At 56.9% G+C, this 86,883-nt stretch carries 83 protein-coding genes, 1 pseudogene and 1 riboswitch; of the genes and pseudogenes, 31 read left to right on the top strand and 53 right to left on the bottom strand.

The genetic code is table 11. From position 1 onward, the window contains the following. Window positions 1-40: 40 nt before the first annotated feature. The 6 genes from B5F17_RS06855 to B5F17_RS06880 all read right to left on the bottom strand — a co-directional run bounded on the left by B5F17_RS06855 (window position 41) and on the right by B5F17_RS06880 (window position 6,982). Entirely contained in the window at window positions 41-1,876 is a 1,836-nt protein-coding gene (locus tag B5F17_RS06855; RefSeq protein ID WP_087372271.1) for an ABC transporter ATP-binding protein, read from the bottom strand. Continuing rightward, the gene (locus B5F17_RS06860) at window positions 1,873-4,020 is read right to left on the bottom strand and encodes an ABC transporter ATP-binding protein (RefSeq protein WP_087372272.1); all 2,148 of its coding nucleotides are present in this window, start codon (window positions 4,018-4,020) and stop codon (window positions 1,873-1,875) included. The genes B5F17_RS06855 and B5F17_RS06860 overlap by 4 nt, the downstream gene beginning before the upstream one ends. Beyond that, window positions 4,021-4,467 (bottom strand): MarR family winged helix-turn-helix transcriptional regulator, encoded by a 447-nt coding sequence (locus B5F17_RS06865; protein ID WP_087372274.1) that lies wholly within the window; start codon window positions 4,465-4,467, stop codon window positions 4,021-4,023. Between the two features lie 162 nt (window positions 4,468-4,629). Further along, window positions 4,630-5,217, bottom strand: a complete 588-nt coding sequence (locus B5F17_RS06870) for an inorganic diphosphatase (RefSeq protein ID WP_016149050.1) — start codon at window positions 5,215-5,217, stop codon at window positions 4,630-4,632. 91 nt (window positions 5,218-5,308) lie between these two features. Continuing rightward, window positions 5,309-6,193, bottom strand: a complete 885-nt coding sequence (locus B5F17_RS06875; RefSeq protein WP_087372276.1) for a PfkB family carbohydrate kinase — start codon at window positions 6,191-6,193, stop codon at window positions 5,309-5,311. A gap of 69 nt (window positions 6,194-6,262) precedes the next feature. Next, window positions 6,263-6,982 carry an MgtC/SapB family protein gene (locus tag B5F17_RS06880; RefSeq protein WP_087372279.1) on the bottom strand — a complete coding sequence of 240 codons (720 nt, stop codon included), beginning with the start codon at window positions 6,980-6,982 and terminating at the stop codon, window positions 6,263-6,265. A 282-nt stretch (window positions 6,983-7,264) separates the two neighbouring features. Between B5F17_RS06880 and B5F17_RS06885 the strand changes: the two genes are divergently transcribed. Next, complete coding sequence (locus B5F17_RS06885) at window positions 7,265-7,972, top strand: PHP domain-containing protein (protein ID WP_016149047.1); 708 nt, start codon at window positions 7,265-7,267, stop codon at window positions 7,970-7,972. Window positions 7,973-8,353: 381 nt separating this feature from the next. Here the strand turns inward: B5F17_RS06885 and B5F17_RS06890 are convergent, their stop codons facing one another. The 7 genes from B5F17_RS06890 to B5F17_RS06920 form a co-directional block, all read right to left on the bottom strand. Further along, entirely contained in the window at window positions 8,354-8,680 is a 327-nt protein-coding gene (locus tag B5F17_RS06890) for a branched-chain amino acid transport AzlD family protein (RefSeq protein WP_016149046.1), read from the bottom strand. Then, a complete protein-coding gene (locus tag B5F17_RS06895; RefSeq protein ID WP_087372281.1) occupies window positions 8,677-9,372 on the bottom strand; it encodes an AzlC family ABC transporter permease in 696 nt (231 codons plus the stop codon). The genes B5F17_RS06890 and B5F17_RS06895 overlap by 4 nt, the downstream gene beginning before the upstream one ends. Before the next feature lie 33 nt (window positions 9,373-9,405). After that, window positions 9,406-10,428: a peptidylprolyl isomerase gene (locus tag B5F17_RS06900; RefSeq protein WP_087372284.1), complete on the bottom strand. Its 1,023-nt coding sequence runs from the start codon at window positions 10,426-10,428 to the stop codon at window positions 9,406-9,408. Window positions 10,429-10,626: 198 nt separating this feature from the next. Continuing rightward, entirely contained in the window at window positions 10,627-10,788 is a 162-nt protein-coding gene (locus B5F17_RS06905) for a FeoB-associated Cys-rich membrane protein (protein ID WP_087372287.1), read from the bottom strand. Between the two features lie 33 nt (window positions 10,789-10,821). Next, the gene (gene feoB / locus B5F17_RS06910) at window positions 10,822-12,951 is read right to left on the bottom strand and encodes a ferrous iron transport protein B (protein WP_087372290.1); all 2,130 of its coding nucleotides are present in this window, start codon (window positions 12,949-12,951) and stop codon (window positions 10,822-10,824) included. 141 nt (window positions 12,952-13,092) lie between these two features. Then, window positions 13,093-13,314, bottom strand: a complete 222-nt coding sequence (locus B5F17_RS06915) for a FeoA family protein (protein ID WP_016149041.1) — start codon at window positions 13,312-13,314, stop codon at window positions 13,093-13,095. A gap of 52 nt (window positions 13,315-13,366) precedes the next feature. Beyond that, complete coding sequence (locus B5F17_RS06920; RefSeq protein ID WP_016149040.1) at window positions 13,367-13,579, bottom strand: FeoA family protein; 213 nt, start codon at window positions 13,577-13,579, stop codon at window positions 13,367-13,369. 189 nt (window positions 13,580-13,768) lie between these two features. On the opposite strand from B5F17_RS06920, the gene B5F17_RS06925 reads away from it, so the two are divergent. From B5F17_RS06925 to B5F17_RS06940, 4 genes are all read left to right on the top strand, one after another. Continuing rightward, on the top strand, window positions 13,769-14,155 hold the full coding sequence (locus tag B5F17_RS06925; RefSeq protein ID WP_016149039.1) for a metal-dependent transcriptional regulator: 387 nt from the start codon (window positions 13,769-13,771) through the stop codon (window positions 14,153-14,155). Window positions 14,156-14,197: 42 nt separating this feature from the next. After that, entirely contained in the window at window positions 14,198-14,701 is a 504-nt protein-coding gene (locus B5F17_RS06930; protein WP_087372293.1) for a GNAT family N-acetyltransferase, read from the top strand. Between the two features lie 92 nt (window positions 14,702-14,793). Then, window positions 14,794-15,612, top strand: coding sequence for an Mrp/NBP35 family ATP-binding protein (locus B5F17_RS06935; RefSeq protein WP_087372296.1), 819 nt, complete (start codon window positions 14,794-14,796; stop codon window positions 15,610-15,612). A 33-nt stretch (window positions 15,613-15,645) separates the two neighbouring features. Then, window positions 15,646-16,089 (top strand): NifB/NifX family molybdenum-iron cluster-binding protein, encoded by a 444-nt coding sequence (locus B5F17_RS06940; protein WP_016149036.1) that lies wholly within the window; start codon window positions 15,646-15,648, stop codon window positions 16,087-16,089. 70 nt (window positions 16,090-16,159) lie between these two features. Here the strand turns inward: B5F17_RS06940 and B5F17_RS06945 are convergent, their stop codons facing one another. From B5F17_RS06945 to B5F17_RS06970, 6 genes are all read right to left on the bottom strand, one after another. Further along, window positions 16,160-17,080 (bottom strand): phosphotransferase family protein, encoded by a 921-nt coding sequence (locus B5F17_RS06945; RefSeq protein WP_087372299.1) that lies wholly within the window; start codon window positions 17,078-17,080, stop codon window positions 16,160-16,162. Further along, complete coding sequence (locus B5F17_RS06950) at window positions 17,077-17,643, bottom strand: TetR/AcrR family transcriptional regulator (protein WP_016149034.1); 567 nt, start codon at window positions 17,641-17,643, stop codon at window positions 17,077-17,079. The genes B5F17_RS06945 and B5F17_RS06950 overlap by 4 nt, the downstream gene beginning before the upstream one ends. A 1-nt stretch (window position 17,644) precedes the next feature. Further along, window positions 17,645-20,764: an efflux RND transporter permease subunit gene (locus B5F17_RS06955; RefSeq protein WP_087372306.1), complete on the bottom strand. Its 3,120-nt coding sequence runs from the start codon at window positions 20,762-20,764 to the stop codon at window positions 17,645-17,647. After that, window positions 20,761-21,972, bottom strand: coding sequence for an efflux RND transporter periplasmic adaptor subunit (locus B5F17_RS06960; protein ID WP_087372310.1), 1,212 nt, complete (start codon window positions 21,970-21,972; stop codon window positions 20,761-20,763). Before B5F17_RS06960 ends, B5F17_RS06955 begins: the two co-directional genes overlap by 4 nt. Before the next feature lie 3 nt (window positions 21,973-21,975). Next, window positions 21,976-23,547 (bottom strand): TolC family protein, encoded by a 1,572-nt coding sequence (locus B5F17_RS06965; RefSeq protein ID WP_087372313.1) that lies wholly within the window; start codon window positions 23,545-23,547, stop codon window positions 21,976-21,978. Between the two features lie 216 nt (window positions 23,548-23,763). Continuing rightward, complete coding sequence (locus B5F17_RS06970; protein WP_016149030.1) at window positions 23,764-24,786, bottom strand: LacI family DNA-binding transcriptional regulator; 1,023 nt, start codon at window positions 24,784-24,786, stop codon at window positions 23,764-23,766. Window positions 24,787-25,087: 301 nt separating this feature from the next. On the opposite strand from B5F17_RS06970, the gene iolG reads away from it, so the two are divergent. The 3 genes from iolG (at window position 25,088) to B5F17_RS06985 (ending at window position 27,572) form a co-directional block, all read left to right on the top strand. Continuing rightward, the gene (gene iolG / locus B5F17_RS06975; protein WP_016149029.1) at window positions 25,088-26,113 is read left to right on the top strand and encodes an inositol 2-dehydrogenase; all 1,026 of its coding nucleotides are present in this window, start codon (window positions 25,088-25,090) and stop codon (window positions 26,111-26,113) included. A gap of 156 nt (window positions 26,114-26,269) precedes the next feature. Further along, a complete protein-coding gene (locus B5F17_RS06980; protein ID WP_087372316.1) occupies window positions 26,270-26,809 on the top strand; it encodes an RNA polymerase sigma factor in 540 nt (179 codons plus the stop codon). Then, a complete protein-coding gene (locus B5F17_RS06985; protein ID WP_087372319.1) occupies window positions 26,799-27,572 on the top strand; it encodes a hypothetical protein in 774 nt (257 codons plus the stop codon). The genes B5F17_RS06980 and B5F17_RS06985 overlap by 11 nt, the downstream gene beginning before the upstream one ends. Before the next feature lie 365 nt (window positions 27,573-27,937). Here the strand turns inward: B5F17_RS06985 and B5F17_RS06990 are convergent, their stop codons facing one another. From B5F17_RS06990 to tsaE, 6 genes are all read right to left on the bottom strand, one after another. After that, window positions 27,938-28,894: a tRNA modification radical SAM protein MnmL/YtqA gene (locus tag B5F17_RS06990; protein WP_242968721.1), complete on the bottom strand. Its 957-nt coding sequence runs from the start codon at window positions 28,892-28,894 to the stop codon at window positions 27,938-27,940. Next, entirely contained in the window at window positions 28,855-29,337 is a 483-nt protein-coding gene (locus tag B5F17_RS06995) for a hypothetical protein (protein WP_016149025.1), read from the bottom strand. Before B5F17_RS06995 ends, B5F17_RS06990 begins: the two co-directional genes overlap by 40 nt. An 88-nt stretch (window positions 29,338-29,425) precedes the next feature. After that, window positions 29,426-30,055 (bottom strand): uracil phosphoribosyltransferase, encoded by a 630-nt coding sequence (upp, locus tag B5F17_RS07000; protein WP_016149024.1) that lies wholly within the window; start codon window positions 30,053-30,055, stop codon window positions 29,426-29,428. 35 nt (window positions 30,056-30,090) lie between these two features. Next, window positions 30,091-30,537, bottom strand: coding sequence for a ribose 5-phosphate isomerase B (gene rpiB / locus B5F17_RS07005; protein WP_016149023.1), 447 nt, complete (start codon window positions 30,535-30,537; stop codon window positions 30,091-30,093). Beyond that, window positions 30,534-31,244 carry a tRNA (adenosine(37)-N6)-threonylcarbamoyltransferase complex dimerization subunit type 1 TsaB gene (gene tsaB / locus B5F17_RS07010; RefSeq protein ID WP_016149022.1) on the bottom strand — a complete coding sequence of 237 codons (711 nt, stop codon included), beginning with the start codon at window positions 31,242-31,244 and terminating at the stop codon, window positions 30,534-30,536. Before tsaB ends, rpiB begins: the two co-directional genes overlap by 4 nt. Further along, entirely contained in the window at window positions 31,225-31,662 is a 438-nt protein-coding gene (gene tsaE, locus B5F17_RS07015; protein WP_087372325.1) for a tRNA (adenosine(37)-N6)-threonylcarbamoyltransferase complex ATPase subunit type 1 TsaE, read from the bottom strand. Before tsaE ends, tsaB begins: the two co-directional genes overlap by 20 nt. 156 nt (window positions 31,663-31,818) lie before the next feature. Here tsaE and B5F17_RS07020 point away from each other — a divergent pair, with 156 nt between their 5' ends. From B5F17_RS07020 to B5F17_RS07030, 3 genes are all read left to right on the top strand, one after another. Beyond that, the gene (locus B5F17_RS07020) at window positions 31,819-32,283 is read left to right on the top strand and encodes a hypothetical protein (protein ID WP_087372328.1); all 465 of its coding nucleotides are present in this window, start codon (window positions 31,819-31,821) and stop codon (window positions 32,281-32,283) included. Between the two features lie 104 nt (window positions 32,284-32,387). Next, on the top strand, window positions 32,388-32,870 hold the full coding sequence (locus B5F17_RS07025) for a sigma-70 family RNA polymerase sigma factor (protein ID WP_016149019.1): 483 nt from the start codon (window positions 32,388-32,390) through the stop codon (window positions 32,868-32,870). Continuing rightward, window positions 32,857-34,194, top strand: a complete 1,338-nt coding sequence (locus B5F17_RS07030) for a hypothetical protein (protein ID WP_087372331.1) — start codon at window positions 32,857-32,859, stop codon at window positions 34,192-34,194. Before B5F17_RS07025 ends, B5F17_RS07030 begins: the two co-directional genes overlap by 14 nt. Window positions 34,195-34,227: 33 nt before the next feature. Here the strand turns inward: B5F17_RS07030 and B5F17_RS07035 are convergent, their stop codons facing one another. Next, a complete protein-coding gene (locus B5F17_RS07035; RefSeq protein ID WP_087372334.1) occupies window positions 34,228-34,719 on the bottom strand; it encodes a hypothetical protein in 492 nt (163 codons plus the stop codon). 234 nt (window positions 34,720-34,953) lie between these two features. Between B5F17_RS07035 and B5F17_RS07040 the strand changes: the two genes are divergently transcribed. After that, window positions 34,954-35,472 (top strand): hypothetical protein, encoded by a 519-nt coding sequence (locus tag B5F17_RS07040; protein WP_087372337.1) that lies wholly within the window; start codon window positions 34,954-34,956, stop codon window positions 35,470-35,472. 361 nt (window positions 35,473-35,833) lie between these two features. Here the strand turns inward: B5F17_RS07040 and B5F17_RS07045 are convergent, their stop codons facing one another. Next, on the bottom strand, window positions 35,834-37,504 hold the full coding sequence (locus B5F17_RS07045; RefSeq protein ID WP_087372340.1) for a formate--tetrahydrofolate ligase: 1,671 nt from the start codon (window positions 37,502-37,504) through the stop codon (window positions 35,834-35,836). Window positions 37,505-37,693: 189 nt separating this feature from the next. On the opposite strand from B5F17_RS07045, the gene B5F17_RS07050 reads away from it, so the two are divergent. Beyond that, a complete protein-coding gene (locus B5F17_RS07050; RefSeq protein ID WP_162608111.1) occupies window positions 37,694-38,824 on the top strand; it encodes an FtsW/RodA/SpoVE family cell cycle protein in 1,131 nt (376 codons plus the stop codon). A 251-nt stretch (window positions 38,825-39,075) separates the two neighbouring features. Here B5F17_RS07050 and B5F17_RS14835 read toward each other — a convergent pair whose 3' ends face one another. After that, window positions 39,076-39,243: a hypothetical protein gene (locus B5F17_RS14835; protein WP_162608112.1), complete on the bottom strand. Its 168-nt coding sequence runs from the start codon at window positions 39,241-39,243 to the stop codon at window positions 39,076-39,078. Window positions 39,244-39,340: 97 nt separating this feature from the next. On the opposite strand from B5F17_RS14835, the gene B5F17_RS07055 reads away from it, so the two are divergent. Then, the gene (locus B5F17_RS07055; protein ID WP_087372447.1) at window positions 39,341-39,598 is read left to right on the top strand and encodes a helix-turn-helix domain-containing protein; all 258 of its coding nucleotides are present in this window, start codon (window positions 39,341-39,343) and stop codon (window positions 39,596-39,598) included. A gap of 230 nt (window positions 39,599-39,828) precedes the next feature. Here B5F17_RS07055 and nrdG read toward each other — a convergent pair whose 3' ends face one another. The 3 genes and pseudogenes from nrdG to B5F17_RS07070 form a co-directional block, all read right to left on the bottom strand. Beyond that, complete coding sequence (gene nrdG / locus B5F17_RS07060; RefSeq protein WP_087372347.1) at window positions 39,829-40,335, bottom strand: anaerobic ribonucleoside-triphosphate reductase activating protein; 507 nt, start codon at window positions 40,333-40,335, stop codon at window positions 39,829-39,831. Between the two features lie 5 nt (window positions 40,336-40,340). Next, a pseudogene (gene nrdD / locus B5F17_RS07065) lies at window positions 40,341-40,481 on the bottom strand (anaerobic ribonucleoside-triphosphate reductase); the annotation flags it as partial. Between the two features lie 98 nt (window positions 40,482-40,579). Further along, on the bottom strand, window positions 40,580-42,898 hold the full coding sequence (locus tag B5F17_RS07070; protein WP_087372352.1) for an anaerobic ribonucleoside triphosphate reductase: 2,319 nt from the start codon (window positions 42,896-42,898) through the stop codon (window positions 40,580-40,582). A 1,030-nt stretch (window positions 42,899-43,928) separates the two neighbouring features. Between B5F17_RS07070 and B5F17_RS07075 the strand changes: the two genes are divergently transcribed. The 3 genes from B5F17_RS07075 to sdaAA all read left to right on the top strand — a co-directional run bounded on the left by B5F17_RS07075 (window position 43,929) and on the right by sdaAA (window position 46,845). Then, window positions 43,929-45,137, top strand: a complete 1,209-nt coding sequence (locus B5F17_RS07075; protein ID WP_087372355.1) for a dicarboxylate/amino acid:cation symporter — start codon at window positions 43,929-43,931, stop codon at window positions 45,135-45,137. Between the two features lie 158 nt (window positions 45,138-45,295). Further along, window positions 45,296-45,955, top strand: coding sequence for an L-serine ammonia-lyase, iron-sulfur-dependent subunit beta (gene sdaAB, locus B5F17_RS07080; protein ID WP_016149007.1), 660 nt, complete (start codon window positions 45,296-45,298; stop codon window positions 45,953-45,955). A 14-nt stretch (window positions 45,956-45,969) separates the two neighbouring features. Beyond that, the gene (gene sdaAA, locus B5F17_RS07085) at window positions 45,970-46,845 is read left to right on the top strand and encodes an L-serine ammonia-lyase, iron-sulfur-dependent, subunit alpha (RefSeq protein WP_087372358.1); all 876 of its coding nucleotides are present in this window, start codon (window positions 45,970-45,972) and stop codon (window positions 46,843-46,845) included. Between the two features lie 429 nt (window positions 46,846-47,274). Here sdaAA and B5F17_RS07090 read toward each other — a convergent pair whose 3' ends face one another. From B5F17_RS07090 to B5F17_RS07110, 5 genes are all read right to left on the bottom strand, one after another. Then, window positions 47,275-48,618 carry an alanine/glycine:cation symporter family protein gene (locus B5F17_RS07090; protein WP_040333107.1) on the bottom strand — a complete coding sequence of 448 codons (1,344 nt, stop codon included), beginning with the start codon at window positions 48,616-48,618 and terminating at the stop codon, window positions 47,275-47,277. A gap of 209 nt (window positions 48,619-48,827) precedes the next feature. Beyond that, window positions 48,828-48,921, bottom strand: a riboswitch (glycine riboswitch). 255 nt (window positions 48,922-49,176) lie between these two features. Beyond that, window positions 49,177-49,824, bottom strand: coding sequence for a DUF4230 domain-containing protein (locus tag B5F17_RS07095; protein ID WP_087372361.1), 648 nt, complete (start codon window positions 49,822-49,824; stop codon window positions 49,177-49,179). Between the two features lie 90 nt (window positions 49,825-49,914). Then, on the bottom strand, window positions 49,915-51,201 hold the full coding sequence (locus B5F17_RS07100; RefSeq protein WP_087372364.1) for a dihydroorotase: 1,287 nt from the start codon (window positions 51,199-51,201) through the stop codon (window positions 49,915-49,917). 225 nt (window positions 51,202-51,426) lie between these two features. After that, window positions 51,427-52,602, bottom strand: a complete 1,176-nt coding sequence (locus B5F17_RS07105; RefSeq protein ID WP_016149002.1) for a cation diffusion facilitator family transporter — start codon at window positions 52,600-52,602, stop codon at window positions 51,427-51,429. After that, window positions 52,599-52,901 carry a DUF1294 domain-containing protein gene (locus B5F17_RS07110; protein WP_087372367.1) on the bottom strand — a complete coding sequence of 101 codons (303 nt, stop codon included), beginning with the start codon at window positions 52,899-52,901 and terminating at the stop codon, window positions 52,599-52,601. Before B5F17_RS07110 ends, B5F17_RS07105 begins: the two co-directional genes overlap by 4 nt. Window positions 52,902-53,383: 482 nt before the next feature. Here B5F17_RS07110 and B5F17_RS07115 point away from each other — a divergent pair, with 482 nt between their 5' ends. Both B5F17_RS07115 and B5F17_RS07120 read left to right on the top strand, forming a co-directional pair. Beyond that, window positions 53,384-54,709, top strand: coding sequence for a D-alanyl-D-alanine carboxypeptidase family protein (locus B5F17_RS07115; protein ID WP_162608113.1), 1,326 nt, complete (start codon window positions 53,384-53,386; stop codon window positions 54,707-54,709). A gap of 30 nt (window positions 54,710-54,739) precedes the next feature. After that, a complete protein-coding gene (locus B5F17_RS07120; RefSeq protein ID WP_087372372.1) occupies window positions 54,740-55,321 on the top strand; it encodes a GNAT family N-acetyltransferase in 582 nt (193 codons plus the stop codon). A 379-nt stretch (window positions 55,322-55,700) separates the two neighbouring features. Here the strand turns inward: B5F17_RS07120 and B5F17_RS07125 are convergent, their stop codons facing one another. The 3 genes from B5F17_RS07125 to B5F17_RS07135 all read right to left on the bottom strand — a co-directional run bounded on the left by B5F17_RS07125 (window position 55,701) and on the right by B5F17_RS07135 (window position 57,803). Continuing rightward, window positions 55,701-56,297 (bottom strand): zinc dependent phospholipase C family protein, encoded by a 597-nt coding sequence (locus tag B5F17_RS07125; RefSeq protein WP_016148998.1) that lies wholly within the window; start codon window positions 56,295-56,297, stop codon window positions 55,701-55,703. A 241-nt stretch (window positions 56,298-56,538) separates the two neighbouring features. Further along, window positions 56,539-57,411, bottom strand: a complete 873-nt coding sequence (locus B5F17_RS07130; protein ID WP_087372375.1) for a radical SAM protein — start codon at window positions 57,409-57,411, stop codon at window positions 56,539-56,541. A 95-nt stretch (window positions 57,412-57,506) separates the two neighbouring features. After that, window positions 57,507-57,803 carry a hypothetical protein gene (locus tag B5F17_RS07135; RefSeq protein ID WP_087372378.1) on the bottom strand — a complete coding sequence of 99 codons (297 nt, stop codon included), beginning with the start codon at window positions 57,801-57,803 and terminating at the stop codon, window positions 57,507-57,509. A 220-nt stretch (window positions 57,804-58,023) separates the two neighbouring features. On the opposite strand from B5F17_RS07135, the gene B5F17_RS07140 reads away from it, so the two are divergent. Then, a complete protein-coding gene (locus tag B5F17_RS07140) occupies window positions 58,024-58,947 on the top strand; it encodes an aromatic acid exporter family protein (RefSeq protein ID WP_087372381.1) in 924 nt (307 codons plus the stop codon). Between the two features lie 335 nt (window positions 58,948-59,282). Here B5F17_RS07140 and B5F17_RS07145 read toward each other — a convergent pair whose 3' ends face one another. Further along, complete coding sequence (locus tag B5F17_RS07145) at window positions 59,283-60,197, bottom strand: polysaccharide deacetylase family protein (protein WP_162608114.1); 915 nt, start codon at window positions 60,195-60,197, stop codon at window positions 59,283-59,285. 253 nt (window positions 60,198-60,450) lie between these two features. Between B5F17_RS07145 and B5F17_RS07150 the strand changes: the two genes are divergently transcribed. Next, on the top strand, window positions 60,451-61,182 hold the full coding sequence (locus B5F17_RS07150) for a tRNA threonylcarbamoyladenosine dehydratase (RefSeq protein WP_087372385.1): 732 nt from the start codon (window positions 60,451-60,453) through the stop codon (window positions 61,180-61,182). After that, window positions 61,179-61,613: a 2-thiouracil desulfurase family protein gene (locus B5F17_RS07155; RefSeq protein WP_016148992.1), complete on the top strand. Its 435-nt coding sequence runs from the start codon at window positions 61,179-61,181 to the stop codon at window positions 61,611-61,613. The genes B5F17_RS07150 and B5F17_RS07155 overlap by 4 nt, the downstream gene beginning before the upstream one ends. A 35-nt stretch (window positions 61,614-61,648) precedes the next feature. Here the strand turns inward: B5F17_RS07155 and B5F17_RS07160 are convergent, their stop codons facing one another. The 4 genes from B5F17_RS07160 to nifJ all read right to left on the bottom strand — a co-directional run bounded on the left by B5F17_RS07160 (window position 61,649) and on the right by nifJ (window position 68,663). Then, the gene (locus tag B5F17_RS07160; RefSeq protein WP_087372388.1) at window positions 61,649-62,485 is read right to left on the bottom strand and encodes an RHS repeat domain-containing protein; all 837 of its coding nucleotides are present in this window, start codon (window positions 62,483-62,485) and stop codon (window positions 61,649-61,651) included. Then, window positions 62,482-63,360: a hypothetical protein gene (locus B5F17_RS07165; RefSeq protein WP_087372391.1), complete on the bottom strand. Its 879-nt coding sequence runs from the start codon at window positions 63,358-63,360 to the stop codon at window positions 62,482-62,484. The genes B5F17_RS07160 and B5F17_RS07165 overlap by 4 nt, the downstream gene beginning before the upstream one ends. A gap of 105 nt (window positions 63,361-63,465) precedes the next feature. Further along, complete coding sequence (locus B5F17_RS07170) at window positions 63,466-64,506, bottom strand: hypothetical protein (RefSeq protein WP_087372394.1); 1,041 nt, start codon at window positions 64,504-64,506, stop codon at window positions 63,466-63,468. Between the two features lie 602 nt (window positions 64,507-65,108). Further along, window positions 65,109-68,663 (bottom strand): pyruvate:ferredoxin (flavodoxin) oxidoreductase, encoded by a 3,555-nt coding sequence (gene nifJ, locus B5F17_RS07175; RefSeq protein ID WP_087372398.1) that lies wholly within the window; start codon window positions 68,661-68,663, stop codon window positions 65,109-65,111. A 249-nt stretch (window positions 68,664-68,912) separates the two neighbouring features. On the opposite strand from nifJ, the gene B5F17_RS07180 reads away from it, so the two are divergent. The 7 genes from B5F17_RS07180 to B5F17_RS07210 all read left to right on the top strand — a co-directional run bounded on the left by B5F17_RS07180 (window position 68,913) and on the right by B5F17_RS07210 (window position 77,278). Further along, window positions 68,913-70,436, top strand: a complete 1,524-nt coding sequence (locus tag B5F17_RS07180; protein WP_087372400.1) for a YifB family Mg chelatase-like AAA ATPase — start codon at window positions 68,913-68,915, stop codon at window positions 70,434-70,436. Between the two features lie 341 nt (window positions 70,437-70,777). Further along, on the top strand, window positions 70,778-72,121 hold the full coding sequence (locus B5F17_RS07185) for a M15 family metallopeptidase (RefSeq protein ID WP_087372403.1): 1,344 nt from the start codon (window positions 70,778-70,780) through the stop codon (window positions 72,119-72,121). 238 nt (window positions 72,122-72,359) lie between these two features. Further along, entirely contained in the window at window positions 72,360-73,085 is a 726-nt protein-coding gene (locus tag B5F17_RS07190; protein WP_087372406.1) for a TraX family protein, read from the top strand. Between the two features lie 251 nt (window positions 73,086-73,336). After that, on the top strand, window positions 73,337-74,449 hold the full coding sequence (locus B5F17_RS07195) for an ABC transporter ATP-binding protein (RefSeq protein WP_087372409.1): 1,113 nt from the start codon (window positions 73,337-73,339) through the stop codon (window positions 74,447-74,449). A 138-nt stretch (window positions 74,450-74,587) separates the two neighbouring features. Further along, a complete protein-coding gene (locus B5F17_RS07200) occupies window positions 74,588-75,487 on the top strand; it encodes a sugar phosphate isomerase/epimerase family protein (RefSeq protein ID WP_087372412.1) in 900 nt (299 codons plus the stop codon). Between the two features lie 19 nt (window positions 75,488-75,506). Further along, window positions 75,507-76,229, top strand: a complete 723-nt coding sequence (locus tag B5F17_RS07205) for a glucosamine-6-phosphate deaminase (RefSeq protein ID WP_087372415.1) — start codon at window positions 75,507-75,509, stop codon at window positions 76,227-76,229. Between the two features lie 5 nt (window positions 76,230-76,234). Next, window positions 76,235-77,278, top strand: a complete 1,044-nt coding sequence (locus B5F17_RS07210; protein ID WP_242968722.1) for a carbohydrate kinase family protein — start codon at window positions 76,235-76,237, stop codon at window positions 77,276-77,278. 108 nt (window positions 77,279-77,386) lie between these two features. Here the strand turns inward: B5F17_RS07210 and B5F17_RS07215 are convergent, their stop codons facing one another. The 3 genes from B5F17_RS07215 to B5F17_RS07225 form a co-directional block, all read right to left on the bottom strand. Beyond that, window positions 77,387-77,764, bottom strand: a complete 378-nt coding sequence (locus tag B5F17_RS07215; RefSeq protein ID WP_087372420.1) for a Fur family transcriptional regulator — start codon at window positions 77,762-77,764, stop codon at window positions 77,387-77,389. A gap of 113 nt (window positions 77,765-77,877) precedes the next feature. Beyond that, window positions 77,878-78,567, bottom strand: a complete 690-nt coding sequence (gene epsC / locus B5F17_RS07220; RefSeq protein ID WP_016148978.1) for a serine O-acetyltransferase EpsC — start codon at window positions 78,565-78,567, stop codon at window positions 77,878-77,880. A 31-nt stretch (window positions 78,568-78,598) separates the two neighbouring features. After that, window positions 78,599-79,783, bottom strand: a complete 1,185-nt coding sequence (locus tag B5F17_RS07225; protein ID WP_242968723.1) for a polysaccharide pyruvyl transferase family protein — start codon at window positions 79,781-79,783, stop codon at window positions 78,599-78,601. A gap of 257 nt (window positions 79,784-80,040) precedes the next feature. Here B5F17_RS07225 and B5F17_RS07230 point away from each other — a divergent pair, with 257 nt between their 5' ends. Further along, window positions 80,041-80,745 carry a tRNA1(Val) (adenine(37)-N6)-methyltransferase gene (locus tag B5F17_RS07230; RefSeq protein WP_016148976.1) on the top strand — a complete coding sequence of 235 codons (705 nt, stop codon included), beginning with the start codon at window positions 80,041-80,043 and terminating at the stop codon, window positions 80,743-80,745. A 41-nt stretch (window positions 80,746-80,786) separates the two neighbouring features. After that, a complete protein-coding gene (rsmI, locus tag B5F17_RS07235; RefSeq protein ID WP_087372428.1) occupies window positions 80,787-81,635 on the top strand; it encodes a 16S rRNA (cytidine(1402)-2'-O)-methyltransferase in 849 nt (282 codons plus the stop codon). Window positions 81,636-82,005: 370 nt separating this feature from the next. Here rsmI and B5F17_RS07240 read toward each other — a convergent pair whose 3' ends face one another. From B5F17_RS07240 to B5F17_RS07265, 6 genes are all read right to left on the bottom strand, one after another. Beyond that, window positions 82,006-82,323 (bottom strand): hypothetical protein, encoded by a 318-nt coding sequence (locus B5F17_RS07240; RefSeq protein ID WP_016148974.1) that lies wholly within the window; start codon window positions 82,321-82,323, stop codon window positions 82,006-82,008. Between the two features lie 207 nt (window positions 82,324-82,530). Continuing rightward, entirely contained in the window at window positions 82,531-83,103 is a 573-nt protein-coding gene (locus tag B5F17_RS07245) for a hypothetical protein (RefSeq protein ID WP_087372431.1), read from the bottom strand. Between the two features lie 187 nt (window positions 83,104-83,290). Next, a complete protein-coding gene (locus B5F17_RS07250; protein WP_087372434.1) occupies window positions 83,291-84,394 on the bottom strand; it encodes a DUF4179 domain-containing protein in 1,104 nt (367 codons plus the stop codon). Then, a complete protein-coding gene (locus tag B5F17_RS07255) occupies window positions 84,378-84,887 on the bottom strand; it encodes an RNA polymerase sigma factor (protein WP_016148971.1) in 510 nt (169 codons plus the stop codon). Before B5F17_RS07255 ends, B5F17_RS07250 begins: the two co-directional genes overlap by 17 nt. Before the next feature lie 211 nt (window positions 84,888-85,098). Continuing rightward, window positions 85,099-85,995: an NAD(P)/FAD-dependent oxidoreductase gene (locus tag B5F17_RS07260; RefSeq protein ID WP_206396706.1), complete on the bottom strand. Its 897-nt coding sequence runs from the start codon at window positions 85,993-85,995 to the stop codon at window positions 85,099-85,101. 198 nt (window positions 85,996-86,193) lie between these two features. After that, window positions 86,194-86,538, bottom strand: coding sequence for a four helix bundle protein (locus B5F17_RS07265; protein WP_087372438.1), 345 nt, complete (start codon window positions 86,536-86,538; stop codon window positions 86,194-86,196). Window positions 86,539-86,883 lie beyond the last annotated feature (345 nt).

Genomic DNA, 86,883 nt, shown 5'->3' on the forward strand with positions numbered 1-86,883 from the left:
GAGAAAGGCTGGCGAAAGCTTCCATATTGGCTGCGGTGCTTTAGGCAGACACGTCCTCAAACTGGCTATTATACAATGTCGCATAGAATCCATTCTTCTCGAGCAAGGTCTGATGATTACCCTGTTCGATAATATCGCCGTCCTTCATGACCAGAATCAAGTCTGCATCCTTGATGGTAGACAGTCGATGAGCGATAACAAAGCTGGTTCTGCCCTTCATCAGGTTATTCATTGCCTTCTGGATGAGCTGTTCGGTACGGGTATCGACGCTCGACGTCGCCTCATCCAGAATCATGATCTTATTATCAGCCAGAATTGCACGGGCGATGGTGAGCAGCTGGCGCTGACCCTGAGAAATATTGGATGCATCCTCGCTCAGCTCCATCTGATAGCCGCCGGGCAGGGTCTGGATGAAGTGGTGAACGTGTGCAGCCTTGGCAGCAGCGATGACTTCCTCATCGGTTGCGTCCAGTCTGCCATAGCGGATATTCTCCATGATCGTACCCTTAAACAGCCAAGTATCCTGCAAGACCATGCCGAATGCCTCGCGCAGCTGGCTGCGGTTGAAGTCGCGCACGTCGTGACCGTCGATGCGGATGGCACCGCTCTGCACGTCATAGAAGCGCATGAGCAGTTTGACCATGGTGGTCTTGCCCGCACCGGTCGGGCCAACGATAGCGACCGTCTGGCCGGGTTCGACGGTTGCGGAGAAGTCGCCAATGATGATCTTATTGGGGTCATAGCCGAAGCGGACGTGGTCGAAGGTGACCTGTCCCTGAATAGACGAAGCCGGAACCGGACTTTCTGCGAGCTGGTCTTCCTCTTCCTCTGCGAGGAACTCAAAGACGCGCTCGGCAGCTGCGGCCATGGACTGAAGCATATTGGACACCTGTGCCATCTGGGTGATGGGCTGGGTGAAGTTGCGCACGTACTGGATAAAGGACTGGATATCACCGACCTGGATGGTACCGGCAGCGGCCAGAATCGCGCCGAGCACGGTCACGGCAACATAGCCCAGGTTGCCGATAAACTGCATGATGGGCTGCATGAGGCCGGAGAAAAACTGCGACTTCCACGCCGACTGATATAATTTCTTGTTGGTCTCGCGGAACTCGTCGAGCACGGCCTGCTCACGGTTGAAGGCACGCACGACGTTATGGCCGGAGTAGGTCTCCTCGACCTGTCCGTTGATGGTGCCGAGGAAAGCCTGCTGTGCGCGGAAGTACTTCTGCGAGTGCTTGACCACGACCATGACCAGCACCATAGACACCGGCAGGATGACGATGGTCACACCGGTCATGATGGTATTGATGGACAGCATCATGATGATAACGCCGATGATGGTGGTCACCGAGGTGATGAGCTGGGTGACCGACTGGTTGAGGCTCTGACCCAGCGTATCGATATCGTTTGTGATGCGCGAGAGCACTTCACCGACCGTTTTGGACTCAAAGTACTTCATCGGCATGCGGTGAATCTTCTCCGAGATATCCCGGCGCAGGCGATAGCACAGGCGCTGGGTCACGCCGGTCATAATCCAACCCTGAATGAAGGAAAACAGGGCGCTGAGCAGATACAGACCGAGCAGCAGGAGCAAAATGGTACCGATCTTTCCGAAATTGATGCTTCCCGTGCCCTGCACCTTGGCAACCAGGCCGGAAAACAGTTCGGTGGTCGCCTGACCCAGAATCTTCGGGCCGACGACGTGAAACAAGGTACTGCCCACAGCGAACAGCAGAACGCCGATCAGAGCAAACCTAAACTTTCCCATGTAGGACAGCAAACGCAGTGTGCTGCCCTTAAAGTCCTTGGCCTTCTCGCCCGGCATCATACCATGACCGCCGCGCATCGGCCCTCTCATCGGTCTCTGACTCATGCGTTCATCCCTCCTAACTCCTTTTCCGACAGCTGCGACCGTGCGATTTCCTGATAAGTCGCACACGTCTTCATCAGCTCTTCATGGGTGCCGATGCCTGCTACCTTGCCCTCGTCGAGGACGATGATCTGTTCGGCGTGCAGGATGGTCGAAATACGCTGTGCGACGATGATCGTGGTCGCATCGTGTACGCGCTCGGACAGCGCACGGCGCAGTGCGGCATCGGTCTTATAGTCCAGTGCCGAGAACGAGTCGTCGAACAGGTAGATTTTCGGATTCTTGGCAATCGCGCGGGCGATGGACAGGCGCTGTTTCTGACCGCCCGACACGTTGGTACCGCCCTGTGCGATGGGGGTCTGGTAGCGGTCGGGTTTGCTCTCGATGAACTCGGTCGCCTGAGCGATCTCGGCAGCCTGTTCCATCTGGGCGTCCGAGATATCCGCACCGCCAAACTTCAGGTTGGATTCGATATCACCCGAGAACAGCACGCCCTTCTGCGGAACGTAGCCCAGCACCTCGTGCAGCTTATGCAGCGACAAATTACGGATATCAATACCGTCAATGGTGATGCGTCCGTAGCTTACGTCGAAGAAACGCGGAATGAGGTTTAACAGCGAGGACTTACCCGCACCGGTCGAGCCGATGATTGCGGTGGTCTGTCCGGGCTTTGCGGTGAAGGAAATATGCTCGAGCACGTCGGCATCGGCATCCGGATAGCGGAAGGATACGTCATCAAAGACAACCTCACCGCGGCAGTTGGTCAGCTTATCATCCTCGACCTTTGCCTTATCGCGGATGCGCGGTTCGGTGGTGAGCACCTCGTTGATACGGTCGGCGGCAACGCCTGCACGGGGCAGCATAATGGAAATCATGGAAATCATCAGGAAGGACATGATGATCTGCATGGTATAGGTGATAAACGCCATCATATCACCGACCTGCATGTTGCCGAGATCTACGCCATGTGCGCCAAACCAGACGATCGCAACCGTGACCACGTTCATAATCAGCATCATGCACGGCATCATAAAGGTCATAACGCGGTTGGTGACCAGCTGGGTGCGCGTCAGGGCGATATTCGCCCCGTCAAAGCGCTCTTCCTCGTGCTTTTCGCGGCTGAACGCACGGATAACCGGCAGGCCGGTCAAAATCTCACGGGCAACCAGGTTGAGGTTATCGATGAGGGTCTGCATCTTCTTAAAGCGCGGCAGCGCAACGCCCATCAGAACGGCAACCAGACACATGACCGCACCGACGGCGACCGCGATAATCCATGCCATGCTGGTCTCGGTGCGCATGACGCGGAAGATGCCGCCCAGTCCCAAAATCGGAGCATAGAGCACGATGCGCAGCAGCATGACGATGACCATTTGCACCTGTTGGATGTCGTTGGTCGAGCGCGTGATGAGCGACGCGGTGGAAAACTTGGTCATCTCCTCGTTGCCGAACGAGACAACGCGGGTAAACAGGCTTTCACGCAGGTGCATGGCGAGTTCTGCCGCCGTGCGCGAGGCGATCAGGCCGACCAGAATGGCAGCTGCGACCATGCCGAGCGACAGCGCCAGCATTTTGCCGCCGGTCGTGAGCAGGTAGTTCATCTGCATTTCGTGCAGGTCGTAGCCCAGTGCTTCATACTCTTTCTGCGTGAACAGAATGGCCTTCTGGGTGATGGTCGAGCCGCCCATGCCGGACAGCTGGCTTTCCATCTGGCTCTCTGCGCCCAGCAGGTGTTCGCGGGTGATTTCACCCGACTCCAGACGCGCGTACAGCGCATCGCGGTCGATCTGATCGGACGACTGGATGGTATCCAGCATGACCATGGGCATGGACATTGCCTCGTCCAGCTGCTCCAAGGTCTTTTCATCGTCGGTCGTGCGCACCCAGCGGTCACCCGACTGTTCATAGCAGGATGACACGAGCGCTTGCTCCTCGTCGGTCAAAAACAGGCTGAGGTCTTCCATGGTCGTGTCCCGCATCTCGGCAGGCGCGGCGTGCGCGATGCCGTTCTGCTGGATGCCGATATCGACCAGATTGGACGTAAACTGCGGCAAGGTCAGGTCGCAGCTGGCCTGGAAGATCAGCAGCATGAAAATGAGCACGACCGACTTCCACGACCGTTTCAGGTAGCCGAATATGTGCAGCATTTAAAGGTCTCCTTTCGATGGTTCGTTGAATTGTGCCAGGATGCCGGGCAGGCGGTGCAGGATGCGGCAGAACTCTGCGGCGTCCTCGGGTCCGAGTGCCTGTAAAATATACGTCATTTGCTCGCCCATATGCGCATAAATGGCCGCGACGCGTTCTCTTCCGGCCTCGGTCAACCGAATCTGCACGCAGCGACGGTCACTGCCGAGCGGCTCGCGGACAATCTGCCCCTTGCGTGCAAGGCTGCCCACGATCGCCGCCACGCGCGCGGTCGAAATGTGCATGGCGCGGCTGATCTCACCCGGCTGCGCCTGTCCGCCGGTCTGGCACAGGTAGTGCAGCACCTGTTTTTCGCCCTGATTGATGGTCTCGGCGTTGTGCTGTCTGGCTGTCTGATAGATTTCCCGCAAATCCTGGAAAATCTGCATGATCTGCTCGTCTGTCTGCAACGCTTTCCCTCCTTTTGCTAATGCTGTTAGCTATTATAAAATCAACAGTTTCTTTTGTCAACTATTCACAAGGCTGCATCAGCATTTTTATGGAACATCATAAAACCCGGACGCAAGTGCGTCCGGGTTTTAGACAGTTTTAAGCGTGGTATGGACTTGTCCTCAGACGTTGGCCTCGGGCGTTTCGTCCTTCTGCAAATGGCGGTCGAGCTCGGGTCGTTTGCCGCAAAAGTGCACGAGGTAACGCTCCATGCACTCGGCGACGATCTGCTCGGCTGCGCGGCGGCCATATACCTCGGAGATCGCCGTGCGGCGGCCTTCGAGCTGCTTGTAGACCTCGAAAAAGTGTGCAAACTCGTTGCCGATATGGGGCGGCAGGTCGTCATACTCGCGGTAGAAGTTCCAGGTCGGGTCGTGCTCACAGACCGCGATGATCTTGTCGTCACACGCGCCGTTATCTACCATGCGCACAACGCCAACCGGGTAGCACTGTACCATAATGGACGGGTCGAGGGTCTCCGAGCACAGAACCAGAACGTCCAGCGGGTCGCCGTCGTCGGCATAGGTACGCGGGATAAAACCGTAGTTTGCCGGGTAGTGGGTGGATGTGTGCAGAATGCGATCGAGACGCATCAGTCCCGTGCGCTTGTCCAGTTCATACTTTTTCTTGCTGCCCGCCGGAATCTCAATGACCGCGGTGAAGCTGTCGGGCTGAACCAGGGTTGGGTCGATGTCGTGCCAAATATTCATATCGCTTGTCCCCTTTCTGTGTCTGTAAAAAAGCGCGCGCCTCCGCAGTCCTCCGGAGGCGCATGCAGGGTCGAGAGACCCTCTCTTTATTTTAATACATTTCTTTGATATATGCCATAACATCTTCGCGGGTTCCCTTAAACGGGCCGGGCGTCTCCATCTTGAGCGACACCAGTGCGGCAGCGTACTGCAAAGCGGTCGGCACATCGGCGCGCAGGCGCTCGGTGATGTAGCCGGCAAAGCAGGTGTCACCGCGGCCGGTACGGCCGGACAGGTTGCGTGCGACGATCGGGCAGGTATAAATCTGCGTGCCGTCGTAGATCAGCACCTCGGTGTTGTGGGTAACCATAACTTCCTTGGCCCCCCACGCGTGCAGCTGGCGCGCAGCCGCGGCGCGGTCGTCCAGACCGGTCAGAATGGCAGCCTCGGCGGCGTCGGTCTTGAGGAAGTCGATCTCGGGTAAGTAAGTCAGTTTGTCCGCCCAGTCGTGGAACTGCATGCTCTTGTCGTCCTCGACGTGGCGCAGCATGCACTGCACATCGACCGCAACCTTTGCACCGGTCGCGTGTGCCTTTCGGAACAGCTCACCGTCAAAATCGCCGTAGACCAGACCGGCAAAGTGGTAGATGCTGGTCTCGACCTCGGGCAGCTCCTCAAAGGTGAACGGATCGCACTTGCCCATCGAGCGGCAGTCGCGGCGCTCCTTATCGGCGGTAAAATATTTATTGCGGATGGAACAGGTCTCAGCCGACGGCTTCCAGAAAATATCCGCGCCCGTACCGGCAAAGACAGCGTCCGGATCGGCATCCTTGGGATTGAGTTTGGTGAAAATTGCGGTCACGTTGCCGCTGTGTGCTGCGGCAAAACCCGACTGTACGATCGCACCGCCCACCTCACGGCGCTCAAAGTCCTGATAGTCGATATTCTGGTCGAGGGAAATCGGTCCAACAACCAAGGTGTCATAGTGCTTGTGCATCGCTTGCTCCTTTCCTCCAGACCGCGTCCCGGCCCGGCCCGCTTCTCTTGTTCTCTATGTCCGCACAGGTCAATACTGTGTGGTTTCCAGCTTTTTGACGTTGAGATTTCCGCCCAGTTTCTCCAAAAATACCGCTTGATCGGCCTGTGGATTGGCTCCCCGGAAGACCGCGATCGCGGTCAGGTGATACACGCCCCGCTCTTCGGTCTCGTCGAACTGCACGTGCGAGAGCGTGGCGTTCTGCTGCACGGAAAAACGGTTGAGGTCGTGCATGACACCGGACAGGTCTTTACACTCCAGATCGAGTGCGAGCGTGGCGTGACGGGTGACGTTCATCTTGCGCTGGACGACCTCAAAGACGGTCAGCGTCGCGTACACCGCCGCCGCACCGGTCAGGGCGATGGCGTAGTAGCCCGCACCTGCGGCAAGTCCCAGACAGGCGACCGCCCAGATACTTGCAGCCGTGGTTAGACCTTTAACCGACAGACCCTCGCGCATGATCGTACCTGCACCCAGAAAGCCCACGCCGGATACGACCTGTGCACCCAGACGAGCCGGGTCAGGGGTTGCGCCCAGCGGTCGGAACTCAACGAACAGGAAGTTGCTGACCACCATGGTGACGCACGCGCCCAGCGCGACCAGCATGTGCGTACGCATGCCCGCCGGACGGTGGTTGCGTCCGCGCTCGACGCCTACGACGATGCCGACCAGCATCGCACACAGCATGCGCAGAACCGCTTCAAAATAACTGATTTCTTCCAATACGACACTTGCCTCGCCAGCATCCATATACGGCAACTCCCTTTCTGTAAAAATCGACGCGAAAGCCAATATGCAATCGCTTTCATCGCCCGTGTTATACTACATATAGTACCATAACTATACCATTTCGCAAAGGTTGAATCACTTCCATTTTGCATAAACTTCTTTCAATATTTTCTACATTATGGCGTATCAAACAGATTTACTTGCTATTTTTTGTAAAATCAGCTAAAATAGGCTGGGAATTTATTCTCCCGTTTCACGAACACTTCTGCGCGTATCGATATCGTTGTGAAAGGACCGTTTGTTATGTACAAAATCGAACCCCATCTGCACACCCGGCAGGTCAGCAAATGCGGCTGGCTGGACGCCGAGGAACTCGCCCGTCTGTACCACGAGGCTGGATACCATGCCATCGCGGTCACCGACCACTACAACCCCGACACCTGGGTCTACATGGGCATTGATCCCAAAGATCCCGCCGATGTCATGCCGCGCTTTACCGAGGGCTACCAGAGGCTGGCCGAGGCTGCGGCGGCGTACAATATGACGGTCTACTTAGGCGCAGAGCTGCGCTTCTACGAGAACGACAACGACTATCTGTTCTACGGCTTTGACCCGGCCATGCTGGCCCATCCGCACGAGATCATGTCCATGGGCGCGGTTGCCTTCTCCGACATTGCACGCAAGTCCGGTGCGGTCTTTATTCAGGCGCACCCCTTCCGCAAGACCTGTGTACCGCTTGCGCCCTGCTTCCTCGACGGCATTGAGGTATACAATGCAAATCCCCGTCACATGCACCACAACCACAACGATCTCGCGCAGGCGCTGGCCGACGCGCAGGGTCCCGGCTTTATTCAGACCGCCGGTTCGGACTGTCACCGTCTGGAGGACGTTGGTCTGAGCGGCATTCAGAGCCGTATCCTGCCGCCGAATGCGACTGCTTTCGCCACGCTGCTGCGCTCGGGTTCCTTTGAGCGTATCATTCCGGCACAGGATGGCAATTCCGATCGATAAGCGCAAAAAAATAGAGGGATGCAGCTGCATCCCTCTGTCTGTTTGCCCGGCTCCATGTGTGGAGCTGGGTGTTTTTTTGTTTTGGGGTCGTTTTGTTTGCTTTCCGGGGTGGATGTCGGGAAGCAAAGGGGTTTCGCCATCTGCGGATGGCGATGGGAAACGAGAGTTCATTGATTCCCGGGCCGAACACCGGGAATCAAAAGGGGGATTTCGCCCGTTGCGACGGGCGACTCAGGGCAACGGTGCCCGCGTGTTAGGGCCTTGGCCGAACAAGTCGGCCACAGCCTTGCGGGAAAACGCCCCACAGGGGCCTTTTCTGGTTCCGCAAGGTGAGCGAAAGCTTCAATTAGATCCGATTTTCCTTTTCGCTATGTAGGATTTTCAGGCAAACACGGTCTGCACGAGTGCCATATACAGCACGGTACCTGCGGCGATACTGAGCAAGGTATTATGCTTCCACTTATGCAGCGCCACGATGAACGCGATCGCGATCAGTTCAGGCAGGCCGTGCAAATTAGTGAACACGGCATCTTTCAAGCAGTACACGACCAGAAGGCCGATGACGGCGTAAGGCAGGACGGTACCGAGATAGCTGATAAATGCCGGTGGTTTTTTGCCCTCGGGAAAGATCAGAAAGGGCAGAAAACGGGTTGCCATCGTGCCCAGCACGACAGCCAGAACGGTCAGAATACTCTGTGTCGTCGTCATCCGGCTGCCTCCTTCCGCGTGGTCTTGGGACGGGTCAGGGTAAAGCACAGGATAATGAGTGCCATGGCGGGCAGGATGAAGGACGATGCGCCGAATATCAGCAGGCACAGAAGCGAACAGCCCAGGCCGGTCAGTGCCGGTCTGTGGTCGGGGTTCTGCTCCCATTGGCCGATAAACATGACCACAAACAGCGCGGTCATCACAAATTCCAGTCCGGTCGTGTCAAACTGGACGACACAGCCCAGCAGTGCGCCCAAGGTCGCCCCGCCCACCCAGTACAGATGGTTGAGCAGGGTGACAAAGAACATAAACCAGCCCCGGTCGACGCCCTCAGGCGGTTCGACCGTGCAGTTGATGGTGAACGACTCGTCGCACATGCCGAAAATCAGATAAAATTTCTTCCATCCGGTATTTTTGAACTTTTCCAGCATGGAAATGCCGTAAAACAGGTGTCTCGCGTTGACCATGAGCGCCAGAACAAAGGCGTGGAAGGGCTGAAACGCTGACAGGAGCAGGCTCACGGTGACAAACTCCATCGAACCTGCAAAGATGAACAGGCTCATAAGCATCGGATAAATCACCGAAAAGCCCTGGCTCTTCATCAGAAACCCGTAGGACATCCCCAAAAACAGAAAGCCCACACAGATTGGTATGGTGTACGGCAGCGCCGCACGGAACGCCTTACGCTTCATGCTGTCCCCCTCCTCTGCGCGTCCGAACGCGGGTTACTGCACGTAGCTCTTGGCCGTATCCAGATTGATCTCGGACAGCTTATCGCCCTCCGTGACCTCAGCTGCCTGCTGCCAGGCCTCGGCCTGCTCAGAGAACAGTGCTTCCTCTACGGTTGCCTGCTTTGCGGTGAAGTCCTCATCGCGCAGCGGCAGGCGCTGGATGATGTGCCAGCCATAGCTCGACTTGATCGGGTCGGAAATACCGCCGACTTCCAGTGCCTTGGTACCCTGATAGAACGCGTCGACCATCTCACCCTCGGTGAAGACGTAGCCGTCCGGGCTGCTCTCCATGCCGGGGTCTTCGTTATACTCCTTGATCAGTGCGTCAAAGTCCTCGCCTGCCTTGGCACGGGAAGCAACTTCCTCAGCCTTAGCCTTGAGCGCGTCCTGATCGGGCAGCTCTTTCTTCTCGCCATCGACAGTCTTAATCAGAACGTGCTTGCAGCGCATATAGGTCTGGTCAAAGCGCTCGCGGGCAGCGTTCGGGTTGGCTTCCAGATATGCTGCACGCAGCTTGCTGATCATGACGTTCAGGCGTGCCAGATTGCCGTACTGCTCGCGGGTCAGACCGACGCTCTTGAGGTACTCGTCGACCTGATCGGCACCGCCCATCTGCTCCTCAAACTCGGCCATCTGTGCATCGATCTCGCTGTCCTCAACGGTCAGGCCCTGCGCCTCCATCTGCTTTTCGCACACGGCCATGTAGGTCAGCTGCTGCTTTGCCAAGGTGGCAATGTTATCGCTGTACGTCTGACGGTCGGCCTCGTCGGTCACGTCCGCCGAAGTCTGCTGGCCGTACATCGACAGCATGCTGTCCAAGCGGTTCTGATTATATAAGAACGAGACCGCGTACTCCTCCGCGGTGAAGTCCACGCCGTCTACGGTCAGCACGACCGCGTTCTTCTCTTCCTCGCTTGCCGCCTCTACGGTCTCTTTACCGCCGCATGCGGTCAGGCTCAGTGCCATCACAGCTGCCAGCACGCCGGCTGCTGCTCGTTTCCAAAAAGTTCTCTTCATCTTGGTATAGCTCCTCTCTCTCCGGTTGATTCTCGGATGCAAGTTATCTTTTATTATACCAACTTTTCGCCCATTTCACAACCTTTTATCATTGCGCTACGCGATCCTCCCGGAAAAAGTGTCAGGACCGGCACCAATACGGTACCGGCCCTAACGGAGTCATGAGAATATAAAAAGGGAATCAAAGTGGGTCAAGGGTTAGTGGCAGCATCCGCCGCCATGGGAATGGCCGCCGGAACAGGAGCAGCCGCCCGAGCAGCCCGAACAACCGCCCTTCTTCTTATCCTTGATGACGCTGCGCACGGCCAGCACGACCGCGATGACGAGCACCAAAACGATGAGAATGGTTGGTAAATTCATAACAGAAACCGCCTTTCCCCGGTCGGGCTTCCCTTATGCCTTGACGGCTGCGCGGCGCAGCTTGGCTTCTGCCTTGGGCTGCGGACGGAACAGCAGGTACAGGAAGACGACCAGAATGATGATCGCAGCGACTGTGCCGACACCGAACGAAGCCGCGCCGGTCAGCAGTGCGCCGAACTGATAAATACACAGAGAGACCATGTACGCGAGCAGGCACTGATAACCGACAGCGATCAGCGTCCACTTGCCGCCCAGCTCACGACGGACTGCGCCGATCGCAGCAAAGCAGGGTGCGCACAGGAGATTGAAGACCAGGAAGGAGTAAGCCGCAACCGGCGTGAATACCTGCTGCATGGTGCCCCAGATTTCTACGCCGTCCTCGGCGACCTCGGCAAAGCCGAACAGCACGCCCAGCGTACCGACGACGTTTTCCTTTGCGATCAGGCCGCTGATGGCTGCGACCGCTGCACGCCAATCGCCCCAGCCGAGCGGTGCGAAGATGGGTGCGAGCACGTTGCCGATGGATGCCAGGATGGACTCATTCTGTTCAACCATTTCCAGACGGAAGTTAAAGGTCTGGAGGAACCAGATGAGGGTAACTGCCAGAAAAATGACCGTTCCGGCCTTCTTGATGAAGGCAACAGCACGCTCCCACATGTGGCGCAGCACGCCCTTGAGGCTGGGCCAGTGGTATGCAGGCAGCTCCATAACAAACGGAGCGGGATCACCGACAAACAAGCGGGTCTTCTTGAGAATGATGCCCGAGCAGATGATGGCTGCGACGCCGACGAAGTATGCCGACGGGCCGACCCACCATGCACCGCCGAAAAGTGCGCCCGCGATGAGCGCGATGACCGGCAGCTTAGCCGAGCACGGGATAAAGGTCGTAGTGATGACCGTCATGCGGCGGTCACGCTGGTTTTCGATGGTACGGGAAGCCATGATGCCGGGTACGCCGCAGCCCGTGCCGATGAGCATGGGAATGAACGACTTGCCGGACAGGCCGAAACGACGGAAAATACGGTCCATCAGGAAGGCGATACGCGCCATATAGCCGCAGTCCTCGAGGAACGCCAGGCACAGGAAGAGTACCATCATCTGCGGCAGGAAGCCCAGAACCGAGCCGACACCGGCGACGATGCCGTCGAGCACCAGACCGTTCAGCCATTCCGGGGTTGCAGCTGCGGCCAGCCAGCCCTCAACAGCAGGCGGAATGATCTCACCGAACAGCACATCGTTGACCCAGTCGGTCATCATGGTGCCAACGGTGGAGATGGACAGATAGTAAACCAGGAACATAATGCCCACGAAGATCGGGAAACCGAGCCAGCGGTTGGTGACGATCTGGTCGATCTTGTCGCTGCCGGTCAGCTTATGCGCCTTGCCCTCGCGACCGGCGGCATGTGCCAGCTTGGCTGCGCACTCGTAGCGGGCGTTGGTGATGATGCTCTCGGCATCGTCGTCCTGCGCGTCCTCTACGGTCTTGATGTACGCCTCGATGGTGTCCTTTGCCATCTGGCCGAGCGGCAGTTCGGTGCGCGCGTCGCGCTCGAACAGCTTGACGGCGTACCAGCGGTTATGCGACGGCTGACAGTGGCCGCTCACCTGCGTGCCGATCTGCTCCAGTGCGTGTTCGATGTCCTTGCCGAAGGTGACCGGCTTTGCCGCCTGACGGCTCTTTGCCGCACGCACGGCTTCCAGCGCAGCCTCGACGCACTTTTCGCCCTTGAGTGCGCTGATCTCGATGACCGGCACGCCCAGTGCCTGCGACAGTGCGCTCGACTGGATGGAACCGCCCTGACGGCGTACCACGTCCATCATATTGAGCGCGATGACGACCGGCAGGCCCAGTTCCATGAGCTGGGTGGTCAGGTACAGGTTGCGCTCCAAGTTGGACGCGTCGATAATGTTCAGAATCGCGTCGGGCTGCTCAGTGACCAGATAGTCACGGGTTACAACCTCCTCAAGCGTGTACGGCGAAAGCGAATAAACGCCCGGCAAGTCCTGAATGATCACGTCTCCGTGACCGCGCAGCTTGCCTTCCTTTTTTTCAACGGTGACGCCGGGCCAGTTGCCGACGTGCTGACTTGCACCGGTCAGGGCATTGAACAGTGTGGTCTTGCCACAGTTCGGGTTGCCCGCCAGCGCGATTTTCATCCCCATAGCTGAAACCTCCCTCATTGTTTCATGTTAACGCTTTTGGTTTGTTTTCTCTAATTGTTTCCCTCTGCTAACCCATGCCGCAAAAAGAGGCAGCCGCACAGAGCGGGCTGCATCCGATGGGCGTTATAGAGGAAAACGATGTTACTGTACTTCGATGGCGGCGCAGTCTGCCTTACGCAGAGACAGCTCGTAGCCGCGTACGGTGATTTCCATGGGATCGCCGAGCGGCGCGACCTTGCGGACAAAGACGGTCACACCCTTGGTGATACCCATGTCCATGATGCGGCGCTTGATCGGGCCCTCGCCATGCAGACGGACGACCGATACCGTCTCACCCGGCTTTACCTGTTCCAGGCTCTTCATCGTGTTTTCCCCTCCTTAGCTTTGTGATCGTATGCGAAATTTGTAAAAAAACTTAACTGATTAAGATGCGCGACGCGGTTGCACGGTCGAGTGCGACGCGGCTGTCGCGGATTTGCAGGATCAGGTTACCGCCGCGTTCTGCGACCACGGATACCGCGGCACCAACCACGAACCCAAGCGACTCCAGATGACGGCGTGCTTCATCCTTACCCAGGATGCGCTGGATCACACCGGTATGTCCCGGCTTTGCGAATGTAAGCGGCATAAGCGCGTTCTCCTTTTCTGTATCCATTATAAGTTAGTCCTTTCTAACCTTTGCAATGCACAGTTTACCATAACTAACTTATTCTGTCAATAGATCGGACTGAAAAAATTGCAAATTTGCGTATAATATGCTACCATATATGAGAAGACTTTTCCCGGAAGGGATGCTACGGAATGGAGGGCCAAAACCTTGCGCATCCAAAAATCCGCCGAGGACTATCTGGAAACCATCCTGCGGCTGACGCTCCGAAACGGTTCGGTGCGTTCGATCGATATCGCAACCGATCTGGGTTTCTCCAAACCCAGTGTATCCACCGCGATGAAGCGTCTGCGTGAAAACGGTTATATCATCGTAAAACCCCACGGTCTGATTGAGCTGACCGAGCAGGGACGCGAGATCGCCGACAAGATCTACGAGCGTCACACCCTGCTGACCGAATACCTGACGACAATCGGTGTCCCGCACGACATCGCCGAACAGGATGCCTGCAAAATCGAACACATCCTCAGCGAGGAAACCTTTGCGCGCATCCGCGACCACGCCGAGCGCAACAGCCGCCAAAACCGCCCCGAATAATCCGGGCGGTTTTCTTATCTCAACGCACAGGAGGATATTTTTATGTTGATCCGTCCCGAAACCCCTGCCGATCTGCCAGCCATTCACCAGCTGGTGACGCTCGCGTTTGCCAGTGCAGCGCACAGCGACGGCACCGAACAAGATCTGGTCGACGCCCTGCGCGCCGGCGGTCACTGTGCACTTTCTCTGGTCGCCGTGCAGGACGACCAGATCGTGGGACATATTCTGTTTTCTCCCGCCACGGTCGGCAGCCATCCGGTCGCGGCGCTCGCGCCCCTGGCCGTCCATCCCGACTGCCAGCGTCAGGGCATCGGCTCGGCACTCGTGCGCGAAGGCCATCGACTGATCGCCGCGCGTGGTTATGACTGGTCAGTCGTACTGGGCAGCGAAACCTATTACCCGCGGTTTGGATATCAGCCCGCGCGTGCGCTCGGTATCCGTGCACCCTTTGACGTGCCGGACGAAAATTTTATGGCCATCCGGCTGCGCCCGGACGCGCCTGTCCTGTCCGGAGTCATGCAGTACGCTCCGGAATTCGGCATCTGAGCCGTTCTGTGCACTTTCGCATTGATAATCGACAAAAGGTGCAGTATAATAGTTCTATCTACAATCATTAAAACCGTTAGGAGTTGTTTACTATGGGTTGTTCGCACAACTGCGAATCCTGTTCTTCGAACTGCAGCGAGCCCAAAAGCCTGCAGGTTGCCCCCAACAAGCTGTCCACCGTCCGCAAGGTGATCGGCGTTGTTTCGGGTAAGGGCGGCGTCGGCAAGTCGCTGGTTACGTCCATGCTGGCGGTCTCCATGACCCGCCGCGGTTACCACAGCGCCATTCTGGACGCTGACATCACCGGTCCTTCCATCCCCAAGGCCTTTGGCCTCTCGGGTGAGCTTGAGGGCTGCGAGGAGGGTATTTACCCCAAGACCTCGTCGACCGGTATCGACATGATTTCCATTAACTTCCTGCTGCCCCACGCCGATGACCCGGTGATCTACCGCGGCCCCATCATCGCAGAAACCGTCAAGCAGTTCTGGTCCGACGTCATCTGGCAGGATGTAGACTTTATGTTCGTCGACATGCCTCCCGGAACCGGCGACGTACCGCTGACCGTGTTCCAGTCGCTGCCCATCGACGGCATCATCGTCATGACCTCGCCGCAGGATCTGGTTTCCATGATCGTGGGCAAGGCGGTCAAGATGGCGCAGATGATGAACATTCCGGTACTGGGTGTCATCGAAAACTACAGCTACATCGAGTGCCCCGACTGCGGGGGGCACATCGAGGTCTTTGGCAAGAGCCGTGTCGAGGAAGTCGCTGCACAGTACGGCGTGCCGGTACTGGCAAAGCTGCCCATCGATCCCAAGCTGGCTGAGGCAGTCGACGCTGGCTGCATCGAGGATGCCAAGCTGCCCGAGTCGCTCCAGGGCGCAACCGCTATGCTGGAAAAGCTGCTCTAATTTCAGGTTTTCCATGCAGAAAGGATATCCGTTATGAAAATTGCCATCGCTTACGCGGACGGCGTGGTCGCTTCCGATCTCGGCGTCTGTCAGCAGTTTTTGATCGTCACCGCGGAAAACGGTCAGCCCACCGCCAAGGAGCTGGTTGACTGCCCGGGTGAGGGTCACATCCGTCTGCTCAGCTTTGTCGGCCACTACGCCGTTGACGTGCTCATCTGCGGCCAGCTGGGCATCGCATCGCGCAACGCGCTGGAAATGCTGGGCGTTCTGCTCGTCCCCGGTGTCACCGGCTCGGCAGAGGAAGCCGCTGCCAAGTTCCTGGTCGGCGAAAAGCAGGGCGACGACACCGTGCTGCGCATGTGCCGCGAGGAAGACCCCGACGACCCGATGGCCTGCATGCACGACTGTTCCAAGTGCGCAGGCTGCGGCCCGATCAAGGTCGATCTGGACAAGCTCGACCTGCCCGAGGTCAAGTAAATCTGTTTTTAAGACGCAAAAAGCCGAATCCGGTTGGATTCGGCTTTTTCTTTTGCGTAAATTCGCTCTTTTACCGTGCAGGCACGTACCATCGCGGCGGCTCACAGGGCGTAAAGCCGCGGAAGTCACGCGCCGCGCGGGCGTAGCTCATCTGCATCTGCTCGATAGCATTCGCGCCCAGCGATTCTGCCCACACAATCTGACGGATGGCACCGTATGCCGCCTCGTAGGCGAAGGCCTCCCAGAATTCCTGCGGCGGGTCGCCCATGAAATAGGCGTGAATCTGCCCGTTGACAAAGGCGGTCGAGCGCGGCACCGAGAAGGTCTGCGCACGCTGAAAATCCTGCCAGCGGTCACCGACCTGCCGGCGGTCGAAGTCCATGACCGCCAGCTTGCCGCCCGCTGTGAGCAGCAGGTTGCCGATGTGAAAATCACCGTGCAGACCGGCCAGTCGCTTGGGATAGGCGACGTGTTTTGCCACAAACATGACCGTCGCGTCGTCGCCCGCCATGCGGTGACGGCTGGCCAGATAGCGGAAGACCATGCGCTTGCGCGCTTCGACTTCGCCGTCGGCCTCGCGGCGCTCACCCGGCTCGAGCAGTACGCTGTGAATGGCGGCAAGCGCGCGGCCTGCCTCCTGTCCCAGACGATACTGTTCCTCCTCGGGCATGCCGATGAGCTCCTGGGTCAGCGGTTCACCCTCCACCCAGGTCAAAAGTTCGTATACCTTGCCCACGTGCAGGCCACAGTCCACCGGGCGCGGCATGGGAAAGCCCAGCGCCTGACAGCGCTGAATAAAGGCAAACTCGGCGTACTTGCGCCGGGTTTCCCGCTCGTCGGCTACGCGCAGCAGCAGGTGTTCCCCGCTGCGCGTCCAGACCTCGTACTTGCGGTCGCTGCCGTAGCCGCCCCGCACGGGCAGTACCTTGCGCCAATGCGCGGTTTCCGGGAAGGTGCGCAGCCATGCGCGTTCATTCGCTCCAATCGTCATGCACCCATCCCCCGCATCAGCACGTCTACCAGCGACTCGAGCGGTACCTCGCGTGCCTTGAACATGGTCGAAGTCAGCGATGCCAGCAGGGTAGCGACGACGATCGGGTCAATATCCGCCCGCAGTTCGCCTGCCTGCTGTGCGCGCACCACCTCGGCCTCGAGCAGTTCATACTGCTGTTCGGCATACTGGTGGGACATCTCCTCGAAAAAGGTCATCGAGCTGTCTTCCCGGAACAAAATCAGCAGTTTCTGCCCCATCTGTGCCAGCACGCTGGTCAGAAAACGCATGTAGCTGATCATCTTATCCCGAAACGCAATATTGCTGTGCAGAATGCCCGAGAGCTCGACAAACACGCGCTCGGCCATCTGTTCGCCAACCGCGGTCAGCAGGGCGTTTTTGGAGGGAAAGTATTCATAGATTGTCGATTTTCCGATGCCTGCGCGCACGGCAATGGCATCCATCCGGGCGTGTTCAAAGCCGTTGCGGCAGAATTCCTCGGCCGCTGCGGCTAAGATCGCCTGCCGACGACGGCCGCGGATATCATTTTTCTCCTCGGTCATGTCAGATCTCCTTTGTCTGGTTAGTATCTCGCGCCAGCCGGCGGGCATGACGCTCTGCGCTGCGCGTCCGGACATGCTCAATAAGGCTGTCAATGAGCGAATAATAAACCGGGGTAAATAGCAGCGTTACGATGGTGGACACCACCATACCGGTAATCATAACAATCGCCATCGGCCGCATCATCTCAGCGCCCTCGCCATTGGAGAATACCATGGGCAGCAGGCCGAGGACGGTGGTGAGCGTGGTCATCAGAACCGGACGCACACGGCGCGGGCAGGCGTTCAGGATTGCAGTGTCCTTATCCTCGCCGCGCTTGCGGCGGATGTTCATGTAGTCAATGAGGACGATGGACGAGTTGACCACCGTACCGGCCAGCATGATGACGCCGATGAAGGCCACCATGGAAATCTTGTTGCCGGTCAGCGGCAGGGTGAAGAGCGAGCCCAGCAGACCGATAGGCAGGATGGTCATGATGATGACCGGCATGACGAAGGACTCAAACTGGCTGGCAAGGACGAAGTATACCAGTCCCAGTGCGACGACCAGCGCATAAGCCAGCTGGGTGAAAGTGTTGATCATCTCTTCCATCTCGCCGCCGGTCTCGTAGGTGATGCCGTCGGGCAGTTCAAAGGTATCCAGAACGCCCTGTACTGCCTGGCTCATCTCGGCGGTCGACACGTTATCGGCTGCGCCGCCCGTGATGGTGACCGTACGGCTCTGGTTCAGACGGTTGATGCTCTGGGGTGCGAGTACAGTATCGACGTTCGCCACCAGCGACAGCGGCACCGAACCGCCGGTCTGGGTGGGAATCATGACGCTCTTGAGTGCGTCAATGCTGGTCTCGGCGCGGCTGTCACCGCGCACGGTGACCGTGATCTCCTCGCCGTTGACCTTGAGCTGGGTGGCCGTCTGACCGGACAGCTCACCACGCACGGCCTGGCCGATGGTTGCGGCTGTCAGTCCGAACCGCGATGCGTTGGCGCGATTAAGCGTAATCTCGACCTCGGGCACCTGCTCGGACGCTGAGGACGAAACCTCGATGGCACCCGGCAATGCAGCAAGCTGACCTGCCAGCTGCTCGGCGGTCTGGGACAGTTTATCATAGTCGTCGCCGCGCAGCGTCACCGAAATGGCGTCGCCGGTCATGGACGACATATCCATCGTGCCCGATGCCTCAACCGAGATCTCGGCACCTGCCAGATCCTGCATGTACGGTCTGAGATCGTCGGCAACCTGCTGTGATGTGCGGTCACGGTCGCTCTTATCGACCAGATTGACCGTGATGGACGCACTGTTTGCCGTGGACGTTGTGCTCATGGACGCGCCGCCGGTCGAGTAATAGATGCTCTCGATCTCGGGCACCTGCTCAAGCGCGATATCTACGGCGCGGTCGGCCATGGCCGACACGTCCTCAAGGTCGGAGCCGACCGGCATTTCAACGCCGATCGCTACCATGCTCTCGTCCATCTGCGGCATGAGTTCCACGCCTGCAATGGCGATCGAGCCCAGAAAGGCCACGATCATGGCACCCGAAATGATGATCGCTTTCTTGCGGTGGGTGATAAAGTGGGCAAGCAGTTCTTTGTACTTGCGCATGAGCGGCCGGTCTGCAATATCATGCCCGGTATCCGGCATGCGCATTCTGTGTTTGCCGCCGCGGTCGAGCAGTGCGTAACACAGGACGGGAACCAGTGTCAGGGCGATGAGCAGGGACGCGAGCAGCAGCGAACAGATGGTGATGCAGAACTCGCGGAACATCATGCCCGACAGACCGCCGGACAGGCCGATGGGCAGGAAAACGGCAACCGTTGTGAGGGTGGATGCCGAGATGGACAGCGCGACCTCCTTGGTGCCCTCAACACACGAAACAAAGCGGTCACAGCCGTCCGACCGGTAGTGAAAGATGTTTTCCAGTACGACGATCGAGTTATCCACGATCATGCCGACGCCCATGGCGATGCCGCCGAGCGACATCATGTTCATGGTGATGTCAAACACCTGCATGATGAGGAAAACCGAGATGATACAGATGGGCATGGACACCGAAATGACCGCGGTTGCGCCCAGATCACGCAGAAAGACAAACAGCACGATGGCTGCGAGCAGCACGCCAAAGACGATGTTCTGGACAACCGAGTCGACGGTCATGTTAATCATGTCACTCTGGTCCATGAGCAGCGACCAGTCCAGCGTAGGCTGGAGCGCGGTCACTTCGTTCAGTGCCTCCTTGGCACGCTCGGCCACCTGCAAGGTGTTGGTGTCCGACTGCTTATTGACCGAGATCGTGATACAGGGTTCACCGCCGATCTTGGCGATGGCGGTCTGCTCCTTGGGTGCGACGTAGACGTCTGCAACCTCGCTCAGGCGCACGGTGCCGCCGGTCGGCAGCAGAATCAGGGTGTTTGCAATGTCGCTGACCGAGCTGAATTCACCGTCCGCGCGCACCGAGAAGCTCTGATCGCCCGACTGCACTTCGCCTGCTGGCAGCGCGACGTTCTCAGCCGCCAGCATCTGTGCAATGTACGACACCGACAGGCCGTAGCCTGCCAAGCGGTCGGCATCGGTGTCAATGGCGATCTCGTTTTCGTAGCCGCCCGCGATATCGACCGAAGCCACGCCGTCGATGCGCTCGAGGGCGGGCTGGATGTCATCTTCCGCGATGGCCTGTAATTCGGCAAGGTCTGCGCCCTTGAGACCGACGGTCACGACCGGCATGGCATCGACATCGATGGTCATGGTCATGGGCGCGTCGGCATCCTCGGGCAAAAAGCCCTTGACGCGGTCAATGCGGTCACGCAGGTCGACCATGGCCTCGTCCATATCGGTGCCGTCGGCAAAGGTGACCATGACCATGGACGAGCCCTCGGACGAGAGCGACTGAATCTCGTCCATACCCGACACGCTCGCGCACGCCGACTCGATGGTCTTGGTGACCATGTTCTCGACCTCCTGCGGGCCTGCGTTCGAGTAGGTCGTGTACACGACCGCCATGGGCAGCTCGATATCAGGCATCAGGGCGAGCGGCAGCGAGGTAAAGCCCATGATGCCGAACACGACGATCAGCACATAGGCCATGATGGTTGTGACCTTATGTTTCAGACAAAAGTCTGCGATATTCATGGTGTATCCTCCCCGGAAACCACGCGGACGGCTGCGCCGTCGGACAGATAGCTCTGACCCTTGGTTACCAGTGTCTCACCACCGGTCAGACCGCCGGTAATCTCGGTCACGCCGTCACCGACCACGCCGGTCTGTACCGTGACCTTCTTTGCCGTGTCGTTTTCCACCACAAAGACGTACTGTTCGGCGCCGTCAGTCAGGATGGCATCCGAGGGCACGGTGACCGCATCCGGTCGGCGGTTGGTGTAGAACGTCACGTCGGCGAACGCGCCGATGGGGTAGGTCACGTCAGCCGGGGTGTACAGGCGCACTTCATAGAGTGCGGTCTGGGCGTTGGCCGCCGGGGCGATGGTCGCGATGGTGGCGGTAAACGGTTCGTCGGAGACCGCAGAGACGGTCACCTGTGCGCTGTCGCCCACCTTGAGCTGGCCGAGCAGGCTCTCGGACACCTGCACCGAAATGCGGGTGCGTCCGCCCTCTGCGATGACCACGGCCGGGCCGGACTGTGCCGCCATGCCGCCCTCAACAATATTGACCGCGGTAATCAGACCGTCACAGGGGGCGGTGACCGTACCGGCAGCCGCCTGCGTGCGAATCTGATTGAGCGACGACTCGATCTGCGCGAGCTGTGCCTTCTGGCTGGCACGCGCCTGCGAAACCGCCGAGCGCGCCTGCTCGAGCTGGTTATTGGCCTGATCGAGCTGCATTCTGGCCTGATCGAGCTCGACCTGCGAGGCCGCGCCGACGTTAAAGAGGGTCAGGGTGTTGTCGTAGTTGGTCTGCGCTGTGGTAACCGCGCTCTGCGCGATGGGCAGCGCCTTCTGTGCGTTCTGAATAGCCTCGTTGGTCAGCTGCTGGGTGGCGTTATAGCTCTCCTGCAAAGAGGCGTAAGAGCTGGTAATCTGGCTGGTATCGATCTGAAAGAGCAGCTGACCGGCCTTGACCGTATCACCCGCCTTGACCGGCAGGCTCTGCACGGTGCCGGCGATGGTGGGGACGATGGACACCGCAGAGTCCGCGATGACCTGACCGGACACCATGTTCTCATTGGCAAGGTCGGTGCGCTCGACCGTCTGGGTCTCGACCGCCGTACCCTGCTCCTCGACCTGTGCGGTCTCTGCGGCCTGCTCGCTGTCACCGCCGCAGGCGCTCAGGCCAAACAGGGTCAGGCAGGCCAGCAGGCCAGCCGTAAATCGTCTTGCGTTCATGTATTACATTCCTCCTGTGGTGGTCAAAACGCCCTCGCATGCCCACTGATACTGCATGTAGGCCGAGAACAGGTCGATCTGTGCGAGTTTTACGTTGGACTCTGCGACCGCCTGATTGACCTGCGCCTGAATATAGGTATTGCGCGAGATGGTTCCCAGGTCGTACTTGAGTTTTTCGGTCTGCGTGACCTCATTCTGGTATTCAAACGCCTCGTAAGCGACCGACAGCAGGCGGTTCTTCTCATAAACCGCGCGGAACAGCTTGGTGAAGTTCTGCTCGAAGTTGTCCTCTGCCGACTCCAGCTTGTACTCAGCTGCGCGAATCTGCTCCTCGCGTCCGTCGGTGTCGCGGTCGAGGTCTTCGGCCTCCTCAACTGCCTGCTCTGCGGCGTAGATGTCATAGCTCTTTTCTTTGCCGCGCTCCATGTCGGCGTCCAGGTCTAAAAGCGCCAGCATATCGGGCGTGACAGCCGGAATGGTGTCCAGCATGTAGCTGCGCGACGGCTCGCGGCCGAGCATGACGCTCAGGTCTTCCTTGGCGTTGCGCAGGGTCAGGTACAGGCTCTGAATGGCGCTGTCGGTCTGGGTCTTGGCCAGACGCGCCTGGTCGAGCTGCTGCTGCGAGATCTGACCGAGCTGGAAACGGGTTTGCATCTCGTTATAGGTCACGTTGGTCAGGTCGGACTGCTGGACGGTGACGATATAGTTCTGCTGAATGGTCATCAGACCGGCATAGGTCGCCTGTGCCGCCATGACCAGCTGGTTTTCGATCGACTCGAACTGCTTTTCGTAGGGTTCATAGTCGGTGTTTTCCAGTTCTTCCAGCTGGGATTCCAGCTGTGCGAGCTGGGTCTGCATCTGGGCAATATTGTTTTGCAGCAGAACAACGGTTGCGCTGCCCACCGTGACCGTTGCCGCACCGTTCTGCACGGTCGGGTCGACCGTGGTCAGCGAGGACGACACGCTGTTTGCCAGCTGCTGCATGCCTGCAATGGCCTGCTCCATGCCGTCAATCGCGGCTTCCATGTCGTCGATGGCCGCGTCCAGATCGACCGCCTCGATGCTCGCCAGCGTCTCGCGGTTGGCTAAGACCGTCTTGTTCTGGTTGCGCACCAGCTCCTCGATCTGATTATAATACAGCATTTCAGCGTTTGCGATCTCAGGGTCTTGCTGCTGGAGGTAATAGGTCGCCTCCTCGGCCGAAAAGCCCAGCCAGTAGGTCGGGTAAACGTCGCCTGTGTTGGTGGTCACGGTACCCGGCGTGCCCGGTGCCTGACCGGTGCCCGGAATATGGTAATAGTCGTTTGTGGTCGAGCTGTTCGGTGTGGTGGTCGTCGTGGTCGTCGGTGCGGTCGGCGTGGTGACGGCACTCGCGTTCGGGTCCAGCCAGGACGGGATCTGGTTGCCGGATACAGACCCTGTGGTCGTCTGCGCGGTCTGGCCGGTGGGCACGGTCACCGCACCCGCATTCGGGTCGAGCCATGCCGGAATCTGACTATCTGCCCACGCTGCCTGTGCCGCCGGGCCGACAAGCATCGTACCGGCCAGCGCTGCCGCGCAAAGTTGTTTTTTCATAAATCGTCCTCTCTCACTTTCCTCACAAGTGAATGCTAAAATCCCCCGACCGACCAGTCGGTCGGATATCGTTTTTATTATACGCCAACCCGCTGTGCGCCGTCAATCGAAACGGTGTCCATGTTCACACAAAAGACACAAAACTTCTGCGCTCTCTTTTTATATGCGGTAGGAAAGGCAAAAAAGACCGCCCCGATCGGCGGCCTTTCCATCAAATTACAGCAGCTCACGCGAAATAATACTGGTACGCACGTGCATGATGGTCTCGGTTGGTTTTCTGCGGCGTGCCAGAAGCTCGTAGAGCACCTCGACCGCGCGCCGTGCCTGTCCGGAAAAGTCCTGATCGACAATGAAGTCCACCCGTCCATCGGCCAGGTACTCCCGGGCGTACGGGGTCAGGTCGTTGCACACGACGTGGATGGGCTGGGGCGCGCGCGCACGCGCCAGAGCATCCATGCAGCCCTTGACGCTCTCGTTCGCCATATAAATGGCGCGCAGGCGCGGATTGCGGCGCACCTCGCGCAGTACGCCGTCGTAGGTCAGGTCATAGCGCTCGATACACTCGATGACGTGGGCATGACCGATGTCACCCTCAAGCTCATACAAACGTTCCAGAAAGCCGTCGACGCGCAGGCGGTGGGCGGTGAACTCACGGTTGCCGCACACGATCAGCACGTCGCCGCCTGCCAGCATGGGAACCAGCAGTCCGGCGGCCACGCGGCCGGATTTGACCAGATCCTGACCGATGTGGCACACGCGCGCCGAGTCGGGCACGTCGGAATTACAGGTCACGACCGGGATACCCATTGCGGTCAGGCGGTCGATCTCCTGTGCCATGGGCATGGTATCGGCTGCGTTGAGCACCAGTCCGGCAATTTTGGACTCTTCCAGCGCGTTGATGCAGGTGCAATACTCGTGGTTCGACCGTCCGGTCAGCTCACGAATTTCCACCCGGAAGCTAGGGTCACCGATGCGCCGCAAGGCGGCCTGGATGCCCCGCCGCGTCTGGCGGGTATAATAGTCGCCCCAACCCGGAATCACAAACCCGATCGTCGTGCCATGCCGTGCGGGCTGCGCCTGCCGTCTCTGTGCCGGGGTGCGGTAGCCCAGTTCATCAATCGCCTGCTGCACACGCGCGCGCACCTCGGGCGCAACATTTGCACGGCCATTGACCACGCGGTCGACCGTGCCGCGCGATACACCGCACTTGTCGGCAATCATCTGCGATGTGATTTTCATGGGCATTCCTCCTGCTTTGCCGGTGTTCCATCTGTTACCATCCTATCACGGCGTGCCCGCCCACACAAGTATGCCCAATCGATTTTTACGTTTTGAACAATGCACACCGACTCCCCTCACAATCACCGTCATAAAATTGCGCAAAATACATAAAAGAATTGCTGTCATTTATACATATCGCTAAAATTAGCCATGCGTACTTGCCGCTCGTCCATGCATGTTTTATAATATATCCAGTACGTTAAATTGTTCTTATTTCGGGTGCAAACCCGTTCGAACAAGTGTAAAGGAGATATGTATTATGGCAAATTTACGCATTGGCGTCGTCGGCTGCGGCCGAATCGGCAAATTGCACATCGACAACCTGATGGGTGCTGTTCCGGGCGTTGAGGTTATCGCTGTTGCTGACCCCATGATCGACAAGTCCGGCGCACGTGACTGGTGTGCTGCTCGCGGCATCACCAACGTTTCCGCTGACTACATGGACGTCATCAACAACAAGGACGTAGACGCTGTGTTCGTTTGCTCCTCCACCGACACTCACTCTGTCATCTCCCTGGCTGCTGTCAACGCTGGCAAGCACGTTTTCTGCGAGAAGCCGGTTGACTACGATGTAGACAAGATCAAGGCTGTTATGGCTGCTGTTGAGGAAAAGGGCGTTAAGTTCCAGGTTGGCTTCAACCGCCGCTTCGACCACAACCATAAGGCTGTTGCTGACGCTGTTAAGTCCGGCAAGATCGGCGATCCCCACATCGTTATCGTTTCTTCCCGTGACCCCGAGCCGCCCCCGGCTTCCTACGTTGCTGTTTCCGGCGGTATCTTCTACGATATGATGATCCACGACTTCGACATGGTTCGCTACGTAACCGGTTCTGAGGCTGTTGAGATCTCCGCTGTTGGTTCCTGCCTGGTTAACCCCAAGCTGCAGGAAGAGTCCGGCATCCCGGACGTTGACACCGCTGTTGTTACCATGAAGATGGCTAACGGCTGCATCGCTGTCATCAACAACTCCCGTCAGGCTGTTTACGGCTACGACCAGCGCGTCGAGGTATTCGGCTCCAAGGGTATGGCTTCCGACGGCAACGATCTGCTCAACACCGCTACCATCATGACCGTTGACGGTGCGCACTCCGAGAAGCCCCTGTGGTTCTTCCTCGAGCGCTACAACCAGGCGTTCATCGAGCAGGTCAAGTACTTCGTTGACTCGGTTGTTAACGACAAGCCGGTTGTCGTTGGTGCAATCGACGGTCTGCGCCCGGTTTACATGGCTCAGGCTGCTACCGAGTCCTGCCGCAACGGTGGCGTTTACGTCAAGGTTCCGCAGTAATCGATCCTTTCCCGTGCATCAATCTAAAAGCGCTGTCCTTCGGGACGGCGCTTTTTTTCATCCGTGTGTGAGAAAAATTTTTTGATTTCTCTTGAACCGACCTTGCTTTCTGCGGCTCTATTATGCAGAATAAGCAAGAAAGGAGTGAAAAGCCCCATGGCTTACAGTATACCCGCCGAAGGGCTTCCCGCGATCGTGCCCGACTTCGACACCCTGTTCGAAACCTACCAGACCGAGGCGCTGCGCGCGGCTTACCTCATCTGCGGAAACCGGACGGATGCCGAGGACGTGGTACAGGATACCTTTGTCAAGTGCTACGAGTCCATGCACCAGCTGCACGATCCCACCCGGGTCAAGGCGTGGCTGTTCCGCATCCTGACCCGCACCGCATGGCACACCTGCCAGAAGCACCGCCGCGAACTGCCGGTCGAGAACCTGTACGACAGTCAGGAACCCACCGACGAGGACGCATCCGCACCGCTTCTGCGTGCCGATCGTGCGCGTGCGGTCGCACGGGCGCTTCAGTCGCTCGAACCCAAGCAGCGCACCACCGCTGTGCTCTACTACTACAACGACATGTCGGTACGCGAGATCGCGCAGGCAATGGGCTGTTTTGAAGGTACGGTCAAATCCCGTCTCTATCACGCACGTCAACACTTAAAAGAATCTTTGGAGGTTGAGTTCGATGAAATTTGATGAATATATGCACGATTCGATGAAGGAAATCGCACAGGACGTTCAGCCTGACCCCAGAATGCGCGCACGCGTCATGAACGCCGTACAGATTGAGCGTACCAAGTCCCGTCCGCGCCGTATGCGCTTTGCCGTTGTGGCCGCTGCGATGGTCTGTGTTCTGATTGGCGGTGCATTCGCAGCCGGTCCGATCGTCGGTTTGGCATCCAGCATGAACCTCAATCAGATGTCCACTTCGCTGGATGACGAGGCCAAGGTCGAAAAGGATGCCGGTTTCACCGTCCGTCTGCCCGAGACGCTGAACGGTGCTTCGTTTGACAACATGGTTGCGCAGCCGGTTGATGCCATCGATGCCGACGGCAACACTGTTTACAGCTATCAGGAGTTCTACGCATCCTATCGCGACGGCGCGACCCAGCCGTTTATGACGGTCATCAAGAGCGAATACGACAGCGATGAGGGCGTGAGTGACAAGACCATCGTGGATACCCGTGAGGTAGATGGCATCACCATGACCTATCGCGAGATCCCGACCATTACTCTGCCGCCTACGAAGGACGCAAAGCCGACCGCGGAAGAGCAGGCTGCAGCTGATCGCGGAGAAATGTTTATCTCTTACGGTTCGGATACCCGTGAAGACGGTGTTTATCATGTGGTTGATTGGGATGAAGATGATCTGCATTATTCGATTAACGCGAATGATGGCGATTGGACGGCAGATGACTTCTTTGCAGCTGCGGAAGATGTTTTGAACACGGAAAAATAAAGCACCGCACCCCAGCTCGGGATTCTCAAGGGACGAGTCCCTTGAGCCCGTCCAGGTGGAACCTGGTCGAGCCCGCAGGCTCGAAAAACCCCTTTGATTCCCGGTGTCCGACCCGGGAATCAATCAAAACAAACAAAAAAAGGAAAGACCGTCCTTTGGGACGATCTTTCCTAATGAGCGCACTTTGTGCGCGAAGCATTGCGCCGTCTGCGGACGGCGCTTTTTTCTTATTTTTTGGTTGATTTTCGCAAAAGCGAAAATCAAAAGGGGATTCCGTGTCCTGCGGGACACGGCTCAGGGCTCTGCCCTGAGAACCCGCAAGCCTTTCGAGAAAGGCTTGAGCGAAAGCTTCAATTTGGGGTGCGTCACTCGAACTTTTTGCCCTGCCAACTATCCCGTCTCGTAAGTTCCTGATCGATTGCGTTGAGCACGTCACGTTTACGTTTGGTCCACATCGGGCCAAGCACGTCCTGTGCGGGGCCATCGCCGGTCAATCGGCCGATCACGGTCGTCATAGGCAAACGTTCCAACTGGTCGCAAGTCACCGCGACATATTCCTCCCGTGTGAGCAAGGGAAAGTCCATTTGTGCCAATCTTGTGCCTTTCAAAACGTGCAAAGCGTGGATTTTGACACCATTCGGGTACATGTGTCCGATCACATGTGCACTTTCGCGCATATCGTCGAGGGATTCCCCGGGCAAGCCGTTGATGAGGTGTACCCAAGTGCAGATTCCGCGCTTTTTGAGTCTGTCATAACCTTTACAAAACTGGTCAAAGGTCTCACAGCGGTTCATAGCCTGCAAGGTACGGTCATGGACGGTTTGCAGGCCAAGTTCGACGGTCAAGTCGGTTTTCTCGGCATATTCTGCCAGCAAATCGGCTGTCCGCTCGTCGATGCAGTCGGCGCGGGTACCGATGACCAGTCCTGCCGCGCCCGGCAGGGCAAGTGCGCAGTCGTACTGCTCCCGCAGTGTCTCAACCGGTGCGTATGTGCCGGAAAATGCCTGAAAATACGGCTGATACCGTGCATCCTTCCACTTTCCCTGCACTTTCTCGATCCCCGCGCGATATTGTTCCTCCAAAGACGGCAAAGCGGCGATCTGGTCGCCGCTGCCGCGCCCCGAACAAAAGGCGCATCCACCTATGCCCAGTTTACCGTCCCGGTTGGGACAGGTAAACCCACCGTCGAGCGGCACGCGCACCACGCGTCCGCCTTTTCGGTGCTTTAAAAAGTAAGCATAAGTATAGTATCGTTTGTTATCGTCGCTGTACGGGAATCCACTCATGCCGGCAGCTCGGGTACCAGCGTCCAATGGATGCACCAGTCGTTCGCCTGCTCATGGTTTGCGTGGTTGCCTGCAACCGGATCGTCGATCTCCGGGGTGACGTCGTAAGTGATCATGGGGTCATTGACCGGGTACGAACCCTTGCCGCTGAACTTATCGGTCATGGTCACGCTCGCGGTGTTGGTCACCTTCCAGCTGTCGCCGTCCTTCTCGACCAGTCCCAGCGTGAACGGTACGCTGGCATCCTCGGCGGTATTCGCCCAGATGACAACGACCTTGCCCTCACGGGCTTCGATCTGCTTGACGACTTCCTGACTTTCCTTGGTCGCTGCCTGTACGGCTTCGTCCTGTGTGGTGTAGCTTGCCGACGCGGCATCTTCCTTGCTATCGCCCGAGCCGCCGCAGCCGCTGAGCATCATTCCCATCGTGAGCATGCTCACAGCCGCAAGTACTGCGGCAAACAGTCTCTTCAGTTTCATGTTTGGATCTCTCCTTTTCACAATTTGTTTACATTTTACCATCAAAAAAGCGCCGCGTCCCCGCAGCGCTTTTGTTGACTTGTCCGGTTTACTTGGTGCCGAAAATGCGGTCGCCCGCGTCGCCGAGACCGGGTACGATGTAGCCGTGCTCATTGAGTTCGGGATCGATTGCTGCGGTAAAGATTTCGACATCGGGGTGTTCCTTCTGTACAACGTCCAGACCTTCCTGGGTGGACAGCAGGCACATGAGCTTAATGTGCTTAACACCACGCTTCTTCAGTGCGGAAATCGCCTCTGCCGCAGAGCCGCCGGTTGCGACCATGGGATCGATGACGATGACATCACGCTCTGCGATATCGACCGGCAGTTTTGCGTAATACTCGACCGGCTTGAGGGTATCGGGATCACGATACAGGCCGAGGTGGCCGACCTTTGCTGCCGGGATCAGCTCGAGCATGCCGTCGATCATACCCAGACCTGCACGCAGGATGGGCACAAATGCGATCTTCTTACCCGAGATCACGCGTGCCTTTGCGTGTGCCAGCGGGGTCTCGATGTTGATCTCCTTGAGCGGCAGATCGCGGGTCGCCTCATAGCACATGAGCATTGCGATCTCGCGGGTCGCCTCGCGGAATTCCTTAACGCCGGTCTGGCGGTCGCGCATCAGGCTGAGCTTATGCAGGATCAGCGGGTGATCCATAACATGAATCTGTGCCATACGTTCTTAACTCCTTTAATTTATCCGGGGTTGTATTACTTGCTGTGCTTGGCCTCGATCGCGTGGATTTTCTCGATGCGACCCAGATGACGGCCGCCTTCCAGCTCGCCCTCGAGCCAGACCTCAACCATCTCTGCCGCTTCACCAGGTCCGGTGATGCGCTCGCCCAGGCACAGAATGTTTGCGTCGTTGTGCAGACGGCAGTACTTTGCAGCGAAATGCGACTGGCAGGCTGCGGCACGGATGCCGGGAACCTTGTTTGCCGCGATCGAAATACCGATGCCCGAACCGCAGATCAGAATACCGCGCTCGTGCTTGCCTGCAACGATTGCGTTTGCAACCGCCTCAGCGGCATCCGGGTAATCGTAACGCTCAGTCGAGTAGCAGCCGTAGTCGGTGAACTCGTACTTGTCCTTGAGCATTTCCATAAGCTTGACCTTGAGGGCATAACCTGCGTGGTCGTTACCAATTGCAATGGTCATTTGTTTGTACCTCCGTTCAATTTTCGATCCCGCATCTGTTCGGCCTGCGGCTTGCGCAGGTAGACTGCGTCGAGCCTTTGCGCGTCGACTGCCTTTCCGTCGCGGAAGGCTTGCAGCGCTGCCATCGCCACGCCGTACGCACCGGGATAAATGAGGTGCGTGGGTGCGAGCACCAGATGGGGACAAATTTCGGTAAGTTTAGTATAGCACAAATACGCGCCATCTCCAACCAGAATTTCACCATCTTGTCCAATTTCCTCGCCCAGTGCCTGGATGGTCAGGGCGCGGTCGGGCGTCAGGCGTTCGGGTGCGCCGACGCCATTTAAACGGAATCTGGCGTTATACACCTGTCCAGCGCGCGCGTCCATCACACACGACACCGTACCGGTCATACCGGTCAGGTTCCAGGCCATCGCCTCGAGCGTGGACACGCCCACGCAGGGCAGGCCGGTGCCCATCGCAAGACCCTTGACCGTCGCCACACCGATGCGAATGCCGGTGAACGAACCCGGGCCGGATGCAACGGCGAAGCCGTCCAGCTCCTTCGGGGTCAAACCTACATTAGAAAGCAGCTGCTCGGCCATGGGCAGCAGCGTGCGGCTGTGGGTCAGGCCGCAATTTTGAAAAGCCGACGCGACGACCTTCTCGCCGTCGGTCAGGCACACGGCAGCAGACACCGCCGATGACTCAAAGCTCAGTAGTTTCATGGATTTCCTCGATTTCAAGCAAACGGTCGTCGGGCTGCTCGCCGTAGGTCAAGCGCACCGACTTATGGTGCGCGGGCAGCAGTCCGCCCGCATTTTCGCTCCACTCAATGAGCAAAATGCGCGTACCGTCCAGGTATTCCTCAAAGCCCAGCTCAAACAGGGCTTCCTCGTCCAGGATACGGTACAGGTCGAAGTGCACGACCGTGCCGTCCGGTGCGCTGTATTCGTTTGCGATGGCGAAGGTCGGACTGGTGACCCGGCCCGGATAGCCCAGACCGCGCAGCACCCCGCGCGCAAACGCCGTCTTACCCGCGCCCAGATCGCCGTCCAGCGTGACCACGTCGCCCGGTCGGAGCGTCTTGGCAAAATCTGCGCCAGCCTGCTCGGTCTGCTCGGGGGAATGGGTGATGATCTGCATAAAAGAACCTCGTATCCTTTCGATGATAACTTATATTTTATCATACCACACAGGCCGGAAATTGACAAACCCCAATCTTGTCCCACTGGGCATTGCGTTCACTCTGGCCGCGTGCTATGATGGAATTGATATCCAGATGACAGGAGGGACCCAGCGATGAAATCCATACATAAACGCATGATGCTGATGTTCGCGGTGTCGCTCATTTGTGCAGCGGTGACCGCAAATCTGACACAAAACAGCCGCTCGGCCATCCATCGGGTAGAACAATACGCGCCCGAGGTGGTATCCGGCATTGTATATGATGATTGGCTTGTCGAGACGCATGGCGGCTTTCACGGCGATGGCGATACGCTGATCCGCTTTGACGTGACCGATCCGTCGGTATTTGACGACTTTTGCGCGCCGCCGTTTGAATCCACCATCGAGATCCGTACGGAAAACGAAGTGACCGTGGAGAATCTGGTTCTGTTCTCGACCGATGCAGAGATTCCCGACCCGGAAACTGCCTATTGGATGCTAGACGCGCACGGCCCGGGCAGTATACCGTGGGCAAATCTTTCCATCGGGCTGTATTATCCCGAAGAAGAGACGTTTTACTGGTACGAAAGTGATACATAAAAGAGAGACCGCCGCCCGGCGGTCTTTTGTTGTCTGAAATTTTTTTATTTTGCGGGAATGTGCGCCCGTTTTGATGTGTCTAATAGGCAGAAAGGGGGAAGGGTATGGAAAATCAAGCCGAACTGACACGGATGATGCAGACCTACGGCACCCAGCTTCTGCGCCTGTGCACACTGTATCTCAAAGACCGCATGTTAGCCGAAGATGCCGTGCAGGAGACCTTTGTCCGGGCTTGGCGTGCCGATTTTCGTCAGGAATGCAGCGAAAAGACCTTTTTAACGCGCATCGCCATCAATATCTGTAAAAATTACCTGCGCACGCCCTGGCACACCCGGCGTGCTTCGGCCGAACTGCTCGACCAGCTCACGACACAGATTCCAGACGTCGACGACACGCTCTTGCGGGCAGTGCTGTCCCTGTCGCAGGCGCACCGTGCGGTGATTTTGCTCTACTATTATCAGGGATTTTCGGTAAACGAAATCTCGGAAATCCTGTCCATCCCGTCCGCGACCGTCAGCACCCGGTTATTCCGGGCACGGGAAAAACTGCGGTCGATGTTAAAGGAGTGGTATTATGACGAACCATGAGAAAATGAGCGAGCAGTTAGACCGAATCATGGAATCGGTCGTATTTGAACCCCGGATGGAGCAGGCGGTACGCCAGCGGCTGCACGAGCGCCGTGCGCCCCGCCGTCTGACCCGCCGCGCCGTGATTGCCATGGGCTTGTGCGCTGTGCTTGTGCTGTCCGCCGGTGCGATTGGGCTGTCGGTAGTCGATCAAATGCGCAGTCATGCTGGGTCGTTTGCCCCAGCCATCCAATCCCCAGTTGCAACGGTAGTGGAGCGCGACGGCATTGAGGTTTCGGTCGTCGGCGCGTACAGTGATTCCTACGGCGCGACGGTATATGTCGCCGTGCGCGATACGCAGGGCAAAAACCGTCTGAGCGCGGACAGTCATCTGAGCTCTTGGAATCTGGATGCCGAGAGCGATACGAAGCTGAGCCGTGCCGGCGTGCTTGACCTGAACAACCTGGTCTCTTACGATGACCAGACGCAGACTGCTGTTTTTTGCCTGCGCGGCAGCGGCTTGCAGATGAGTGGTGCGCAGCCGGGTTCACAGCACACCTACACGCTGACCTTGGGTACCATCCTGCCCAAAGCGCACGAACTGACCTTCACCCTGCCCCCAAGCACCGCATCTGAGACCATCGCCCAGACCGAGACCATAGATCAGCCGCTCGACCTCAGCCTGTCGTGGACGGATGAGCCGGCTGAGGTTCCGCAGGCGGTCATGTCCGAACCCGTCGCGGAGGGTGTCACGGTCACGGCAGCCGGTCGGCTGGGCGACGACTACCACGTGCGTCTGGCACTTTCGGACTGCACGGCTGGCAAGCTGAACAGCGATATTTCGACCGATTCGCCGCTCGCGTACCCGGATTCTTACGTATCCAACATTATTTTCGACGATGGTCATGCCATAGACTACATTCTGCACGGCGCACGCATTCCCGATGCCTCGGCCACCGATGACCTGTCCTTCCGTCTGACCTATTACACCGACCCGGTCTTGTATGGCGACTGGACGATACCGGTCACCTTCACGGTCAGTGAGCAGATTCCGCTGCAAATCCCGGCAGGCTGCAAGCTGACCAGCGCGGAACTGACCGCGTTTCATGTCCTTCTGACCGTTCCGGAAGATCAGACCTACGCCTACGGCGGTACAACGGTCAGCATCCAGTATCAAAACGGTGAGGTTATCACTTGCAGCGGTAACGGTTGGAGCCTGACCGATTCCGCCGCAGACGGACAGGCACAATATTTCATGGAGTGGTCGACCGATGAACCGGTCGAGCTGGCACAGGTTGCCTCGGTGACGGTTGGTGATTTTGTGCTGACTCCGGTACAGGAATAATCAAAAAGGACTGCAAATGCAGTCCTTTTTCTTTTAAAAATCCGACCAAGGCCATAAAACCTGGCTTGTATACTTTTCGTAAGTGGTGTTGTTTTGATTGAGATAAAGGACGCTTCGACCAGAAGGTTCCACGGTCTTGTTATAGAATTCGTTGGACACTTCATACACAATCCGTCCGCCGCTCGTCGTCCAGCAGTCAATATACAGAAAATCGGACGCAGGGCCGTTTTCTCCGGGTGCGATCTGTGCGAAAGCGTCCCCGCCGGGCACGCCCAGCGCCTCGCAAGTCTTATGGTCGAGTTCGCGTCGTTCATAGGCGGGATAATCCAGCTGATCGGCCCAGACTTGGTCGATCATGTCCCGTTCGGTCTGGCTGATTATGAGTCCGCTGCACTCGCGCAGAGCCTGTTCTGCGGTAAGTGTGCGCGGCAGAAAAACACCATCCATGCCTTTTCCCAAAAGGGTAATCACAGCGGTCAAAATCGCGGCAATACACATCACAATTCGTACTGCTTTGCGCTCCATTCGCATCCCTCCTGTCTTTTTGTACAGTATAGCAAATTTCCGACGGATATTCCAGCACATTGCCGAAATTTGTTCCCGTCCTGTGACTTTTCATCAGGATGCAACAAAAAATGCTTTATTTTTTTCGTGTATTTCCCATCTCTTTTTGTACTTTCCATTTGTCCTGTGCGGTTATATATGATATCATAAAGTTAGAAAGAGGATGGAAAATAAAGCCGTCAGGAGGTGAGCGCAATGCGTTTATGGCCCGATTACATTGCCTCCCGCCGAACCGCGCTGACTGTACTGCTGTTTTGCACGCTGTTCCTGGTCGTTCTGACCGGTGCCTATGCGCAGCGTCCGCCCGCCGCCATCCCCACTCCGCCCTACATTTCGCCCGGAGAGCAGGCGATTGTCTTACAGGAAGAAGATGGGGTTCGGATTTTGCTGCTTTACGATCCAATTTCGCAGGGATTTCGCTGCGCGGTCTCGCTGTCGAGCGATCCGGCGCAGGTTTTATACAGTCCGTCGGTGAATTTTGATATCACCCCCGGTCATCCGCTCACCATTCGCTATCCCGATGCCGAGCAGGAGGAAGATTTACAGGAGGATGTACCGGCTGTGGACACCGAAGAGTCTCTGCTCCCGGTCGAGGTCTGCATTACGCCGCGGGTGTTGACCACCAGCCGCACGTCGCAGTATACGAGCGAGTCGTTTGTGCAGGAATGGCATGTGCGCTGGAAGGAATTGGAGGATGGAGTCGTTTGGGCGTGAAGATTCAGGTTTTTTGAGAGAGGCTGCGAGTGCGGTCTCTCTTTTGTTTTGGGGTGGGGATCAGGTAAATAAAAGAAAAAGACCCGAGCCTTGCGGTCGGGTCTTATGAGCGCGTTTGACGCGCTGGGGAAATTTCGCTGTCTACTCATTTTATCCGCGCACAGCGCGGGAATGCAGATAGTGGCCTACGGGCTGCGGACAGCGATTATTTTTTGTTTTTGGTTGAAACCCGGGTCGAACACCGGGTTTCAAGAGGGGATTCCGCGCTCTGCGGAGCGCGTCTCAGGGCTCTGCCCTGAGAACCCGCAAGCCTTTCGAGAAAGGCTTGAGCGAAAGCTTCCATTCGGGGTGCGGTGCTCGGTTAGAACAGGCCGGTGATTTTACCGGTTTCCTCGACGTCGATATTCTCCGCAGCGGGCTTCTTGGGCAGGCCGGGCATGGTCATGATGGCACCGGTCTCACAGACCACGAATCCTGCGCCAGCCGACAGGCGAGCGGTGCGGACGGTGATGGTGAAATCGGTGGGACGGCCGAGCAGGGATGCGTCATCAGACAGCGAATACTGGGTCTTTGCCATGCAGATCGGCAGGCTGCCGTAGCCCATTGCCTCGATGTTTGCCAGTTCCTTGGCAGCTGCGGGCAGGATATTGACATCCTTTGCACCGTAAATGGTGGTTGCGATAGCGCGAATCTTATCGGTCAGGGGCTGATCGAGTTCATAGATCGGGTGGTAATCGCTCTGACCCTCAGCCAGTACGTCAAGTACCTGCTGCGCCAGTGCCTTACCGCCTTCGCCGCCCTTGGCGAAGACCTCAGACAAGGCAACGCGCACGCCCATTTCCTGACAGTGCTGCTCGATGAACGCCATTTCCTCGGCGGTATCGGTCGGGAATGCGTTGATTGCAACAACAACCGGCAGGCCGAACTTGCGGATATTTTCGATGTGTGCGTCCAGGTTGACGATGCCCTTTGCCAGCGCGTCGACGTTGGGCTGGTTGAGGTCGGGCTTTGCCACGCCGCCGTTATACTTAAGAGCGCGGACGGTTGCGACCAGAACGACACAGGACGGCGTCAGACCAGCTGCGCGGCACTTGATGTCGAGGAACTTCTCCGCGCCGAGGTCTGCGCCGAAGCCAGCCTCAGTGATGGCGATATCGCCCAGCTTGAGCGCCATCTTGGTCGCCTGTACGCTGTTGCAGCCGTGTGCAATGTTTGCGAAGGGGCCGCCGTGCATCAGGCAGGGCGTACCCTCGAGGGTCTGAACGAGATTGGGCTTGATGGCGTCCTTGAGCAGAGCAGCCATTGCGCCGTCTGCCTTGAGGTCGCGTGCGTAAACCGGCTCACCGGCGTAAGTGTAAGCGACCAGAATGTTGCCCAGACGCTTTTTAAGGTCTGCGAGGTCGTTTGCCAGGCACAGAATAGCCATAACCTCGGATGCGACCGTGATCATAAAGTGATCTTCACGCGGTACGCCGTTGACCTTGCCGCCAAGGCCAATGGTGATGTTGCGCAGTGCGCGGTCGTTCATATCCAGAACGCGGGAGAAGAGGACGCGGCGGGAGTCGATGCCCAGCGTGTTGCCCTGCTGGAGGTGGTTGTCGAGCATTGCACAGAGCAGGTTATTGGCTGCGGTGATGGCGTGCATGTCGCCGGTAAAGTGGAGGTTAATGTCCTCCATCGGTACGACCTGTGCATAGCCGCCGCCGGCTGCACCGCCCTTGATGCCGAAGACCGGGCCGAGAGACGGCTCACGCAGTGCGATGACTGCATTCTGTCCGAGCTGTGCCATTGCCTGACCCAGACCGACGGTCGTGGTGGTCTTGCCCTCGCCTGCCGGGGTGGGATTGATTGCGGTCACGAGAACCAGCTTGCCGTCCGGCTTATCCTGGATCTTTTCCCAGGTTTCGCGGCCGAGCTTTGCCTTGTACTTGCCGTAAAGTTCCAGATCATCTGCGGAGAGTCCAGCCTTTGCGGCAACCTCCGTGATGGGCTGCATTTTGCAGTTCTGCGCGATCTCGATATCTGTCAGCATTGCCATTCATCCTCCATCGTCTTGTTATGGGATACACTTTAGTGACATTATACCACATTTTTTATCAATCCAAAAGAAATCCCGGCGCATTTTCTCTCGCTTTTCCGCTGAAATTGTGGTATGATAGATTCCAGCCTTTTATGGAATTATATCAAACCCCAGCGTCTGCGAAAAGGAGGCCATGCTGACATGAGGCCATTGCGTTCGGCCGTGCACTACTTCAAAAATACCGACCTTTATCTACTGTTTATCGCGCTGTGCTGTTCGGCTTACAGCCTGGTTTTAGTCAACTCCGCGACCGCGAGCAGTGCCTCGCACGACCGTTTTCTGATCGTTCAGGGCGGTGCAGTCGTCATTGGCGTCATTGCGTTTATCATTATGTCTCTGGTCGATCTGGAGTCTATCAAGCGGTACTGGCGCGTGCTGCTGCTGCTCAACGTTGCGATGCAGCTATCCATGTTCGTTTTGGGTTCCAGCCGAAGCGGTAACCAGAGCTGGATCGAAATTGGCCCGATCACGGTTCAGCCGGGTGAGATCGGTAAGATTCTGTTTATCATCACCTTTGCCGCCCATCTGATGCAGGTTTATGAGGAGATCAACCGCTGGCAGACACTCATCCAGTTAGGTATTCACGCAATGCTGCCGTTTGGCGCGATTGTAGTCGCCCAGCACGACGCAGGTGTTGCGATGGGCTATCTTCTGATTGCGATTACGATGATTTTCGCCGCTGGTATTTCCTATAAGTGGATTTTCGGCGGCGCGGTACTCGGACTTGCAGCCGTCCCGATTGCGTTTCAGTTCCTGAGCGGTTATCGACTGGCGCGTATTCTCGTCCTGCTCGACCCCTCGATCGACAATCTGTACGGCGACAAGGACTACTACTACCAGACCGCACAGAGTAAAATTGCGATCGGTGCAGGACAGTTCAGCGGCTCGGGCTATATGCAGGGTCTGCAAACGCAGTATAATAAAGTCCCGGTTAACGAGTCCGACTTTATTTATACGGTTGCGGGCGAGGAGTTCGGCTTTATCGGTGCAATGCTGGTCATCATCCTGCTGGCATTACTGGTTTTGAGACTGTTTTACGTCAGCTATCGTGCCGGTTCGACGTTCTCGGCACTGATGACCGTCGGTATCGCGGGTATGTTTATGTTCCAGTCGTTTCAGAATATTCTGATGTGCCTGGGTATGTTCCCGGTTGTCGGCGTTACTCTGCCACTGTTCTCGTACGGTGGTACATCGGTTGTGACGATGTATATTGCACTCGGCGTCGCCGCCGGTGTTAGAATGAGAGAAAAACCCAGTTGGCTCCAAAAGTGATCGCCGCACCAATAATGAAGCTTTCGCCAGCCTTTCTCGAAAGGCTGCGGGTTCTCAGGGCAGAGCCCTGAGTCGCGCTCCGCAGAGCGCGAAACTCCCCTCTTTGATTTTCGCTTTCGCGAAAATCAACCAAACAGAACAAAAAAGCGCTGTCCGCAGACAGCGCAATCCCCGGCGCGCTAAGCGCGCTCATGGAAACCGTTCCCGAGGGAACGGTTTCTTTTTTACCCCTACTGCCGCAATACACCCTTTCAAACGTCCTCATCCCCAGCAATATACATCTCTTCTGTTGTCCGCTGCGCGTCAACCAAAGCGAGGTATGCGCGAACGGCGTTGCCCTGTTCGAGCAGCGTGGCGGCGTGCGTAACTGAACGGAAAAGGGTGTAATACATCTGTTCAAAGTCCGGCTGATTGCCCATGTGATTACCTCCTAGAGATATACTATATAAAATATAATACTTTATAATAGAATAGTCAAGAAGTCATATCCTAGATATGATATCTATAGGTGATAATATGGCTGAACGTTCTATTATAGTAACACAATCTTACGGCACTGTTGTGCTGCATTTGCGCGAGATGCTGGAATCGCGCGGGATGAATAGAAATCAACTTGCCAGCGCAATTCATGTGAATTTTGCGGTTGTCGATAGATGGTATCGGGGCAAGGTCGAAAAACTCGACCTCGACATCCTCGCCCGTATCTGCTATGTGCTTGACTGTGAAGTGTCCGAGCTGCTCGAATATCGTGCAGATGCGGAGAAGCAGGGATAAAAAAAAGAAACCGTTCCCTAGGGAACGGTTTCCATGAGCGCGCTTAGCGCGCCGGGGTTTGCGCTGTCTGCGGACAGCGCTTCTTTTTTATTTTTTGGTTGATTTTCGCAAAAGCGAAAATCAAAAAGGGGATTCCGCATCCTGCGGGATGCGGCTCAGGGCTCTGCCCTGAGAACCCGCAGCCTTTCGAGAAAGGCTGGCGAAAGCTTCATTATGGGTGCGGTGCTGGTTTAACGGTATTCTTCCATCCAAGTTGCCTGTCCGGTTTTCAAGGATGTCTGGACATCCAGCACGCGCTGGTTTGCGCTGCCGCGGAAGCGAAGCTCCAAGCCCTTCTCTTCCTCCACAAACCTACCATCGACGAGCAATGTCAGCTTTTCCAGCAATTTCCTCACCCACGGGTCGGGCAATTCCATCAGCTGTTCGAAGGTATAGCCGGTATAGGCCATGAGCGGTTTTTTACCGTTTAAACCATCCGCAACCGCGCACAGGCCTTCTGCCTGGCAGAACGGTTCACCGCCCGAGAAGGTTACGCCGGTCAGCAGCGGATTTTTGAGGATATCCGCGACCAGCTCATCGCTGTCGATGTCGGTACCGCCCGAAAAATCGTGTGTTTCCGGGTTATGGCAGCCGGGGCAATGGTGCGGACAGCCCTGTGTGAAGATGACATAGCGGAAGCCGGGGCCGTCCACGATGGACTCACCGATCGTACCCGCTATGCGCAGTGTTTTCCCCATGATGCTTATGCCGAACGGGTGTTATCGCTTAACGAGCAGCAGGATACGCCATGCTTTACGCGGTCATGCTCCTCTGCGCGCTTGCCGTTGTTGAAGCGGTCGAGGGTACCAACCAGATAACCGGTGATGCGGCGGATGCGCTCAAAGCCAACACCCTCGCCAACAACCGGGACGCCATTTACTTCGGTTACGTTGAATTCCTTAGTCATCATTCTTCCTCCTATGTTCAAACCTGATATCAAAATCAGAGCGGGTTTACAGTACGGTCGTGTTCCTCGTTCGGGTCGCCCGGATAGCCCAGGGTAGACCAGTTGAGGTGCTTGTACATGCCAAGCTTCTGCAGCTTCTCGAGCGGTACGCCCTCGCCCTCACGGCGGCCGCAGCGCGGGCAGACATCACCGATGATGCCGGTATAGCCGCAGATGGGGTCGCGGTCGATGGGGTGGTTGATGGCGCCGTAGCCCATGCCTGCTTCCTTCATGGCGCGGACTACCGTCTCAAACGCCTCGAGGTTCTGGGTCGGGTCGCCGTCGAGCTCGATGTAGCTGATATGTCCGCCGTTGGTCAGCGCGTGGTACGGTGCCTCGCGGCGAATCTTCTCAAAGGCAGAAATCGGATAATATACCGGTACGTGGAACGAGTTGGTATAGTATTCGCGGTCGGTTACGCCCGGAATCTCGCCAAAGCGCGCACGATCCATGCGCACGAAGCGGCCGGACAGACCCTCTGCCGGGGTTGCAATCAAAGTGAAGTTCAGGTGGTACTGCTGTGCCGCCTGATCCATGCGCTCACGCATGTGCGATACGATCTTGAGACCGAGTTCCTGTGCCTCGTCGCTCTCGCCGTGGTGTACACCGATGAGCGCCTTGAGCGTCTCTGCAAGGCCGATAAAGCCGCAGGTCAGGCTGCCGTGCCCCAGCACTTCGCCCACGCTGTCGTCCGGGCCGAGCTTCTCCGAGTCAATCCACACGCCCTGACCCATGAGGAAGGGATAGTTTCTGACCTTCTTCTGGCTCTGGATGCGCAGACGGGCAAGCAGCTGGTCGATGACAAGGTCGATCTTGCGGTCGAGGTCCTCAAAGAACCAATCGATATCGCCCTTGCTCAAAATCGCAATGCGCGGCAGGTTGATGGACGTAAAGCTCAGGTTGCCGCGGCCGTTTACGATCTCGCGGGTCGGGTCGAACACGTTGCCCACGACGCGGGTACGGCAGCCCATGTAAGTTGCCTCGGTCTCGGGGTGGCCGGGCTTATAGTACTGCGCATTGAACGGTGCGTCGAGGAACGAGAAGTTCGGGAACATGCGCTTTGCCGATACGCGCATGGCCAGCTTAAACAGGTCGTAGTTGGGCTCGCCGGGGTTGTAGTTGACGCCCTCCTTGACCTTGAAAATGTGAATCGGGAAGATCGAGGTCTCGCCGTTGCCCAGGCCTGCCTCGGTTGCCTTCATCAGGCATTCCATGACCAGACGGCCTTCGGGCGAGGTGTCGGTACCGTAGTTGAGCGAAGTAAACGGCACCTGTGCGCCTGCACGCGAGTGCATGGTATTGAGGTTGTGCACCAGTGCTTCCATGGCCTGATAGGTATTGCGGCGAGTTTCCTTGACCGCGTACTTGCGGGTAAAGCGCATGATCTTGGCCGCGGTGCGCTCGTCGGTGTGGTCGCACAGCAGACGCTCGACCGCCTCGTCGAAGCCGTTGCCATCGGCAAAGACCGCAATCTCACCGGTCTCGCGCTCGGCGTTCTTCACGATCGACTTGCTCAGCAGCTCGCCGTCCTCCTGCTCGAGGTAAATCTCGATGGCCTTGGTCAGGTTATCGGTGAACGCGCGGCGGAAGGTCTTCTTGACGCCGGGCGCCATGGAGTAATCGAAATTCGGAATGGACTGACCGCCGTGCTGGTCGTTCTGGTTGGACTGGAGCGCGATGCACGCCAGTGCAGAGTACGAGCGGATGTCATTGGGCTCACGCAGGAAGCCGTGACCGGTCGAAAAACCGCCCTGGAACAGCTTGAGCAGGTCAATCTGGCAGCAGGTGGTGGTCAGGGTGAGGAAATCCAGGTCGTGGATGTGGATGTCGCCCTCGCGGTGTGCGCGTGCGTGCTCTGGGTCGAGAATGAACATCTCGTAGAACTGCTTCGCGCCCTCCGAGCCGTACTTGAGCATAGTACCCATCGCGGTATCGCCGTCGATGTTGGCGTTCTCGCGCTTTACGTTGTTCTCGAGCGAGGACTTGAAAGTCAGATCCTCATAAACTTTCATCAGACGGGTATTCATCTCACGCACGCGGGTGCGCTCGTTACGGTACAGGATGTACCGCTTTGCCGTGCGCGCATGGCCGGTTTCGACCAGAACACGCTCCACCTCGTCCTGGATCTGCTCGACGGTCGGAATCTCGCCGGACAGCGCCTGTTCCAGGTTTTGCTCGACCTGGCGTGCCAGGGTCTCGGCCATCTGGTAATCGTGACCACCCGAGGCCTGCGCGGCCTGAAAGATCGCGTTTGTAATTTTATCCAGTTCAAAGGCCGACTGACGGCCGTCTCGTTTGATGATCTGAGCTATCATGTAAAAAGGGATCTCCTTCCCAGGTTTGCAGCCTGTGTATAAATCTGTGCACAACTTTTTGTTGTTGTGGATAAGTATCTGCACCATATCTAGTAGGGGTCTGATTCGATGCACTTAATAATATAGCCCTCCGGGCGAAGATTGTCAAGGGCAGGGCTGGGCGTTTGGACAGATGTACAATTCTTTGCCGTTTTTTTTGGCGATTGTGAAGCGAGGTAGCTATTGACAACGGTCGGACAGCCGAAAGGTCGATAAGATGGCGGTGGGGTGTCTGTCAAACACCCCGCCCGCGCAGGCATTTCGTGTGCATTGCAGGGGCACACAGAATGCCTTGCAGCCGCAGGCGACTTCCCATACTTTCCGGCTGCCGACGGGTCGGGGAAACATCGGAAACGACGGTTTTCGAACAAATGATCTGGTGGTGTGTGCAGTATAATGAATTTCTCTGCGTTCAAACTTGCATTTTCGGGCAGTTTGTGCAAGACCTTCTCTTGTGCCGCCAGGTGCACAAGGGTGCTCTCATCCGGTATGTGCTCCCGGTCGTTCGATTTCCCACGGCAGACGGCTGGTCTGTTTCTGTCTTTCGCGGTAAATCCGCCCAAAAATGCAAATCATATACAATATGATTGTACCCGGATTTTCGCCTGCTGTGCGGTTACACGAATCCTGTTTCTTCATCTTTTACCGCATCAGGATTTTTTCTGACTAAAATACTGAATTTTTCGCACATTTACCCATAAATTCCACACATTTTATCAGCTAAACTGCACAATCAAACGTAAAATGCTTTGTTGAAACTGCTATTTTTCATTCGATTTTTTACATGGATTTTACACGCTTCGTGCGCTTTTTCGGTTACTTTACCGTTCCACTTTTGTGCTTTTCATGGATTTTAGAAATTTTTTCCGTCTTAGGCGGACACAGCCGCCCATCTTGCGCACCTTGGGTACAGTCGCTATAATATGGATACTAAATCCGGCTGGTGTGTCTATCCGGTCAGGAAAATATAACATTTATGGGGGTTTCTTTTATGGAGAAACAAAAAAGAAAGCTCGGGCTGGTGCCCAAGCTCATCATCGGTATCATTTTGGGTATCCTGCTCGGCCAGCCGTTCGTGCCCGAAGTCATCTGCCGTCTGGTCGTCACCGCTTCGTCGCTGTTCAGCCTGTTCTTAAAGTTCGTCATCCCGCTGATGATCCTGGCCTACGTCACTATGGGTATTGCCGACCTGTCGCAGGGCGCGGGCAAGCTGCTGCTGGTCACCGCCGGTCTGGCTTACGCCTCCACCCTCATCGTGGGCTCGTGCTCTTACCTGGTTTCGAGCACTCTGTTCCCCTCCTTTATGAGCGCGGACGCGCTCGAGCAGATCGCCGAGACCGCTGGCAACTCGCTCTCGCCCTATCTGACCATCGCCATTGAACCCATTCTGGACACCCTCGCCGCCGTCCTGCTGGCCTTCATCCTCGGCCTGTGCATGTCCTCCATGCGCGGCAAGCAGATCGGCAACTCGCTCTATAACGGTTTCCATGACTTCTCGGCCATCATCGACAAGGTGCTCCACGTCGCCATCGTTCCCCTGCTGCCGCTCTACATCTGCGGTACCTTCGTGGATATGACCCGTTCGGGCAAGACCTTCGTCATCCTGGGCATCCTGTGGAAGGTATTCCTGGTCGTTATCATCATGCACCTCATCTGCATCACCGTTCAGTTCTGCATCGCAGGTGCCGTCAGCCACAAGAACCCCTTGAAGCTCATCCGCAACCAGATCCCCGGCTACACCACCGCACTCGGCACCCAGTCCTCTGCGGCAACCATCCCGGTTAACCTCCAGTGCGCGGAAGCCGACGGCGTATCCTCTGAGATTCGCAACTTCGTCGTGCCGCTGTGCGCAAACATCCACATGGCAGGTTCCATGATTACCATTACCGCCTGTGCGACTGCGGTCTGCCTGATGAACCAGATTCCGATTAGCCTGGCGACCGTCGTTCCCTTCATCGCGACTCTGGGCATCGCGATGATCGCATCCCCCGGTGCACCCGGCGGCTCGATCATGACCGCTCTGCCCTTCCTGTACATGATCTTCGGCACCGAGCTTGGTGACCCCGAAGGCCCCATCTGCGCCATCATGGTTGCACTCTACATCACCCAGGATTCCTTCGGCACCGCCTGCAACGTCTCGGGCGACAACGCCATCGGCGTGATTGTAGACACCATCTACAAAAAGTGGATTAAGAAGTAACAGCCGGTCGGGCTGCAAAAAAGTGAGGCCCCGTCCTCACTTTTTTGTGTTTCCCACCGTTTTGACCGCATCCGCACTGTTTTGCCGCCGGTCGGTATGATATACTAAGATCATAAGATCTTCCGGCAATTCACCTGTTTTGCACAAAGGAGCATAATATGCAAGTATTTGATATCATCGGGCCGGTTATGATCGGCCCTTCCAGCTCACACACCGCGGGTGCGTGCCGTCTGGGCCGCGTCACCCGTAAAATCCTCGGCGACCGTCCGGTCAAGGCACGCATCGGCCTGTGCGGCTCGTTCGCCCAGACCTACCGCGGTCACGGCACCGACAAGGCCATTATCGCGGGCATTCTGGACATGCATACCTACGATGCCCGTCTGCGCCACGCGCTCGAGCTCGCTGGCGAGGAGGGACTGACCTACGAATTCTACCAGACTTCCATCCCCGGCGCCCATCCCAACACCGCAATTCTGGAACTGACCGGCGAAAAGGGCGGCACCTGCCGCGTGGTCGGCGCGTCCATCGGCGGCGGCAACATCATCGTCACCAATATCAACGGTCTGGAAGTCCAGTTCACCGGACAGTACAACACCCTCATTGTCCTGCATCAGGACACCCCGGGCGTCATCGCTGCCGTCACCAACACCATGGCCTACTCGGGCGCGAACATCGGCAATTTCCGCCTGTCCCGTCCGCAGAAGGGCGGCGAGGCCGTCATGACCATCGAGGTCGACGGCGACGTATCCGACAAGATGATCAGCTGGCTGCGTGAGCTGCCCCACATCACGGGCGTTGTACTCGTCCGCGCCATTTAAGGAGGAAATTTCCCATGCTTGAATACCATTCCATTCAGTCGCTGGTCGATGCGGCACAGGAAAAGGGCTGCACGATCTCCGAACTGGTACTGGCTGACCAGTCCGTGCAGACCGAGACCCCCAAGGACGAGCTGTTCCGCAAGATGCAGGACAATCTGCACGTCATGCAGGAGGCTGTCCAGGCCGGTGTCGACAAAGATCTCAAGTCTACGAGCGGTCTGACCGGCGGCGATGCCTACAAGATGCAGCAGTACGCTCAGGGCGGCGGCCTGTGCGGCAATTTCTTCACCCAGGCACTCACCCGCGCAATTGCGGTATCCGAATATAACGCGGCGATGGGCAAGATCGTCGCGGCACCGACGGCTGGCTCGTGCGGCATTCTGCCCGGTACCATCCTGTCGCTGATGGAAGACCGCGACATGCCCGAGGAGACCGCCGTTATGGCACTGTTCACCGCCGGTGCATTCGGCATGGTGATCGCTGACCGTGCATCCATCGCAGGCGCACAGGGCGGCTGTCAGGCCGAGTGCGGCAGCGCAGCGGCTATGGCTGCGGCGGCTATGGTCGAGATGTCTGGCGGCACGCCGGAAATGTGCGCACATGCCTGCGCCATCGCCATCAAGAATCAGCTCGGTCTGGTCTGCGACCCGATCGCCGGTCTGGTCGAGGTTCCGTGCATCAAGCGCAACGCGGGCGGCGTAGCCTGCGCATTCGCTGCGGCAGAAATGGCTCTGGCGGGTATCAAGAGCGTCATTCCGGTGGATGAAGTCATTGATGCCATGCGTGAAGTCGGTGATTCCATGCCGTGCGCACTCAAGGAGACGGCTCAGGGCGGTCTGGCAACTACCCCGACCGGTATTCGACTGAAAGAAGAAATCTTCGGCGCATAAATCCCGCCCGCAGGCGAAATGAAGTTTGGATCAAACCTTTTCAAAGGTTTGCGGGTTCTCAGGGCAGAGCCCTGAGTCGGACTCCGCAGAGTCCGAAACTCTCTTTTGAAACCCGGTGTCCGACCCGGGTTTCAACTAAAACAAACAAAAAAGGAAAGACCACCCCATCGGGTGGTCTTTCCAGAGAATTGCGCGTCCTGCGGGACGCGCTTTTTTATTCTTTTTTGGTTGATTTTCGCAGAGCGAAAATCAAAAGGGGATTCCGCGCTCTGCGGAGCGCGGCTCAGGGCAACAGTGCCCGCGTGTTAGGGCCTTGGCCGAACGAGTCGGCCACAGCCTTGCGGGAAAACGCCCCACAGGGGCCTTTTCTCGTTCCGCAAGGTTCGAGAAAGGCTGGCGAAAGCTTCAATATTGGGTGCGGTGCTTGTTTTAGTGATCCTCGTGGGACATCTTCGCAACCACGCCCGACAGTGCAATCAGTGCAATCAGGTTCGGGAATACCATCAGACCATTAAACAGGTCGGACAGGTTCCAAACCAGGTCAACCTTCAGGCTAGAGCCCAGGATAACACATACGACAACCAATGCCGCGTAAATCTTGACTGCCTTCTTGCCAAACAGTGCCTTAACATTGACCTCACCGAAGAAATACCAGCCGATGATGGTCGAGAACGCGAAGAACAGCATGCAGATTGCAATAAATACGCTGCCGAACTGGCCGAACGCCTGATTGAATGCGGTCTGTGCCAGAACCGAACCGGTTGCGCCGGTGGACAGAGCGCCCGAGGTCAGGATAACCAGAGCGGTCAGGGTCAGGATGATGAAGGTATCGATGAACACGCCGACCATTGCGATGATGCCCTGATCCTGCGGCTTCTTAACCTTTGCCAGTGCGTGTGCGTGCGGGGTGGAACCCATACCAGCCTCATTCGAGAACAGGCCGCGTGCAACGCCGTAGCGCATTGCCTCCTTGACGGTCACACCTGCGATACCGCCTGCCAGCGCCTGCGGCTGAAATGCGCCGATGAAGATGGACTTGATCGACTCAATCAGTGCTGCGTGGTTGATGACCAGAATCACGGTGCAGCCGAGGATGTAGAACAGTGCCATAACCGGAACCAGCTTCTCGGTAACCGATGCGATACGCTTGACGCCGCCGAGGAAGATGAATGCCGCAATCGCTGCGCAGATGACGCCGACGATCAGCGGGCTGATGCCGAATGCGTTGTGGAAGGAATCGCCGATCGAGTTGGACTGTACCATGTTGCCGGCAAAGCCCAGTGCGAAAATGATCGCGATGGAGAAGAAACCAGCCAGAAAGGTGCCGAAGCCGCCCTTGAAGCGTGCCTTGATGTAGTAGATCGGGCCGCCGGTCACGTGACCGTCCTCGCCGACCGTCTTATACTTCTGTGCCAGTACGGCCTCGCCGTAGATGGTGGACATGCCGAAGAATGCCGACAGCCACATCCAGAAGATGGCACCCGGGCCGCCCGATGCCAGCGCGGTTGCGCAGCCGGTGATGTTACCGGTACCAACCTGTGCTGCAATCGCGGTGGTCAGTGCCTGGAACGAGCTCATGCCCTCGTGGTCAGCCTTCTTGCCGTTCAGGCTGAACGAGCCGAACATGCGCTTGAAGCCGGTACCCAGATGGCGTACCTGCACAAAACGCGTACGAATGGAGAACAGTACACCGGTCAGCACCAGAAGGTACAGGAGCAGATTGTTCCACACAAAGCCGCTGATGTCGCTGACCAAGACCGCCAGTTGATCCATATCCATTGTTTGTTACCCCTTTTCTTTTTGTTCCCCAAACAAGCCGAAAACCTGCATCTGATCGATGCAAAAAGAAAAAGCGCCCCGTTCCTCGGTTTTCCCGCGTCTTTGCGGAAAAATATGAGGATGGTTCGCTCTGATCCCGGATGCCACCGTCTGCGTGCATCCATGTCAAAAAAAATGTACGTCAAACCGGTTACACCGAGTAAAAAATCCACTCTGTCCTTTTGCCTGAGAGATTAGCGCATTTTCTGCACCTTGCACCTTCGGCACCCATGGTTGGGATTCTCCAGAGCCACATCCGTTTATAGTCCTTTCCCAGCCGGTCAGGCTGGAAACCTGAGAGTTTTACTCCTTCGGTAAGCACATGGCTTTTTCCTAAAAACTTCGCTTGTCGGTATTTCGTTTGAACTTAGCCTATCACACTTGCAGGACGGTGTCAAGCATGGTGCAAAAAATTTCGCAGGGCAAAGTGAAAAACCGCCGTTTTTGCCAAAAAAGGCAGAAAAACGGACGCGCTTATGCACGTCCGTTTGGTCGTCCTGTCAAATTTTCGGTTTACTCGAAGTTGACCGTTACCGTCGTAAAGTTACCCATCGCCTTGACGGTCTTGTCGATGACGTCCTTGAGGCGGGTCTCAGCGTTGGAGAACTTATCGGTGTTATACAGCTCGTTTTCGACCGCCGAGCGCTGGTCGGCGTAGAAGCTGTCGAACTGGCCGAGCTCGATCTGACGGAAGATCTTCTCGTCGGAATCGTAGTAGCTGACCGAATCCTGTGCGATATCATGCTGGAGGATCTTGATGGCAGGCACGGTGATCGTGACCGACTTGCCGTCGACCTTGACCTTGTCCGCAGTCAGGGTAGAAGTATCCGAGCCGATCTTGACCGAACCCTGATACATGATGGTGAAGTTACCCAGATCGGCAGCCTGCGACCAGCCGTAATATGCGTCGTCGCGGTCTTCCTCGCTGAGTACCTTGGTGTAGTCATAGTCTACCTGTACGGTCTGACCCAGACCCTGCACGGTCGTCGCGATATCCTCTGCCTTGACCTTGCCGCCCAGGCTGTGTCCCCAGGCTGCGCCCAGGCCGAAAATAATCAAAAAGATGACGACAACTACGCCGACGACGGTCAGCTGTCGCTGTCTGCGAATCTGCTTTTTGGTCTTGCGAACCGGTGCTTTTCGATTCTGCTGCTGTGCCATATCGTTCCCCTCATTTCCTTTGTCACTATATTCATATTACCGGATTTTCTGCAATAAATCAATTAAGATTCTTTTAAATTCCAAAAGTTTTTACGCCAGATCGGCGGCACGCACGACACGATCGCCCATGATCGTGCACACCGGCGCGCCCTTGAGCGCCATACCAGTATACGGGGTGTTGATTCCCTTGGAATAATACTCTGTGTATACTCTATCGCAGTCCCAGTCTAGTACACACAGCTCGGCACGGTGGCCGACCTCGATGGACTTATCGGCAAAGCGGTAGACCTCGGACGGGTTCTTGGACATCTTTTCCAGCAGCTGCATTTTGGTCAGCGCACCGGTCTTGACGAGGTAGGTATTGCACACCGAGAACGCGGTTTCCAGTCCGGTGATGCCCGACGGCGCCTGTGCGAAGGGCTTGGCCTTCTCCTCGGCGGTGTGCGGTGCGTGATCGGTCGCGATCAGGTCAACCGTGCCGTCCTGCAAGCCGCGAATGAGTGCCTGACGGTCGGCTTCCTTGCGCAGCGGCGGATTCATACGCGCATAGGTGCCATGCTCAAGCACAGCGTCCTCGGTCAGCGACAGGTGATGCGGGGTGACCTCGCAGTAGATCTTGGCACCCATTGCCTTACCGGCACGGATGAGATCGACCGACAGGCCGCTCGAAATATGCTGGAAGACCACGCGCGCACCCGTGCGCAGCGCAAGCGCGATATCACGGGCAACCATAGCTTCCTCGGAGGACGGCAGCGCACCGGGCACGCCCAGTTCCTCGGCTGCCTTGGAACCGTAATTGACGCCGGGCGACAGCACGAGCGACTTGTCTTCCTCGTGGAAGGACAGCACGGTGTCATGCTTGACCGCCTCTTCCATTGCTTTGAGGCAGGTGTGCATGTCGGTGAGGTTAATGCCGTCGTCGGTGAATCCGGGCGCACCGGCTGCCAGCAATGCGGCAAAATCGGTCATTTCCTCGCCCTTGAGTCCCTTGGTCACCGCGCACGCCTGGTGCACGTTGACGTAGCCGCCTGCCTCGTGCGCCTTGTTCTGCACGTATTGCAGCGTCTCCACGTTGTCGCAGGTCGGCAGGGTGTTCGCCATGCACACAACCGAGGTGAATCCGCCCGCTGCCGCGGCGCGCATACCGGTCATCATGTCCTCTTTCTGGGTCTGACCGGGGTCGCGGAAGTGTACGTGGGTATCGACAAGACCGGGTGCGACCGTCTTTCCTGCCGCGTCAAACACCGGACAGCCTGCCGGTGCGTCAATATGGGGTTCCATCTGGGACAGGATGCCGTCGTCACCGATCAGCAGATCAAGGCGCGCGTCCAGTCCGGTATATGGGTCTAACACCTGTGCGTTTTGAATCAAAAGCATGGTTTTTCCTCCTGTAATGGGGCTCTGACAGGCTGCGCCCAACGCGCACCCGCCGCTTCTAATTGACAGTAGTATAGCATATTTTTCATGGAATTTCTATGCGAAAACATGAACTTTTTACCGGGTTCCAGCGATTTCCAGCCGAACGAAAGTGCGGAAAAAGGGAGTGCAGCGGCACAAATGGCCGTCACACTCCCCTTTTAGAACGCTGCGGGCACGCTCCCATCACAGCGTCATTTTATGTTCCATCGTGATGACCGGGCAATAGCGCTTGTCGCGCGCCTTCAGGCCGATCTGGATGCGTGTTTTCAGGTCTTCCTTCTTTTCCTCGCTGTATCCGAAGGGGGCAACCACGTCAAAAATCAGGTTGATGCGGCGCTCACCCTCGACCACGCGGAAATCGTGCATAGTCAGCTCGGGGTCGATCTTGGCCAGAACATTGAGCGTCGTCTCGCGCATGGCATCAATGCGCGGGTCGCCCACGCGCACCGGGTCCATGTGGATGACCGTGTACACGCCGGTCTGCTCCCAGACCGCCCGCTCGGCCTCGTCGATCAGCTCGTGCACGGCGACAATGTCCGCCGTGTCCGGTACCTCAGCGTGCAGCGAGGCCAGCGACTTGCCAACGCCGTAATTGTGTACGATCAGGTCGTGAATGCCCAGAATACCCGGACTTTGCAGCACGGTATCGGCAATCGCCTGGGCGATTTCCGGGTCGGCTGCCTGACCGATCAGTGGGCTTAACGTATCGCGTGCAATGCCGATGCCTGCCCAGATGATGAACAGTGCGACCAGTACGCCAACCACACCGTCGACCGGCAAGGTGGTGAACTGGCCTGCGACCATACCGATGAGCACAACGCCGGTGGTGACCACGTCGTTGATGCTGTCCTGCATGGCAGCGAGCAGCGTGGGCGAATCGATGCGCGTACCAACCGTGCGGTTAAACGAGCCCATCCACAGCTTGACCAGCATGGTCAGCAGCAGAACCACCGCCGAAACCACCGAAAAGGCAACCGGTTCGGGGTGCAGGATGCGGGTGAACGAGGTTTGCAGGAACTGCACGCCGACCACGCAGATGATGAGCGAGACGATCAATCCGGCAATGTACTCGGTACGTCCGTAGCCGAACGGGTGCTGCTCGTCGGGTGCACGGCCGGTCAGCTTAAAGCCCACGATGGAGATAAACGACGACAGGCCATCCGACAGGTTGTTGACTGCGTCGGCTGCAACCGAAATCGCACCGGTAGCAAAGCCGATGATGAGTTTTGCCGCAAACAGCAGGAAATTACAGAACAGACCGACACAGCCCGACAGGATGCCGTATCTCTCGCGCACCCGTGCATCGCTCGTGCGGTCACGGTCGTCGCCCAGAAAGCGACGAATCAGCAATTCGGTCATAACGGTAAGCCCCCCTTAGAATACAATAAGTATAATATACCGAATATGATTGCAATTTGTAAAATAAAGATTGCCGGGATGCCCCACATGAACGAGCGGTGCAGGGTCTTATGCCGGCACAGCTTCATGGCTGCGTAGGTCAGCGGACAGCCGCCCAGCCAGCAATACAGAAACAGTGTGCGCTCGCGGATGCGCCGTCTGCCGTGTTTGGCCTTCCATTTATCCAGAAACACCGCGCATGCGCCCAGCAAATTGACGGCAGCGAGATAGCATAACAAAATTTTAACAATTGGATGCACGTTCGCCGCCTCCTTTCGGTCTCAGATTTTTGGACATTGGAATATTATAACAGATTTCGCAGGTCGGAGCAAGAAAAAAGCCCGCACAGCGGCAGGGTTTGGACAAAACCACCTGACGTATAACCGTCCGGGACGCGGAAAGGGCTTTGATCGCGGCGTATACCTGCCCGATGGCGTTTCACAATATAGGTAAGACACAGGGCGGGAGGGGATACCTGGTAAGACGTACCGTGTATGCGGCAGCGCAGTCTGTTTCCGGTCGATTTTCGGTCGCAAAAGATCGTTCTTTTCCCGTTTTTTATCCATCCTGCTGTAACCGATTGTATAAAGGATCGCACAGGCAATCCGGTATTTTTGCCCTGGGAGAAATAACCGGAAACATCCTTTGTCACCCTGTGCAGAACTTTGTCCGGCACGTCCGCCTTGAATCAGGCGGGCAAATCGTGTATGATAATAACAAAGCGAATGAAGGGAGAACGCCCATGTCCATCCGCCGTTTGGCACTGCTCATCATGACCGTTCTGCTGCTCGTCAGCGGCTCGGCTATGGCTCTGACCCCAACGCTCCAGGAGGAGATCTACGCCCCGGAAGCCCTGCTTTACTGCGTGGAATCCGGTCAAACCCTGTACGAAAAAGACGCCGACAAGCCGGTAAAACCCGCCTCGGTCACCAAGCTCATGACCGCGCTCGTCGTCTTTGAACATGAAAGCGATCTGTCCAAGAAAACCACCGTATCCGAATCTGCGGTCAACATTGAGCGCGACTCCACCAATATTGCGCTCATCCCCGGCGAAGAGGTGACGCTGGAGAACATGATGTACGCCACGCTCATGCAGTCGGCCAACGATGCCGCCAACGTGCTGGCAGAATATGTCGGCGGGTCGCAGGAGGGCTTCGCCCAGATGATGAACGACAAGGCCGCCGAGCTTGGCTGCACGGGCAGTCACTTTGTCAATGCGCACGGTCTGGATGCCGACGGTCATGTCGTGACCGCTCGTGATCTGGCGCGCATTACAACCGCCCTGCTCGACGACCCCCGCTTCGTCGAGATCGCTGGTGCGCTCATATACACCATGCCCGCCACCAACAAGCAGCCCGAAGCCCGCACCTTCTATACAAAGCAGCGTATGCTGCGTGCAGACTCCAAGTTCTACAACGAGTTTGCGATCGCGGGTAAAAACGGATATACCACTGCCGCTGGCCACACCCAGTGCATGGTCGCCCGCCGCGACGGTCTGACCTATATCGCCATCTCGCTCGGTTCGACCGGGAATATGTATTATCCCTGGCGCGACATGCGCACGCTGTTTGCCTATGCGCTGAACGACCTGCACCCGGTGACGCTCGAAGCCGACCAGCTCAAAAAGATGGCTGACGATGCCGGAATCGCCGACGCGAAACCCAAAGAGGCTTTCACGCTGGCTGTGCCGCAGAACGTCGATGCGGATGCGCTGTCCCTGTCTGATGCGCTGGACGTCGACAACGCGTACGCGGTCAATCTGACCATGAACGACAAGACCGAGGTGCTGTGTACGATGCCCGGTTCGGTGCTCGGTATGGCTGCCCAGCCGACTGCTGCACAGGCATCGACGGATGGACAAGCTGTCACTAAGGACAGTGCGTCATCGCCTGCTTTTTCCGCGCCAAGCTTTCTCAAATGGCTGCTCATCCCGCTCGGACTCATCGTCCTGTTCGTCCTCTGGTTCGTGCTGACCTGCATGTACCGTGCTCGCAAAGTCCGCCGTCAGCGCGCCCGCATCGCGCAGATGCGCCGCCAGTCCCACCGCCGGGACGAAGAATCCCGTTAAACCCCGAACCCCGTCTGGAGGCACTCCACCATGACACAAAACATCCGCATTCGACTCGCGACTCCAGCCGACGCACCCGCCCTTTTAGACGTGTACGCCCCCTATGTCCGCCAGACCGCCATCACCTTTGAATACGACGTTCCCTCTGTCGAGGAATTTACTGCACGCATCGAGCAGACCTTAATGCGTTATCCGTATCTTGTCGCAGAGGTCGACGGTGCGGTCGCCGGATATGCCTATGCATCCCCCTTCCACGCCCGCGCGGCGTATGGCTGGGACACCGAGCTTTCCATCTACTTACAGCCCGGTTTACAGCGTCACCGTCTAGGCTCCCGTCTGTATCGCGTCCTAATCGCTCTGCTGCATGCACAAAACGTGGTCAATGCCTATGCGTGCATCACCTCACCCGGTCCGAGCATCGCGTTTCATGAGTCTCTAGGATTCCAGAAGATCGGCACGTTTCCGCGTACCGGGTGGAAGTTTGAGTGCTGGCATGATGTTGTGTGGATGGAATTGCCCCTGCGCCAGCGCGTGACAACACCGGAGACGTTTATCCCGTTCCCGGAACTGGATCAGGAGACTGTCCGGCATCTGTTAAACGACCCTGTGTGAAGTCACGAAAACGGAATCCCGCCCGTAGGGCGAAATAAAGTTTGGATCAAACCTTTTCAAAGGTTTGCGGAGTCTTGAGGCAGAGCCTCAAGCCGCGTCCCGCAGGACGCGGAACCCCCTTTTGATTTTCGCAAAGCGAAAATCAACGAAAATAAAAATGAAAAGCGCGACCCGCAGGTCGCGCAATACTAAAAAAGACCAACCATTCGGTTGGTCTTTTCTTTTTTGTTTGTTTTGGTTGATTCCCGGGCCGAACACCGGGAATCAAAAAGGGGATTTCGCGTCCTGCGGGACGCGACTCAGGGCTCTGCCCTGAGAACCCGCAAGCCTTTCGAGAAAGGCTTGAGCGAAAGCTTCAATATGGGTGCGGTGCTATGCCTTATGCCATTGCAGTAACGGTCTCGCGCTCGCTCTCATATGCGATATTGATGACCGCAGATACGCACAGCACATTGACCTTACAGATAAACTCCATATCGCTAACAATACCATGATGCGGCAGTGCACGATACTTATCATGCAGCGCCTGAATGCGGGAAATCAGGCCTTCCACGGTATACGGTGCGACAACGCCATCAACCCAGCCCTCAAAATGCTCTTTCGTCAGGCTGCGGCTCAGGCGCATTGCAACGCGCTTCTCGTAGATGTAATGCGCGAGCAGGCCGTGCGGATACAGGTCGTCATTGTGCGGATAGCAGAAGAAATCGGTCAGGTAATGGCAGATTTCTCCGAGATCGACCGACAGATCGCGGCCGTTGGCATCGCGCAGGGTGTAATTGCTGCAAAATGCACGAAGTTTATCCATCACTTCGTCGAACATCAGCGAGGGATAGTGACGCTTGGTCAGGTAAGTACCGGTCAGGTCGGGCTTGAGATTGCCGTAACGGAAAGCGTTTGCATCAAACGTGACGCCGGCGTTCTCCTGAATGTGAGCCAACAGCAGGTTGGCGACGCGGGTATGCGAGATGGAATCCATGCTTTTCCTCCAAACTACGATTAACGAATCCCGCGGCGCTTGGCGTCGCAGTCTCTTTCTCTTATTTTCTCTTATTTCAAATATTATCAAACAAATGTGCGGGTGTATCCCCTATTAGGACGCCCGAACATGGATATTATATCATCTTTTCCGCAATTTGTCATGTGAAAATTAAGAAAAAAGCGCCGGATTCTGGATGACATTTTTGCATGTTTTCCGTCATTTCCTGTAAAAAGAAATTTTATCTTGCACGAAAGGCTTCATTTTTGAAGCGCACCTTACCCTCGAGCGCTGCGCGCAGCTTCTGGCACATTGCCTCGCGGTCCTGATTGAGCGTTCCGGCAAGGTTCACGTAGTTGGATGCGTGGTTTGCGCGGAAGATACTGCCCTCGCAGTCGATGTGCTCGAGCAGGGTGAGCGTCTCCTGTGCGATCTCGATGGGGTTCATCAGGTAGAACTTGCCCTCCTGCCAGTCGCGCATGAGCGGCGTAGGCAGCTCGAACAGCAGGGTCAGCAGGCCGATATACTCGGGCTTCATGCGCGAAAGTGCCTCTGCGGTCTTGATCGCGTGCTCTTCGGACAGCTCGAGCGAGCCCAGACCGGCAATGCAGGTCACCGACAGCTTCATGCCTGCTTCCTTGACCATCAGACCGGCACGGACGATCTCGTCTGCGGTCTCGCCCTTATTGACGCGGCGCAGCACCTCATCCGAACCCGATTCCAGACCCAGATAGATCATATCCAGACCCAGTTCGTGCAGCATGTTGAGGTCTTCCTGCTTCTTGACCAGAATGGACGCGGGCGAACCGTAGCTGGTCACGCGCTCGCACTCCGGGAAAAGCTCGCGGATATAGCGCAGAATCTCGGCCATGTGCTCGGGTCGGCACATGAGTGCGTCACCGTCTGCCAGAAAAATACGGTCAACCTGACGATAAGCGCGGCGCGCCTCGTTAAAGTCGCGCTTGACGTCCTCGAGCTTGCGCACGCGGAACTGCTTTTCCTTGTACATATCGCAGAACGTGCACTTGTTGTGGCTGCATCCAATGGTCACCTGTACAATCAGGCTGTATGCCTCGGACGGCGGGCGAAATACCCGGCCTTCGTAATGAATCATGGGAAATTCTCCTTTTTCAGCGTCGTTTTTTTGGTTTGAGAGCGAAAAACAGGCGGGGCTTACCGCTCCGCCTGCTGGATCGCGTTTCGCTTTTTTTATTCGGCAGACGGCTCTTCTTCCGTCTCGTCCGCGGGCTGCTCCTCGGGCTCGGTCTCGTCGACTTCGGCCTGCTCAGCAGCTGCTGCGCATGCTTCCGCACACGAGCAGGTATCGCAGTCCAGTGCGTCATCACCGTTCTCGCTCATCATCTCGTCCAGCTCGTTCATCGCCTTGAGCTCGGCCTCGTGATAAATCTCCTCGCGCTTCTTCTTGCGGATCATCGCTGCGGTCAGCGCACCCGCGCCAGCCAGTGCACCCACAAGGGCGACGCCATAACCAAGTTGTTTTTTCATTTCTTTGTTCACCTCTGTCAGTAGGTTCATCGGACTTGATCCCGATTTATACTCGAAGATATACTTAGACTTTAGCACACCCCGCGCACAAAGTCAATGAACGGGATGTGAATTTCGCCGGTCTTCGCACACGCCTGCCGCCATCCGGCATTTTTCTATTCCCGTCCACCGTTCGGTATGCTATAATGTGCTTATATTTTATCCCAAAGGAGGCGGCTGTATGCCCCGTACCGCTCACCCTCGCTATCACATCGGCCTGCGCACGGTCAAGACCGGTACAGCCGTCATGCTCGCACTGCTGCTCGACAGTATGCGACCCTCTGCCATGCCCATTTTTGCCGCCATCGGTGCCATCGTCGTGATGAGCCGCACGCTGTCCGACGCCATCACCGCCGCGTCCACCCAGCTTGCAGGCATCACCTGCGGCGCGATTGCCGGCTGTCTGTTCTCGCTGCTCTTTCCCAATAACCATTATATTGCAATCGGTCTGGGTTTGATTCTGCTCATCCCCATCTGTCATCCGCTGCGCATCGGCTTCGCCGTCCCACTGACCTGCATCGTCTTTGTCTCGGTCTGTCTGTACGACCCCGCGACCGGCTCACCCATCGCCTACGGTATCAACCGCTTTTTGGATACCTCGATCGGTCTTTCCACCGGTTTTGTCATCAACGCCGTGCTCAAACCGTACAATAACTATCCGCTCATCCTGCGCCTGTTCCGTTCCTATCAGGAAGCCTATCCGGCTGCTTTGCGGGAATTGCTCGTTGACGGACATTACCCCGATCTTGCACCCTTCGAGCGTCAATGCCGCAGATTATACGACGAAATCCGCATCTTTGGCGACCAGCCCTTCGCCAACCAGAAACGCAAACAGGACACCGCTTATCTATGGGGATGCTATCAGCTGGCAGAGAAAATACACTTTGAACTCGCTGCGCTGGCGGGGATGGATACGCTGGGCGTGCCGAATGATGAAATGCGTGCACGATTGCATGAAATGAACGTGGACGTGCCCGACGAGATTCCGATTCCGGGACTGGATGAAGAGAGTCTGGTTTTGGGGTATCACCTCAAAAATCTGCTCGACGCACATGATTATTTGCAGGGTCTGCTCGACCTCCCCAAAGAACCACCGCAGCCCTAATTGAAGTTTGGATCAAACCTTTTCAAAGGTTTGCGGAGTCTTGAGGCAGAGCCTCAAGTCGCGTCCCGCAGGACGCGAAACTCTCCTTTGATTTTCGCCTTTGCGAAAATCAACTAAAATAAAAAATAAAAGCGCCGTCCGCAGACGGCGCAATCTCTGGAAAGACCAACCACGGGGTTGGTCTTTCCTTTTTTGTATGTTTAGATTGAAACCCGGGTCGGACACCGGGTTTCAAAAGGGGATTCCGCTCGCTGCGGCGAGCGGCCAGCCTGCGCGGCTGGATCGCGCCGGGTCGCAGACCCGGACCCGCTTATCGCCCGCGGGCGGGATTCCGTTTACTTTACTGGTTCCTTGATCTTTTCCAGTAATTGTGCACCAGTCACGTCATCAGTGATATTAAACCGGGTCATACTATACAAACAAGACGGGTCACCCTTGACCAAGGTGTTAATACCCTCGCGGATGGTGACAGTCAGACGCACGCCCATCGTTTGCAGCATACCCTCGGTCACGGCGTTATGCAAACCAAACGGATAGGCAAAAGCCAGGGTATCATAGCCGAATGCCGCGTGAATGGCATCATTTGCCTTATGAAAATCATTGCGGAAGGTAGTCATATAGGAATCCAGCGATTCGTTCGGGCGCGGCAATACACCGCGGCGGTAGCCGTCAACGTCCAGTCCGGACACGTTATGCATGTCATAGGTATGGTTCTGGATATTGATGACGCCGGCATCCACCCACTTTTTTGCCTCTTCATACGAGAAATGCGGGATAATCGGCACGCCGAAGTCTTTATAGGTCGATTTTCCGACCGAAACGCCGATACAGTAAATAGTGGCGTTCAGTCCATTCTTTTGCAGGACGGGTGCGGCGTAGGTCAAGTTACTCTGATAGCCGTCGTCCATCGAAATCCAGACCGGTTTTTCGGGCAGTGGGGTACCGTTGTCCACGTAATCTACGATCTGCTCGGGTGTGACAGCCGTATAGCCCGCCTGTTTGAGGGCTGCCATCTGTTCTGCGAAGCGCTCGGGCGATACCACCATGGTCGAGCCGCCCGGCTCTTCATCAAAGTGGTGGTACATGAGTACGGGCAGGTAATCGGTCGCGGGCGAGGTCTGTGCCGCTGCCGCTGTGGTCGTCTCGGACGACGCTTCCGTGGGCGCAGCTTGTGCCAGACCGGTCAGCAGGCACGCCGACAGCATGACCGCTGCCAGGCGGCGCAGCAGGGATTTTTTTCTAAAATGCAACTGCATGAACTTCCTCTCTTTTTCGGACATTTTCTTCAGTATAGCACAATCTTACCCGTTTGAAAAGGGTATCACGCACACGCTGACCGGTTTTCGCACCATTTCCCGGATTTTTCCAATCCCTTCCCGCTCGTCTGCGCATAAAAGGATTGTATCCGCGCGTATTTTGCAGTATAATTTTGCAAGAACGACCGTGAAACACCGGCCACGTTCATTTTTAAATCAAATGGAATTTACAGAAAAGGAAAAGCCTATGCTGCAAGAATTTTCCCGCGCCGCACTGCTGCTCGGTGCCGACGGCATGGACCGTCTGGCAGGGGCACACGTCGCGGTGTTCGGCATCGGCGGTGTCGGCGGAGCTGCCGCCGAGGCGCTCGCCCGCGCAGGCGTCGGCGCCCTCACGCTCATAGACAATGACGTGGTCTCGGTCTCCAACCGCAACCGCCAGATTATCGCCCTGTCCTCCACCGTCGGCCAGCCCAAGGTCGAGGTCATGGCCGCGCGTATCCGCGATATTAACCCCACCTGTACGGTTACCCCGCTTCAGATGTTCGTCACGCCCGACGATGCACCCGATCTGTCCCAGTTCGACTACGTGATCGACGCAATTGACACGGTCACCGCCAAGCTGTTTTTGATCGAGACCTGCAACAAGCTGGGTGTGCCTCTCATCTCGTCCATGGGTACGGGCAACAAGCTCGACCCCACCCGCTTCCAAGTCGCGGATATCTACAAGACTTCGGTCTGTCCGCTCGCGCGTGTCATCCGGCAGGAGTGCAAAAAACGCCGCATCAAGCGCCTGAAAGTGGTCTTTTCCACCGAGGAAGCCGCAAAAATTCCGCCCGAACGCTATGCACTCTGTCCGGGTGAGTCCAAGGGCACGGCTGGCCGTCCGGTGCCCGCGAGCGTTTCGTTCGTTCCGCCTGTCGCGGGCTTCATTCTCGCAGGCGAGGTCATCAAGGATTTGACGGAGGGACTTCGATGAATATTTTAGTCAGCGCCTGTCTGCTCGGCATGAACTGCCGGTACGACGGTTCGCACAACTACTGCCCTGAGCTGGAAAAGCTCATGGAAGAGCACATCCTGATTCCGGTCTGTCCCGAGCGCCGGGGCGGTCTGGACACCCCGCGGGAACCGGCTGAGCGTCAGGGTGACCGCATCATCGCACGCGACGGCACCGACGTGACCGACGCGTACATCCGCGGTGCGCAGGAGACCCTGCGGCTGGCCAAGGAGTACGACTGCCGCTATGCCATCTTCAAAGAGCGCAGTCCGTCCTGTGGTGCGGGCGTCATCTACGACGGCAACTTCTCCCACACTCGCGTGCCGGGTGACGGCATGACCACCCAGCTGCTGCGTGCCAACGGCATCATCGTGCTGGGCGAAAGCCAGATCAGCGCACTGCTGCACAAGTAAAAAGGAAAATCCCCATCCATTCGGATGGGGATTTTTTATGCAAAAATGGGGTTGGTCTCTTGAAAAACAACTGTTCGCTGACCCAATGTGCCATCCAAAACCACCTTGGCGATCATGCCGTCCGCGTCATAGTCGATGGTCATTCGTCCGACCGGCTGCCCGTCCAGCTGTTCGACGATCTCAGTCGGCTGTCCTTGTTCGTTATACGCATACACCCAGGTTCGTGCGCCCAAATCATCCGAAACGATGATTTTCTGCACGACACCTTGCGCGTCATAGACGGTTTCCGACCGGCCAAAACGCAGACAGGCTTCGTTTGGCATCAAAAGGGACAGTGGGTTGACGTCACCCCCGATATCCAGGATGCTTATGCCCTCGTACACGGCAGTTTCACACCAGCCGCCGTCCGGTGTGTCTGCATAGGTTTTGCAGATCGTGCTCTGAGTCTGACCCTCGCAGATCTCTTCAACCTGCACGACTCGCCCCTGTGCGTCCAGCTCGTACGCGTACGTCGTCACCAACTGGTCTTGTCCCTGCGTTTGTGTCTGGGACAGGACGTGTCCCTCCCGGTCGTACGTCCACCGCAGTTCCAGATCGACTGCACCGTCCGCCAGCGTCCGGGACACGCGCAGCCGGTTGCCGTCCCGGTCGTAGGCATTGCGCACGATCACGTTGGGCGGCTGGTTGGGTGACGGGAAATAGTAGGTTGTCACAGGCTGACCATATATATTGTACGCGTCTACCTGTGTCCCGTCCGCCGTACGCCAAAAGGCAATCTGATTGCGGTCTTGCACGGGTTTGGTATAGGCGTAAGTCACGCCTGCGGTCAGCGCAGTGGCAGCCAAGGCTGCAATCAAGCGTCTCGACTTCATGTTTCGTCCTCTCCGAGCTGTGGCCCGTCGACTTCCCGCGACTCGGATGTACCGATGACCGCGCCCGTGCTGTCATAGGTGATCGCGCGGCTGATGAGTCCGTCTACGTCGTATTCGATCACTGCACGGTCCTCCAACTGCCCATTTATATAGCGATCCTGACCGGTTGCGCGGTTTTGGTCGTCGTAGGTATAATACGTTTCGATCGTTTGGCCATCCTCACCCCAAGTCACATGCTGTTCGGTAAGATTTCCTGCCGCGTCATATTCCTGAATGATTTCACTCAGAATCGACCCATCACTCTGCTGCATGGTGTAGCTGCCGTCCGGGCGGTCGGTATAGGTCTGTGTGGTGGTCGACTGATATTCCACGTCGCCGGTCTGTGCGTTGATCGTGGTCTGCGTCATACTGGTGATGCGTCCCTTTTCGTCATAAGTATACTCGGTGAACGTGTCACCAACCGACAGACCGGTCTGGCTGACACAGTTTCCATGCGCGTCATAGCGTTCGTGCAGATGCAAAACCGCCTTGCCGTCCCCGTCAAATCCCCAACCCTCGACGCGGTTTCCGTTGCGGTCATAGGCATTGAGATTGGAGCGCGACCAGTCCGTGTTCATTTGTTCGGCAGCCCACTGTGCATCCTCGCTTTGACCTGTAACCTCCATTCGGGTATAGATTTCGACCGGTTTGTCCTGTGTATTCATGCCATAGATCATGCCGACTTCGGTATTCACTTCTTCTGTCTGCGTCGTACTGGTTTGCAGCTGCCAGCGAACAACGGTGTTATTTTCCCGAATTGGTGCAACATAAGCATACGTAACACCACCGGTCAATGCTGCGGCGATGAGTGCGGCCAAAATGCGTTTTCCCTTCATACGATCACCCCTTTTCCTCAGTTTACACCCGCGTTTTCGTCCCGGCAAGAAACAAATCGGTATCAGAAGGGCAAAAAAATACCTGCCTTGCGGCAGGTATGGAGGTTACGGGGTGGTTGGGGTGGTCGGATTGGTTTGCGCCTGCTGAGTCGCCTCAGTGGCAGCAGCCTGACCGTCGGTGGTGACCGTCTGGCCGTCAGCTGCCGTCTGGTCAGCGGCTTGCTCGGTGGTCTGAGCAGGCTGCTCTTCCTTGGGCTGCTCCTGCTCCTGTCCCTGTGCCACGATAACCGTGGTATTCTGGGACTGGGCAAAGTCGACCCACGCCTTCGGTGCACCGGTCAGCGTCTCGATCTCGCTCGTGCTCACCACGTCGTTGATATCGGTACCGTACAAAATGCGGCGGATGGCGTTGCCGTCGTCTCCGTAGACCGTCAGCGTGCGGTTTTGCTGCATACCGGCGTTGATGACGCAGTTTTCGGTCTCACGTCCCTGGTCGTCGTAATAGTAGACCATGCGGTACTCGCCCTTTTCACGCCAGAGCGGCTTGCCGTTATCGTCATAGCAGGTCAGGTCGGAGGCGAGGTCGCCGTCGGTGATCGTGCGGACGACCGTGCCCTCGTTGGTATGTTCACGGGAATAGGTCTCGCGAGCGGTCAACACATCATTCTGATAGCTGTCCTTTTGCGTGATCTCACCGTTTGCGTCGTAGGTATATTCATAGGTGCAGACGGTCTCGGTCACACCCTCAGCCGTGCGTGCCTGATAGATCCACTGGGTCTGGTCGCCCTGCTCATTATAGGCATACTGGCTGTAAACGAACTCCTTGCCGTCGTCATAGCTATGAACCGCAACCTTGCGACCCTGTTCGTCGTAGGTATATGTCGTGATAATCGGTTCTTCATTTTCCAGAACGGTGACCACCGTGTCGCCCTGTGCGTTATAGCCCAGCGTCATCACGATATCATCGCCCATTTTATTGCTCTGCGTCTCGCGCGTCCAGCGCACGACGGTATTATAAGGCTGTGCCTCGGGGCTGAGCGACTCAGCCGCCTGCGCCTGATTGCGTGCTCGACCCTGGAAGGTCAGGGTGGGAACTGCGACCAGTGCGGCGCACAGCGCGATGGCAGTCAAAAACTTCCAGCGCATCCGTCTATTTCCTCCTCCTTGGGGTTAAATTTCCGTACTGTATTTTAGTTTAACGGTTTTTTGTATAAATTACAAGGGCGAAATTGTGAACTTTAAGCAAACTGATCGGTTTTTTCCGACAAAAGCACCGCACCCCTCATGAAGTTTGGATCAAACCTTTTCAAAGGTTTGCGGAGTCTTGAGGCAGAGCCTCAAGTCGCCCGTCGCAACGGGCGAAATTCCCCTTTGAAACCCGGTGTCCGACCCGGGTTTCAATCAAAACATACAAAAAAGAAAACCGTTCCTTTCGGAACGGTTTTTATGAGCGGCTTTCAGCCGCAAGAGAGTCTTGCCGCCCACTCGTTTATCCGCGCACAGCGCGGAAATAAGGATAGTGACCTACGGGCTTTGGGCGGCGCTTTTTTATTATTTTTGGTTGATTCCGGCATGAGCCGGAATCAAAAAGGGGATTCCGCGTCCTGCGGGACGCGTCTCAGGGCTCTGCCCTGAGAACCCGCGGCCTTTCGAGAAAGGCCGGCGAAAGCTTCCATTAGGGCTGCGGTGCTTCTCGCGAAAAAAAGACCGTCCCCGAAGGGACGGTCTCTTAAAAACCATCTATGCGATTAGTCTACGCTGTACAGAGCCTGCAGCTTCTGCAGATGAGTAAATCTCTTCTTGGAAGCTTCTTCTGCCTCGGTGAACAGCTTCTCTGCGCGCTCCGGGAAGGAACGGGTCAGAGCAGAGTAACGAGCCTCGCCCATGATGAAGTCACGGTAGCTGGTGGTCGGCTCCTTGGACTCGAGGATGAACGGATTCTTGCCCTCAGCCTTCAGTGCCGGGTTGAAGCGGAACATGTTCCAGTAACCGCAGTCAACAGCCTTCTTCATTTCCTTCTGGCAGTTGGTCATGCCGCCCTTGATGGAGTGCATCTCACAGGGAGCGTAACCGATGATGAGGGACGGGCCATGGTAAGCCTCTGCCTCAGCGATTGCCTTCAGGGTCTGAGCCGGGTTTGCACCCATAGCAACCTGAGCAACGTATACGTAGCCGTAGCTCATTGCGATCTCAGCCAGGCTCTTCTTGCCGATCTGCTTACCAGCAGCAGCAAACTGAGCAACAGCGCCGATGTTGGTTGCCTTGGAAGCCTGTCCACCGGTGTTGGAGTAAACCTCGGTGTCGAATACCATAACGTTGACGTCCTCACCGGAAGCCAGAACGTGATCCAGACCGCCGAAGCCGATGTCGTATGCCCAGCCGTCGCCGCCGAAGATCCAGATGGACTTCTTGGACAGGTATTCCTTCTCAGCCAGAACTTCCTTGCACAGTGCGCAGCCAGCCTCTGCACCCTTCTCGAGTACAGCAACCAGAGCCTTGGTAGCCTCTGCGTTTGCTTCGCCGTCGTCCTTGGTCTCGAGGAACTTAGCGATTGCTTCCTTCGCCTCTGCCGGAGTCTGGTCGTTCTGAGCCATCTCCTCGAGCTTGCCGATCAGGCGCTCACGGATCGCCTTCTGGCCGTAGTACATACCAAGACCATGCTCAGCGTTATCCTCGAACAGGGAGTTCGCCCAAGCCGGGCCGCGGCCTTCCTTGTTAACGGTGTACGGAGAAGTAGCAGCCGGGCCGCCCCAGATGGACGAACAGCCAGTTGCGTTGGAGATATACATGCGATCGCCGCAAACCTGAGTGATCAGGCGAGCGTAAGCGGTCTCAGCACAGCCTGCGCAAGAGCCAGAGAACTCAAGCAGCGGGGTCTTGAACTGGGAATCCTTGACAGACTTGTTCGAAACCATGTCTGCCTTCTCGGAAACCTTTGCTACCATGTAGTCGAATACGTCCTGCTGTGCAGCTTCCTGCTCCTGCGGAACCATGGTCAGGGACTTGGTCGGGCAAACGCCTACGCAGACGCCGCAGCCCATGCAGTCGAGCGGAGAAACAGCCATGGTGTACTTGTAAACACCCTTGCCCTTGCCAGCCTTGACGTCGACGATGCGTGCAGCCTCCGGAGCGGCAGCAGCCTCTTCCTCGGTCAGAGCGAAGGGACGGATGGTAGCATGCGGGCAAACGTATGCACACTGGTTACACTGGATACAGGTATCCTGGTTCCAGGTCGGAACGGTAACAGCTACGCCGCGCTTCTCATATGCAGCAGCGCCCTGCTCGAAGGTACCGTCTACATGATCGCCAGCGAATGCGGATACCGGCAGAGAGTCGCCGTCCATACGGCCAACCGGCTCCATGATCTCCTCGACCATCTTGACGGTCTTCTCGCGGCCCTGCAGCTTCTCGCCCTTTGCCTCGTCCTGTGCGTCAGCCCAGGATGCCGGTACGTCGATCTTAACGAATGCAGTTGCGCCAGCGTCGATTGCCTTATGGTTCATATCAACGACATCCTGGCCCTTCTTCAGGTAGGACTTGGTTGCTGCTTCCTTCATGAAGCGGATTGCGTCCTCAGAAGGCATAACCTTAGCCAGTGCGAAGAATGCGGACTGGAGAATGGTATTGGTGCGCTTGCCCATACCGATCTCGATTGCCAGGTCGATTGCGTTGATGGTGTACAGCTGGATGTTGTTCTTTGCGATGTAGCGCTTCTCGGAAGCTGCCAGATGATGCTCGAGCTCCTCGGGAGTCCACTGGCAGTTGATCAGGAATACGCCGCCCGGCTTTACGTCACGCACGATCGGGAAGTGCTTGGTGATGTAGGACGGGTTGTGGCAAGCAACGAAGTCAGCCTTATTGATGTAGTACGGGCTCTTGATCGGCTTGTCGCCAAAACGCAGATGCGATACGGTAACGCCGCCGGTCTTCTTGGAGTCGTACTGGAAGTATGCCTGTACATACTTGTCGGTGTGGTCACCGATGATCTTGATGGAGTTCTTGTTTGCACCAACGGTACCGTCGCCGCCCAGACCCCAGAACTTGCACTCGGTGGTGCCCTCGGCTGCGGTGTTCGGAGCCGGCTTCTCTTCCAGAGACAGGTAGGTTACGTCGTCGTTGATACCCAGGGTGAACATGTGCTTAGGCTCGTCCTTAGCCAGCTCTTCGTATACTGCGAAGACAGATGCCGGAGGAGTATCCTTGGAACCCAGACCGTAACGGCCGCCGGTAACAACGATGTCGTTCTTGCCTGCGTTGCGCAGAGCGGTAACAACGTCGAGGTACAGAGGCTCGCCCTGTGCGCCCGGCTCCTTGGTGCGGTCGAGGACTGCAATCTTCTTTGCGGTCTCCGGGATAGCAGCCAGCAGCTTGTCAGCAGCGAACGGACGGTACAGACGTACCTTAACCAGACCAACCTTCTCGCCCTGAGCGGTCAGGTAGTCGATAACTTCCTCAGCGACGTCGCAGATGGAGCCCATTGCGATGATGACGCGCTCTGCGTCCGGTGCGCCGTAGTAGTTGAACAGCTGATAGTCGGTGCCCAGCTTTGCGTTGACCTTTGCCATGTACTCTTCAACGATGCCCGGTACGGCGTCGTAGAACTTGTTGCAGGCCTCACGATGCTGGAAGAAGATGTCGCCGTTCTCGTGCGAGCCGCGCATAACCGGATGCTCCGGGTTCAGAGCGCGCTTGCGGAACGCCTCAACAGCGTCCATATCGCACATCTCAGCCAGGTCGCTGTAATCCCAAACCTGAATCTTCTGAATCTCGTGCGAGGTACGGAAACCGTCGAAGAAGTTGATGAACGGAACGCGGGACTTGATGGTTGCCAGATGAGCAACAGCAGACAGGTCCATGACCTCCTGCGGGTTGGTCTCGCACAGCATTGCGAAACCGGTCTGGCGGCAAGCCATAACGTCAGAGTGATCGCCGAAAATGTTCAGCGCGTGCGAAGCTACGGTACGCGCAGATACATGGAAGACACAGGGGAGCAGCTCGCCTGCGATCTTGTACATGTTCGGGATCATCAGCAGAAGACCCTGCGATGCGGTGTAGGTGGTGGTCAGAGCGCCTGCAGCGAGCGAGCCGTGAACCGTACCGGCTGCGCCTGCCTCGGACTGCATCTCGATTACCTTAACCGTGTTGCCGAAGATGTTCTTCTGGCCAGCGGCAGCCCACTGGTCAACGTTGTCTGCCATGGGGCTAGAGGGGGTAATCGGATAGATACCCGCGACTTCAGTAAATGCATACGACACATGAGCCGCAGCAGTATTACCGTCCATGGACTTCATTTTTCTTGCCATGTTGTGAAATCCTCCTTGATGGAAATTACGGATTGACGAAAAAAGCAGAACGGCGCAGAACGGACTGCGTGCATTCTAAAAACAAAATACGTTACCTAACGTATTTTATCACAATTGGCCTGCCAATGTAAACCTTCGCTTGTGAGTTTTTTGCAATTCTTCTGCGATTTTCTGAAAAAGATTGGCAATCAAGGCAAAAGTGTATTATATTAGTATCATATAATTGATCTTTTTCGGGGAGGTTTGGGTATGGTTTCTCTGGTACACGCGGCTGGGCTTTCCGGAATCGAGGGTTACATTGTCTCGGTCGAGTGTTTCTTCTCAAACGGATTGCCGCGTCTGGATATCGTCGGACTGCCCGGCAAGGCGGTTTCCGAAGCCGGTGAGCGCGTGCGTGCGGCGGTCAAATTCGCGGGGTACGAATGGCCGGTCTCGCGTATCACCATAAACCTCGCGCCCGCCGATGTGCGCAAGGAAGGGCCGGTGTATGACCTGCCCATCCTGCTGGCCATCCTGTCGGCCTCCGGGCAGATCGCCCCGCCGCCGGACGACGCTTTATTTATCGGTGAACTGTCGCTGACCGGTGCGCTACGCCCGGTGTCCGGTGTGCTGTCCATGCTGCTGGCCGCGCGGGATGCCGGTCTGCGCCGCGCCTACGTCCCGGCGGACAATGCCGCCGAGGCCGCGTACGCCGAGGGCATCGAGGTCTTCCCCGTTCCCACCCTGACTACATTATTAAACCACCTCTATCGCGGCGTTGTCCTGTCTCCCTGTCCGCCGCCTGCGCCGCCCGCAGCCGCGGACGATGCGCTGGACTTCTGCCACGTCCTCGGTCAGCAGACGGTCAAGCGTGCGTTAGAGATCGCCGCCGCCGGCGGTCACAACATCTTATTATGTGGGTCACCCGGCTCGGGCAAGAGCATGATGGCCAAGCGCTTTTCCACCATCCTGCCCCCGCTCGAACCCGACGAACGGCTGGAGGTCATCCGCATCTGGTCGGCGCTCGGTCAGGGCGAGCAGGCCGCACGCATGGTCGGTCGTCCGGTGCGTGCGCCCCATCACACCACCTCGGCGCAGGCGCTCGCGGGTGGTACCGGTCGTCCCGGCCGTCTGCCCCAGCCCGGAGACATCTCGCTCGCGCACAACGGTGTGCTCTTCCTCGACGAGTTCCCCGAATTTCATAAGGATGTGCTCGAAGTGCTGCGCCAGCCGCTCGAGGATGGCGTAGTCTCCATCTCCCGCGCCATCGGCAAGGTCGATTACCCCGCCCGCTTCCAGCTCATCGCCGCAATGAATCCTTGCAGATGCGGCTGGTACGGCACGCCGCGCTGTGTGTGCTCACCCGCCGCCGTACAACAATATATACACAGGCTTTCCGGGCCGCTCATGGATCGCATCGACTTGCAGGTCGCCGTGCAGCCGGTGTCCTATGCCGCACTCGCCGCACGGGGCGAGCGCACCGAGGAAACATCAGCCGCCATCCGTGCGCGGGTGCTGGCCGCACGCGAGCGGCAGCGTGACCGTCTGCGCGATCTGGGCATCCGCGTCAACGCCGCCATTCCACCCGCTCACATGGCCGACTGCTGTCCGGTCGATACCGCCGGGCAGGACATGCTCGCGGCTGCCTTCGACCGTCTGGGTCTGACCGCCCGCGCTTACGACCGTCTGCTGCGCGTCGCGCGCACGGTGGCCGACCTCGCAGGCGCCGACGTCATCGGTGCACCGCACATCGCAGAGGCACTCAGCTACCGCACTGTCGACCGTATGGGCTGATTACGTTTTGTTATCCCCAGATCATCCCCAGGCTTTGTGGATAAGTCTGTGGATGATGTGCACAACTTCCCGGACGCGCATTTTCGACGGGAATTTCACAAAAAAAGTTTGATTTTCCGACCAAATTCCCGGACGCTCGCGCATGGCCCTGTAATCAGAATCCCCACCCTGCACAGACTTATCCACAACTTTGCCTTTTTGTATCCTGCGTACACGCAAAACCCGTATTTGTACGAAAAAGGTTGACAAAAAGGGTAAAATGTGGTGTAATGACTTTGTAACCATATTGTAATTTTTTCCGAACAGCCTGCTCTGACATTTGCTGAAAGGAGTTTTTTGCCATGAAGCATTCCCGCGCGCTCTGCGCGCTGCTTATGACCGCAATGGCCTGTTCGTTTGTCCCGCCCGGCAATGCGCTGACCGATGTATCGTCGTGGGCTGAACCCGACGTGATGGCAGCCTCTGCCGCCGGTCTGATGCCCGATACATTCGCCGCGCTTGCAGCCAAGTCTTCGGTCTCCCGCGCGGAATTCTGCGCGGTCGCCCTCAACCTGTATGAGGCCGAGCGCGAAACGGCGGTCAAACGAACCACCAAAGTCTATTTCGATGACTGCGATGACCCCGATGTTAACACCGCATACGAGATGAACCTCATTTCCGGACGCGGAAACGGTGTCTTTGCACCCGACGAGTCGGTCAGCCGTCAGGATCTCTGTGTGATTCTGGACAGCGTGCGCGAAAAATGCGAGGTGGACAAGCCCACCGCTACGGTTTCGGCTTCCTCCTTCCCCGACGGCGGCGAGGTACGCGATTACGCAGTTTCCGCCACCGAGACCATGCTGTCTACCGGTATTATTAAAGGAGTCGAGGCGACCGTCTCGAACGACCCCGAACAGGCCGGTCAGACCATCACCCTGCTCCAGCCTCAGGGCACTGCCACCCGTGAGCAGGCGCTCATCATGGCCAGCCGCTTCCTGGACACCTTCGATGCAGAACCGCTCAAGCCCTCCGAGATGATTACCAACCCGGTTGCCGTCGAGGATGACCCCGAAGCCAACGTGGAGGACGATTCCGAAGAGGACAACCTCTCGGACGCAGAGCGCGAAGAACTGGCTGAGGAGTACGGCGCAGACCAGAATCTGACCATGCCCACGCCGGTTGCCGTCGCGGGTACGGTCGAGCAAAAGATGGAACAGGTCTTCGGCCCGGGCGGCAGCTACTACACCGATCAGGCAACCGCGGAGTCGCACATGGTCAAGGTTCAGGTGCAGGTCTGGTCGCTCATGTCCAGCGGTCAGAAAACCCCGGCCATCCGCACCATCGAGGTCAACGAGGCCATCGCTGACGAGATCCAGGCCGTCTTTCAGGAAATCTTTGAGGGCGACGAAAAGTTCCCCATCAAGGACGTGGGCGGCTATTCCTGGCGCACCAGCACCAAATCCGAACACCGTCAGGGCACGGCGATCGATATCAACTACATGGAGAACATGGAGTGCACCATTGACGCATCCGGCAACATCGTAAAGATCACCACCGGTTCCCACTGGACACCCGGCGACGATCCGTATTCCATCCCCGCCGGCGGTGATGTCGTGCGCGCTTTCGCTCGCCACGGCTTTGCCTGGGGCGGTGATGCATGGTCGAAAAAGCGCGACTTCATGCATTTCTCTTACTTCGGTACTTAATTTTTGTCCCCTTTTTCCTGCCCCGTCCAACCCTGCCCGGATGGCTCATCCGCCGTCCGGCGGACGATGCAGGCCCCCTCCAATGAAACCGCTCCTTCAAGGAGCGGTTTTTTATTGATCGCGCAAATTCTTATGATTTATTTAAGATTCTTTAAGATTTATTTGCCCTGGTTGACCCAATCTGCCAAATTTGCTACAATGGTCGATCTGCAAAAAACAAGGAAAGGATTTTTTCGACATGCTGCCAAAATACAATGCATTTCAGCTCAAACTGTTTATGGCCATTCTCATGGTCTTTGACCACATCGACCACATTCCCGGTCTGCTCCCCATCGAACTTGCCGGTGTTTTCCACGTTCTGACCCGCTGTGTCGGTGTATTCTTTGCCTTTCTCGCGGTCGACGGCTTCCGCTACACCCACGACCGCAAACGTTATGTCCTGCGTCTGTTCGTCTGGGCGGCCATCATGGCGGCCGGCAACACCGTTTACAATCTGATCGCATCCGACCCGACACTGTCCCTCCACAACAACATTTTCTTTACCCTCGCGCTCGGTGTGCTCATGCTGTGCGTACTCGCAGGCTCTGGTCCGCTCCCGCTGCGCATCTGCGGCGTGGTCTTTCTGGTGCTCTTCGCGACCATTTTCGCAGAAGGCGGCATCGTTGTCCTGCCCTTCATGCTCATCACCTACCTGTGCCGCGACCGCATCCTGCTGCGCAATCTGCTCTATCTCGCGCTCGGTGCGCTGCTGTTTGTCATGACCTTCGTCCCCTACCCCACGCTGTCCGAGACCCTGACCATGCTGGCCATCAACTCGGAATTTATGTTCCCGCTGGTCATCCCCTTCCTGGCCATGTACGACGGCACCCGCGGCCCCAAAACCGCATTCTCCAAGTACTTTTTCTATGTGTTCTATCCGCTTCACCTGTGGATCATCGGTCTGATCGCGCTGCTCGTCCGCTGACCCCGCAAACGCTCTGCCGCCCGGCAGGGCGTTCTTTTTTTGCCGCTTCGTGCATGCTTTGCTCTCTGTTTCTGAATCACTTGTTTCTGACACAAAATCGTCAAAACAATCCTAGCTTTATCAATTTTTTGCCATTGTCTCGCCTTGTTCCCAGTGTTATCCTGTTATCAGTAAAACAAGCGCGGACGTGCCGCGTCCTACCTATCTGCATATATTTTTTTGACTCACAAACAGAAAGGGGCTTTCCCGTTATGGCAAATATCTCCATGCGACACCTCAAAAAGGTCTATCCGGGCAATATTGAGGTCATTCCCGACCTTAACCTGGAAATTCAGGACAAGGAATTCATCATCCTGGTCGGCCCGTCCGGCTGCGGTAAGTCCACCACCCTGCGCATGATCGCAGGTCTGGAAGAAATCTCCGGCGGCGAAATGTACATCGGCGACAAGCTGGTCAACGACGTTCCGCCCAAGGATCGCGATATCGCCATGGTTTTCCAGAACTACGCGCTCTATCCGCACATGACCGTGTACAAAAACATGGCTTTCGGTCTGAGCCTGCGCAAGGTTCCCAAGGACGAGATCGACCGCAAGGTGCACGAGGCTGCCAAGATTCTGGACATCGAGCACCTGCTCAACCGCAAGCCCAAGGCGCTGTCCGGTGGTCAGCGTCAGCGTGTCGCACTCGGCCGTGCAATGGTACGTGACCCCGCAGTCTTCCTGCTCGACGAGCCGCTGTCCAACCTGGACGCAAAGCTCCGTACCCAGATGCGCACCGAGATCACCAAGCTACACAAGCGTCTGGGCACTACCTTCGTCTACGTCACCCACGACCAGACCGAGGCAATGACCATGGGCGACCGTATCGTCGTTATGAAGGACGGCATCATCCAGCAGGTCGACACCCCGCAGAATCTGTACAACGAGCCCTGCAACATGTTCGTTGCCGGCTTCATCGGTTCGCCCCAGATGAACTTCATCGATGCCACCATCTCGGCACACGGCGACCGCTTCCACGTCGATTTCGGCGAATATTCGGTACCCATCCCCGAGGGCAAGGGCGGTCAGGACGTATTCGGCCCCTATGTCGGCAAGCCGGTTGTACTCGGTCTGCGCGCCGAGGACTTCCGCACCGAGGACATCATCCTCACACATGCAACCGACAACCTCATCGAAGCCGACGTTGAAATCGCCGAGCTGATGGGCGCTGAGGTCTTCCTGTACACGGTCTGCCAGGGTCAGAAGGTCACGGTCAAGGCACCGGCTCGCGTACAGGCCAAGGGCGGCGACAAGGTCAAGCTCGCCATCGACCTCAACCACATGCACATCTTCGACAAGGAGACCGAAAAGGTCATCTGCAACTAAAAACCTCTCAAGCCACGGGAACGGTTCCCTTGCCTGTTCCCGGGCCCTCCTCTTGACAGGCGGTCGGGGAGTTTCTCCCTGGCCGCTTGCTTGACGGTTACTATATAACTATTTGTATTATTAAAGGAGATTATCACTATGAGCAAAGTAACGATTGCAACCGCTCCGTGCTCCTGGGGCGTATGGTACGCAGACGGCACCCCCTCGGGTACCCCCTGGAACGTGTTCCTCGATCAGGCCGCTGCCGCTGGCTACAAGGCACTTGAGCTCGGCCCCGACGGCTACCTGCCCACCGACGAGGACGTACTGCGCGAAGAACTGACCCGCCGCGGTCTGGACGTGTGCTCGGGCACTTGCTGCTATCAGTTCGACCGCTACGCTTCGTTCGACGACTTCCGCGCACCGGTTGACGCACTGTGCAAGCGTCTCACTGCATTCGGCGCCAAGTATCTGGTTGCGATGGACGAGTCCGACGTCGGTCTGTACAGCGAGAAAAAGGCTGACTTCCCGGCTGAGGTTTGGAACAATTTCCTGGAGAAAATCCGTCTGATGGGCGAGTTTACCAAGAACGAGTACGGTGTTGAGGTGGTTTACCATCCGCACATCAAGACCATGATCGAGACCGAGGCCGAGATCGAGCGTCTGATGGACTACACCGGTCTGCGCCTGTGCTTCGACACCGGTCACCATGCTTACGTCAACGGCAACGGCGAGCGCGGCGAGACCTCTGCCATCGACTTTATGAAGAAGTACGCTGACAAGATGGCATATCTGCACTTTAAGAACGTAGATTTTGACGTTTTCCGCACTGTGCGCGAGCAAAACCTGGATTCCGATACCGCATTCGACCGCGATGTCATGTGCGATCTGCGCGACGGCATCATCGACTTTGGTGCGCTGCGCGACACCATCGAGGCAATCGGCTTCGAGGGCATCGGCGTCATCGAGCAGGACATGCCGCGTGCGACCACCGAGCAGGCATTCGCCGCTGCACGCCGCAATCTGGACTATCTGCGTGAGATCCATCTGATCGACTGAGAAACGGAGGAAGAGCAAGATGCATATCGTTGTTTGCAAAGATTATGAAGAAATGAGCCGCCGTGCGGCCGAAATCGTAGCAGAACAGATCAAAAAGCGTCCCGACGGTCTGATTAGCTTCCCCGGCGGCGACACCCCGCTGGGCATGGTACACGTCTTCGCGGACATGGTAAACGAGGGCAAGGTCGACATCTCGCGCATGCACTATGTGTCGCTCGACGAGTGGGTCGGTCTGTCGAATGAGGACGAGGGTTCTTGCGGTCTGTTCAATCAGCAGAACCTGCTGTCCCGCTTGCAGCATCCGTTCGCGGGCACACACATCATCAACGGCGCTGCCGAGAACATTGAGTCCGAGCGCGTCGCCCTCAACGACTACATTTCCCAGTACGGACCGCTCGACGTATCCGTGCTCGGCATCGGCATGAACGGTCATCTGGGCTTCAACGAGAACGGTGTTGACTTCGATCTGGACGCACACATCATCCCGCTGAGCGAGACCACCCTCAAGGTCATGACCAAGTATTTCGGTGAGAAATTCCATCCCACCCATGGCATTTCCCAGGGTATCCGTCAGATTATGGCGGCAAAGACGGTCATTCTGATCGCAAACGGTGCGCACAAGGCTGAGATTCTCAAGAAGGCCGTACATGGCCCGGTTACCAATGAAGTACCGGCCAGCGTGCTGCAGAATCACCCGAACTGCTATGTCGTAGCCGACGAAGCGGCTGCGGCGCTGCTGTGAGCACCATGCGCGAGCTTCTTCGCCGCGCGGCAGGACGGCGTGTGACCGTGGGCTTTGATGGTTTCATCGACACCATCGCCCGACCGGTTGCGCGCACCGCGACTGCCGACGCACCCGCGCAGTATTTCGAGTCCATCCCGGCGTTCGGGCAGTATCTGGTCGAGCACGGCGGCAAAAGCTGCTCGATCGCGCTGCACGTCGAGCGCCGTCAGTTGGGCGGCAACCTGCCCCACCTGTCTCGTGCCGCGAGCATGCTCGGTCTGGACGTGTCCTGTGTGGGTATGCTCGGCCAGCCCGGCATCGACCCGGTCTTCTCCGACCTGCCGTGCAAGCTGTACAGCTTCGCACCGGCCGGCGAGGCCACCGCGCTGGAGTTTTCCGACGGCAAGGTCTTCCTCGCCGCCGATGCCGTCTGGAGCGACGACCCCTGGCAGGATGTCTGTGCGCACGTTCCGCAGGCTGAGCAGCTGTTCCGCGAGGCCGAACTGATCGCGTTGGTCAATTGGAGTGAGCTGGACGCGTCGCAGGCGTTATGGCAGGCGGTCTACGACCGTGCCGTGCGCCCCGACCGCGCAAGCTTCAGCCGCTTCGCCTTCTTCGATCTGTGCGACTGCACCCGTCGGTCGGCTGAGCAGCTCGACCAGGTGCTCCGGCTCCTCGGTCGCTTTGCCACCCGCCGCACGGTCGTGCTCAGTCTCAACGAGAACGAAGCGCTCGACTGCGGCCGCAAGCTGCTGGACGGTTTGGATGATCTCGGTGCACTGACCGAGGCGCTGTGCCAGCGGTACGGCATCCAGCAGGTTCTCGTACACACCATCCGCGAGACCCTTCTGCGCACGCCCGACGGCCTGACCCGTGAGAAAACGCGCTTTGTCGCCCAGCCCCGCATCTCGACCGGTGCGGGCGACCACTTCAACGGTGCGAGCTGCTTTGCGCTGCTCGCCGGGTTATCCGACCGCGACCGTGTCCACTTCGCCGGTGTCTTTGCCTCGACGTATGTCGCCAAGGGCAGCACCCCGACGCTCGACGAAGTGCTGGATGCGCTATAAGACATGAAAAAAAGAGAGAACGCAAGCGCGTTCTCTCTTTTTGTTTGAGCATGCTCAGAACAGATACAGGAAAAGCCGTCCCGGTCGGGACGGCTTTGACGATTTGTTTTATGCCTTATGCTCCATGCAGTGTGCGCAGGTGCCATGGGCAACCAGGGTGTAGCCTGCTACCTGTGCACCGCAGGCCTGTGCAATCTGCTGCTTGAGATCACCCGAGAGGGCGAAATCAACCACCTGACCGCAGTCATCGCAGATCATGTGATCGTGCGGATCTAACCGCCAGTCAAAGCGATCGGGCATGCCCGGCATGGACAGCTTGCGGATCTCTCCGATATCAGACAGGAAATTGAGATTGCGGTAAACGGTTGCCAGGGAAATGGTCGGCAGCTTGCGGCGGATCATCTGGAACAATTCGTCGGCCGTCGGATGGCTGTTTGTCGCACGGACGGCCTCCAGGATCAACTGACGCTGTTTGGTTTGAACCATGGATGGGGCCTCCTTTAATAGTATTGAGAATTTTTCTCGGTTATATACTATATTATATCGACCCTGTAACCGCTTGTAAATTGTAAAATTTAGACAAAATAATTGTGCTTATATCAATCACAATCGCCGTTTTCCGAGTTTTCCACCGTTTTCGGCGGTTCCGGATCATCCTGCAATCCCAAACGCCGCTCGTTCTGGTAGACGCGGTGTTCGAGGCGGCAGAGTTCCTGGGATACGGGGTCGGGCATGTGGATCTGGTCGAGGTCGAAGGACGGGACTCTGTGGCCGTCGATCTTGACCACACGTGCTTTGACACCGACCACAGTGGAATTGGGCGGCACTTCCTGCAAGACAACCGCGTTGGCGCCGATGCGCGAGTTATTGCCCACGGTGAAGGGGCCGAGCACCTTTGCGCCGGTCGAAATGAGCACGTTGTCACCGATGGTCGGGTGACGCTTGCCCGTATCCTTACCCGTACCGCCCAGGGTCACGCCGTGGTAGATCGTGCAGTAGTCGCCGACCTCGGCGGTCTCGCCGATGACGATACCCATGCCGTGGTCGATGAACAGGCCGCGGCCGATGGTCGCGCCCGGGTGGATCTCCACGCCGGTCATGGTGCGTGCAAACTGCGAGATCATACGCGCCAGAAAGAAGCGCTTGTGCAGGTACAGCCAGTGGGTCAAACGGTGGTAAATCACCGCGTGAAAGCCCGGATAGAGCAGGAATACCTCGGCGGTCGTGCGGGCTGCCGGGTCGCGGTCGCGAATGGAACGTGCATCCTCAATGAGTTCTCGGAGAAACATAAAAATTAACCTTCTTTTTGTTAGCCGGTGGTCAGCGAGCCATCAGCTCGGCCAGCACATCCCCTGCCTCTTTGGCACGGGCTGCGTAGGTCGGCATGATCTCGGTCAGATGGGCGCGTATTTCGTCCTCACGCTCCATCAGCCAGCAAAAAGCATTCTTCAGGTCATCCGGCTGCTTGAGGCTCTGCACAGGCAGTGTGTAGCCCTCATAGGTGCCGAACAGGTCTTTGGCAATGCCCTTCGCCTTTACCGAGTAGCCCACGACCAGAGTGGGCACACAGGACGAGTATGCTGCGATCGTTGAATGGGTACGCGCGCCGACGAAACATCGCAGGCGGGCAATATAACCCTTCAGCTCGGAGCAGCCCGCGTCCTCGATCAGTACCACACGGCCGGTTTCCTTGAACTGGTCGTACAGCATGCGAAGCGGCTGACGATCATCGTTATAGCTCCAGACAACGTGCGGGATGAGCGCGACGGCCATGTCGGTCTCTTTCAGAATATGCTCGATGAGTGCGACATAGTTCTTCATGGTCGCGCCGCCCTGCTCCTCGTTGGAGATGATCATGGGCGAAACGTTGATGCCCACGGTGTTGCCCGGCAGGAAGCCTTCGGGCAGGGGCAGTTCGCGGGTTTCCAGGGTGAATGCAGAGTCCGGAATCAGACGGGTCTTGTCGCCGAGACCAGCTTCGCGCAGCGCGTCGGCCGTGATGGACTCACGTGCGCAGATGACATCGAAGCAGTCCAGCTGGCGGGTGAATTCCTCGTCCAGATCGCGCGGCTCGATCGAGCAGCCCCACAGCATGAGCTTTTCGCCCTGCTTTCTGAGCGCACGGTCGGTCGGCCAGAACTGACGACCCTTGTTATAGCAATAATTGTCACCGCCGACCGCGATGGAAACATCGCTGTCCTTGGCCAGTCGCAGGCAGGTCTTTTCGGTCAGGAAACGATCCTGCAGCGCCTTGGAATGGGTGACACGCTTGTCAAACTGATAGACAAACCAAGCGGGCGAAAAACGGCGCAGTACCTGATCGTTCTGGACAATGGTGTCCACCGATTCCTGCAGGTTGCACGCATGATCCTCACGCGGCGCGTAGGAACACAGGGTGACCTCTGCCCCAGTCTTCTCCTTGGCAATGGCGGAAATGGTGCGGACGAGCGCCTCACAGCCGTGGTTGAGGCTGCCGCCGTGCTCATAAAGCATTACTTTTTTCACGATTTGATTCCTCGTTCGTTCTTACAAAATCATTGTATTTTTCTAGTCGCTGAAAAAATGATATCAAATATAGTCTATCCATATTTTGCGGGTTTGTCAAACCCAATCCTGCACAGTTTGACAGCCGATTCCATTTCTGTTATCATAAAAAATAACAGCAAATGCCCCAAAAGGCGTACAAATCACCCGCGTGTCCGTCCTGTCCGGACGACGCACGGGTCTGAGCCGCCTCGCCGGCAACGAAAGGAGCCTGCCCCATGCTGTCCGCCGAACATCTGCCAAACGGTCTGACCCTGTTACAGGACGACCGTTTTTTTAAGCTCGGTCAGGACTCCGTCCTGCTCTCGGCCTTCGCCCGCATCCCAAAACGTGCCCGCGTGCTCGACCTTGGCTGCGGTACGGGTGCACTCGCCCTGCTGTGCTGGCGCGATGACCTGACCATCACCGGTCTGGAGCTCCAGCCCGGCCCGGCTGACCTGTTTGCGCAGTCCATTGCACAAAACAAGCTGCAAAACGTGCGCGTCGTGCAGGGTGATCTGCGCGAAATCCGTCGCCTCCTTCCCCACGCGTCCATGCAGTATGTCGTGTGCAATCCCCCTTATTTTGCATCGAACACCGGAAAACATGCCGCAAACAGCGCACACAAGACCGCCCGGCAGGACGAGAGCGCCGATCTTGACGACATTCTGGACGCAATCGCATGGGTTCTGCCCACCGGTGGCCAGTGCAGCATCGTATTCCGTCCCGAACGGCTGTGCCCGCTGCTGTCCGGCCTCGCTTCCCGCGGCTTTACGCCAAAACGCCTGCGCTTCGTCCACCAAACCGCCCAGTCTGCTCCGTCCGCCGTCCTCGTGTCGGCCAAGCGCGGCGCGGGTGACGGCCTGATCGTCGAGCCTCCCCTGCTGGTCTGCCGTCCGGACGGTGAACTTTCGGACGAATACCGCGCCATTTACGGCAAATAAATCCATATTTTCCCGCTATCTTCACAGAAAGGGGTCTCTTTATGCCCGGTACCTTATATCTGGTCGCCACGCCCATCGGCAACCTTGGCGACTTCTCCCCTCGCGCCCGCGAAGTCATGTCTGAGGTCGATTTTATCGCCGCCGAGGACACTCGCGTGACCAAAAAACTCATGACCGCCCTCGATCTGCCCCAGAAACCGCTGGTCAGCTACTACGAGCACAACCGCCGTCAGCGCGGTGAGGAAATCCTCGCCCGTCTGCTTGCGGGCGAAAACTGCGCACTCGTCACCGACGCCGGTACGCCTGCGGTCTCCGACCCCGGCGAGGATCTGGTCGCCCTGTGCGCCCCCGAGGGCGTGCCCGTCATCCCCATTCCCGGATGCTGCGCTGCCGTGTGCGCACTCGCCGCTTCCGGCCTGCCCACCGGCCGCTGGTGCTTTGAGGGCTTCCTGTCGGTCAACAAAAAAGCTCGCCGGGAACACCTCGACGCGCTCAAAAATGAAAAACGCTCTATGATCTTCTATGAAGCGCCCCACAAGCTGCGCGCAACGCTGGATGATCTGTGTGCGGCTTTCGGCGGTGACCGCCGTATCTCGCTGTCCCGTGAGCTCACCAAGCTGCACGAGGAAACGCTGCGCATGACATTGGCGGAAGCGGTTGCGTACTTCGCGGAAACCGCTCCGCGCGGTGAGTTTGTCATGATCGTCGAGGGCGCACCCGATGTCGTGGACGAGGACGCCGAAGATGATCGCATGGCTCGCGCATTGAATGCCGTACAAAAGCGCATTGAGAATGGAGAAACGCTCAAGGATGCAGTCAAAATGGTGTCGGCTGATCTGGGCGTTAAGAAAAATGCACTGTATCAGCTCGCACTCGAAGCACAGAATTAAGCACCGCACCAATCATGGAAGCTTTCGCCAGCCTTTCTCGAAAGGCTGCGGGTTCTCAGGGCAGAGCCCTGAGACGCGGCTCGCAAGCCGCGGAATCTCTTTTTGAAACCCGGTGTCCGACCCGGGTTTCAATGAAAACAAACAAAAAAGGAAAGACCGTCCCTTCGGACGGTCTTTCCAGAGAATTGCGCGTCTGCGGACGCGCTTTTTTATTCTTTTTTTCGTTGATTTTCGCAAAAGCGAAAATCAAAAGGGGAGTTTCGCCCGTTGCGACGGGCGACTTGAGGCTCTGCCTCAAGACTCCGCAAGCCTTTCGAGAAAGGCTTGAGCGAAAGCTTTATTTCGCCCGCGGGCGGGATGGGTGCGTCCCTTACTCCTCGTCAAACTGTGTTCCGCACGCCGGGCACATATCCGGCACGTGGAACGGCTGGGGCTCCAATGCTCTCCCGCAATGCGGGCAGTGCAGCCACTTACGCTGCATAATCACCGTCACCACGATCGGTGCCAACACCGCAAGCGCCAGCGGTCGGCCCAGCGGTGTGCGGAAAATGTCCACGCCGGTAAAACGGATATACAGCCAGCCGGATAAAACTGCCAGCCCTGCCCAGATTAAAATACCCACAGTTGACAGGATCATCTTGCGCCGCAGACGCGCATGCCAATGTGCGAATTTCTGTCTCTCCTGCATCGTACGTCCCTCCTGTTCGTTTGTTTAAGCATAACACAGGACAGGCCGCAATGGTAGTTACAGAAGCCTTACAAAACGTCTCATATTGTCCCATTCTGAGACCATTTTCGGTTTTCCTCTCCAAATTTCACTTCCCGATCTCAGTTCCAATTCCCCATAAAAAGAGGACGTTTCCCTCTGGAAACGCCCTCTTCCCGTCTGTATCGTTTATTGCAGTTCCCCACCGGTCACAGCCTGAATGGACAGGGTCAGGATCTGGTCGAGCAGCTGCAAGTCATAGTAGACCGCGTCGCGGCTCCAGTGCCAGGCCTGTGCACCGCCCTCGGACGGCCCGCTCACCTCTGCGTCCGCGCCGATATACGCCGTCAGCGTGTCAATCCAGCCGTTTACGTTCTCCTCACTGACCTCCGCGCTGCCGTCGCTCAGCCACACCGACAGAGACTGCACCGTGCGTGCTTCATCGTCCTGTGCGATGGTGTACAGCGTCGCGGCGCTGTCCTCCAGCGTGACCTCGTAGGTACGTCCGATAAAGAACGACTTGTCGCTCGTCCAGTTCTCGGTACCTTCTCCGAGCGTCTCGGTCAGCTCCGCGTCGGTTTTGCCCAGCAGGCCGGTCAGGCCGTCCAGCGTCACCGTATCCTGTGCCGTCTGTTCGGTTATCGTTGTTGTCGGTTCGTCAGCAGACTGCTGTTCGGTGGCAGCGTCGGCAGGTGCGCCGCAGCCGGCCAGCAATCCCAGCGTCAATGCACAAATGAGTAAATAAGAGAGTGTACGTTTCATTGTCGTCGCCTTCTTTCCATGTGATTCACAAGGGTTCTTACTCATAAGACGGATGAGCAGGACAAATCGTTTCCACGTATGCAAAAAAAAGATGCCCCCGGCGGGAGGGCATCTTTTTTGGGGGATATGCGGGACAGGGACGGTAAAAAGAGGTAAAAAGGGGAAAAGAAAAGGGGTAAAAGGAGGATCAAGCGGCAAGTGCCTGATGAATGTCCTGTCCTGCCATCTGATAATAGCGATTGAGCGCATCCAGATCGTATTTGGATGCATCATCCCGGATAAAACCAGTCAGACCACGCAGCAGCGTATCCTTGACGCTGTCCGAAGCCTGCGCCATGTGCTTGTCGAGGAAGTCCAGAATGGGGTCGATGGTCATGGACTGGTTCAGCAGCTGGCTATATTCTGTCTCGAGCTTGGCATCCTGGAACGCTTCCATGCTCTCATAGTGCGCCGGGACGTTGTTGCCGAAGCGGGTCTCGACGATCAGGCTGTCCTGTGCAGACTGCGCCTTGAGCGCGTCCTGTGCGGCCTGCTCGCTGTCGTACTGGCCGATTTCCAGCAGCCAGCTCTCGCCGTCGTCACGCAGAATGCGTGCGTCGGGGAAGTCCTTCTGCATCTTGGTCAGCGCGTCCTGATCCATAGACAGGGTGCGCAGCGAGTACACGTTCTGACCGACAAACTCGCCTTCCTTGAGGCGGACGACGATGCTGCCCGGGTCCTTATATTCCTCGACCGCAACGTCTGCCGTTACGTCGAACTCGATCTGTACCTGCGATGCGCCGTCTGCGCGGCCAAGCACGTAGACCGACTTGATAAACCGGCTGTTTTCACGTGCCTGGTTGACCTCCTCGAGCACGCCGACCTCCTGCGTACTGGGCAGGGTGAGGGTGACGGTCTCGGGGAAGTGGGCGAGGCTTGCCTTGTATGCGGCAGCGTTCGCCGCGTCAAAGGTCAGGGTCAGCTGTTCGCTGTCCGCACCGCTCTGGAAGGACACCGCAGCCTTTGCGGTCACGTCGGTCTGACCGCCTTCGGCCTCGGGGGTATTCCAGCGGAACACGCGCACGAGCGAGCCCAATACAGCGACGTCTTCCAAATTTGCAGCCAGGGCAGGGGAGGCGTTGATGCTGCCGACAAAAATTGCAAATACTGCGGCAGCGCCTGCCACCGTTCTCTGAACATACTTCTTGTGATTCATGATGCGTTTACCATTCTGAACTCCACGCAAAATGGCCGCGTCCAGCTCTTCGGGAATTTCAACGTACAGCAACTCGCTTTCATTCGGTCGTTTCATGTGGGTTCATCCTTTCTCTCAGTAATTCAAGTGCGTGATAGTAGATCGTTTTCACGGTATTTTCATTTTTTCCGGTCAGTTCTGCGATCTCCCGGAACGTAAGATCCTGATTGAATTTCAAAATCAAAACCTCGCGGTATTTCTGCTCCAGCCGCGCCAATTCTTCGCGCATGGCCAGGATCTCGGCGGTTTGCTCCATCGGTGTGACGCTTTCGTCCCAGTCCTCAAGCGAGGCGAAACGGCGGTGCCGTTTGACGAAGGTCAGCGCGGTGTTGGACAGGATGCGGTAAAACCAGGGATAAAAAGAATCCGGGTCTTTGAGGTGGTGCAAATGGGTGTAGGCCTTGCACACGCTCTCAGACACCACGTCGAGGGCATCCTCCCGATGGCGTGTATAGCTATAAGCGACGCGATAAAAGGAATCTTTTTTTGCGTCGATCAGTTCAAGAAACGTTTCTTCGCTGATTGCGGGATGTTTTTTTAGCAGCTGCATGAGGTACTGTGCGCCTCCTTTCGAATAGTAAGACCGGAGCAGGCGGCAAATAGTTTGGAGAATCTTAAAAAATTTTTTCAGAACTTTCAAAGAATATAAAAAAGGACATCCCGAAAGGAGATGTCCTCATTTTAGGGGATATGCGGGACGGTGCGCAAGAGGGAGATTGGAAAGGAAAATGGTTGGGGAGTGACTTGACGAAAGAAATGTATTACAGCGCAGCGTTGATCGCGGCGATTGCACCGTCCGATACCGCGGTCGCTACCTGGCGCACCTGCTTTGCGCGGATGTCTCCGGCTGCGTATACGCCCGGAACCGAAGTCTCCATCTTGTCATTGGTGACGATGTAGCCATCCTGCAAGTCGAGCTCGGTGTACAGCTGGGTGTTGGGCGTCACGCCTGCGTAGACAAAGATACCGCAGCCGGGGTCTTCAATGGTCTGCACCGTGCCGTCGTGCTCGCTGATGATTTCCAGACGCTCGACCTGATCAGTACCATGTACCGCGTGCAGACGCGAACCCAGGCACAGCTTGATGTTATCCGCAGCCGCAATCTTATTGCGGAACTCCGGAATGCAGCCCAGCTGATCCTCAAAGTGGATGATGGTCAGCTGACGGGCAAAGGATGCCAGATACAGCGCTTCCTTGACCGCACCGTCTGCACCGCCGACGACATAGATGTTCTTTCCGGCATACGCTGCGCCGTCGCGCGGTGCGTTCAGGCCCATGCCCTTGCCGGCAAGCTCAATCTCTCCGGGAATGCCCAGCTTACGAGGTGTACCGCCGTTTGCCAGAATGACCCGGCGTGCCTGATGGGTTCCCTTGTCGGTGTGCACGGTCTTGACATCCCCGGTCAGCTCTACGCCGGTAACCGTCTCATAAGCGATTTCTACGCCCGCAGCCTGTGCCTGCTCCTTCATACGAGCAGCGAAGGTTGCGCCGGTTTCCTGTGCCTGCAGAGCGGTATAATGGGTGACGGTCGAGACCTTGCCGATGATGCCGCCGACCTGCGCCTGCTCGAGAACCAGGGTCTTCTTGCCGCGGCTGACTGCATAGATACCTGCGCTGATACCAGCAGGGCCTGCACCGATAATAAGGATGTCATACATAATGAAAGCGCTCCTTCCTGTGATACATGGTGTATCTGTTTCTTTCTGATATGATTATAACGCTAAGTGTCAATAAAATAAAATTAAGAATTATGATTTTTCTATAAATTTATCTTATGAATTAGGGTAAGAAAAAAGGACACGATTATGATCATGTCCTTTCAATTCATGGAAAGCATCCAAACAGAGTAAATGCCCTCATTTCATATTCTTTTTTGCAGTATTGATAGATGAAATCAAGAGTTTTTTCATCTCGACACACTGTTCCAGAATCGCAGAGTCACTATAATAGCCGCTTTCAATTAGAAGTTCCAGCCAATATTCACTTTCTGCACATTCTTTCAAGGCAATCTGGAGTTTGGCGACGAAATCTGCCCGACTATGTCCATAGAATGCCTCTCGAATATTCGCGCCGATGCTGGTTCCCGAGCGAATGAGTTGATTGGTAAGCACGCTTTCTCGCTTGGAACGCTTGACCTCATTGCATATTTTGATAATTTCCAAGGCAAAGGCTTTGGATTTATCTCCAAGCGGACTGGACATAGCTCAACACCCCCGAACGGAATAGAGAATAGGGAAGAGTGAATAAGGAATAAGTAAAGACACGCCGCACATGCAATCCGTGCCGCTTGCGGCACTCCTTACTTCTTCACTCTTCACTATTACTTATTACTTCCAAAAATCTCGGCGAGAGCGGGAAAGAATTAGAGAAGAGTGAATAGTGAATAAGGAATAAGTAAAGACACGCCACACATGAAATCCGTGCCGCTTGCGGCACTCCTTACTTCTTCACTCTTCACTATTACTTATTACTTCCAAAAATCTCGTTGATATCAGAAAAGAATTAGAGAAGAGTGAATAGTGAATAAGGAATAAGTAAAGACACGC

The organism is Butyricicoccus pullicaecorum, assembly GCF_002160355.1.
GTDB lineage: Bacteria > Bacillota > Clostridia > Oscillospirales > Butyricicoccaceae > Butyricicoccus > Butyricicoccus pullicaecorum.

Excerpts from the sequence above, each read along its gene's own strand:
- B5F17_RS06855 (WP_087372271.1), bottom strand. The coding sequence starts at position 1,876 with ATGAGTCAGAGACCGATGAGAGGGCCGATGCGCGGCGGTCATGGTATG.
- B5F17_RS06860 (WP_087372272.1), bottom strand. The coding sequence starts at position 4,020 with ATGCTGCACATATTCGGCTACCTGAAACGGTCGTGGAAGTCGGTCGTG.
- B5F17_RS06870 (WP_016149050.1), bottom strand. The coding sequence starts at position 5,217 with ATGAATATTTGGCACGACATCGACCCAACCCTGGTTCAGCCCGACAGC.
- B5F17_RS06875 (WP_087372276.1), bottom strand. The coding sequence starts at position 6,193 with ATGCACAAGCACTATGACACCTTGGTTGTTGGACCGATTTCCCTCGAC.
- B5F17_RS06880 (WP_087372279.1), bottom strand. The coding sequence starts at position 6,982 with ATGGATGCTGGCGAGGCAAGTGTCGTATTGGAAGAAATCAGTTATTTT.
- B5F17_RS06885 (WP_016149047.1), top strand. The coding sequence starts at position 7,265 with ATGTACAAAATCGAACCCCATCTGCACACCCGGCAGGTCAGCAAATGC.
- B5F17_RS06890 (WP_016149046.1), bottom strand. The coding sequence starts at position 8,680 with ATGACGACGACACAGAGTATTCTGACCGTTCTGGCTGTCGTGCTGGGC.
- B5F17_RS06895 (WP_087372281.1), bottom strand. The coding sequence starts at position 9,372 with ATGAAGCGTAAGGCGTTCCGTGCGGCGCTGCCGTACACCATACCAATC.
- B5F17_RS06900 (WP_087372284.1), bottom strand. The coding sequence starts at position 10,428 with ATGAAGAGAACTTTTTGGAAACGAGCAGCAGCCGGCGTGCTGGCAGCT.
- B5F17_RS06905 (WP_087372287.1), bottom strand. The coding sequence starts at position 10,788 with ATGAATTTACCAACCATTCTCATCGTTTTGGTGCTCGTCATCGCGGTC.
- feoB (WP_087372290.1), bottom strand. The coding sequence starts at position 12,951 with ATGGGGATGAAAATCGCGCTGGCGGGCAACCCGAACTGTGGCAAGACC.
- B5F17_RS06915 (WP_016149041.1), bottom strand. The coding sequence starts at position 13,314 with ATGAAGAGCCTGGAACAGGTAAAGCCGGGTGAGACGGTATCGGTCGTC.
- B5F17_RS06920 (WP_016149040.1), bottom strand. The coding sequence starts at position 13,579 with ATGCCGCTTACATTCGCAAAGCCGGGACATACCGGTGTGATCCAGCGC.
- B5F17_RS06930 (WP_087372293.1), top strand. The coding sequence starts at position 14,198 with ATGTTGATCCGTCCCGAAACCCCTGCCGATCTGCCAGCCATTCACCAG.
- B5F17_RS06935 (WP_087372296.1), top strand. The coding sequence starts at position 14,794 with ATGGGTTGTTCGCACAACTGCGAATCCTGTTCTTCGAACTGCAGCGAG.
- B5F17_RS06940 (WP_016149036.1), top strand. The coding sequence starts at position 15,646 with ATGAAAATTGCCATCGCTTACGCGGACGGCGTGGTCGCTTCCGATCTC.
- B5F17_RS06945 (WP_087372299.1), bottom strand. The coding sequence starts at position 17,080 with ATGACGATTGGAGCGAATGAACGCGCATGGCTGCGCACCTTCCCGGAA.
- B5F17_RS06950 (WP_016149034.1), bottom strand. The coding sequence starts at position 17,643 with ATGACCGAGGAGAAAAATGATATCCGCGGCCGTCGTCGGCAGGCGATC.
- B5F17_RS06955 (WP_087372306.1), bottom strand. The coding sequence starts at position 20,764 with ATGAATATCGCAGACTTTTGTCTGAAACATAAGGTCACAACCATCATG.
- B5F17_RS06960 (WP_087372310.1), bottom strand. The coding sequence starts at position 21,972 with ATGAACGCAAGACGATTTACGGCTGGCCTGCTGGCCTGCCTGACCCTG.
- B5F17_RS06965 (WP_087372313.1), bottom strand. The coding sequence starts at position 23,547 with ATGAAAAAACAACTTTGCGCGGCAGCGCTGGCCGGTACGATGCTTGTC.
- B5F17_RS06970 (WP_016149030.1), bottom strand. The coding sequence starts at position 24,786 with ATGAAAATCACATCGCAGATGATTGCCGACAAGTGCGGTGTATCGCGC.
- iolG (WP_016149029.1), top strand. The coding sequence starts at position 25,088 with ATGGCAAATTTACGCATTGGCGTCGTCGGCTGCGGCCGAATCGGCAAA.
- B5F17_RS06980 (WP_087372316.1), top strand. The coding sequence starts at position 26,270 with ATGGCTTACAGTATACCCGCCGAAGGGCTTCCCGCGATCGTGCCCGAC.
- B5F17_RS06985 (WP_087372319.1), top strand. The coding sequence starts at position 26,799 with ATGAAATTTGATGAATATATGCACGATTCGATGAAGGAAATCGCACAG.
- B5F17_RS06995 (WP_016149025.1), bottom strand. The coding sequence starts at position 29,337 with ATGAAACTGAAGAGACTGTTTGCCGCAGTACTTGCGGCTGTGAGCATG.
- upp (WP_016149024.1), bottom strand. The coding sequence starts at position 30,055 with ATGGCACAGATTCATGTTATGGATCACCCGCTGATCCTGCATAAGCTC.
- rpiB (WP_016149023.1), bottom strand. The coding sequence starts at position 30,537 with ATGACCATTGCAATTGGTAACGACCACGCAGGTTATGCCCTCAAGGTC.
- tsaB (WP_016149022.1), bottom strand. The coding sequence starts at position 31,244 with ATGAAACTACTGAGCTTTGAGTCATCGGCGGTGTCTGCTGCCGTGTGC.
- tsaE (WP_087372325.1), bottom strand. The coding sequence starts at position 31,662 with ATGCAGATCATCACCCATTCCCCCGAGCAGACCGAGCAGGCTGGCGCA.
- B5F17_RS07020 (WP_087372328.1), top strand. The coding sequence starts at position 31,819 with ATGAAATCCATACATAAACGCATGATGCTGATGTTCGCGGTGTCGCTC.
- B5F17_RS07025 (WP_016149019.1), top strand. The coding sequence starts at position 32,388 with ATGGAAAATCAAGCCGAACTGACACGGATGATGCAGACCTACGGCACC.
- B5F17_RS07030 (WP_087372331.1), top strand. The coding sequence starts at position 32,857 with ATGACGAACCATGAGAAAATGAGCGAGCAGTTAGACCGAATCATGGAA.
- B5F17_RS07035 (WP_087372334.1), bottom strand. The coding sequence starts at position 34,719 with ATGGAGCGCAAAGCAGTACGAATTGTGATGTGTATTGCCGCGATTTTG.
- B5F17_RS07040 (WP_087372337.1), top strand. The coding sequence starts at position 34,954 with ATGCGTTTATGGCCCGATTACATTGCCTCCCGCCGAACCGCGCTGACT.
- B5F17_RS07045 (WP_087372340.1), bottom strand. The coding sequence starts at position 37,504 with ATGCTGACAGATATCGAGATCGCGCAGAACTGCAAAATGCAGCCCATC.
- B5F17_RS07050 (WP_162608111.1), top strand. The coding sequence starts at position 37,694 with ATGAGGCCATTGCGTTCGGCCGTGCACTACTTCAAAAATACCGACCTT.
- B5F17_RS14835 (WP_162608112.1), bottom strand. The coding sequence starts at position 39,243 with ATGGGCAATCAGCCGGACTTTGAACAGATGTATTACACCCTTTTCCGT.
- B5F17_RS07055 (WP_087372447.1), top strand. The coding sequence starts at position 39,341 with ATGGCTGAACGTTCTATTATAGTAACACAATCTTACGGCACTGTTGTG.
- nrdG (WP_087372347.1), bottom strand. The coding sequence starts at position 40,335 with ATGGGGAAAACACTGCGCATAGCGGGTACGATCGGTGAGTCCATCGTG.
- B5F17_RS07070 (WP_087372352.1), bottom strand. The coding sequence starts at position 42,898 with ATGATAGCTCAGATCATCAAACGAGACGGCCGTCAGTCGGCCTTTGAA.
- B5F17_RS07075 (WP_087372355.1), top strand. The coding sequence starts at position 43,929 with ATGGAGAAACAAAAAAGAAAGCTCGGGCTGGTGCCCAAGCTCATCATC.
- sdaAB (WP_016149007.1), top strand. The coding sequence starts at position 45,296 with ATGCAAGTATTTGATATCATCGGGCCGGTTATGATCGGCCCTTCCAGC.
- sdaAA (WP_087372358.1), top strand. The coding sequence starts at position 45,970 with ATGCTTGAATACCATTCCATTCAGTCGCTGGTCGATGCGGCACAGGAA.
- B5F17_RS07090 (WP_040333107.1), bottom strand. The coding sequence starts at position 48,618 with ATGGATCAACTGGCGGTCTTGGTCAGCGACATCAGCGGCTTTGTGTGG.
- B5F17_RS07095 (WP_087372361.1), bottom strand. The coding sequence starts at position 49,824 with ATGGCACAGCAGCAGAATCGAAAAGCACCGGTTCGCAAGACCAAAAAG.
- B5F17_RS07100 (WP_087372364.1), bottom strand. The coding sequence starts at position 51,201 with ATGCTTTTGATTCAAAACGCACAGGTGTTAGACCCATATACCGGACTG.
- B5F17_RS07105 (WP_016149002.1), bottom strand. The coding sequence starts at position 52,602 with ATGACCGAATTGCTGATTCGTCGCTTTCTGGGCGACGACCGTGACCGC.
- B5F17_RS07115 (WP_162608113.1), top strand. The coding sequence starts at position 53,384 with ATGTCCATCCGCCGTTTGGCACTGCTCATCATGACCGTTCTGCTGCTC.
- B5F17_RS07120 (WP_087372372.1), top strand. The coding sequence starts at position 54,740 with ATGACACAAAACATCCGCATTCGACTCGCGACTCCAGCCGACGCACCC.
- B5F17_RS07125 (WP_016148998.1), bottom strand. The coding sequence starts at position 56,297 with ATGGATTCCATCTCGCATACCCGCGTCGCCAACCTGCTGTTGGCTCAC.
- B5F17_RS07130 (WP_087372375.1), bottom strand. The coding sequence starts at position 57,411 with ATGATTCATTACGAAGGCCGGGTATTTCGCCCGCCGTCCGAGGCATAC.
- B5F17_RS07135 (WP_087372378.1), bottom strand. The coding sequence starts at position 57,803 with ATGAAAAAACAACTTGGTTATGGCGTCGCCCTTGTGGGTGCACTGGCT.
- B5F17_RS07140 (WP_087372381.1), top strand. The coding sequence starts at position 58,024 with ATGCCCCGTACCGCTCACCCTCGCTATCACATCGGCCTGCGCACGGTC.
- B5F17_RS07150 (WP_087372385.1), top strand. The coding sequence starts at position 60,451 with ATGCTGCAAGAATTTTCCCGCGCCGCACTGCTGCTCGGTGCCGACGGC.
- B5F17_RS07155 (WP_016148992.1), top strand. The coding sequence starts at position 61,179 with ATGAATATTTTAGTCAGCGCCTGTCTGCTCGGCATGAACTGCCGGTAC.
- B5F17_RS07160 (WP_087372388.1), bottom strand. The coding sequence starts at position 62,485 with ATGAAGTCGAGACGCTTGATTGCAGCCTTGGCTGCCACTGCGCTGACC.
- B5F17_RS07165 (WP_087372391.1), bottom strand. The coding sequence starts at position 63,360 with ATGAAGGGAAAACGCATTTTGGCCGCACTCATCGCCGCAGCATTGACC.
- B5F17_RS07170 (WP_087372394.1), bottom strand. The coding sequence starts at position 64,506 with ATGCGCTGGAAGTTTTTGACTGCCATCGCGCTGTGCGCCGCACTGGTC.
- nifJ (WP_087372398.1), bottom strand. The coding sequence starts at position 68,663 with ATGGCAAGAAAAATGAAGTCCATGGACGGTAATACTGCTGCGGCTCAT.
- B5F17_RS07180 (WP_087372400.1), top strand. The coding sequence starts at position 68,913 with ATGGTTTCTCTGGTACACGCGGCTGGGCTTTCCGGAATCGAGGGTTAC.
- B5F17_RS07185 (WP_087372403.1), top strand. The coding sequence starts at position 70,778 with ATGAAGCATTCCCGCGCGCTCTGCGCGCTGCTTATGACCGCAATGGCC.
- B5F17_RS07190 (WP_087372406.1), top strand. The coding sequence starts at position 72,360 with ATGCTGCCAAAATACAATGCATTTCAGCTCAAACTGTTTATGGCCATT.
- B5F17_RS07195 (WP_087372409.1), top strand. The coding sequence starts at position 73,337 with ATGGCAAATATCTCCATGCGACACCTCAAAAAGGTCTATCCGGGCAAT.
- B5F17_RS07200 (WP_087372412.1), top strand. The coding sequence starts at position 74,588 with ATGAGCAAAGTAACGATTGCAACCGCTCCGTGCTCCTGGGGCGTATGG.
- B5F17_RS07205 (WP_087372415.1), top strand. The coding sequence starts at position 75,507 with ATGCATATCGTTGTTTGCAAAGATTATGAAGAAATGAGCCGCCGTGCG.
- B5F17_RS07210 (WP_242968722.1), top strand. The coding sequence starts at position 76,235 with ATGCGCGAGCTTCTTCGCCGCGCGGCAGGACGGCGTGTGACCGTGGGC.
- B5F17_RS07215 (WP_087372420.1), bottom strand. The coding sequence starts at position 77,764 with ATGGTTCAAACCAAACAGCGTCAGTTGATCCTGGAGGCCGTCCGTGCG.
- epsC (WP_016148978.1), bottom strand. The coding sequence starts at position 78,567 with ATGTTTCTCCGAGAACTCATTGAGGATGCACGTTCCATTCGCGACCGC.
- B5F17_RS07230 (WP_016148976.1), top strand. The coding sequence starts at position 80,041 with ATGCTGTCCGCCGAACATCTGCCAAACGGTCTGACCCTGTTACAGGAC.
- rsmI (WP_087372428.1), top strand. The coding sequence starts at position 80,787 with ATGCCCGGTACCTTATATCTGGTCGCCACGCCCATCGGCAACCTTGGC.
- B5F17_RS07240 (WP_016148974.1), bottom strand. The coding sequence starts at position 82,323 with ATGCAGGAGAGACAGAAATTCGCACATTGGCATGCGCGTCTGCGGCGC.
- B5F17_RS07245 (WP_087372431.1), bottom strand. The coding sequence starts at position 83,103 with ATGAAACGTACACTCTCTTATTTACTCATTTGTGCATTGACGCTGGGA.
- B5F17_RS07250 (WP_087372434.1), bottom strand. The coding sequence starts at position 84,394 with ATGAAACGACCGAATGAAAGCGAGTTGCTGTACGTTGAAATTCCCGAA.
- B5F17_RS07255 (WP_016148971.1), bottom strand. The coding sequence starts at position 84,887 with ATGCAGCTGCTAAAAAAACATCCCGCAATCAGCGAAGAAACGTTTCTT.
- B5F17_RS07260 (WP_206396706.1), bottom strand. The coding sequence starts at position 85,995 with ATGTATGACATCCTTATTATCGGTGCAGGCCCTGCTGGTATCAGCGCA.
- B5F17_RS07265 (WP_087372438.1), bottom strand. The coding sequence starts at position 86,538 with ATGTCCAGTCCGCTTGGAGATAAATCCAAAGCCTTTGCCTTGGAAATT.